The sequence below is a fragment of the Intrasporangium calvum DSM 43043 genome (genome assembly GCF_000184685.1).
In the GTDB taxonomy this organism is placed as follows: domain Bacteria; phylum Actinomycetota; class Actinomycetes; order Actinomycetales; family Dermatophilaceae; genus Intrasporangium; species Intrasporangium calvum.
The window spans coordinates 2,914,939-3,030,281 of record NC_014830.1; the positions used below are offsets into that span (position 1 = coordinate 2,914,939).

Genomic DNA, 115,343 nt, shown 5'->3' on the forward strand with positions numbered 1-115,343 from the left:
GGGGCTGGGCCGCCTCCCGGTTCCTCTACGACAGTGTCCGCACGCCCCAGTGCACCATCACCGCGGCCGGGATGGCCGAGAGCCTCGACCCCGAGCAGACCGGCAACGCCGCCCTCATCGCCGCGCTGTCGATCAAGCGGGACCTGCCACCGCGCGCCGCGACGATCGCCCTGACGACGGCCTACCAGGAGTCGAAGATCCTCAACATCACCTACGGCGACCGTGACTCCGTGGGGCTGTTCCAGCAGCGGCCGAGCCAGGGCTGGGGCACCCGGAAGCAGATCCTCGACCCGGTGTACTCGACGAACAAGTTCTACGACGCCCTGCTCAAGGTCGAGGACTACGAGCACGCCGACATCACCGAGATCGCCCAGAAGGTGCAGCGCAGCGGCTACCCGGAGGCCTACCGCGACCACGAGGGCCAGGGCCGCGTCCTCGCCTCCGCCCTGACCGGCCACTCTCCCGCAGGCCTGTCCTGCCGCCTCGAGGAAGCCACCACCGGGGCCTCGCCGGCCACCGTGGCCAAGGCCCTCGCGGTCGAGATGGGAGTCAAGCAGGCGGAACCGTCCGGCCAGAGCCTCACGGTCACGGCGCCGGACCAGCGGACCGCGTGGGCGGTCGCCCACTGGTCGGTGGCGCGGGCCGCCCAGCTCGGGGTGACCGGCGTGGCCATCGGCGAGCGGCAGTGGGACCGGGACGCCGGCGACGAGGGCTGGTCCGAGGGCGCCGCGTCCCCCACGGTGAGCATCACGCTGCGCTGAGGGGCGGGGGCAGGCAGAGTGGGCGGATGGCCTCCTACTCCGTCAACCCGGCTGCGGTCGAGCACGTCCGGGACCTCATCTCGAAGCGCCGGTACGTCCTCGACTCCGACTGGGGCGAGTCGCAGCCCGACGCGGCCGCCCAGAACGCCTACCTCGAGAAGCACTCGTGGGACGAGTACGCGGCGTGGCACCTCGGCCTGACCGAGGGGGCCAACGACGAGACGAAGGCGCGACATGCGTTCCTCTGCGGCGACTTCCGCAGGGTGCACCGCTCGGGGCTGATCGCGTGCGTGTACCGCGCCGCTGAATGGCGGCACAAGTCGGTCGAGCGGGCGGCCTACGAGCTGCTGCAGCTGCTGGACGCCCGGGCCGGGATCACGGACGACTGAGAGCGGCGCCGCTTTTCGGGCCGGGGTCCGATCGGTGGTGGGCCGAGGCGCGGGACGAACTGCTCTTTCGATCGGGCCCCCACCACAACGCCAAAGGCGGTCAGCCCGGGTAGTGCCGCTCGGTCTCGCCGACGTAGACCTGGCGCGGGCGGCCGATCTTCGTCTCCTGGTCGGTCATCATCTCGCGCCATTGGGCGATCCAGCCCGGCAGGCGGCCGATGGCGAACAGGACGGTGAACATCTTGGGCGGGAAGCCCATGGCCTTGTAGATCAGGCCGGTGTAGAAGTCGACGTTCGGGTAGAGCCGGCGCTCCACGAAGTACTCGTCGGCGAGCGCGATCTCCTCGAGCTGCTTGGCGATGTCGAGGAGCGGGTCGTTCTTGCCCATCTTCTCGAGGATCTCGTCGGCGGCCTGCTTGATGATCGCGGCGCGCGGGTCGTAGTTCTTGTAGACCCGGTGGCCGAAGCCCATGAGCCGAATGCCGTCCTCCTTGTTCTTGACCCGGTCCATGAACGCCTTGGGGTCCTCACCAGACGCCTGGAGGTCGCCGAGCATCTCGAGGACGGCCTGGTTGGCGCCACCGTGGAGCGGGCCGGACAGGGCGTGGATGCCGGCGGAGACGGAGTTGAAGAGGTTGGCGTGGGCCGAGCCGACGAGGCGGACGGTCGAGGTGGAGCAGTTCTGCTCGTGGTCGGCGTGGAGGATGAAGAGCAGGTCGAGCGCCTTGGCGACGGTCGGGTCGATGACGTAGGGCTCGGCGGGGACGCCGAAGGTCATCCGCAGGAAGTTCTCGACGAAGTTGAGCGAGTTGTCCGGGTAGATGAAGGCCTGCCCGACCGACTTCTTGTACGCATACGCCGCGATCGTCGGCAGCTTCGCGAGGAGGCGGACCGTGCTGATCTCGACCTGCTCCTGGTCGAAGGGGTCGAGGCTGTCCTGGTAGAACGTGCCGAGGGCGGAGACCGCGGACGAGAGCACCGGCATGGGGTGGGCGTCGCGCGGGAAGCCGTTGAAGAAGGCCCGCAGGTCCTCGTGGAGCATCGTGTGGCGGCTGATCAGCTCCTCGAACCGGGCAAGCTCGTCGCTCGTGGGCAGATCACCGTAGATGAGCAGGTAGCAGACCTCGACGAAGCTGGACTTCTGGGCGAGCTCCTCGATGGGGTATCCGCGGTAGCGCAGGATGCCCTGGTCGCCGTCGATGTACGTCACGGCGCTCTTGCAGGAGGCGGTGTTGACGAAACCGACGTCGTAGGTGACCAGGCCGGTGTCCTTGAGGAGTGAGTTGACCCCCAGCCCGTTGCTGCCCTCGACCGCCTCGACTCCCGGAAAAGTGAGCTCCTTGTCGCCGACCTTGAGCGTCGCGTCCACTGCCTTCGTCACTGCTGATTCGCCTCCTCGAGAACCGACCGGCGGGCCGGGATGTCCGCAACGGACGTTACCCCAGTGGGGTGGTCAGCAGAAAAAGCGGTCCGCCGGCTGGCTGACGGGGTGGTTTTGGAGGATTCCGTATGCCGCTGGGCTCGCTTCCCGGGTCAGCCGGCCTCGCGCTGGAGCCGGGTGGCGGCCTCCCTGATCCGCTCGTCCGTCGCGGTGAGGGCGATCCGGACGTGCCGGGCGCCGGCCGGCCCGTAGAACGAGCCGGGCGCGACGAGGATCCCGCGGTCGGCAAGGGCGGAAACCGTTGTCCAGCAGTCTTCTTCGCGGGTGGCCCAGAGGTAGAGCCCGGCCTCGGAGTGGTCGATGCGCAGCCCGGCGGCCTGGACGGCCTCGAGGAGGATCTCGCGGCGCAGGCCGTAGGTGTCACGCTGCTCGGCGACGTGCTCGTCGTCGCGGAGGGCGACGGCCATGGCGTGCTGGATCGGCGCGGGCATCATCAGCCCCGCGTGCTTGCGGACCTCGCGGACCTGCGCGATGAGGTCGGGGTCGCCAGCGACGAAGGCGGCGCGGTAGCCGGCGAGGTTGGACTGTTTGGAGAGGGAGTAGACGGCGAGCAGCCCGGTGTGGTCGCCCCCGCAGACGTCGGGGTGCAGGATGCTCGGCGTGGCCCGGCCGAGCTGTCCGGGCCGCCAGTCGAGCTCGGCGTAGCACTCGTCGCTCGCGACGACGACGCCGTGCGCGCGGGCCCAGGCGACGACCTTGGCGAGGTGCTCGACTCCGAGGACCTGGCCGTTGGGGTTTCCGGGGCTGTTGAGCCAGAGCAGCTTCGGCGTCGTGGCGCGGGTCAGCGGCCCGAGGCTGGTCAGGGACTGGGCGACGACGGCCGTGGCGCCGGCGAGGCGGGCCCCGACGTCGTAGGTCGGGTAGGCGACCGCGGGGATGCCGACGAGGTCGCCGGGGCCGAGACCGAGGAAGGTCGGCAGCCAGGCGACGAGCTCCTTGCTGCCGACGGTCGGCAGCACCTGGTCCGGTGTCAGCCCGGGGACGCCGCGCCGGCGGGCGAACCAGTCACAGATCGCCTCGCGCACCTCGGGGGTGCCGATGGTCAGCGGGTAGCCGGGGGCGTCGGCCGCCTCGGCCAGGGCTCGCCGCACGAACTCGGGCGTCGGGTCGACGGGGGTGCCGACGGACAGGTCGACGAGACCGCCGGAATGCGCACTCGCCCGCGCCTTGTAGGGCGCGAGCGAGTCCCAGGGGAAGTCCGGAAGGGTGCGGTCGATCACTCGGCCGCGGCCTGCGGGGGCAGCGCCAGGATGAGCGGGTGGTCCTTCTGGATCTGGCCCATCTTGGCCGCGCCGCCGGGGCTGCCGAGGTCGTCGAAGAACTCGACGTTGGCGTTGTAGTAGTCAGCCCACTGCTCGGGGACGTCGTCCTCGTAGTAGATGGCCTCGACGGGGCAGACGGGCTCGCAGGCCCCGCAGTCGACGCACTCGTCGGGGTGGATGTAGAGCGTCCGGATGCCTTCGTAGATGCAGTCGACCGGACACTCCTCGATGCACGCCTTGTCCTTGACGTCGACACAAGGCTGGGCGATGACGTAGGTCATGAAATCCGGACCTCCTACAGGAGCGATGAGAGAGCGGTTCGTGCTCGCGCCTAGTATGCCGGACATGGCTGACGCGTCTAGGGACCACCCCTCCGATAGGACGCAACTAACAGACCCGTCCGCACGACTGACCGCCGGAAGCCGGGTCGTCGTGCGCCGGCGGCTGGCCGATCGCCAGGTCACGGACGTCGTCGGCCGGCTCGCCGAGCGCACCGACGACACGCTGTTCATCGACACGAGGTCGGGCCGGGTGGAGGTGCCGCGACGCGAGGTCGTCGCCGCCAAACCGATCCCGCCGCGCCCGACCCGCCCGGGCCCGGCGCACCTGCGGGTCTCGCTCGACGACCTGGCGCGGCTCGGGGCCGAGGGCTGGGTCGCCGTCGACGAGGAGCCGTTCGGGTCGTGGCTGCTGCGGTCCGCGCCCGGCTACACGGGTCGGGCGAACTCGGTCCTCGTCCTCGGCGAGCCGCCGCTGCCGCTCGACGCGGCGATCGAGCACTGTGAGCGGTGGTATGCCGACCGCGGCCAGCGCACGATGTTCCAGGTCAACGGCCCGTCGGGGTTCGTGGTCGCCGAGGACCCGACGTCCGCGCTGCTCCTCGAGCGGGGCTACACGGCCGGCGGCGGGCGGCACGACTGGGACCGGGTGCTCGTCATGACCGGGCCCGCCTCCGGCCTCCCGGCCCCGCCTGCGCCGGCACCCGGGGCCCCGACCGTCGAGGTCGGGGAGACGCTGACCGACGAGTGGCTGGCCGCCTACAGCGAGGGCCGCACGCCGGTTCCGGGGGTCACCGAGGCCGTCCTGACCGGCAGCGCGCGGCAGCTGTTCCTCTCCGTCCGGGACCCGGCGAGCGCACGCGTCGTCGCGGTCGTCCGGCTCGCGCTGCACACCGGCTGGCTGGGCGTCTTCGGCCTGTGGGTCCACCCCGAGCACCGCCGCCGCGGGCTGGCCCGGACGGCGATGTCGCAGGTCGGTCGGATCGCCCGGCAGGACGCCATGCCGGCCGTCTACCTGCAGGTGTCGGGCGACAACGACCCGGCGATCACCTTCTACGAGGGGCTCGGCTTCACCGTCCACCACGAGTACACCTACCTCGTCCAGCCCCTCCCCTGACCACCGTCGAGTGTGCAGTTCGTGCCGGCACGAACTGCCGCTCGACGGGGGACTGATGACGCACCCAGGGCCACTCGAGGCGGGCCGCCACGCACGAGCGCCACGGGAAGGTGCGTCATCCGTCCCCGGTTCCGACGGCACGAAGTGCACGCTCGACGAGAGCTTCGGCAGGGCTGGGACCGCGCCCGCGAGCGGGAGCGAGCCCAGCGGCATACGGCCGGGGGTGGGGCTCAGGGCTTGGCGTTGGGGTCGGTGCAGATGATCTCGTGCTCGGGGATGTAGTGGGTGTTGACCTTCTCGCTCTTGACCAGCGTCGAGGAGCCCGGTCGGTACCACTGCCGCGTCACCGTCACGTCGAAGCCCGGCTGCGGCTGCTGCGGGTAGCAGGTCGGCGAGTCGTCCTTGATCGTCTCGGGCTGCTTGACGTTGCGCCGCTCGCTCTTGATGGACTTGATGTCCCACACCTTGGTCGACCACACGCGCCCGTGGACGTAGCCGCCCTCGACCCAGGTCTGGAGGAGCATCCCGTAGGGCGTGTCGTTCTTCCACTTGTTGTCGACGCTCGGCCAGAAGACGGTGGCCTCCCGCCCCTCGGGGTAGCGCGGGATGAAGAACGCGTGCGGCGTGAACTCGAGGGTCTGCGCGCCGGCGAAGTAGGCCATGTTGTAGATGACGGTCGACACCTGCGAGATGCCACCACCGGTGCCGCGGGTGAGGCGGCCGTTGATGATGACGGTGCCGTCCTGGTAGCCCTTGGCCGTGGTGCGCTCGCCGAGGATGCCGTTGAGGCTGAAGGTCTCCCCCGGGGCGAGGTAGGTCCCGTTGATGGCCCGGCTGGCGACGATGAGGTTCTGGGTGCGGGTCGTGTCCTCGGGCGGGAACGGTGACTGGAAGTCGACGACGAGCTCCTTCACCCCGGCCTTCCTCGCGTGGTAGGTCGTGAACTTCGGCTTCGTCGTGACGACCTTGAGCTCGACGCGGCGGTCGGCGGAGGTCATCGCGGCGATGACGCCGTCGGCGATGGTCGACTCGTCGACGGCGGTCCCGTCGACGGAGGGGACGATCTTGGGCCGGCCGCCCTCGAAGGTCCACCGGGCGTCCTTGGCGGCCTTCGTCTCGACCTGGACCTTGTCGGCGACGACGGCGGTCAGCTTCGCCTTGTCGAACTTCGGCACGAGGGCGCCCGCGCCGTCCGGCACCATCGTCACGGCGGGCGCGTAGTCCGCCGGATCGATCGTGCCCTTGCTCTTGCCGGCGACGACGGTGATGGGCCCGGACATGGCCTTCTCGCCGAAGTCCTTGGCCGCGGCGGCGACGGCCTGGCCGGTCACCTCGGGCTCGACCGGGCTGACCGTGGCGGTCGCGGTCGTCGAGTGGGGGAAGGCCTTGCGCAGCGCGAGCTTGGTGCCGGCGATGTCGAGGGTGCGGCCCGGGACGGGGGCGGTGACGTCGACCTTGCCGTCGGGGAAGGTGACCGCCCCCTCGGTCGGCTTGGTCTCGACGGACGGGGCGAGCTTGGTGAGGCGCTCGGTGAGGACGTCGTCGTCGACGTGGGTGAGCAGCGGGGCCTGGACAGAGCCGACGAGACGGTTCCAAACGGTGATCGGGTTGAGGGTGAAGCCGGTGAGCCCCTCGAGGGTCCGCGCCGCGTCGACGGAGAAGCCGACGTCGGCCGGCACGATGTCGACGGGGTCGTCGATGCCGGGGACGCTGAGCGCGATGGGCGTGGCGAGGAGCGGTGCCGACTTCGTCTCGACGGCGGCCTCGGCCTCGTCCTCGGTGAGGCCGCCGATCGGGATGCCGCCGACGGAGACGGTGGCCGGCAGGTGCTGGGCCGACCACGCGGCGAGGCCGAGGTAGCCACCGATGAGCACGACGGCGGCGATGAGCAGCCGAAGGATGGTGGCGCGGCGGTCGTTCAGGGCCATGGGGTCTCCGTGCGGGGCGGGGTCGTCAGCGCACGATAGCCCAGCGGTCCGGCGGACCGGTGCCTTCCCTGGGTGCGCGGCCTGTTTCCCAGGCAGCCATATGGTTGCATGATCAACCGCTTTGCCGAGAATCCGTCAGTCGGGCCAGGGCTCCCAGGTCCGCGGGTCCACCCGCCCGAAGCCCTCCCGGTCGGTCGTGCGCCGCGCGATGCGGTTGGACAGGGCGTGGAGGTCGTCGGTGGCGACGATGACCTGGGTCTCGTGGGCCCGCAGCGCGGCGAGCTTGGCGGCGCGCGTGGCGGGGTCCTCGACGACGTGGGTGACCCGCTCGTCGTCGACGACCGAGGGCGGGTGGGGGTCGTCCGCGCCGGGCACGACGAGGCCGTATGCCGCTGGGCTCGCTCCCCGGGTCCAGGCGCGGTCCTCGTCGGCCCAGGTCCGTGGGGTGAGGATCTCGTAGGTGTGCGTGGGCAGCTCGGTGTCGGCGAGCTGGTCGAGCGCGGCCCGGGTGAGGCGGTGGGCCTGGATGTGGTCGGGGTGGCTGTAGCCGCCCTGCGGGTCGTAGGTGATGACGACGTCGGGGCGCACCTCGCGGAGCAGGGCCGCGAGCGCGGCGCCTGCCTCGGCCAGGTCGGCGTTGACGAAGGCGTCCGGCCGTGCGGCGGCGGCCGAGCCGACCATGCCGGAGTCGCGGTAGCGGCGGCTCCCGAGCCCGTCGTGCCCGAGCAGGTGGCCGGTGGCGCCGAGCGCGTCGAGGGCCGCGGCGAGCTCCCCGCGGCGGTGGGCGGCGAGCAGGTCGTCGGGGTGTCCCTCGAGCTCCTCGAGGTCCGGGGGGATGACCTCACCCTCCTCGCCGAGCGTGCACGTGACGACGTGGACCTCGTCGCCCCGGGCCACGTGATGGGCGATCGTCGTCCCGCAGGTCAGGGTCTCGTCGTCGGGGTGGGCGTGGACGAGGACGAGTCGCTGGGCCATCTGCTCCTCCGTGGGGTCGGGCTCGTTCGGGCGGGGGTCAGCGCACGGAGACCGTGGCGAGGTCGACGATGCCCCCGACCGCGTGGTCGTCGTAGTGGAGGACTCCCGCGCCGTGGACGTGCAGCACCTTGGTCGCGGCGAGCGCGACGTAGCCCCCGCGCTCGCGGATCAGGGCGTCGGCCCGGGCCCACGTCGCGGCCCGCTGCTTCGGGTCGCCGGTCGCCTGGGCGCGGTCCATCAGCGCGGCGACGGCCTTGTCGTCGAAGTAGCCGACGTCCTGCCCGGGCCCGGACGAGTCGATGTTGATCCGGGCGTCGAAGAGCGCGGGGAGGACGCCGCTCGCCGACGGGATGTCCGGCATCCACGACCCGCGGAAGACGTCGTAGTCCTTGACGGAGGACGGCTTCTCGATCGTCTTGTAGTAGTCCTCGGGCTTGACCGAGGTCCGCTCGACCTCGAAGCCGGCGCGCTCCCAGCCGGCCTCGAGCGCCGCGTAGGCCTTGTCGATGAGCAGCGACCGCGCGTGGACGACCCGGATCCTGACCGGCAGGGTGATGCCGGCGTCGACGAGGAGCCGGCGGGCGGCCTCGGGGTCACCCTCGACGCGGGCGCCCTTGGGTGGCTTGAGACCGGCCTGGCTGATGGCCGGCCCGAGGACCGACCACGTCGGCGACCCGGCGCCCTCGCCGCCGGTCGCGGTGACGTAGGTGGCGCGGTTGGTGGAGAGCGCGAAGGCCTCGCGGACGACGGCCTTGGACATCACCGCGCTGCGCATGTTGAGGGCGAGGTAGTCGACGCTGCCGGTGTAGGGGAAGGTCAGCCGGGCCTGGAGGGCGGTGCCGGCCTGGTTGCGCAGCGTGGGCGAGGCCTTGACCCAGGAGACGGCCTGGGCGTCTCCCTCGCGCTGGTTGAGCAGCCGCTCGATGACCGCCTCCTCGGTGAGGCCGGTCATCACGACGATCTTGTCGGGGTAGGCCTTGCGGATGGGGTCGGTGGCCGGGTCCCAGTGCTCGTTGCGGACGAAGGTGCCGCCCTTGCCGGGCACCCAGTCGCCGTCGAGCCGGTAGGGCCCGGTCGAGACGACGTCGAGCGAGGCCTGCAGCTCGTTTGACTGGGTGCCCTTCGGCTCGGTGCCCTTCGACTCGGCCCGGCGCGGGGCGAACTCGGGCAGCGCGACGAGGTGGGGGAAGTCGCGCTCGGCGGTGCGCAGGTGGAAGGTGATGGTCCGGCCCGTGCACACCACGGCCTTGAGGAAGGCCTTCTCGTTCTTCGTGTCGGAGGGGCCGGAGTAGGCGGGCTTCTCGAGGCCCTCGGGCGTCACCTTGGTCGGCACGTCGAGCAGGAAGCTCGCGTAGTTCGTGCCGCCGACGTGGGTCGAGCGGTCGAAGGTGCGGGCCACGCCGTGGCGGAGGTCGGCGCACGTCACCGGGCTCCCGTCCTGCCAGGTGACTCCCTCGCGGAGGGTGAAGCTCCACGTCCTGCCGCCGTTGGACTCCCGGCCGGTGTCGGTGGCGAGGTCACCGACGAGCTCGCGCTCGCGATCCCCTGTCCCGTACGTCGTCAGGGTCCGCACGAAGGTGCGCTGGGCGAAGAAGGCCTCGGGCCCGACGTACATCACCTGCGGGTCCCAGGTCGCGATGTTGCCGGCAACGAGGACGTTGAGGGTGCCACCCCGCTGGGCGGGCGCGACCTGGCCCGTGGCGTGGGCCGTGGGCTCCCCCCGCCGCGTGGCCATCAGGTCCTCGGGGCTGCACGCCGCGGTGGCCGCGAGGGCGGCCACCGCCGTCAGGGCAGCGCCGACCCGGGCCAGGCTCCGCGGGCGTGGCAGGAGGGACACGGCAGGGTCAGCCCTCCGCCTTGGCCGCCGCCCGGACGCGGGCGGCGGTGCGGGCGCGCTCGGTCGCACCGAGGACGACCTTGCGGATGCGCACGGCCTCGGGCGTGACCTCGACGCACTCGTCCTCGCGGCAGAACTCGAGGCTCTGCTCGAGGCTGAGCTTGCGCGGCGGGACGATCTTCTCGAAGTTGTCCGAGGAGGAGGCCCGCACGTTGGTGAGCTTCTTCTCCTTGGTGATGTTGACGTCCATGTCGTCGGCGCGGGAGTTCTCGCCGACGATCATGCCCTCGTAGACCTCGGTGGTGGGGTCGCAGAAGAGGGTGCCGCGCTCCTGGAGGTTGACCATCGCGTAGGCCGTGACGACGCCGTTGCGGTCGGAGACGAGAGATCCGCTGATCCGGGTCACGATCGGGCCGAACCACGGCTCGTAGTCCTCGAAGACGTGGTGCGCGATGCCGGTGCCGCGCGTCTCGGTGAGGAACTCGGTCCGGAAGCCGATCAGCCCGCGCGACGGCACGAGGAACTCCATCCGGATCCAGCCCGTGCCGTGGTTGGTCATCTGCTCCATCCGGCCCCGGCGCGCGGCGAGGATCTGCGTGATGGGGCCGAGGAACTCCTCCGGGGTGTCGATCGTCAGCCGCTCGACGGGCTCGTGGATCTTGCCGTCGACCTCGCGGGTGACGACCTGCGGCTTGCCGACGGTCAGCTCGTAGCCCTCGCGGCGCATCTGCTCGACGAGGATCGCGAGGGCGAGCTCGCCGCGGCCCTGGACCTCCCACGTGTCGGGCCGCTCGGTCGGCAGGATCCGCAGGGAGACGTTGCCGACGAGCTCGCGGTCGAGGCGGTCCTTGACCATGCGCGCGGTGACCTTGGAGCCGCGGACCCGGCCGACCATGGGGCTGGTGTTGGTGCCGATCGTCATGGAGATGGCCGGCTCGTCGACGGTGATGAGCGGCAGCGGCACGGGGTTGTCGGCGTCGGCGAGGGTCTCGCCGATGGTGATCTCGGGGATGCCCGCGACGGCGATGATGTCGCCGGGACCGGCGCTCTCGGCGGGCTTGCGCTCGAGCGCCTCGGTCATGAGCAGCTCGGTGATCTTGACGCGCTGCTGGGAGCCGTCGTGGCGGCACCACATGACCTGCTGGCCCTTGCGGATGGTGCCGTTGTGGACCCGGAGCAGGGCGAGCCGGCCGAGGAAGTTGGACGCGTCGAGGTTGGTGACGTGCGCCTGCAGGGGGGCCGTGTCGTCGTAGGTCGGCGCGGGGATCGTCTCGAGGATCGTGGCGAAGAGCGCCTCGAGGTTCTCCCCGTCGGGCAGGCCCCCGTCCTCGGGGCGGTTGAGCGAGGCGCGACCGACCTTGGCTGAGGCGTAGACGATGGGGAACTCGATCTGCTCCGCGGTGGCGTCGAGGTCGAGGAAGAGCTCGTAGGCCTCGTCGACGACCTCGGCGATCCGCGAGTCGGGCCGGTCGACCTTGTTGATGCAGAGGATGACGGGCATCTTGGCGGCGAGCGCCTTGCGGAGCACGAAGCGGGTCTGGGGCAGCGGCCCCTCGGACGCGTCGACGAGCAGGACGACGCCGTCGACCATCGACAGGCCGCGCTCGACCTCCCCGCCGAAGTCGGCGTGCCCGGGGGTGTCGATGATGTTGATCGTCACCCCGTCGGTGATCCCCCGCTCCTGGGCCGCGGCGCCGCGGTAGTGGACCGCGGTGTTCTTGGCGAGGATCGTGATGCCCTTCTCGCGCTCCAGGTCGCCGGAGTCCATCGCCCGCTCGTCGACGTGCTGGTGCTCGCCGAAGGCACCGGACTGCCAGAGCATCTTGTCGACGAGGGTGGTCTTGCCGTGGTCGACGTGAGCGACGATGGCGACGTTGCGAATGTCCGCGCGGGTCTTCATGGGCATGAGGGACAGTCTCTCAGGGTTTTGGGGAGCCTCCGAACGCTCCGCCGAGGCGGGCCGCCAGGGCGTCGACGATCGGCAGGTCCGCGGGGAGCCAGGGCACGTCGTGCAGCGCCGCGGCGCCGAGCCAGCGGACCTCGTCGTGGTCCTCGATCGGCGCGGGGACGCCGTCGACGACCTCGGCCAGCCAGACGAGCATCTCGTAGCGGTCGCCGAGCGGCCACGTGGCTCCCGGCAGCGGTCCGGGCAGGTGCGGTCCGAGGCGGATGGTGACCCCGAGCTCCTCGAGGACCTCCCGGTGCACGGCGGACAGGGGCGACTCCCCCGCGTCGACCTTCCCACCAGGCAGCTCCCAGCCGCCGGCGAGGGCGGGCGGCTCGGTCCGGCGGGCGGCGAGCAGCCGGGTCGGGTGCTCGAGGTCGTCCACGATGGCGGCGCCGACGACGAGGCGCAGCCCGGCGCGGGGGTCGGTCGTCATGGTCTCCCCTGTCCGTCGAGGGCGCGGTGGGCTTCGCGAAGATCATCCCGTATGCCGCTGGGCTCGCTCCCGCTGCCCGGCTTCCGCCCGCCCGGGGTTGCGTATCGGACGGATAAACATTGTCCGCCATCTGGGATTTCACCCCTCAAACAGCACTAAGTTTCTCCCCAACCCTTCGCGGAGTCGATCGCTGGCGCCGTGAAAGGTCTCCTCTTGGTCGGCCCATTCCAGGGCGACCTTCGCACTAGAGCGAGGTAACTCATGAAGTTCTTCCGGAAGGCTGCACCGGTCGCGATGCTCGCGACGGTCGCGCTGACCCTTGGCGCCTGCGCGCAGTCCGAGCGTGACACCCCCACCCCGGGCGCCACCAACGGCGGCGCCGCGGCCAGCGGTGGCACCCTCACCTTTGGTGCCGCTGGAGCCCCGAAGTTGTTCGACCCCTTCTATGCCACCGACGGCGAGACCTTCCGCGTGACGCGGCAGATCTTCGACGGCCTCCTCACGCTCAAGCCCGGCACGGCGGACCTGGAGCCGGCGCTCGCGACCGACATGCCCACCTCGACCGACGGCACGACGTGGGAGTTCAAGCTGCGGACGGGCGTGAAGTTCTCCGACGGTGAGCCCTTCAACGCCGACGCAGTCTGCAAGAACTTCGAGCGGATGTTCGACCAGAACGCCGACGCCCAGAAGGGCCCGGCCGACTACTGGTCCTACACGATGGGCGCCTTCAAGGACAAGGCAGCCGAGTCCCTCTACAAGGGCTGCGAGGCCAAGGACGAGGCGACGGCCGTCATCTCGCTCAACCGCGTCAGCTCGGCGTGGCCGGCGATGCTCGCCCTGCCTTCCTTCTCGATGCAGAGCCCGAAGGCGCTGACCGAGGGCAAGGCCAACGACGTCAAGGCCCAGGGCGAGGGCTTCATCTACCCCGCCTACTCGCAGGCCCCGGTCGGCACCGGCCCGTTCAAGTTCGAGAAGTACGACCAGGCCAACGGCACCGTGACGCTCGCGCGCAACGCCGACTTCTGGGGTGACAAGGCGAAGGTCGACAAGCTCGTCTTCAAGATCGTCCCGGACGAGTCGACCCGCCGCCAGGAGCTCAAGGCCGGCAGCATCCAGGGCTACGACCTGCCCAACCCGGTCGACTGGAAGGGTCTCGAGGACGAGGGCAACCAGGTGCTCGTGCGCCCGGCGTTCAACATCCTCTACATGGGCCTCAACCCGGAGAAGAACCCGAAGCTGAAGGACCTCAAGGTCCGCCAGGCTCTGTACCACGCCCTCAACCGTGAGCAGCTCGTCCAGACGCAGCTGCCCGAGGGTGCCACGGTCGCGACCCAGTTCATGCCGGACACCGTCGCCGGCTACAACAAGAGCCTGCAGCCGTACGCGTACGACGTCGAGAAGGCCAAGTCCCTCCTCAAGGAGGCCGGCGCCGAGGGCATGACGCTCAACTTCGCCTACCCGACCGAGGTCTCGCGTCCGTACATGCCGAACCCGCAGAAGATCGCGGAGGCGATTCGCACCGACCTCGAGGCCGCCGGCGTCAAGGTCAAGTTCACCGCCAAGCCGTGGAACGGTGGCTACCTCGACGGCATCGACGCGGGCTCGTTCGACGCGTGGATCATCGGCTGGACCGGTGACTACAACGCCGCCGACAACTTCATCGGCACGTTCTTCAAGGGCAAGACGAACGACTTCCACACGTACTCCCAGCCGTGGGGTCAGCAGCTGAACGACGACCTCGTGGCCGCCGACAGCATCCCGGACGAGGCCCAGCGCACGGCCGCGTACGAGAAGCTGAACCAGCAGATCATGGAGGAGTACCTCCCGGGTCTCGCCCTGACGCACTCGCCGCCCGCGCTCGTGGTCGGCCCGGACGTCGAGGGCATCGTCGCCTCGCCGATGACCGCGGAGGAGTTCAACACCGCGTCCGTCGGAGGCAAGTGATCCTTGCCTGAGGCCGCCTCAGGCCCGGACACTGTCACAACAGCCGGGGGCCGTCCCATCCAGGTGGGACGGCCCCCGGTCGTGAGAAAGGATGGCACCTGGCCATGCTGAGATTCATCGTGCGCCGCCTGATCCAGATGATCGGCGTGGTCGTGGTTCTCTCCCTGCTCCTGTTCATGTGGTTCAAGGCCCTCCCCGGGGGCACCGTCTCGGCGATGCTCGGCGAGCGCGCCACCCCGGAGCGCCGCGTCCAGCTCGAGCAGGCCCTCGGCCTCGACCAGCCGCTCTGGGTGCAGTACTGGAGCTACATCAAGCGGATCGCGACCGGCCAGTTCGGCCCGTCCAACGGGGTACTGCCCGGTCGGGACGCCTTCGAGGTCTTCCTGTCCCGCTTCCCGGCCACCATCGAGCTGGCCACGCTGGCGATCCTCCTCGCGGTCCTGATCGGGATCCCGCTGGGCTACTTCGCCGCTCGCCGCCGGGACAGCTGGGTCGACAACCTGTCGGTGATGGGCTCGCTCATCGGCGTCGCGGTCCCCGTCTTCTTCCTCGCCTTCATGCTCAAGCACTGGTTCGCCGTGGAGCTGCAGTGGCTGCCCGTCTCGGGGCGCCAGGACCCTGCGCTCGACGCGACCCGCGTGACCGGCTTCTTCGTCCTCGACGGCATCCTCACCCAGGAGTGGGACGCCGCGTGGGACGCCTTCCGGCACCTCCTCCTCCCCGCGTTCGCGCTGGCCTCGATCCCCTTCGCCGTGATCTTCCGGATCACCCGCGCGTCCGTCCTCGACGTCGTCGAGGAGGACTACGTGCGGACGGCCAACGCCAAGGGCCTCACCTCGCGGATCATCCGCGGCCGGCACATCCTGCGCAACGCGCTGCTGCCCGTCGTGACGACGATCGGCCTGCAGACCGGCGCCCTGCTCGCCGGTGCGGTCCTCACCGAGCGGGTCTTCAGCTTCACCGGCATCGGTCAGGCGCTCGCGATCGCGATCGAGCTCAAGGACTACCCGGTCCTGCAGGTGCTCATCATGGCCGCAGCCGCCGTCTACGTCGTGGTCAACCTGCTCGTGGACATCACCTATGCCATCATCGACCCCCGCATCAGGACGAGGTGACCAGCGATGACCCCATCCCCTGACCCCCGCCGCTTCGGCGACCGCAAGAAGGACCGCATCGACGCCCTGGCGCAGACCACGGGCAGCGCCGGCAGTGCCGGCCGGCCCGGCGTCGACAGCGGAGCGCAGGGCGGAGCCGTCCTCACGGTCGCCGACGCGGGCCGCGTGGCCGGCGGCGAGGGCCAGTCCCTCATCGCCAGCGCGTGGCGGCGGCTGCGACGCAACCCGGTCTTCCTCACGGGCGCCGCGATCACCTTCATCTTCGTCGTGCTGGCCATCGTCGGCCCCTGGGTCGCCCCGCACGACCCTGCCGCCCAGCCGCTGCTCAACCAGGTGCGCCAGCAGACCAACCCGGTGCCTGGAGCCCAACCCGGCTTCCCCCTCGGGGGTGACACGGTGGGCCGGGACCTGCTCTCCCGTCTCCTCGTCGGCGGCCGGCAGACCCTCATCGTCGGCGTTCTCGCCACCCTCGGCGGCCTGCTCGGCGGTCTCACGCTCGGCACCCTGGCCGGCGCCCTCGGCGGCTGGGTCGACGCCCTCGTCATGCGCATCGTCGACGTCATGCTCTCGATCCCCGGCCTGATCCTGGCCGTGTCGATCGCGGCGATCGCGGCGAGCCCGAGCCAGACCACGGTGATCGTCGCCATCGCGGTGGTGCAGATCCCGATCTTCGCCCGGTTGCTGCGCGGCTCGATGCTGGCCCAGCGCGCCAGCGACCACGTGCTCGCGGCGCGGGCGCTCGGCGTCAAGCCGCATGCCATCGTCTTCCGCCACATGCTGCCCAACTCGCTCGGCCCGGTCATCGTCCAGGCGACGCTCGTCCTCGCCACGGCCATCATCGAGGCGGCGGGGCTGTCCTTCCTCGGCCTCGGCAACCCCGACGACCGGCAGCCGGAGTGGGGGCAGATGCTCGGCCAGGCGCAGAACCTCGTCAGCGACTACCCGCACCTGGCGATCTATCCGGCCCTGTGCATCATCGTCGTCGCGCTCGGCTTCACCCTGATGGGCGAGTCGCTGCGCGAGGCCCTCGACCCCAAGAGCAGGAGGTGACCGGGGTGTCTCAGACCTCCTACACGTCGACCGCCAGCACGGCACGGCACGGTGACGAGCCGCTGCTGCAGGTGCGCGACCTGCGGGTCACGTTCACCCGGCAGGGCGAGGAGTCCTTCGCCGCCGTCGACGGCATCGACTTCGACGTCCGGCCCGGGCAGACCGTGGGTCTGGTCGGCGAGTCCGGCTGTGGCAAGTCGGTGACCTCGCTCGCGATCATGGGGCTGCTCCCCAAGCGCGGCAACCGCGTCGAGGGCGAGGTGCTCCTCAACGGCACCGACCTGCTCAAGCTCTCCGACTCGGAGATGCGCGACCGGCGCGGCCAGGAGCTCGCGATGATCTTCCAGGACCCGCTCAGCTCGCTCAACCCGGTCGTCCCGGTGGGCCTGCAGGTCGCCGAGGTCCTCGAGCGGCACAAGGGGATGTCCCGCAAGGCGGCGATGGCCGTCGCCCGCGAGATGCTCGACAAGGTCGGCATCCCCGACCCGGACCGCCGGCTCAAGGACTACCCGCACCAGATGTCGGGCGGGATGCGGCAGCGCGCCCTCATCGCCATCGCGCTCGCCTGCGAGCCGCGCCTGCTCATCGCCGACGAGCCGACGACCGCTCTCGACGTGACGATCCAGGCCCAGATCCTCAGCCTGCTCAAGAACCTCGTCGAGGAGACCGGCACCGCGCTCATCATGATCACCCACGACCTCGGTGTCGTGGCCGGTCTCTGCGACGAGGTCAACGTCCTCTACGCCGGCCGGATCGTCGAGCGCGCCGACCGGCACCCGCTCTTCGAGCAGCCGCGGCACCCTTACACGAACGGCCTGCTCCAGTCGATCCCCAAGCTCGACGTCGGCCGGGGCGAGCGGCTCAACCCGATCCCCGGCTCGGTCGCCGACAACCTGCCGTGGACGAGCAGCTGCGCCTTCGCGCCCCGGTGCCCGAACGCGCTCGAGGTGTGCCGTGAGCAGACTCCCCCGCTCGAGATGGACTTCGGCCGTGCCCTGCGCTGCTTCAACCCCGTGGAGGTGGCTCGATGAGCTCGGCTGCACACACTGACCACGACGTTACGGACATGCGGGACGTCCTCGTCGACGTGCGCGGCGTCAAGGTGCACTTCCCGATCAGGAAGGGCGTCATCTTCGACAAGATCGTCGGCTACGTCTACGCCGTCGACGGGGTCGACCTGCAGATCCGGCGCGGCGAGACCTACGGCCTCGTCGGCGAGTCGGGCTGCGGCAAGTCGACGCTCGGCCGGGCGATCCTCAACCTCGAGCCCCCCACCGAGGGGTCGGTGAGCTTCGACGGGGTCGACATCGCGAGCCTCAAGGGTGAGGAGCTGCGCCGCAAGCGCCAAGACATCCAGATGGTCTTCCAGGACCCGATGAGCAGCCTCGACCCCCGCCAGTCGGTCGAGTCGCTGCTCCTCGAGGGCCTCAAGGCGCACAACCTCATCGAGAACGACGCCGCGGCCAACCAGCGCCTCCGCGAGCTGCTCGCCGCGGTCGGCCTGCCCCCGGCGGCCCTCAAGAAGTATCCCCACGAGTTCTCCGGCGGCCAGCGCCAGCGCATCGGGATCGCCCGGGCCCTGTCGGTCAACCCGAAGCTCATCGTCGCCGACGAGCCGGTCTCGGCGCTCGACGTGTCGGTGCAGGCGCAGGTGATCAACCTCCTCGAGGACCTCCAGGAGGAGTTCGGCCTCACCTACCTCGTCGTCGCGCACGACCTCGCGGTCGTGCGGCATATCAGCGACCGGGTCGGCGTGATGTATCTCGGGGCGCTCGTCGAGGAGGCCCCGGCCAAGGACCTCTACGCCCGGCCGCTGCACCCCTACACGCGGGCGCTGCTCTCGGCGGTCCCGGTCCCGGACCCGGTCATCGAGGACCACCGCGAGCGGATCCTGCTGACCGGCGACCTGCCCTCCCCCGCCAACCCCCCGTCGGGCTGCCGCTTCCACACCCGCTGCCCGTGGCGTCAGCCGACGCGCTGCGACACGGACCGACCTGTGCTGCGCACCGTGGACCTGCCAGGGGTGCCGGCCGAACACCGGGTCGCCTGCCACTGGGCCGAGCAGATCGAGTCGGGCGAGCTGCGACCGCACGAGGTCGAGGCGGTCGCCGTCGAGCAGATGGCCGGCATCTCACAGCCGGACTCCCCCATCATCGGACCGACCTCGATCGGCGAGATCGGCTGACGGCGAAGGGGTACCGCTCCTCAGAGCGGTACCCCTCTACTGCGATCGAGACAACTGCGCGTTCAGCAGCCAGTCGGGAGGGCCTTGCAGGGCGTGGGGCCGGCGCATTCGGCGAGGACTACTTGGCCGGAGGTCGCAACCTCGCCGATCAGGTAGGGGTCAGGAGTGTCTTTCACGCCGACCCAGCCATAGACGCGGATGGTGCTGGCACTACTGCACGACGAGTAGGCATAGGGGCCGATGCAACCATCGAATCCGGGGCCAAGAACGATCTTCTGATCCTCGAAGCCGACACCACACTTCGCGAGTGGCTTCTTGGAGTTGTTTTCCAAATGATCGACCCAAACCGTGTACGTGCCGCCGCAGGTGTTCTTGAAGCAGAGCTCGAGGTTGTACGAGTAGTAGTTCGTGGCGCCCGGCCACTTGCAGGCCTTCTGCCCCAGAGTGATCTGGATGCACTCGGGGGACGCGGCGTGAGCGGGTGCCGCGACGATGATCGGGACTGCCGGGACCGCCCAAGCAGCACCCTTGACGAGCGTTCGACGAGAGACGCCCTTCCGCTGGCCCTCTTCAGTCATTGCGATACTCCCCTGCTCCGCGGCGCACGAGCGCCTGCACCCTCTCCCCGACTGCCATGCCGAGCGTAACACCGTAGATGCCCTCGGAAGGCAAATGTGATAGGAGAGGCAGTCAGAGAGCGGTCAACTGCTGGCTCGCTCGAGCAGGCCGTCTGCGACCAGCAGGTCGAGATACGTCATCACATCCGGCTCGATGTCGACCCGCTCTCGCTCCACGAGCCGGGCAACGCCGTCGACCACGTCTTCCTCCCCCGCTGAGGCGACCAGCCAGATCACGGCCGCGGTGCCGCTCAGCCTGACCGGGGGCCCGTCCGGCAGCCGCATGAGATAGAGCTCCGGGTCCTCGGCCGACACGTGGGGGTACACCTCGGTCGGCTCGTCACCTTCAACGACGACGTGCGCCAGTCGCTGAGGCACGTCGAACCTCAATGCGGGCTCCTTCTGCGACGCCTCGTGACAGTCGACGCTGACTCGGCCAGGACCCAGCCGATCCTCTCGACGTACGCCCGGGCGAGCTCCCCATGGGTGGGCGGCCTTCCCAGCCACTCGGTCATCCGTCGCCGGTTGGGCACCACGAGCCGCACCGCCCTGCGGAGCGCGCGGCGCGGTGTCGGCTCAGCACGAACCCGCGCCCACCAGAGGCGGCGGCGGGACGTCTCACCGCTCGAGAGCGCGGCCCAGAGCCCGTGCTCCCGCCGCGAACGGAACCGGTCGAGGTGTCCCGTGGCCGCAGCGAGCGCCACCTCAGCACCGAGCTCGCGGGCCAGCTCCTGCACGGCCTGCTGGTCAGACTCGGTGGCATCGGTCCAGCTCCGTCGGATGTCGCCGAGGTTCTCCGCGCTCATCCGTGCAGCGTGGAGGAGGAGGATGAGCCGCTGGGCGGTCAGCCCCAGGACGGGGCAGGGGTAGCCCGCGATGGGGGTCTCGACCCGGTCGGCCCACAGGCGGTCGAACGCTCGCTCCGGGTCGACACCGATTCCGGGGAAGGCTCGGTGGACGTCGACCAGTGCAAGCTGCGGATGCCGCATCGTGGCTGCGTGCTCGAACGCGGAGCCGTCCTCGAAGTCGAACTTCGTCACCCAGCCGTGGGCATGCATCGCTCGGACGAGAATCGGCAGGTGGCTCGGACGAACCAGGACATCTGCGTCAGAGCTACGCCTGGGCACCGTCCGGGCGAGTGGCCCCTCAAGGCCGGCAGGTGACTCGACCCGCTCCAACAGGTCCGGGTGCAGGGTCGGACCCTTGATGTGCAGCAGAGCCACTCCGACGTCTTCGGCGAGGGCCTGGATGCTGGCGTGGGTGAGGCGGATACCGACGTCGAGGGGCATCAGGTCGCTCACGGGCTCAGCGTAACCGGGGCCATCCTCGCCGGAACGACGCCAGCAGGGTGTCCCGCCGGTGATAGCGTCCGGGACGTCTTGGCATCGTGTGCTGACCATGAACGGGGCGGTATGAAGGTCGTCATCACCGGCGGCGCCGGCTTCATCGGCGCGAACCTCGGACGCGAACTGCTCAGGCGCCCGGGGGTCGACTCCGTTGTCGCGTTCGACAACCTCACCACCGGCTTCCGCAACAACCTCGAAGGCACCGGGATCGAGCTCGTCGAAGCCACGATCCTCGACCCCGCTGCCTTGGACGAGGCGTGCGACGGAGCCGACGCCATCGTCCACCTCGCCGCCCTCCCTTCGGTGCCCCGCTCGGTCATCGACCCGATCGCCTCACACCACTCGAATGCCACGGGGACGCTGGAGGTGCTGCAGGCCGCCCGCCGCGCCGGCGGCACCCACGTCGTGGTGGCCTCGTCGTCGTCCGTCTACGGCGCCAACCGCGAGCTGCCCAAGCGCGAGAGCATGCGGACCGCGCCCATCTCGCCGTACGCCGTCAGCAAGCAGGCGACGGAGGCCTACACGATCGCCTTCGGCCACACGTACGGCCTGCCTACCTTGGCGTTCCGCTTCTTCAACGTCTACGGGCCCCTGCAGGCGGCCGGTCATGCGTATGCGGCCGTGGTGCCGGCGTTCGTCGATGCCGCCCTCCGTGGTGTCCCACTGTCCGTGCACGGGGACGGGGAGCAGACACGCGACTTCACCTACGTCGGCACGGTCGCCCGGGTCCTCGCGGACGCGGTCACGAACCAGGTCGCGGACCTGGACCCGGTCAACCTCGCATTCGGCACCCGGACCTCGCTCAACGGCCTCATCGACGAGCTCTCACTGGTCCTCGGAGCCAGCCCGACCGTCGAGCACGTCGAGCCGCGTGCCGGGGACGTCCGCGACTCGCAGGCGGACAACTCGCGTCTGCTCAGCCTCTTCCCCGACGTGAAGCCGGTTTCGCTTCGCGACGGGCTCCGGGCGACGGTGGACTGGTTCCGGACGCTCCCGGACTACCAGCGTTAGCGAGGGGGCCCCGATGCCGGGCCGTCTGGGCGGTAGCGAACGGTTCGGGCTCGCCGTGCTCGTCACATGGGTGGGCTGGGCCGGGACCAGGTCCGCGCTCGCCGGCCAGGCCCTTTCGCCCCTGTCCCCCTACGTCGTCGCACCGGTGTCGCTGGCCGCAGGGGTGGCGCTCGGCACCCTCCTGGCGCCGCACGCTCGGAGACGAGTAGTCGCGCTGAGCCTTCTCGTGGCAACCCTCTATCTCCTCGTCGCGGTGCTCGCCACCGGCGGTCCTGCGAAAGCCCCGACTGGCTACGCGAATGCGAACGCGGCCCTGGCCGTCCAGCTGACAGGGCTCTCCGGGCTGGCCCTCCTCAGCGCTCCTCGGGGGAGCAGATGGCCGGCGGTCGGGGCGGCGATCGTCAGCGTCGGGGTGGCCTTGGCCAACGCCTCGGTGGCCGCGCTCGTCCTGGGTGGACCACTGCTCGCGCTGGTGCTGGCGATGGGCTGGAAGCCAGCCCAGCGGCATACGGGAAAAGTGGTTGCGACCGGCCTCAGTGCTGCGGCGATCGCTGTCTCAGCGACGGCTGTGGCGGCTCTCGCCACCCAGCCGAGGTGGCCTGCGTCGGTGGCGAGGTTCCTCGACGAGGCCCGGCGCACCATGTGGGCGGACGCCGTGCGGCTCTGGCGTGAGAACGCGGCCTTCGGAGCTGGTCCCGGAGCGTTCGAGCGGGTGAGCACGCTGGGACCCGACCCGGACACCGCGTCGGCTCACTCGGCCGTACTCCAGGTGGGCGCCGAGACCGGCTGGGTGGGCGTGGCACTCCTGCTGGCCATCGTGCTGACCGGCGTGTGGTGGGCAGCCCAGGGTCGTCCCGCGGCTGCCGTGGTCGGTGTGGCGACGTGGACCGCGCTGGTCGTCCACTCGATGACGGACCACCTCGTGGACTTCCCCGTGGTCGTCCTGGCCGGGGGCATCGTCATCGGCTGGAGCGGCGCGAGCGCGCGATCAGAACAGCTCGACGTCCCCGAGGGTGAGCGTCCACGCTGACGGCGGGGGTGGCGATCCGGCCAGCGGGCGGGTCGTCAGAAGGGGTCCTTGGCCGGGCAGCGGCAGCAGGCCGGCCGAGGGTCCGGTGCGCAGACCGATCGCATAGTCGGCGCCGCTCTCCTTGAGGGCGCGATGGACGAGGCGGGCCCCGGTGCGCCAGTCCGGGACGAGCTGCTCGATGACGGCCGCCTCGAGGGCCTGGCCGCGGCGGCGGAGCCGGAAGACGAGGCCCCCCTCGGAGGGGTCGCCGGGGGACGCGAGCAGGAGGCGGTAGTGCAGCGGCTCGAACGAGGTCCGCCAGGCGAGGTACTCCGGGGTCCGGTCGGTGCGGAAGCCGCGTCGCGGAGCGTGCTCCAGCAGGCGGGAGGCCACGTCGCCGTCGGCCAGCGCGGTGGCAGCGTCGAGGCCGACCGTCGTCGGCTCGGACCACAGGGACGCCGGGACGCGGGAGCTGACCATGGTCAGGGCCGAGCGGCCGCCGGCGGGGAGTACCCCGACGGGCAGACGCCGGGCCAGGCTCCAGCCCATCTTGAGGTAGCCCGGTCGGCTCTGGTCGTTGGGCGTGTTGAAGACGATCGCGTCACCGGCCAGCGTCAGCTCCGCGACGCTCTGCAGGGTCAGGGTGCGGAAGATGCCCATCCCCTGGTAGGCCGGGTCGGTCGCGGTGTCGACGGCCCGGACAGCCGGGACCGTCTTGCCGTTGTCGTCGAGGAACCGCCAGCGCAGGAAGGTCCGGTAGCCCACCACCCGACCCTCGTGGACCGCCACCCAGCCCGGCGACTGCCCGAACGGGTTCTCCCGGTGCTTCCAGTGCAGGAGGCCCTCGTAGTGCGGATCGTCGACCTTCCCGAGGGCCTCACGGAGCATGGGAACCACGGCGGCATCGTCCTCCGGCACTGCCCGCCGCACATCGAGATCCGGACCTGAGAGCCGCTCCACTGTTGTGCCTCCCGCGTTGGTACGCTGCGCCCGAGTGGGGCGGCCCGGGACCACCGGACCGTCCGACCGCAACCAGGAGTGAGTGTATTGGGACCTTCGGCCACGCCGACGGACCGCATCAAGGTCCTGTGGCTCATCAAGGGCCTCGGCCCCGGCGGAGCCGAACAGCTGCTGCTTCTCGCGGCAAGGACGGTGGACCGTAATCGCTTCGATGTTCGCGTGGGGTATGCCCGGCCGGACAAGACGCACCTGGTCCAGGAGTTCGAGTCGGCCGGCATCACCCCGGTGCGACTGGGCGCGCCCTCGGGCGGGGTGGTTGCCCAGGTGCGGGACCTCCGACGCGCCATGTCGGAGGTCGATGTGGTTCACGCCCACTCCCCCGTCCTCGCCTCCTTGGGACGGGTTGTCGCACGGACGCTTCCCCCTGGACAGCGGCCCACCCTGGTGTCCACCGAGCACAACGAGTGGACGAGCCACCGGGCCCTCACACGCATGGTCAATGCCCTCACCGCCCCGCTGGACGCTCAGCGGTGGGCAGTCTCGGATCAGGTCAAGAGCACCATCTGGGCGGGCCGGCGAAGTGCCTACGAAGTCCTCATCCACGGTATTGAGCTGACGACACCGGGCCCGGACCCCTCGGTGAGGGCGCGGGTCAGGGCCGGCCTTGGCGTGGCCGACGACGAGGTGCTCTCCCTGACAGTCGCCAACCTTCGGACGAACAAGGACTACCCCAACCTGCTTCGCGCTGCGAGCGCCGCGATGCGCGTCGAGCCGCGTCTGCGATTCGCCGCGGTGGGCCAGGGACCTCTCGCTGAGGAGATGGCAGCACTCCACGCAGAGCTCGGTCTGGGCGATCGCTTCCAGTTCCTGGGGTATCGCCGCGATGTCGCCGACCTGATGGCCGCGGCTGATCTCTTCACGTTGGCCTCAGCGCACGAGGGCCTTCCCGTCGCGGTGATGGAGGCGTTTGCCGCGGGCCTGCCGGTGGTTGCGACGTCCGTCGGGGGCCTGCCCCAGCAGGTGGTGGACGGCGTGCAGGGACGTTTGGCCAAGCCGGGTGATCCGGATGCGCTCTCCTCGGCTCTCGTGGACCTGGCCGGGTCGAGCGAACTGCGGGCGCGGATGGGTGCTGCTGCCCGTGCCCGAGCGCCCGAGTACGACATCCGGCGTGCGGTCGCGCTTCAGGAGCAGGCCTACGCCCGCCTTGTGGCGGCCAAAGACCGCTGATCAGCCAGTCATCCCAGCGGCCTTCGCAGCCGCGACAAGGCGCGCATACGCGCGCTCCGGAAGCAGCCGGCCCGTCAGTTTTGCGGCGAAGAACTCCTCAGGGTCGCTCTGGCGGACCGGAACTCGAGCCAGTCGCAGGCGGTGCGTGTCCGGGGTGTTGCGACCGATACGGCCCGTGGAAGCACTTCGGAAACGCTGCTCCAGGGCTCCCTCCATGGTTGGGACCGCGACTCCCCACGGGTAGGTGAAGTGGGACGGCGTCACACCCAGTCTCGACTCGATGATTGCGGTGCACTCATCCAGCTCTGACGCGGAGAGTGACTCGGGAGGGACGTGACGGTGCGTGTGGTTGCCCACGGTGCACAGCCCCGACTCGACCATCTCCGCCAGCTGCTCCCAGGACATGCCCCGCCCCGCGGACCCTTTCGCGGTCGAGCCCTCCCACACCATGGGGGCCGAGACATACGAGGATGCCAGGTAAACGGTGAACGGCAGTTGACGCTCTCGCAGCAGCGGCCAGGCGTTGTCATAGACGTCTTCGAAGCCGTCGTCGAACGTCAGCACGACACACGGCCGGGGGTCCTTGGCGTCCAGGCGATCCAGAGCGCCGTCGATGGAGAGGACCTCGTGGGAGTCGAGCAGATCGAGCTGCCGGGCGAAGGCGGTCGCGGGCACGTCCAGCTCGTCGCCGGTCCCTGCTCCCACGCGGTGGTAGATGAGAAAAGTGGCACCCTCGGCGGGAGAGCAGCCCGCCCTGAGGGCGAGGAGACGTTTGAGCCGACTCCGCGCCAGGCCGGGCGCGGGCTGGCTCACACCGTGTGGCCCCCTCGATGGATCAACGGCGGGCATGCGTGACCTCCGCATCGCTCGGTGCACTCTCCAGCGGCTGATCGGCCGGTGGCAAGGCCAAGAACACGAGGAAGAAGGGCATCATCAGGACGCGTTGCCGAGCCAGGATGCCGAAGTTGCCGAAGCCGGAGAAGGCCCAGATGAACAGGGCGATGAAGGCCAGCGCGAACAAGAGGTACGGCCACTGACGCGCCAGTTTGCGCAGGCGGCGCAGGCGGGGCCAAGCCTTGACGGTGAGTCCGAGCAGCAGCAGCCCCTCCAGGGACTGGCCCAACATCTGGATGTTGCCGGCCTCCCAAGGGAAGGGCCGGAACAGGATCGTGACCGTAGCGGCGACGACGCCCCAGGGTGATCCCAGGGGGACTGGGGTGAAGGCCGAGCCCCCCTGCTGGGTTTGACCACCGGCCCAGTCCACCGTCTCAGAGACTGCCTGCCAGGTCAGGTCGTCGATGCCGAGGGCGGACGCCGCCTGCGAGGCGAGAACGGCCGCGGCCGCCGCCATGACGACGACCCCACCGAGTTTCGAGAGCACCCCGGTCGACGTCTGTCGTGCCGGCCTGAAGAGTTGCGCAACGATGATCGCCCCGAAGAGGAGGACCGCCATGTGAGGGCGGACGATGGCGGTGCCCGCTGCCCCGGCCAGGAGCAGCGGCAGCGCCCCGGGCCGGCGGGAGAAGAAGCGGGCGCCTCCGAGCGCCGTCACGCCGACGAACAGGAGCAGCCAGGACTCCTTGCCGATACTCGACGGCCAGTACAGCATCGAGGGCAGCAAGAGGATGAGCAGGGCGTAACGCTTGGCATCCCCGGTGGGGAGGGCAGTCCTGAAGGCGCGGTAGGCAAAGAACTGACCCCAGAACGCAAGGGAGGCGAAAACCACGAATCCCGCAAGTGGCGACGGGCCGATGAAGGTGTAGAAGAGCGTGGTGATCAGCTCCATGTACTGCGTTCCCTGCTTGCCCTGCCACTCCCACTGGATGAAGCCCTCACGCCACAACTGATAATGCGATGCCGCGTAGAGGTTGTACCGCTCGGCGTCGGCCGCTCCGTTGTAGACGACGTAGGCGACGACGTAGCGGGCGAGGGTGCCGATCAGTTTCGCCGCGAGAGCGAGGACAAGAAGCGGCCCGAGCCACGTCTCGTTCGAGCGGCGCGAGGCCCGCCAGATGAGCAGCAGGTTCACCGCAGTGACAATCGGGACGACGATGACCGCGCCCCAGACGTTGTAGGACTGGCTCTGCAGGGCCCAGGAGAACAGCGCGGCCAGGGCAGCGCCGGTCAGCACGCCGAGCGTGACCGCCCCCGCACGGACCGAGAGGTGCGACATCGACGGTCAGGCGGACGACGATGTGCGGCGAGAGCTACGCTTCCGCGATGCCTCTCGCCTGGCGCTTCGGCTCTCGGGGACCCGTTCTTCGGAGAGCTCCGGTGGGCCTTGAACCGCTGACGAGGGAAGGCGCTTTCGGGCCTTTCCCTTCTTCTTGTCGCCGTACCCGTAGCCGTAGCCGTAGCCGTAGCCGTAGCCGGCCGAGCGCTTCGACTGCGCACCAACGACGACGACTCCCGCCACCGGAACCTGGAACCGGCCGAGCAGCTCGGAGACTCGGTGCCCGGCCACTTCGGTGAGCCGGCCGGAGCGGACCACGAGAAGCACCGTGTCCACGAGTGGCAGCACGTCGAAGACATCGCTGGCCGCGAGGAGTGGGGCACTGTCGACGAGCACGACGTCCGCGAGACCGCGCGCCTCGGTCAGCAGACCGCCCATGCGGCTCGCCAAGGATGCGGGGTGCTCCAGGCGCGTACCAGCGGTGATGATCCGGACCCCAGGGACATTGGTGGGTCGGATCAGCGACCCGAGCGGCGTGTCGTCAGGCCCGGTCAGGTAGTCCGAGATACCGGCGCCTTGCGGGACGTCGAAGATGTTGTGGGTGTCGGGTGAACGGAGATCGCCGTCGAGCACGAGGATCCGCTGCCCGGTCTCGGCGAAGCTCGCCGCGAGGTTTGCCACGCTCGTGGTCTTGCCTTCGCGGGGATGCGCAGAGGTGACGAGGATCAGGCTCGCCGATGCAGCGGACACCGGCTCCGGAGGTGACGTGGGCCGACGGTCGTCGCCCTGGACGAGAAGGCTCGACGTGTGGACCAGCGCCGTGCGAGCACCGCGGTAACCATCGGCATAGGGACTGAGTGGCTCATCAGCCACGCCGATGCTGCGGCGGCGTCGGAGGGAGCGGCTCATCTTGGGCACTTCGGCGATGATCGGCAACCTCAGAGCGGCAGCGATCTCTGAGCGGGTCCTCAGCCGAGAGTCCACCCGGTCAAGCACGAGGGCCAGACCCAAGCCAAGTAGCAGCCCGAGACCTGCGGCGAGCGCCGTGCGGGTGGTGCGGTCCGGCGGAATCACGAAGCCGCCGCCGGTGACATTGGGGATGGGGGTGGCGCGCTGGAGGATGCTCACGTTCGCGCGCCCCACACCGGGCCGGTTCTTCTTGAAGTAGGTGACGGTCTCGTCGGCAAAGGTGTTGGCTATGGAGGCGGCACGTTTACCCTCTGCGTCCGTCACCGCAACGGTCAGGGCACCGGCACTGAAGTCGGGCGTGACGGTGAGCCCGGAGGCCAGCACCGCCGGGTCACCGGTGTAGCCGAGCTCAGCAGCCGCTCGCTGCGGGATCTCGCCGGTGGTGAGGTAGAGCGCGATCCTGCCCATCGGGGACTCGGAGTCAGTCTCCGTGCTCGTGACCAGAAGCGTGGCCGTCGCCGTGTAGGAACTCGCCTTCTGGGACGTGTCAGCGACCGCGGGGGAAGTCACCCACATGACGGCACCCGCCACCAGGGTGGTGATGGCAATGATGAGCCAGCGTTGGCGGAAGACCTTCAGGTACTCGCTGAGCGTCATGCAGTCTCTCCTTGGTGTCGCGGCAAAGGCGGCGTCCCCACGGAAAGCATGCGTGAACCTTCCCACGAATGGGCTCTTGAGATGGATCGTATCCGACAGTGTCTGGCCCGCCTTTGAGTTCGAGCGCAATCCTGCGACGATGCCAAAGTGCACGCCGACCCAGTTCCGAGCTCGAGCGACGTCCACCTGCGGATCGGACACCTCACCACGGTGGATATGAGTCTGGCTCTGCTCTTGGGCACCGAGCTGGAGGTCGACGTCGAGCACGGACACGAGGTCTTCGGGTTCAGCGCGCCGGGTCCATACGTCAAGCGCGTGGAAGCGCTCGGGGTGCGCCACATTCCACTGACCGCGCTCACACGAGCTTGGGACCCGTTGCGCGACGGCCGGGCGTTCTTCCAGCTGCTGCGGGCGCTCCGCCGCCTTGACCTCGATGTCCTGCACACCCACAACCCGAAGACTGGGGTCATGGGTCGTATCGCCGGCCGGCTTGCCAGAGTGCCCGTGGTGGTCAACACCTGCCACGGGCTCTGGGCAAGCCCCGAGGACTCCCTCGCCAAGCGCACCTTCGTCTACGGGCTCGAGGCCATAGCCGCGCGGTTCTCCGACTACGAGCTCTTCCAGAACGCCCAGGACGAGGCGACCCTCCGACGCTTCTTGAAACGCGGAAGGCACCGGGTGGTCGGCAACGGTGTCGACCTCGCTCGCTTCACTCCCGACCCCGAGGGACGTCGCCGCGTGCGGGCGGAACTGGGTATCGCCGATGACGAACTGCTGGTCGGTACGGTCGGCCGACGCGTCCGCGAGAAAGGACTCGCCGAGTTCGCGGAGGCTGCGCGAACCCTCGCGGGCAAGGCGACCTTCGTCTGGGTCGGGCCCGAGGACGACACAGACGCCGACGCAGCAAGCATCGATACGCGCGCCGTCCGCTTCGTCGCCGAGCGCACCGACATGCCGGCGGTCTACTCCGCCTTCGACGTCTTCGTCTTGGCGTCCTACCGCGAGGGCTTCTCCAGGGCCTCCATGGAGGCCGCGGCGTGCGGCCTCCCGATGGTTCTCACGGACATCCGTGGCTGCCGCGAGGTCGGCGACGACGCAATCCATCTCCTGCTCGCACCCGTCCGCGACGGCGCAGCCCTCGCCAGTGCCGTCGAGCGACTCATTGGCGATGCGACCTTGCGCACCGGGCTCGCCGCTTCAGCACGCGAGCGCGCCCTCGGCGAGTTTGACCAGCGGGCGGTGGCCGGCGCCTCGCTCGACACGTATACCGCGGTGGCCCGGCGAAGGCATCTCCGCCATCTCGAGCAGCGGGACGGGCGCGTGACCGTGCTCCACGTGCTGCCGAACGACCTGGATCGTGGCGCTCAGGTGTATGCGGGTCAGCTTCGCGACGCGCTCGCCGACAACGCTGAGCAGCGCCACCGGGTCGTCGCGGTTTTCGACGCACCAGGGGGCGCGCTGCGACCGGACGTGTCGCTCGGCATCAAGTCTGGAATGCTTCGGCGAGCCGGCCTCGATCACCGGGCTGTGCTGGCGCTGCGGAGGACCATGCGCTCGGAGGGAGCGGAGGTGGTGGTGGCGCACGGCGGAGAGCCCCTGAAGTATGTCGTTGCCGCTGCTGGGCGCGTCCCAATCGTCTACTACAAGGTGGGACTATCTTCGGCCGAGCTCCGTCGCAGATCGAGGACGCTTCTCTACGGCGCCCTCGCCAGGCGCGCCGCCCGCGTCGTCGGAGTATCACAGGCGATCCTGGACCAAACGCGCGATCTTCTGCGTGTGCCCGAGGAGAAGCTCGCCCTTGTCCCTAATGGACGCGACCCGGAGAAATACCATCCAGCCACCCATGAGGAAGAGCGCGCAGACCCGCCTATGCTCCTTTTCGTCGGACAGCTCGAGACGGGGAAGCGCCCCGGGCTGTTCTTCGACGTGGTGGAGGTCCTGCGGTCTAGGGGAGTCCGGTTCGGCGCCGCAGTGGTCGGAGACGGTCCCTTGCGGGGGGGGTTGGAGGCACGTGCGCACGCCCTTGATGTGACTCTCCTGGGCGTCCGCCAGGACGTGCCGGCTCTGCTTCGCAAAGCCAGCGTGCTGCTAATGACCAGTGACCCCGCCACGGAGGGGATGGCGGGGGTGCTCATCGAAGCGGGCCTGAGCGGTGTCCCGGTGGTCACCACCGCGGCGGCGGGCGCCGCTGACGTCGTCCTCGACGGTGAGACGGGGTTTGTGGTCCACTCGGAAGTCCCCGACGAACTTGCAGATCGACTTGAGTTCCTCCTTGACGAACCGACGGCGCGGACCGACTTCGGACGCAGGGCAAGGACTCGTTGCGCGAGCAGATTCTCAATGGACGCCACGTCGGGCAAGTGGCTGGCGATGATCAGGCAGATGGTTCCCGCCTCGGCGTTTCAGGAGCACTCGGAGACCACAGGTACGCTTGCGGTGCACACCGGGAAGCATGTTCAAGAGTCAGTCATCGAGTGGGGGCGTCAGGGGTGAAGAGCCGTTTCGGCATATCGCCGGCCTTAGGACGTGTCGTGGCGGCTTTCCGGGGTCGAATGACTCTGCTGGCCGGCGTGTCGTTCCTAGGGGCGCTACTTGAGGCCTTCTTCCTGGTCATCGTTACGGGACTTGGGATGGCGCTCGTGAGCGGCGTGCCGACGGTGGGACCCTTCATGGGCCATTCGATCGCCATGGGCTCAGCCCTCGTGCTGGGCGCTTTTGTCTTGGTCGTCCGGGTCATTCTGAATCTGTGGGCCGTCCGGATCTCCGCCCGCCTAACGGCACACGTTACTACGGAGCAGCGACTTATTGCGTCTCACGCCTACTTGGGGGCCAGTTGGGATGTTCAGGAGGCCGAGCCTGCCGGGCGCCTACAAGAGCTGCTAACCACGTTCGTCAACCGGGTCACCGGCGCAGTTACGGTGCTCACCCAAGCCATCACAGCCCTACTTAGCCTCATCGCCTTCCTCGCTGCCAGCGTGGCGGTCGACTCACTCTCGACCCTGGCTGTAGTCGGAGTGCTGTCGTTGGTGGGCACCGTTCTTGTGCCACTACGAAGAGGCATCCGGAGACGCTCGGGCGAACTGGCCATCAGCAATCTGGCCTTTTCGAACGCGGTCGCAGAGCTGGGGGCGCTCGGGCTCGAGATGCAGACTTTCGGAGTCCAGACACGCTTTGCGGACCGCATCGATGCGCTTACTCGGCAGGCGACGGAGAGGCAGCGCCAAGTCCAAACGCTCTCAGGCGCAATGTCACCCATCTATATCTCTGTAGCGTATGCCGCTCTGTTGGTCGGCATAGCCATCTTGGGCCTCGCTGGCTTCTCCAACCTAACGGCCGTCGGAGCGATCATGCTTCTCATGCTGCGCTCGTTGAACTACGGTCAGCAGCTTGCCTCTGCTTGGGGGGCGCTAGCGGCCCACGCGCCGTTCCTCGATCGCCTCGAGTCGACGGTAGAGGCTTACAGGGCCTCTACCGCGAGTGGCGGTGTGTCTGTTCCGGACGCGGTTACACCGCTGGAGGCGCGCGGCGTCGACTTCGCGTACCGGATGGACCAGCCAACCCTGACCGGCGTCAACTTCCAAATCGAGGCCGGAGAGATTATTGGAGTGGTCGGACCATCGGGGGCGGGGAAGTCCACCTTGGCCCAGTTGGTCCTCGGACTGCGGGATCCGAAGAGGGGCGCTGTGCTCGCGTGCGGCGTTGACCTCCGCAAAGTTGACCGTGCCTGGTGGAGCAGTCGGGTTGCCTTCGTGGCACAGGACGCAAAGCTCTTCACCGGCACGCTCGCAGAGAATCTGCGCTTCTTCCGAGACGGGATCGACAATGAAACCCTGCGAAGAGCGGCGCATCAAGCCAACATTCTCACCGAAATAGGTGCACTTCCACTCGGCTTTGACACCCATCTAGGAGAACGTGGGGGCGCGCTTTCGGGCGGCCAGCGTCAGCGGCTCTCCATCGCTCGCGCTCTAGCCGGTGATCCCGAGATAATTGTGCTAGACGAGCCAACGTCGGCGCTCGACGGGATAAGCGAACGCCTAATCCGTGACACCTTGGCTGCCCTTAAGGGACAGGTGACGGTGATCATCATTGCCCACCGTATGTCGACACTGGATATCTGCGATCGAATCATGGTTATTGAGCGCGGCCGGATGACGGCATTCGACTCGCCCGACGCACTCCGTCGGGATAGTGGCTTCTACCAGAACGCTATGGCAACCGCGGGAATCATGCCGGACCAAAGGGCATAGCGGTGCGTGTGCTTTACGTGATCGACTCCCTCGCCCCAGGTGGAGCTGAGACCTCCCTGGCAGAAATGGCTCCAGAGATGGTCAGCAGGGGGGTCGAACTGCACATCGTTCCGTTGGGAGACCGGACCGACCTGCTTCCCGAACTGGAACAGGCCGGGGCGAACGTTCACACGCAGCAGCCCCCAGGGGGCCGCGTCGTCAACATACGCAGAGTGATGCACGTTGCACGGCGCATCCAACCGGACTTGGTACACACCACCCTCTTCGAGGCCGACTTCGCGGGTCGGATCGCCGCCCGGGCGCTGAATATCCCGTCGTCTAGCAGCATCGTCAACGACTCCTACGGCCCTTCGCACTACGCCGAATCAACCACGGCCAAACTCCATGCGGCTCGAGCACTTGACGCCGCCACCGCCCGGTTTTCGACGCGGTTTCACGCGATCTCGGCCGCGATCGCTGAGAGCGTCCCACCGCGACTCGGTATCCCTTCTAGCAGGGTCGAAGTGATACCACGCGGACGGGATCCAGAGAAGTTCCCGTTCCAGCAAGAACCCGTACGATCGTTGACGCGGCAACGACTTGGGATCGGACTAGGCACGCCCGTTGTACTCGTCTTGAGCCGCCTTGAGCCCCAGAAGGGCCTCCTTGTTCTCATACGTGCGCTCCGTACCGTCGTCCGGATGCATCCTGATGTTGTGGTGCTGTTCGCGGGCCGGGAGGGACGGGCAGGAGCCGCGCTCCGCTCCGAGTCGGCCTCGCTCATGGCCGACGTCCGCTTCCTGGGCCACCGCACGGACGCCGCCGCACTTTTGACCGCTGCCGACGTCCTGTGCTTCCCGTCAGAGCGGGAGGGCTTCGGAGGGGTGCTCATTGAGGCCATGGCCGTAGGCTGCCCAGTAGTTGCCTCATCCATTCCGACAACGCTCGAAGTTCTTGGCGAGGATATTGGAACGATCACACCGGTCGGTGACACGAGAGGACTCGCCGACGCCCTTAACAGAGTACTTTCCGACAAGCCTGCCGCCGCCGCCAGTGCGCGACGCGGCCGGGCACGATTCGATGAACTATTCACCACGGACGCAGTTGTCAACCAGATGATCGACTTCTTCGAGCGGAGTCGCTCACGGTGATACCAGTGAGCACTGGTCCCATTCGGTTTGCATGGGTCAGGTGTCATGCTCAAACGCCAGGACGCCAGTTCCCGCCAATAGGGATCGGCGAACCTGGACGGGAAGACCCCTCACCGATACAAGCGCTCAGTACTAAGCGATCGGAACTCGATGGACCTCTATGAGTTGCTCGTCGCGCCGAACCTGCGACACCCTGACTCCCTTACGCGGCTGCAGCAGGGCGCCAGCCAGAACAGCTCTGGCTGGCGCGCCCGGGCATTGAAGGCCGAGTACGTTACATGTCTACACCTGATGAAACGAAGCCGCGCAGACCTACTGTGGGCAGGATTCCTCCCGCTCGAGCTCCAACACCGCTTCGACAAATCGATGTCTTGGCGCCGGATAGCTTTGGGGGGGCAGGATCGAGCACGAGCTTGGCGAAGTCTCAGCCCATATCTCCCGGTGTCGGGAATATCAGCTGCACTTCGTAGGGCCGCCTCAACCAGGACTACGTTTCCCCGCGATAAGTTGCAACTCCTTCTCGACGAACTGACCGGCTTAGTACAGAGGGTGAATCCGTCGGCACTGATCATAACGGCGAACTACGATCCCGCGATCCGACTCGTGGCGCTGGCCGCACGTCAGGCGGGTGTTCCCGTCGCTCTCTATCCGCACGGACTGTCCTCACCGAACTTCTGGCTTGAGCGCAACGATGGGTTGGCATCGCACTTTCTGTGCTGGACGGAAGAAGAGCGCCTGGGATACATTGCGGCGGGCGTACGAGACATGCGGGTCCGGGTCGTCGGGCCACTGCGCTCGCCCAGGTCATGGAATGCAGATCGGCGGCCTGTCGACTTCGACTTGCTCTGGCTCGGACATCGATTCCGAGCCCAGCAATACATTCCCACCCTAGATCGGATCCGTCACGAGGCGGAGGATGCGGGCTTCAGACTTGCCTACAGACCGCACCCGCTAGAGGATCCTACAGACGTAGGATCGCTTCTTCCCGGCGCATTGCTCAACCCTCGCGTCGGCATCGGCGAGCATCTTGAGTCAGCCAAAGTCGTGGTCGGGGGGGTGACAACGGGCCTGATCGAGGCTGCGATGCTCGGTCGCAGAACAATATTCATCGAAGACCTTGACGCCATCGAGGCGCCGGAGGTTAGATCGCATCTCAGGAGGGTGTCCACTATCGCGACACTCTCAAACGATTTCAGCATCGAACAGGTGCGATTGGTGATGAGCGCGGCAATAACCTCCGAGAGTTTCCTTTCACCCGAACAGGAGATACCGAAACTGATAAATTCAGGCTGGTTTCGCCGAGGTGACGGCGCCGTAACCAGTGAATCATACAGGTAGTTCTACTTTCCTGATCGGTCGTATCGGACGAGTGCCAGCATCAAGGGCTCGGCGGGTGCAATATTCTTAGATCGTTGCTTCGTTTGTCTCGCCGCGCCGTCTATGAATAGTGCTGCCATTGCCACCCTTATCGATACGGCCGAGCCCAGCCCATGCTAAGAGGAACATGGCGAGGAGCGACCTATTCGCTCGAACACTGACGCCAGGAGGCGTACCATCAAAATCCTAGTTATCCCGGCCTACTATGGCTTCGGTGGCCGGCACGGGTTCGGCACCAGCACTGAAGGAGTCTTCTTCAGGGAGCAGGCAGTCGCGCTGGCGCACGCTGGACACGATGTGAGCCTACTGTATGTTCACTTCGACGGGAATCGTGGCGTCGAACTTGAAACGATCAACGATACCGGAGTACGAGGAATATTCGTGCACGCTAAACCGTTGCGCGTTCCCGTGAACCTCCTTTACAGAGTCTTGCTGATGATATGGGCGTTTCACCGTTCCGTTTTGCAGGAACGACCGAACATTATCCATGCGCATTCGTACCGAGCCAGTCTGTTTGCCTGGCCCATTTCCAAGATCTGGGGAGTTCCTTATGTGATCACCGAGCATTCATCGACGCTGAGTGGAGAACTGCCTCGCCAGTGGAGACTGGTCGCACGCTGGGGCTTCGGCCAGGCCGACGCCGTCCTGGCCGTGAGCAACGGCCTCGCGCTCACCTTAAGACGCTATACGCGCAGAAAGGTTTTGGTCATTCCCAACCTGGTTCAGCGAAGCTTCTTTACCGGGGATCTGCGAGCCCCTAAAGGCCCACGACGGCAGCCTCTGAAGTTCCTCTCTGTCGGACGCTGCCACCCCAACAAGGGATGGGATGTCCTGCTGCAGTCTTTCGCGCTTTTGGTTCACTCAGGCGTAGATGCAATTCTACAACTCTGTGGAGGAGGCGCCGAATGTCCCGACCTTGAACGAATCAGCGCGTCGCTCGGGGTCGACGATCGCGTACAGTTCCTCGGCAGGGTAGACCGTAACAATGTCAGACGGCTCATGGAGGAGTGTGACTGCCATGTCATGGCAAGCAGGGTCGAGACCTTTGGCATAGTTAATGTGGAGGCTCTGGCGCTGGGAAAGCCAATCATCATGACCGACACTGACGCAGCTAGCACCATCGTGAATGACACAAACGGCCTAGTCGTGCCGATAGGCGACGTCGAGGTTCTGGCACTCTCCATGAAGCGCATCGCAGAGACGCTCGACGAATATGACTCTGAGGCCATCCGGGAGCGGTGCTCGGCGCAGTTTTCCGAAGCGGCTGTCTGCGCTCGCCTAACGGAAATCTACTTCGCGGTCCTGGCAGAGAACCCGGTCCGTTCGCGCGCTGAAAGCTGGAGGCCCCGGTTCGGCCGCAACTGACGGCATCAGCTGTCTCCCCGTCATCGAATCACAGCGGAAATAGCCTCTGCGCCACGGCGAATCCACGGGAACGCCCGAAGAGCCCTAGCGTCAAGTGCGTGGCTCGCCTCAGCGGTTGATCCTTTAGGGCCATGGGGGCTAAACGGAAAGCGCGTCGTCGGTTCCCAGCAATCAAATTCTCTCTGGCTGCCCGATAGTGATACCAACCGTTCAGTCCCTCATCTAGGTGGAGATCCGACGAGTATTTGACTAGGTAGCGTTCCCATGCAGCCGCAGCCAATTCTGGGTTAGCGACATGGTCTTTCCGACCCCGTGTGACGATCGCCAGATTCTCGGGGACGACCGCTAGAAGCGAGTCATTAGCTAGACAGGCGAGAACGAAATCGCGCTCCTCAAGGGAAGGAAAAGAGCCGTCAAATTTCACCGGCGGCGCAGCGACGCATCTATCAACAAGCAACATGGGAGTACCTGTTCCCGCGACGCCGCGGAGCATGTCCATTCTCGAAAACGGGCCAGGGACGAACCTGCTGGCAGGGACATCTCGCCCGCTGTATCGCCACCCGCAGCCCATCACCGAGACCGGGCGTCCGCCTGACTGGATGGCGCGGAGCTTGCGTATCTGCGTTTCTAGTTTAGTGGGCAACCACTCATCATCTGAGTCCATGAATGCAACTAGTGCCGTTTCCGCCTCGCGCAACCCCAGATTCCTAGCTCCAGACGGTCCCATATTGGTAGGTGCGTCGATGTGGCGTATTCTTCGGTCACGAATGCCTTTGGCGACGCAGCGAGAGTCATCAGTCGAGGCGTCATCGACGAGGTACAGAATCAGTTCGCCATGCGTTTGCGACAGCACGCTGTTCACTGCCGTCGTCAACGTCGCGGGGCGATTGAAGTACGGAAGTATCACTGAGACAGAATCACGCGTGTTCCAATATTGTGCAGTCATAGTATGTCCCGCCGATTTCTGTTCCTGGGAGAAGGTCTCAGGCCGCTTCCTTCGTTACCACACGTGCCTTGACTCATTCACGTATGAACCCGCGGACGAGCTCGATCACGCCGTCGACATCTGCGTCGGTCAAGTCGGGGAACAGCGGAAGCGAGATCTCCTGCTCGTAGTACTCCTCTGCTACTGGGCACATGCCGCGCCTGTACCCCAGATCGGCGTACAGCGGATGCCAATAGACCGGGATGTAATTCACCTGAACGCCAATGCCGCTGGCGCGCAGATGATCGAATAACTGCTTTCGACGCCCGTCCCGAATGCGTAGTGAATATAGATGCCAAGTTGGATTCGCACCGGGTCTAGTCGGAGGCAGCAGCAGTGCGTCCAAATCGCCTAGTCCAGCACTGTACCGGTCGTGAATCTCGCGCCGCCGGCGAGAGAATGCCTCAAGGCGTGCCAGCTGGCTTAGTCCGAGTGATGCGAGAACGTCGGGCAATCGGTAATTCACGCCTATGTCCTGGACCTCGTACCACCACGCCTCGTCGCGTGGTGAGCGCATGCGCAGGGGGTCCTTCACCATACCGATGTTTCGAAACGTCGCTGCACGCGCGAGAACATCGGCATCAGCGGAAACAACTGCACCGCCCTCAGCCGTTGTGAGATTCTTCGTCGGAAAGAACGAAAAGGTAGTTACGTCAGCAAGGGATCCTACGGGCAGCCCATTCAAAGTGCCGCCGATGGAGTGCGCTGCGTCCTCCAAGAGAATGACCTTAGTGCCGCGTATAGCCGCACGAAGGCCGGGGGCATCGATCGGATGTCCCCCATAATCCACCGCACCGACTACTCGCGTGCGCTCCGTGAGCGCGGCGGCCACTGAGTCGGGGTCCAGGTTGCCAGTGTCCGCAGTCACGTCCGCAAAGACAACGTTAGCCCCGAGGATCGTCGCCGAGCTCGCCGTCGCGACAAACGTCAGCGGGGTGACGACCACTTCGTCGCCAGGACCGACCCCGAGAGCGGCATAGGCGGTGTGCAGCGCCGCGGTGCCTGAGGTTACGGATACTGCGCCGGGCGCGCCCGCCAGCTTGGCCAACTGCTGCTCGAAGGCACTCACCCATGGCCCTGTGGTTAGCCAATCGCTTCCTAGAACCTCAACGACCGCCGCGACATCGTCGGATGAGACCGAATGGCGCCCGTAAGGAAGCATCGTCAGAGATCCGCTGCGAGCAGGGCTTGGAAGTCCTCACGGGACAGCCACTCGTCGTTGCTGTCGGAGGTGTAGTGGAAACCATCAGGCGCTAACACCCCGGAGGCCGGCGGAGTGTATCCCCACGAGGCGAGGTCAGGCTGAAGGACGTAGCGCCCAGCCACGAGCAACGCGCGTCGCCCCTCCTCTGGAGAGATCATCTCTTCGTGCAGCTTCTCGCCAGGTCGGAGGCCGATCTCGTGCATTTCGGTACCCGGAGCCACGGCTTGTGCCAGGTCGACGATCCTCATCGACGGGATGCGCGGCACATACAGCTCACCTCCCTGCATCATTTCGAAGGAGTCCGCAACGAAGCGAACAGCCTGCGCAAGGGTGATGAAGAAGCGTGTCATCCGAAGGTCCGTTATGGGGAGCGACCTTCCTTGGGCCGCGAGCCCGCGGAAGAACGGAATCACGGAGCCACGACTGCCCATCACGTTGCCGTAGCGGACCACTGAGAACCGAGTCGGGTATGCCGCGGCATAATGATTTCCGGTGACAAAGAGCTTGTCGGCGGTGAGTTTCGTCGCGCCGTACAGATTGATTGGGGAGGAGGCCTTGTCGGTGGAGAGCGCCACCACCCGCTTCACGCCGGCATCGATGCAGGCCTCGATGACGTTCTGGCTTCCCACGATATTGGTGAGTACGAACTCCCACGGATTGTATTCCGCGGTGTCTACCTGCTTAAGCGCCGCAGCGTGGACCACGTAGTCGACGCCGTGCATGGCACGGTCCAGTCGGTGCCGGTCGCGAACGTCGCCGATGAACCACCTGAGGCGTGGATCGTGGTCGAACATCTGACGGACTTCATACTGCTTCAGTTCGTCGCGGCTGAAGACCACTACGCGCTTAGGGTTATGGTTCCGGAGCAGCTCGGCGATGAACGCCTTGCCGAAGGAGCCAGTACCCCCGGTCACGAGAATCGAGGATCCGTGGAGGACTGACGGCTGACCGGTCGTGGGGTCGGGCATGGCGCCATAATGACACGAACGAACGAAGGAGCTACATGCGGGTCGTCGTCGCAATCCAGGCACGGATGGGATCCACCCGCCTTCCAGGAAAGGTGCTGCAGGATCTCGGAGGAATGCCGGTCCTCAGTTGGGTGGTACGCGCCTGCCTGGCAGCCAGTCGGCCCGACCAGGTCATCATCGCCACGAGCACCTCCCCCGGCGACGATGCCATAGTGGCCGCCGGCCGAAACCTCGGAGTACCCATCGTCCGCGGCAGCGAGGACGACGTCCTCGCGAGGTACTTGCAGGCGGTCGACGAGCACTCAGCGGACGCAGTTGTCCGCATAACCGCCGACTGCCCCTTCACCGACCCCGCCCTCATCGACGCGGTGGTTGCTGCTTGGCGCGCCGACTCGACGCTTGACTACGTGTCCACGTTCGTTGTCCGCACCCTCCCCCACGGGCTCGACGTCGAGATTGTGAGCGCGAAGGCACTCCAGCGTGTGGGACGTCGTGCCAGCGGACACGACAGAGTGCACGTCACCTCGGGCATCTATTCGGCGCCCGACCAGTTCCGGGTAATGGGGTTGTGCTTCGCCCCCGACGCGACCGACCTACGGGTGACCATCGACACACCGGAGGACCTCAAGGCGCTCCGAGGGATCGTAGAAGCCCGCGGCACCACGCCCATGGGTCGCGAAGAGTTGGTCTCGCTGCTCCGCAACCGTCCGGATCTCGTGGCAGTCAACGCGGGTGTGAAGCAGAAGGCCCTGGCAGAAGGCTGATGAGGCTCCTTCTCCGCTGTGATGGCGGGCCGCAGATTGGCCTGGGGCACGTCGTGAGATCTCTGTCTCTCGCCGAAGTGGCGCTGGCCAGCGGTCACGAGGTCGCGCTTCTCGGCACTCTGGAAGGGGGACTTCTCCCTCGCCTCGTCGCCGAGGTGGACGACCGACTCGACTATTTGGGGGCTCCAGCCGAGCCGGACGTACTGCCTCCTGCCATACGCTCTTCGTTCGACGTCATACACATCGACAGTTACACAATCGTGGACACCGTCCTCGCGTCGCTCGTTCGAGGAGCGAGGGACTCATGGGCCACCCGATCGCTGCTGTCAGTGATGACCGACGGCGCCTACGGCGCGCAGCCTGCCGACATCCTGATCGACCCAACTATTGGGGCGGAAGGCACCGTTGCTCCGGCGACCGCCAGGTGGCATCTGCGCGGCGGACGATTCACCCCTATACGACGAGTGATCGCCGACAACACGGGCGGATATCCCCCACTTGGTGCGTTGGACAAAACCCCTCATGTCCTGGTCGTCATGGGCGGGAGCGACCCCTTGGGTTGTGCACCGGCCATCGTCGAAGCTTTGGCTCGGCTGGAAACGACGCTCGACGTCACAGTCGTCTCGACCCCGGCCACCGAGAAGGTCCTCAAAGACGCCGCGCGGCGCTGGCGACGCGGGAATCTTCGGCCCATTGCACCCACGCTGAATCTCCCGGCGATCATGTCTGAGGCCGACCTCGTGGTTACCGCGGCGGGGACATCGATGTGGGAGCTGTGCGCTCTGCGTCGACCGATGGCGGTGGTCGCCGTCGTCGAGAATCAGCTCGCAGGTTACCGCCTAGTCATCGACTCGGGCGCGGCCATCGGGCTGGGCACGCCTGCTGATCTCCAAAAGCCTGATGTCATCGCCAATCGGTTGTCCCAGGTACTCGCAAGCCCCTCCCTCCGCATGGAGATGGCCGACGCAGCCCACGAACTCGTGGATGGACGCGGCGCCTGGCGGATCATCCGAATGTTCGAGGCCGCTCTCACAGCGGCTGAGCCTAGGGGCGAGTCGGCACCTCTTGTCGAGATTCGTACGGCCACGGCTCAAGACGAGGGGAAACTGCTCGCTTGGCGGAACGATCCGGTAACCCGCGCGAGCTCGAGGCAGCATGACGTCGTCTCGCCGGTGCGCCACCACCAATGGCTAGCTTCCAGCCTGACTCGCGATGACCGCCACGTCCTCATCGGGTCAGCCGGCGGGATCGACATCGGAACGGTGCGCTGGGACATGTTGGGCACACGAGAGTGGGAGGTCTCAATCACCGTCGCGCCGACCGCACGCGGCCGAGCGCTCGCAGCACCGCTGCTGGCGGCGGGTCAGCGGTGGCTAGCCGACTATGCTGAGCCGACCGCGTATCTGGCGGTCCTGCATCGCACCAACGAAGCGTCCCGCCGGCTGTTCCTCGGGAGCGGCTACGCCCCGGACCTGCCGCCGGACGCGCAGGGTTTCGAACGCTGGGTGCGGACAGTCAGATAAGTTCCCACGTCAGCGGCGTCCCACGCTGCACGTCCGTGACGAAGGTACGGCCGAGCACCACCTCGATAAATTTTGTCGCAAGTCCGCCCGATGGGCGGATCGAGCGCACGTTGAACTGGGTCACCTTGTCACCTGCACGAACGTCTTCTACGACGTAGAGGGATCGGCGCAGAGCCAGTGTGTCGCGCTCAGCCTCGGTTGGTCCGAATCGCGGCGGACCAACGGCCAATCTGGCAGCGGCCGTCTCGCGGACCAACGAGGCCAGCTCGTTCGGCTCGAGGGAAAAATCTGAGTCGACCCCGCCCTCGGCGCGTTGGAGAGTCACGTGCTTTTCCACCGCGACGGCGCCGAGGGCGACCGCTGCCACGGAGACACCAATCCCAGGGGTGTGGTCGGACAAGCCAACATGGATTCCGAACGCCTCCCGCAAGGTGGGGACTGAAAGGAGCCGCGCGTCACCTGGGTCTGCGGGGTAGGAGGCAGTGCACGCGAGAAGAACCATGTCCCTACATCCGCCGTCCCGGGCGGTGGTCAGCGCGGCGTCGATCTCGCCAAGAGTCGCCATGCCGGTTGAGATAATCATGGGCTTGCCGGTAGAAGCCACTTCGCGAATCAAGGGGAGGTCTACCATCTCCGCCGAGGCGATCTTGTAAACCGGGCAGTCGAGTGATTCAAGGAGCTCGATGGCGGTAGGGTCGAAGGGACTGGAGAAGGGGATCAAGCCCAGCGAGCGAGCGCGCTCGAACATCGTGGCGTGCCACTCCCAAGGGGTGTGGGCCTCCTCATAGAGGTCGTGCAGGGTCCGTCCCCCCCAGAGCTCATGGCCAGAGCGAATCCGGAACTGTGGCCCCGATGCGTCGAGGGTGAGTGTGTCCGCGGTGTACGTCTGGAACTTCACCGCCTGCGCGCCACTCGAAGCGATTGCTTCGATGATTTCAAGCGCTCGATCGAGGGACCCGTTGTGGTTCCCCGACACCTCAGCGATCACGAGAGGGGTCTCGTGGCTTCCGACAAGGTGGCCACCGATCTCGATAGGTTGGATCTCGACAGACACGCTCGCCTCGCTAGTGGGCCGTTACGGGAGATACAACAGCGTATGTTCTGGTTCACGACATACCGGACAGGTGTCTCCCGACATGCCGGACTGATGTCTCCCGACATGCCGGACTGAGGCTGGCCTGAGCCACAGCGTTCGGCCATGACAACTACTCGATTGCTGATCACCGCCGTGGTGGTCGAGAACCGTCCCGTCCCCGAGGTCGCCTCCGCCTACGGCGTGTCGCGTTCCTGGCTCTACGAGCTGCTGGCCCGGTACCGCCGTGAGGGTGAGGCCGTCTTCGAGCCGCGCTCCCGGCGACCCGCGTCGAACCCGAACGCTATCCCGACCGAGGCCCTCGAGCTGATCGTCGAGCTGCGTGAGAAGCTGACGGCGACCGGCCTGGACGCGGGCCCGGACACCATCCGCTGGCACCTGCAACACCACCAGGGGTTGACGATCTCCCGCGCGACCATCGCCCGGCACCTGGCCCGGGCCGGCCTGGTGGTCCCCGAGCCGAAGAAGCGCCCGAAGTCCTCCTACATCCGCTTCCAGGCCGAGCAACCCAACGAGTGCTGGCAGTCCGACTTCACCCACCACCGACTCACCCGCCCCGACGGCCGACCCGGACCCGACACCGAGATCCTGACCTGGCTCGATGACCACTCCCGCTACGCCCTGTCGGTCACCGCCCATCACCGGGTCACCGGCCCGATCGTGCTGGCCACGTTCCGGCAAACCGTTGCCGTGCATGGGATCCCGGCCGCCACGCTGACCGACAACGGCATGGTCTTCACCACCCGCCTGTCCGGCGGCGCGCGCGGCGCCGGCACCCGCAACGGCTTCGAGACCGAGCTGCGCCGGCACGGCGTGCTCCAGAAGAACGGCAAGCCCAACCATCCCCAAACCCAGGGCAAGGTCGAACGCTTCCAGCAGACCATGAAGAAGTGGCTGCGCGCCCAGCCCGAGCAGCCGGCCACCATCGCCGAGCTGCAGGCCCACCTCGACACGTTCGCCCAGGAGTACAACGAGCACCGGCCGCACCGCTCCCTCGAACATCGCGCCACCCCCGCGACCGCCTACACCACCCGCCCCAAGGCCACCCCGGGCGCCGGCCACCGCGAAGACGACACCCACGACCGGGTCCGCCGCGACAAGGTCGACAAGGTCGGCAAGATCACCCTGCGCCACGGCGGGACGCTCTACTCCATCGGCATCGGCCGAACCCACGCCGGAACCCGCGTCATCGTCCTGGCCCACGACCTCGACATCCGGATCATCGACGCGGCCACCGGTGAACTGCTGCGCGAGCTCGTCCTCGACACAACCAAGCGCTACCAAGGCACCGGACGCCCACCCGGGCGTCCCAGGCACTAAAACGACGGACGGCCGAACCCACGGATATTGGGTTCGGCCGTCCGTGATGTCCTGAGACATCACAGAGATACAACAGCGTAGAACTGAACCCACGTCGCGCGAGCGGTGTGGGAGGAACGCCTCATCTGGTAAGCCGATCCTTTTCGAAACGCGACGCCCGGGCCTCGAGTCGACCCGGGAATGGCCAGACTGTCGGTTCCTTCGTCAGGGAGGTCCGTCTCCGTGCGATCCCAAGAAGACGCTCATCGTGGCCTGTCCCTCGCCACTAATGCCACGGCGGCTTAACACGGCCGCCAGAGTCCGCCGCAGGATGTGCAGGTCCAGGCCAAGGCCCCGCCGATCGACGTATTGCACGTCGAGAGCGAACTTGTCCTCCCACCCCAAAGAGTTGCGGCCCGAGGCTTGGGCAAGGCCGGTAACGCCCGGTCGGACCTCGTGTCGCCGCGCCTGCTCAGCGCTGTAGAGGGGCAGGTACTCGACGAGCAGCGGCCGCGGCCCAACCAGACTCATGTCGCCCCTCAGCACGTTCCACAAGGTTGGCAGTTCGTCCAGACTGGTCGACCGCAGGATCCGACCCACCGGCATCAGGCGCTCCGCATCCGTCTGGTGGTCAGTGTCCGGGTGCAGCATCGTCCGGAACTTCACCAGCTCGAAGATGACGCCATCCTTGCCCGGCCGCTGCTGCCGGAAGAGCACCGGCGACCCGAGCGCCACCCGAACTACCGCGGCGACGACGAGCTGCACCGGCGCGGTCACGACCAGGCCGACGGCGCTCACGACGACGTCCATCCCGCGCTTGACCGCGTCGTAGCGGCGCAACTGCCGCTGCCGCTCAGACCGCTGCACGGCGCACCTCCAGGAACGAACCGATCGCTGAGTGCACCCGGCCAACCTCAAGCTCCGTCAGCGCCGAGCCGCTCGGCAGCGACAGCCCTACCTCAAAAAGCCGCTCACTCGTCCCGTTGAGCACCGACCGCACGCCGGCAAAGACGGGCTGCAGGTGCATCGGCTTCCACAGCGGACGGGCCTCGATGTTGTCAGCCGCCAGCGCCAGCCTCAGGTCCTCCGCAGCGAACCCAGCCACGGCCGGCTCGACCAGCACCGACGTCAGCCAGAAGTTGTCCCGCGTCCCCCCACCTGGGCCATCGGCCCCGGACGGCTCACCAAAGACCGTCACCCCCGGCACCCCGGCAAACAGCTCCCGATACGCCAGGCGATGGCCCCGCCGCCGCTCGATCATCTCCGGCAGCCGCGCCAGCTGGGCCCGCCCGAGCGCTGCGAGGATGTTCGACAACCGGTAGTTGTAGCCGATGTCCGTGTGCTCGTAGTGCACCACCGGCTGCCGCGCCTGCGTCGCCAGATACCGCGCCCGCTCCGCGATGCCGGCGTCGTCCGTGAGCAGCGCTCCCCCACCGGAGGTCGTCATGACCTTGTTCCCGTTGAAGGACACCGCTGCCGCCAGGCCGTATGCCGCTGAGCTCAGTCCGTCACGGACGGCCCCGAGCGATTCGGCTGCGTCTGAGAGCACAGGCACCCCGTGCGCGTCAGCAACCGCCGCGATCGCCGGGTGGTCAGCGACCTTGCCGAACAGGTCGACCGGCACGACCGCCGCAATCCGGCGCACGGACCCGGCGACCTCACCGAAGGCCTTGTCCAAGAGCGCCGGGTCGAGGTTCCCGGTCTCGTCGCAGTCGACGAAGAGCGGCTCCGCTCCGGTGTACGTGATCGCGTTGGCGGTCGCCGCGAACGTCATCGTGGAGGTGGCGACGAGGTCACCCGGGCCCACCCCGAGGATGAGCAGGCCCAGGTGCAGCGCCGCAGTCCCCGAGGACAGCGCGACGGCGTGCTCGCGGCCGCAGAAGTCGGCGAGCTCTGCCTCGAAGGCGTCGACCTCGGGGCCGAGGGGCGCGACCCAGCCGGACCGGATGGCCCGCAGGACCGCTTCCTCCTCGGCCTCGGTCACGTCCGGTGACGACAGGTAGATCTGCTCGCTCACAGCCGCAGGTCCGAATCCGCTCGGCCGAGCACATACTTCAGGTCATAGACCACGTGGCCGTCGGCGCTGCCGAAGGCTCGGATCCCGTCGGCACCGAGATCCACGAACTGGTGGTGTGCCACAGCAATGATGATGCCGTCATAGGCCCCGCGTGCGGGGGATGCGACGAGGTCGACTCCGTACTCCCGCCGGGCCTCCTCCGGGTCCGCCCACGGGTCGCAGACGTCCACCGTGATGTCGTAGTCGGCGAGCTCGGCGAGGATGTCCACGACCCGGGAGTTGCGCAGGTCGGGCGTGTTCTCCTTGAAGGTCAGACCGAGGACGAGGACCCGGGCCCCGTGGACCTGGATCTCCTCCTTCGTCATCCGCTTGACGAGCTGGCTGGCGACGTAGGAGCCCATCGAGTCGTTGAGCCGGCGGCCGGCGAGGATCACCTCGGGGTGGTAGCCGACGGACTGTGCCTTGTGGGTCAGGTAGTACGGGTCCACGCCGATGCAGTGGCCACCGACGAGACCGGGTCGGAAGCCGAGGAAGTTCCACTTCGAGCCGGCCGCGAGGAGCACGTCCTCGGTGTCGATGCCGAGCCGGTTGAAGAGCACCGCGAGCTCGTTGATGAGCGCGATGTTGACGTCGCGCTGCGTGTTCTCGATGACCTTCGCCGCCTCGGCGACCCGGATCGACGGCGCCCGGTGCGTGCCAGCGGTGATGATCGACCGGTAGAGGTCGTCGACGAAGTCGGCCGCCTCGGGCGTCGAGCCGGAGGTCACCTTGACGATCGACGGCAGCCGGTGCTCCCGGTCGCCCGGGTTGATCCGCTCCGGGCTGTAGCCGACGGAGAAGTCCTGGTTGAAGACCAGCCCGGAGACGGCCTCGAGCACGGGCACACACTGCTCCTCGGTGGCCCCCGGATAGACCGTCGACTCGTAGATGACCACGTCACCCGGACGGAGGGCTCGGGCGATCGCCTCGGTCGCCGACAACACCGGCGACAGGTCGGGCTGCTTGTGCGCATCGATGGGCGTCGGCGTCGTGACGATGTAGACGTTGGCCCAGGCAAGGTCGCCCTCGTCGTCGCTGAACCGCAGCCGGCTCGCGCCCGCGAGGTCCGAGTCGTCGACCTCCAAGGTGTGGTCGTGCCCGTCCTGCAGCTCCTTGACCCTCCGCGAGTCGATGTCGTAGCCGAGCACGTCGAACTGTTTGCCGAACTCGACCGCCAGCGGCAGCCCGACATAGCCCAGGCCGAGGACAGCCAGCCGCGTGCCGTCTCGCACCGCGGCCGGCGGCACCACGTCAGATGGAGCTCCAAACCCCTGGTTCCGCATTCCTCAGATCCCTTGCTTCAGGATGGCAGCCGCAAACACGGGTGCCATGGCCTCACTCTGCCTCACGGACACATGACTTCCATCGCGATACCGCACGAGCGCCCCATGCTGCGTGTCACAGACTCCATCTCCGCACAGGACCTGCCAGGGGTCGAGGACGGTTGAACCAGTGTCCGTCGCTACACGATCCACCACGCGACGCACTTGGCCCTGATTCGCCAGTGCCTCTTCGACGGCCATCTGGCTCCGGCAACCGGTCTCCGACCAGAACGCGACGAGCGAGCACTCGGCGGGATCTGCCCCAGCCCCGCTCGCGAAGCTTGGCCTCGCCTGAACGAGGACCACTTGGTGGCCCGCTTCCTTCACAGTCTCAACCGTCTCACGCAGCGCGACGGTCAGTGTCTCGAGCTTCGCGCCGGTCTCCGTGCTCAGGGAGCCAGTGTCAAGCGCGACCGACACTCGCTCATTGGTCCAATAGGAGTCGGCCGACGAGAGGATGACCAGTCCGGGCGTCGCCGTCCTGAGGAAGTCAACCGTCGCCTGCACGTATTCACGACACGCCGCGTTGACGTCAGCAACAGCGTCCAGACGGTCGAGAGCGACGCGCACGAGAGGGCAGTTCCCGCCAGTCTTGATGATCACCGGATGATCAAGTGCTTCGCCGGCTCCAATGACCCCCTCGCTCCAGTGCTCTGCCTGCGAATCGCCGAGGAGGTAGACGGGCGCTCCCGGAGCGGAGGGGTTCCACACACAGTCGCGGACGGCCTGCCCATCCAAGGGGCCGCTGGCATGGCATCCGGCCACCGCCGCTGCATGAAGCGGCGTCACCTGGGCCTGGTAGCTCCTGACGGGATCCAGCCAGAACCCATTGGTCGCACTCACGTGCAGCAGACCCGCCAGGGCGAGGGGTGGCAGGAAGGCCAGACCCACGACGCGGACCAGCCGGCGCCCCGAACGAATCTCCATCTGTCGGATGGGCTGCTCAACCCACCGGTACGAGACGTAGGCCGGGACGAACGAGGCGATCGCCGCAAGCGGCACCGCCGCAGGAATGGTGGGCCAAGCGACTTTGGCCAAGACGATGAACGGCCAGTGCCACAGGTAAAGGGAGTACGACCAGTCGCCGATCTTCACCAAAGGGCCCCGGGCCAAGAGCCGGCTCACACCGTTTGCGCCGCGGGTCCCAGCGACCAGGAGCAGTCCGGTGCCGATGACCGGCAACAACGTCCACACGCCCGGGAAGGGCGTGGCTGCGCCGATCAGCCAGACCGACGCCGCGAGCAGACCGATGCCGGCTACCCCGCTCATCCCGGCTGAGCCGCTCGACAACCGCTTGTAGCGAAGCAGGCCGAGAGCCAACAGGGCTCCCACTGCGAACTCCCACACTCGCGTCAGAGGGCTGTAGAACCCGGTCAATGCGCTGAGAACGGCATCGACGTACGGGTTGGAGTGGCGCAGCCCGGCCGACCCCGCGACAGCCAGCGCGAACGAGAGGCCCGCGACCAACCCAATGGCTGCGATGGGACCTGGCACGCCGTTGCGTCGCCGAGCGAAGGCCCACGTGCCTGCGAGCAGGAGCGGGAAGACGAAGTAGAACTGCTCCTCCACCGACAGTGACCACGTGTGCAGCAAGGGGTTCGCTTCGGCGGGCGCCCCGAAGTAGTCGCCCGACTCACGAGCGATCACCACGTTGGCGGCCAGCAGCATGGCTCCGAGGGCGGTCTTGGCCGCTGACTGTTGGCCGCCCATCGGCGAGAGAAGCAAGGTCGAGGCAAGCAGAGTGAATGCCACAACGACCGCGAGCGCGGGAGTGAGCCGCTTGAAGCGGCGGAGGTAGAAGCGCCCGAGGCGAATCCGGCCGCTGGCCGCGAGCTCCCGGCTGAGCATGGAAGTGATCACATAGCCGGAGATGACGAAGAACACGTCCACGCCGACAAAACCCCCCGGCAAGGGAGCACCGGCATGGAAGAGCACGACCATGAGGACGGCTAGTGCGCGCATCCCCTGGATGTCCGGTCGACGCGCCGACGGCTGCCTCAGGCCGGCCACAGCCGCCGTGGGCGCTGCCGTCGTCACGTTGAGCCCAGGGCGGTCGAGCGTGCGGTCACGGCATCGACGTCGGACGGGGTGGTGTGCACGTCGAGGCCCGCTCGTCGACCAGATCGCCGAGGTCGCTCTCGGTCACCTTGTCCGCGAGCAGCGGCACGGGGTCGAGCGGCGGCGCAGAGACCCGGGTGATGAGCGCGTGGCTCGTCGGCCGTCCCTGCTCAGCCGAGCTGAGCAGCACCTCGTGCAGCTTCTCGCCCTGCCGCAGGCCGGTGAAGGTGATGTCGACGGAGCGGCCGGACTCGTCGATGAGGCGCCGCGCGACGTCGACGATCCGGACCGGCTGGCCCATGTCGAGGACGAGCACGTCGCCCGCGGCACCGATCGCACCGGCCTGGAGGACGAGCTCGCACGCCTCGGGGATCGTCATGAAGTAGCGGGTCACGTCGGGGTCGGTGACGGTGACGGGGCCGCCGCGGTCGATCTGCGCCCGGAAGGTGTCGAGCACCGAGCCGCGCGAGCCGAGGACGTTGCCGAAGCGCACGGACAGGTAGGACCGCCCGGTCTCGTCACCGAACCAGGCAGTGAGCCGCTCGGCCAGCCGCTTCGTCTGCCCCAGCACGCTCGTCGCGTCGGCGGCCTTGTCGGTCGAGACGTTGACGAAGTGCGCGACCTCGACGTCGACGGCGCACTGGAGGACGTTGAGGGTGCCGAGGACGTTGGTCTTCCAGCCCTCCTCGGGGAAGCGCTCGAGCATCGGCAGGTGCTTGAGCGCCGCCGCGTGGAAGACGACGTCGGGGCGGTGCCGGTCGAAGACGTGCGCGAGCGCGTCGATGTCTCGGATGTCGCACAGGACGAGGTTGTCGGCGTCGAGCAGGCCCGACCCGTCGATGCTCAGCTGCACCGCGTGGAGGGCCGACTCGTCGCGGTCGAGGAGGACGAGGGAGGCCGGCCCCAGGGCGTGCACCTGGCGCGCCAGCTCGGACCCGATGGACCCGCCGGCGCCGGTGATGAGCACGACCTTGTCGCTGACATAGCTTGAGATCTGGGCGGCGCTCGTCTCGATCTCGCGGCGGCCGAGCAGGTCGGTCACGTTGAACTCGCGCAGCTTGTCGAGCTCGACCCGCCCACCGATCATCTCGCGCACCGGCGGCACGACGACGAGGTTGAGTCCCGCGTCGATGCACCGGTCCGAGAGGTCCTGGAGCAGCTGCGGCGACGCGTGCGTGATCGCGACGATGACGACCTCCGCGCCCGTGGCGCCGGCGACGTCGAGCAGGTCGGCCCCGCGCCCCAGGACGCGCCGGCCCCTGACCCGCAGGAACCGCTTGCTCGGGTCGTCGTCGAGGAACCCGACGATCGCGTAGGGCGCGTCGTCGTCGAAGTCGACGAGCTGCGCCACCTGGTGTCCGGCCTCACCCGCCCCGTAGACGAGGGCGGGCACCGCCGACGCCTGGCCCCGTTGGCGGCGCGCGTTCCCCGACGCGGTGCGGAACGCCCAGCGACCCGCACCCATGATGACGAACGCCAGAGCAGGGACCGTGATGACCAGGGAGCGGGAGAAGACCGGCTGGGTGATGAAGTACCACCCGCCGACGAGCACGCTGATCCCGGCCACGATGAGGGCCGACAGGCTGACCTCGTCGAAGCTGCCCAGTCGACTGCGGCCGCGATAGAGGTGGAAGTGGTATCCAGCGACGACCTGCAGCACGATGGCCAGGACGATGTAGGTCAGGGCGGCCTGCCAGACGCGGCCCGGCAGCGTCATTCCGAATCGCACGAGGGCGAACGCGAGCAGCGCGACGAGCCACGACAGCGCATCCCACATGATGACGAGCGACCGCTTGTCATTGAAGATCGAAATTGACACCCCTGGAAACCCCTACTCGCCCGAGCACCCAATGCCTCCCCCGAGGCAACCCACATCATGGTAGGTCGCAGCGGTGACAAAGGGAGCCGAACGACCAACATCCGGCCGGATCGCCCCAGTGGCCCACGCCACCCCGGGAGGAGAGCGGTCCGTGGGAGCGAGCCCAGCGGCATACCGGACGGGGCTCTCGCCGGGGGCAAAGGAAGAGGCGCCACTCGCTCGGGGGTTCGAGTGGCGCCTCTTTCACCCCCTACAGCGCTCGGGAGATCGAGAGCGTTACACCTCTCGGCGAAATCTTTTCGGGGCCTCCGGGAACACGACGGCTCCCCAGTAGCGCACCGCGACGAGGTGCAGGTGACGTGGCACGGCTACCAGCTCGACCCGACCCTGCCCGAGCACCACGACGTCGCCAACAGCTTCGCCGCGCACGAGCTGCGCCATCTGAGCCTCGCCCGGCTGCGCTCAGACCCCCATCACGGCAGGGGCCACGGGACTCAGCCGCAGCACGTCACCGACCTGCCGCACCGCGTCCCGGGGCCCATCCACCGCCACGGCACCGCTGCGCATCGCCGCGCCGAGCGGGAGCCGGCCGAGCCACACCCGGTAGAGCGACCGCACGTCCGAGCTGATCGTCAGCGTCACGTCGAAACCGGGATCGACCGTGCACACGGACGGGACGCCGCGCTCGACGACGATCCAGAAGCGTTTCGGCTCGTCGGCGAAGCGCACGTGGACGACCTGCCGGTCCCCGCCCAGCCGGCTCGTGTCGAGGCGCGTGTGCATCCACCACACGAGCAGCTCGGCGTCGAGCTCGTGCTCCTCCGGGTCGCCGAACGCCCAGCGGGCGCCCCACTCGGCCATCCCGAAGACGAGCGGCTCGAGGGCGCGGCCCGCGGGTGTCAGCGCGTAGGCGGTCCCGTCGCGCGCGATGACCCCGGCCCGCTCGAGCTGGCGCAGCCGCGTCGCGAGCAACGTGCGCGACAGGCCGGGCAGGCCGCGGGCGATGTCGTTGAAGCGCGTCGCGCCGACGAGCATGTCGCGCAGGATGAGCAGCGTCCACCGCTCCCCCAGCACGTCGAGAGCGCGTGAGACCGGGCAGTACTGGCCCGCGCCCGGCAGGTGTCGTCCCATGGTTTCGAGTATCAGCACGCGCAGCGGGCGTGTCAGTCCATTCCCTGTACTGGTCCGGGGGCGGGCGCCGACTCATCCTCGATGGAGGGCCGGCACAGCGGCGGCAGCGGGCCGCCCGGCCGAGGGGGCACCGGCCCGACACAGGGAGGACACGTCATGACCACTGTCATCGACCCCGCCGCGGACGCGGCACTCAAGGCCAGGCACGCGGCGATGTGGGCGCTCGGCGACTACCCCAAGGTGGCTCGCCAGCTCATCTCCGGACTGGGCGCCGAGCTCGTCGCCGCGACCCGCATCGGGCCCGGGGACCGGGTGCTCGACGTCGCCGCCGGACCGGGCAACGCGGCCATCCCGGCAGCCCTGGCCGGAGCCGACGTCGTCGCCTCCGACCTGACACCCGAGCTCGTCGCCTCGGGGCGCGCGGCCGCTGAGCGCGCGGGCGCGCAGCTCGACTGGCGGGTCGCCGACGCGGAGGCGCTGCCCTTCGGGGGCGCGGAGTTCGACGCGGTGATCTCGTGCGTCGGGGTGATGTTCGCTCCGTTCCACGAGCGCTCGGCAGCGGAGATCTCGCGAGTGACCCGGCCGGGTGGTCGGCTCGGGCTCATCTCGTGGACCCCCGAGGGGTTCATCGGCCAGATGTTCGCGGTGATGAAGCCGTATGCCGCTGAGCCCCCTCCCGGGGCCACTCCCCCGCCGCTGTGGGGACGTGAGGAGCACGTCGCCGACCTCTTCGGGGAGACGTTCGACGACCTGACGATGGAGCGGCGGACCGTGGCGGAGACGTTCGCGGGGGCGAGTGGCTTCAGGGACTTCTTCAAGGCGAACTACGGGCCGACGATCGCGACCTACCGCTTCGTCGGTGACGACCCCGAGCGGGTCGCCGCCCTCGACGCGGCGCTGGACGCCCTCGCGGCGGAGCACTCGGACGCCTCCGGTCGGATGGAGTGGGAGTACCTCCTCGTCACCGCCACCCGGCGCTGATGGGTGCAGCAGGCCGCGGGCGGATAAGGATCCGGTCACGACACGGGTGAGCCCCATCGCTTCTGCCCGGGCGTGCGCCATCCTCGGGTTACTCTCAAGTAGAGAGCCATCCGGAGGAGGTGTCGTGAGCGCACTCAGCCCACGACGAGCAACACTGCACGGCCACACCCTGTCCTACGTCGACAGTGGCGCCGGTGAGCCGATCCTCTTCGTCCACGGCCTGCTCGGCTCGCACCGCAACTGGCGCCACCTCGTCGACCGGCTCGACAACACCAACCGGGTCATCGTCCCCGACCTCTTCGGCCACGGCGCCTCCGAGAAGCACGAGGGCGACTACTCCCCCGCCGCGCAGGCCGCCACCCTCCGCGACCTCATCAACCTGCTCGACATCGAGCGCGTCACGATCGTCGGCCACTCGCTCGGCGGCGGGATCTCCCTCGCCTTCTGCTACCTCTTCCCCGAGCGCGTCGAGCGGCTCGTCCTCGTCGGCACCGGCGGCCTCGGCCGCGAGGTGAGCCCCGTCCTGCGGGCCGCCACCCTCCCCGTCGCCGACTGGGTGCTGCCCGTCATCGCCTCGCCGTGGGTCCGCGGCGGCGCCGAGCTCGTCGGCCGGGGGCTCTCCCTCTTCGGCTGGCGCGCCAGCCACGACATGCGGGCCGCGTGGGAGGGCTTCACCGAGCTGAGCGACGCCGACGCACGCCGGGCCTTCCTCGCCACCACCCGGTCGGTGATGAACTCCGGCGGACAGAGCATCGCCGCGCACGAGTACCTCACCGAGCTGTCCGGCGTGCCCGTCCTCATCGTCTGGGGCACCAACGACATGGTCATCCCCGCCGCCCACGCGCGCCGGGCCGCCGAACTGTCGCCCGCGTGCCGGGTCGAGCTCTTCGAGGGGGCGGGCCACTTCCCGCACCTCGACCAGCCCGACCGGTTCGCCGACGTGCTGCGGGACTTCATGGCGACGACCGAGCGGGTCCCGGACCGGCCCGTTCGGCCGGTTCGAGACGCCACGCCACGGAGCCGGACGCGCACCACACCACCCCGCAAGCGCACCCTGCGAGCCGCCCCGAAGGGCGACAAGACCGCCTAGCAGCGCTCGAGGCCTGCTCGGCCCGTCAGGTCAGGTCAGGTCAGGTGCAGGGCCTTCTTCGCCTTGCCCCCCAGGTAGTCGGCCAGCATCACGGCGCGCATGCTGATCCCCGTGCTCGACGGCAGGAAGCCGAGCTGGTGCAGCATGTCGAGGCTGTCGTAGTACATCGTGAAGTGGCTGAGCAGGTCGCCGCGGAACCGGTTGAACGTCGCGCCGCTGACCTGCACCTTCTTGCCGGTGGCCGGCATGCGCCCCTCGGGAGCGACGAGGTCGCCCATCATGGTCGCCGTGAACGTCCAGGTCAGGACGGACTCCCCGTCGGCGACATTGGTGTGCGCGTGGGCCAGCTCCTCGGGGAAGTGCAGGTCCGGGAAGGCGACGAAGAGCGCTCGCATCCGGTCAGCCATCTCAGCCTTGCCGAGCACAGGCTTCTCGAACGACGGGTCCTCCCACACGACGTCGTCCGTGACCAGCGCAACTGCGGCGTCGACGTCGTGGGCGTTCCAGGCGTCGAAGTGCGTCTTGGCGAACGCTCGCATCGCCGCCTCGGTCATGGGCTTGCTGGTGGATTCCATGTCTGTCCTCCTCCTGCGGCGCCTGGGACGCCGAACATCGGCGGTCGGCCACCGCCCAGCCAGCGTCGGCACGGCCAGGAGGATGCGCCAGAGTCGAAGGTCCCGGCACCGCGACGTGCCTTGGGCCACCTCAGCGTCCCGTCAGACCATCGGGGCAGCGTATGGTGGAGGGACCGCGCTCCCCACCCAGAAGCGCGGTGGGAAGCAGGGTGTCACGCATGCGCAGCCCGAATCCACGATGACCGCCGACCCGATGGAAGCCGGCTCTGCCGTCAGCGGGGCGATGGGGCCCTATGCCGCCACGCTGCTCGGATCGCTCCGCCAGACCATGGACGGAGCCCGCGCCGAGGTGATGGCGGCCCGGCGCGCCACGGCCACCCGCACCGACCTGGACAAGGCCCGCAACGACTACCTGCTCGCCATGGTCGCCTACCAGCAGGCCCTCACCATCTACCGCCTGCCCATCCCACCCCGCCTCCGCGACGAGCTGCGCCTCCTGCGCCGCGTCCTCGGCGACGCCCACTCACCCACGGCGTTGGCCGCGACCCAACCGCGCTCTCGAGGGTGGGGCCGCAGAGCCGGCGTCGGGCGCTGAGCGAGCCCAGCGGCATACGGCAGCATTCGTGGTGCGCCGCGCCGCACGGCACCCTCGCGGGGGACCCCACCAACCCGGCACTGGGTACGTTGTCAGGGTCACGCCAGCCGTGAGCCGCCACCACCCCACCGGACGGAGCCTCGCACGATGAACCAGCCCGACGTCCTCATCGCCGGGCGCTACCGCCTGCTCAACCGCGTCGGCGTCGGCGGGATGGGGTCGGTCTGGGAGGCCCGCGACGAGCGCCTGCAACGGACCGTCGCCGCCAAGCTCCTCCACCTGCCACCCGGCGCGAGCGCCGCGGACGCCGAGAACGCGAAGAACCGCGCCATGCGCGAAGCGCGCAACACCGCGCGGCTCCACCACGCGCACGCGGTCCCGGTCTTCGACGTCGTCGAGCACGAGGGCCAGCCGTGCCTGATCATGCAGTACCTGCCCTCCCGCACGCTCCAGCAGGTGCTCGACGAGAACGGCCCGCTGCCCCCTGACGACGTGGCGCTCATCGGCGCCGAGGTCGGCTCCGCGCTCGCGGCCGCCCACGCCGCCGGCATCGTGCACCGCGACGTCAAACCGGCCAACGTCCTCATCCTCGACGACGGCTCGGCGATGATCACCGACTTCGGCATCTCCCGCGCGCTCGGCGACGCCACCCTCACGGCGGCCGGAATGGTGACGGGCACGCCCGCCTACCTCGCCCCCGAGGTCGCCCGCGGCGAGGAGTCGAGCCCCGCGACCGACGTCTTCTCGCTCGGCGCGACCCTCTATGCCGCCGTGGAGGGCACCCCGCCGTTCGGGCTCGACCCGAACCCGATGGCGCTGCTGCACCGCGTCGCCTCCTCCGCGGCCACCCCGCCCACCCGGGCGGGCGCGCTGACCCCCGTGCTGCTCGCGATGCTGGCTGACCGGCCGTCCGAGCGACCCTCAATGGCGGCGGCGGTCGAGGCGCTCGAGCGGGTGGACCTGACGGGGCCGGCCGGGGCCGATCCGACGGTTGCGATGCCCGCTGCGGCCGATCCGACGGTTGCGATGCCGGTGGCCGGGGCGACCCAGCCGCTGCGGACCGTGCCGCCCGCGCTGCCGCTACCGGGTGCGCGCGTGGCGGCTGCTGGGGCTGCTGTGGGCGCTGGTGCGGGGGCGTCCTCGGCTTCGGGGGGCGTCACTTCGCCTCGACCTGCCGCCGACCGCGCGAGGGTGACGGGAACGGGCGACCCGGGCGGGTCAGGCAGGCGGCGCTCCCGCCGGGGGGTCCTCGTGGCCCTCGCCGTCGTGGCCCTGGTGGCAGTCGGGCTGCTGGCGTGGCAGGCGCTCACCGCGGGCGACGGACGGACCCCGAGCGCCGCGCCGCCCGAGACGACCTCCGCCTCCTCGCCCTCGACGACGCCGTCGCCGAGGACCACGACGAGCCCGCGCCCGACGACCACCTCCGCGGCGCCGACCACCCAGAGCGAGACCCCGCCGTCGGCCCCGGCCGCGCCATCGGCCGCGAAGCTCAGCAAGGCCGTGCGGGAGTACTACTCGCTTCTCCCCGACGACACGGAGGAGGGATATGCCCTGCTCACCGAGCGGTACCGCAGCACGACCGCCGGCAGTGTCGACACCTACGAGTCCTTCTGGGACAGCATCAAGAAGGTGACCGTCAAGGACGTCGACGGTTCCCCACCTGGCACCGTGGAGGCGACGCTGACCTACGTCTTCAAGGACGGCCGGGTCTTCGTGGAGCGCACGGCCTACGGGCTCGTCGAGGAGGATGGAGTCCTCAAGATCGACAGCTCAGAGGTGCTCAGCAGCCGAGAGGTCTGAACCCGCGCGGGATGGCTTGGCGCGCACCCCCCGCAGCGCGCCTCTCCACCTACGGCGATAGCATCGCCTCATGACGATGCCACCCTCTCGCAGCGCGGCCGGAAGCGAGGTCGAACGATCGGCCCTGAGTGCCGCAGCCTGTCTCTTTCACGGATTCTCAGACCCCTCGCGGCTGGCGATCCTGCGACACCTGGCCCTCGGCGAGCACCGCGTCATCGACCTCACCGCACACCTCGGGCTGGCGCAGAGCACCGTCTCGAAGCACCTGGCCTGCCTCAAGGACTGCGGGCTCGTCAGTTCCCGACCGGAGGGCCGCGCCTCCGTCTACTCCCTCAACCACTCGGAGTCGCTCCTCGACCTGCTCGCCTCCGCCGAGCGCCTGCTCGAGCTCACCGGCGACGCCGTGACCCTGTGCCCGCGGTACGGCCTCACCTCTACGGAGACCGCCTCATGACCGGCCGGCCCGACCCGACGGCCGCCCAGCTGACGTCCGCGACGGCTGCGCCCACGCCTTCATCGATGGCCGACCCCGAGACCGAGCGGCTCACCCGCCGGGCCCTGCGACTCGCGCAGTTCACCGTCGCCTACAACGTCGTCGAGGGCGTCGTCGGGATCACCGCCGGCATCATGGCCGGACTGGTGTCCCTCGTCGGCTTCGGCCTGGACTCCGGGATCGAGTCGGCCGCCGCCGTGCTGGTGGGCCTCCGGCTTGCGGCGCGGCTGCGGCACGGGCAGGCCGACGAACGCAAGGAGCGGCGCGCCCTCCGCGGCGTGGCCGTGACCTTCTTCCTCCTCGCCGCCTACGTCGTCGTCGAAGGGGTGCGGTCGCTCATCCGCGGCGAGGAGCCGGACCAGTCCCTGGTCGGGATCATCCTGCTCAGCACGTCGCTCATCGTCATGCCCGTCCTGGCGGCGGCCAAGCAACGGGTCGGGCGCGCCCTGGGCGGCGACCGGCTGATCCTCGCCGACGCCGCGGAGACGAAGATCTGCATGCTCCTCAGCGTCTCGACCCTGCTCGGTCTGGGCCTCTACTCCCTGACCGGCGCTGCCTGGCTCGATCCCGTCGCCGGCTTCGTCATCGCGGTGTTCGCGCTGAACGAGGGCCGTGAAGCGTGGGAGGGCGAGCTCGTCGAGGACGACGACGACCCCACCGAAGCCGACGAGGACGCCCGCCCCCACAAGGAGTGACCGGATGAGCACGCGCCACGGGCACGGACACGGTGCGCACGCGACCCCGGGGCACGCGGGTCGCCGCCACCGCTGGCGGTTGCGCCTCGCCTTCGTGCTCACCGCGGGGTTCTTCGGCGTCGAGCTCGTCGTCGGCTGGATCACCCAGTCATTGGCCCTGCTCTCCGACGCCGGCCACATGGCAGCCGACGTCGTGGCCCTCGGTGCCGCACTCATTGCCACGAGCCTGGCCGCTCGCCCTGACTCCACCGGCCGTCGAACCTACGGCTCGTACCGCTCCGAGATCTTCGCCTCCGGGCTCGCTGTCCTGCTCATGCTCGGCGTCTCGGCCTACGTCGTCGTCGAAGCGGTCCAGCGCATCGGCGACCCGGTCGAGCTGCAGGGCGGCCCCATGCTGGTCGTCGGCGCCATCGGACTGGGCGTCAACCTCGCTGCCCTCCTCCTGCTGCGCGGCGGTTCCACCGAATCCCTCAACGTCAAGGGCGCCTACCTGGAAGTGATGGCCGACGCCGCCGGATCGGGCGGCGTGCTCGTGGCCGGCTGGCTCATCGCCACGACGGGCAATGTCATCTGGGACACCGTGGCCGCCCTGGCCATCGGAGTCTTCGTCGCCGTGCGCGCAGTGCTGCTCGGGCGTCAGGTCCTCGACGTTCTCGGCCAGAAGGTCCCCGACAGCATCGACGTCGAGCGCGTCACTGCCGACCTTGCAGGCATCCCCGGCGTGCACGACGTGCACGACCTGCACCTGTGGACCCTGACCTCGGGGATGCTCGTGGCCACCGCTCACCTCGTCGCCGACGAAGGCGCGCCGACGCAGGACATCCTCGAGAGCGCCAAGGCGGTGCTGCGCGACGAACACGGAGTCCTCCACGCCACGCTGCAGGTCGAGCCCGCCCGCAGCCGCGAGTGCCACGAGCTCGACTGGTAGGACCATCGGCTCGCGGACGGTTGCTGCCGTCCCCGTCGCTGACGGCCGACTCGGTCTGCAACCCGCGTGGACCTTCCTACTCGCCACACTGACGCCCTGCTGGTCATGGGCGTCGAGGGGGACGTCCCGTCGGTGAGGTGGACGATGCATCGACCTCACCGACGGAACGGGTGGCCTCAGCGGAGCTGGATGGCGATGTAGCGGGCGCCGCCTGCGGCCGTGCCGGTGGGACGGACCCGGACGGTGTACTTCGCGCCCGAGGCGCCGGCGGGGATGCGCAGGTTGTAGATGTACTGCCCGTCTGCGGCGCGCATGACACCCGAGGTGTCCGCTGAGGAGACGGACTCGGTGACCACGTCGACGGAGCCGTCGCCGGGGTCAGTGGAAGGATCCACGTCGCCGGACAGCAGCTGGATGGCCGGGGACAGCCCGGAGGCCAGCACCCCGTCACACCCGACGCTGATCTTGACCGGCACGACTTGGCCCCCTCTGACCTTGTTGAAGGTGCCGGACTGCAGCGGTGGCAGGAACTCACTGTCCAGCGCCATGACAGCGGACGAGGTGAACGGAGCGGAGACGCCGTTGTCCTTGTCCTTGGCGAGCGCGGTCACGTCGTTGCTGCCGCACGTGGCGTATGCGGTGGTGAACGCGTTCGAGGTCCCATAGGCGCCGCCGTTGAACGACCAGGAGAACCCGGCCGCGGTGTCGGGCCCAGACGGGTCGGTGGCCTGACCGACGAAGGTGACCGGCTGACCCGTGACGACCGTGGTCGCACTCGGGGTCAAGGAGGTGATCGTCGGGGCGACGTTGGACACCTGCAGGTCGAACGTGACTGTGCTCGTGTCGGTGCCGTCGGCCGCGGTGATCGTCACGGTCTGGCTGTCGACCGGGCCGTCGCTCGGCGTGTAGCTCCAGGCCCAGGTGCCCGGTCCGCTCTCAAGGACCGAGCCGACCGAGGCGGAGAGACTGACCGCGTCCTCGTCGACGTCCGAGAACGTGCCCGTGTTCCCTGCAGCGGACGCCTCGTCGACGGCCACCACGGCGTTGTCGGCGGCGACGTCGGGTGCCGTGTTCGACGGCGGGTTGACGCCGGGAGCGTCGGTGCAGATGTCATCGACCTCGAAGTAGTTGCCGGTGTCATGGACCACGACGTAGGCGATGTCGGCCGAGGCCCGGGTGATCTTCAGCTCGGCCATCGTTCCCGTGCCGAGGTTGGTGCCACTCGAGGCGGTTGACTCCAGCAGTGCAGCGGACGAGTCGTAAGCCTCCAGAACGACGGGCGTGTTGGTGCTTGCGAGGAGGCTGAAAGTCGAGGCGGGCCCGTTGAGGAAGTCGATCCGGCCGGCGCCCTGGTCGACGCCGAGCCACGCCCAGTGCGTGCCGTGGCTGGTGTACTGGCCAGAGGGGTACTTGCCGTTGTAGCCGCCGGTGGCGAAATCGCCCACGAGCCAGCTGTATCCGGCCGTGGTCGTGAACTGCACCCCGCCGATCGCACCGGCCGAGAGATTGGTGCTGTCGGGGAGGTCCTCGAACCCGATGTAGCCCGCCTCGCTGCAGACGTAGGCATCCGGGTTGGAGATGACGGTCACCGAGTTGGCCGCGGAGGCGGCCGTGGGTACGGCGACGGCAGACGTGGCAGCCAGGGCCAAGCCGGCCAGGAGTGCTGCGGGCTGGCGCCGAGGGCGCAGGGCAGCACGGATTGAGCTCTTCATGGTTCCCCCTTGAAGGACGTGATCCCTCGAGCCACGGAGCGGACACGCTGGCACGAGGTGAGACATCGGAAATCGTTCCGTCCAGGCGCCGTCCCCACGGCGCCAACCCCCTTTGGCGGGCCCCGGATCCCCCGATCCTCGACGATGGCCCCTCCTCAGGATGCCGACCTGAGCCGCTCCTGTCTCGCGAATCGCGGATCTGCCTTGCGCTGGGAGGGAACTCAGCGGCATACGACCCTTTTGCGTGTCGTCCACCGTGCGGAAGGCCACGGCACGCACGACCCGGAGGTCTCGACTGAGAACCTCCGGGTCGTCGCGTTCCTGCCTGCCGCTCCGGCTGCACCAGGGCGGTCAGGGCCGCTCAGCTGTCGTCGCTGAAGGTGCCTCCGTAGATGCTCGAGTTGCCGAAGGCCGGGTCGCACGCGTTGTTCGGGCCCGGACGCAAGGCGAGCGAGTGGCTCGCCGGGAGCTCCGCGGCCGATGCGCGGTCCCTCGGCCGGTCGGCCACGATCGGCTCCGCGTTCGCGCCGGTGACGTCATCGACGAAGGCCTGGCGGTATGCGTTGATCTCCGGGCAGACCACGCCGTCCCGCATGTCGTTCCAGACCGCTGCCCCGTAGTCCCGGGTGGCAACTGCGTAGTTGTAGTCGCCGAGGAACTCTGCCGTCAGGGCGTTGGCGCTCGACGCGCGGCCGTCGCCCTCCGGGCCTCGCAGCTCGGTCGTCCACGACGTGAGGGCTCCTGTGTCCGGGGCCATCTCGGCGTGCATCACCACTCCGAGGACGCGCCGGGGTTCCGTCGTGTTGGTGCGCCACGGGTCGAGCCAGGCGTTGTAGACGAGCCAGACGTCGGTGCCGTCCGGTGAGACCGCGACGGCCGGGAAGTTCGCCCGATCGCCGGGTGTGCTCACCGCCTCGGCCCCGGAGTACGACTCTCCGCCGTCGGTCGAGACGCTGACGAAGGCACGTTCCTCGTTGGTCCCTTGCCGGTCGTCGGCCCAGGTGACCACGATGTCGTCGGTCGCGTCCGCGCCGCTGGGTGCCCCGTTGGCGATGTCGAGGCTCGGGAAGTTGATCGTCCGGGCTCCGGCGATGCCGTCGATGGTGAACCGTCCTTGGGCCGGGTCGAACTGGCCAAGGCCATGGACGTCGAGGACGGCTCGCGGCCGCTCGAAGTTGGCGCCGCCGTCGAACGAACGGGCCTGGAAGAAGACGTCGCCGCGCGTCTGGATGTCCGTGCCGACCCACATGACGTAGACGACGCCCCGGCTGTCGGTCCGGATGCCGCAGCCCTGGCGCCCACCGGTCTGCCAGGTGTTGGTGGCCGCCGTGATCTGGCGCGTCGTCCACCGGGCGCCACCGTCGGTGGAGCGGGCGAAGAGGACCGGCTCCGAGCCGGCCGCGCCCCGGAACCCGACGTTGCAGACGTAGACATTGCCGAAGTGCGGGCTGCTCGCGGCGTTGTCCGCCCAGAGCTGCTCCTTGTCGCTGAAGAGCGCCGAGTTCTGCCGCGTCACGACGACGGGCGGCATCCAGGCGTCCTTGTCGCCGGCCATGGCCGCGGCGACGTCGTCCGTCCGCGAGACCGCGATCGCGCCTGCGCCGAGGAACCCCGGGTTGCCCGGGAAGTTCGTCGCGATGTTGGCGTAGTACAGGCGCTGCCCGTTCTCCCACGAGAAGCTGCCATCGTCCGCCGGGACAGGCCCGAAGACGAGCTCGGGGTCGCCGTTGGAGACCATCCCGTTCTCGTAGTACCAGGGCAGCGTCCCGATGGGGCCTTCGGGGTCCGGCTGGCAGCCAGTGTCGCCTGCCGGCGGCACACCCACTGAGATGTCGGGCTGCCCGAGGCAGCTGGGGGCGACGCGGGCCGAGAAGCCGGTGTAGTCCGGCTGGACCCACGTCCTGCCGGCGTCGTTGGAGAACTGGACGCCGGAGACGCCGACGCCCGCGGTGAAGGGACACGTCCGGTCGTCGCCGGCGTTGCACGCCTCCATGTCGATGTTGTCGTTGGCCCCCGCCACGAGGATGTTCGTGTCAACCGGGTTGACCGCGAGGCCGGGCTCGTTCTGCTTGTTCTGCGAGAACAGGTTGTCGTTGCTGCCGACGGTCACTTCCGTCGAGCCGCCAGGGGTGACCGGGTCGGCGAACGCCGCCCCCGCCACCAACAAGGACGCAGCAGTCGCCGCCGCCGCGAGGGACGTTCTGAAGTGGTTGCGCATGACACTCCTAGAGAGAATGGGACAACATGCGCGGCGCGCCATGCCCCAGAATCCTGGGGGCGGTGGCCGGTGGCCCCGGCCCGTCCCCGGGCACAGTGGTCGCCATCACATCGTGCGACGATCCACGCGGGTCGGCAAGACGAAGCGGCCGGCGTCGAGCTCGGCAGGTCGTCAACCGCGCCCGCCTCCCGGTCCGGCGTGCGTGCGGACCGCGGTCCGCCCGCGGCGGTCTCAAGCGTTGGCGTCCCCGACTCAAACCGGCCAGACCTGGGTTGCCCCCGGTTCACCGGACGCCGAGAAGGTGCGGGTGTCATCACGACGCAGACCTTGGAGGATCGTGTGAAGAAGCACCTCACCGTCGCGGCCGCCGCCGTCGCCACGCTCAGCGTGGCCGGTCCCGCGGTCGCCGCGAACGGCCCATTCGCCTTCGAGCCGATCGACGGCTCCGCCTACACCCAGCAGAGCGCGGCTTGGGGGCAGCCGCTCGTCGCGCCGGCCGGCTTCACCCAGCAGCTCGTCGCAGACGAGACCGTGCTGGACATCTACGGCGGCGGCGCCGACGACCTGACCGACATGAACGTCCACAACGAGACCGGCCCGGACGCCGGACGCTACCTCATCCGTACGCACGAGGTGGGCTCCAACGGGGCTGTGTCCGTCGTCGACCTGCGGACCGGCGAGGCCCGTGTCGTCGCCCAGGACGCGGGGTTCAAGCGTCTCGACGGCATTGAGTGGACCCCTTGGGGCACGGTCCTGTTCGCGGAGGAGACTGCGGGCGGACGCCTCTTCGAGGGCTTCTTCGACCCGAAGAACCCCTTCGCGCCGATGGAGTGGGTGGCGCGCCCCGAGGTGGGCATCCTGCGCCACGAAGGCATCGGTGCGATGGCCGACGGCACCGTCTTCGTCATCGACGAGCTGAACGGCGGCTCGATCTTCAAGTTCGTGCCGACCACCCGTGGTGACCTGTCCGACGGGCAGCTCTACGCCCTGAAGGTCAGCGGCCTCTCGGATGCCGAACAGCTGTGGAACGCATCGTCGTACCTCGCCAAGTCAGGCGCCTTCGAGTGGGTCGCCCTCGACATGGACCAGGTCGTCCTCGACGCAAACGTGGCAGCCGATGCCGTCAGCGCGTCCGAGTTCGGGCGTCCCGAGGACGTCGAGATCATCGGCCAGAAGGTCTATGTCGCCAACACGACCGAGGACCGCGTCGTCGAGATCGACCTGGCCAAGAGCGTCCTCAACACCTTCGTCCACGCCGGCGACAACGTCCCGACGGAGAACCGCAGCGCCGGCGTGACCGGCTTCAACTCGCCCGACAACCTGGCCAAGAGCGGCGACGGCCGCCTCTGGATCGTCGAGGACAACGTGCCCAGCGACATCTGGGCCACCCAGCCGGACACCGACGGCGACGGGCAGGCCGATCGGGTCGAGCTCTTCGCCTCAGCCGTGGACCCGGGAGCGGAGATCTCCGGCATCTACTTCGGCACGGACCCGAAGACGCTCTACTTCAACATCCAGCATCCGACCAAGCCGCTGGCCGACGGCACGTGGAAGATCACCCGCCGCTGACGCAGCGGGTCTGCCCAGCCAAGGGAAAGCCGGCGCCGTGGCGCCACACGTGGGGCCGTCCGGGGGGACGGCCCCACGTCGCGTTCCACGTCGCGGATGACAACCCGTGATCACACGTTGAAGCTCTCCGCCCGGACGAGCGCCTTGATCCGATGGTTCCGGAGTTCGGCGACGGCGAGGTGGCCGCTCCTGGGTGACATCGCGACGAGGCGGATCACCAGCCGTTTCATCTCGCGCCGCCATGCGACAGCCTGTTCAGCGGCGAGGCGCTTCCAGTCCCAATCGGCCGGGAGAAGGTGATCGGATGAGACCGTTTTCCCTGTCGTGCACTCTCGCTGCAGCGTGGCGTAGAAGTCGCGCTGAGCACTGTCCGCTTGGCGCCGGCTACGACGGCGTCACAGGCCAGTGACAAGAGGTCCAGGGGACTTCTTCTCGGCAAGGAGAGATAGCTGGCCTCCTCCGGCACCAACTGACTACCCCCAGAACCGTCCGCCGGGGCGACCGACGCCGCGAGCTCCGTCTTGAGGTCCGCGTCGGCGAGCTGGTCCTCGTCGAGGTTGAACATGTAGATGAAGGGCTTCGTCGTCAGCAGACCCAGCCCCCTCGCCTCGGCCAGGTCGACCCCGGAAGCGAGCCCAGCGGCATACAACATCCTGCCTTCCTCGAGCCCCTCCCCCACGCTGGCGCCGCGGACCAGCCCGGCGATGTCGACGAAACTCACCGTCGCCGGCAGGATCCGCTCGCTCCCGAAGATCGCACACGCGGGTCCACGTGGGGCGAGGGCGGTTTCTGCTGAACCGCTGCATCGGGACGCCTGCGTGGGTAGGTTGAAATTCCGGACCGTCGTACAGGTCGGTGGTGGTTGGGGCGCCACCGAACCCCCTCGAGAGGAATACCCATGCCGGTCTTCATGGTGGAGCGCCAGTTCGCCGAGCAGCTGGACGTCCCCCCGGAGACCGCCGTGGAGATCAACGCCATCAACGACGACTCCGGGGTGCGCTGGCTCTCCTCGTTCCTCTCGGCCGACAAGCGCAAGACCTTCTGCCTGTACGAGGCGGACAACATCGAGGCGATCCGGGCGGCCGCCGTCCGGGCGGGCCTCCCCGCCGACACCATCATGGAGCTCTCCGGGACGATCTCTCCGGACGGGTCGTTCACACCGATGTAGCTGGACCTGGTCATCGCCCCGAACGGAGCAGACCGTGCTCAGTGGCGAAGATCGCAGCCTTGGTGCGGTTGGGGGCAGCGGTCTTGCCCAGGATGCTGCGGACGTGGTTCGCGGCCGTGTTCGCGCTGAGGAACAGCCGTTCGCCGATCTCGCGGTTGGACAGGCCCTCGGCGACCAGACGGAGAACATCCACCTCCCGCTCGGTCAGGCCGTTGGGAAGAGGTGGGTGTACCGCGTCGGGCGCCGGGACGGTGTCGAGGTCGCGAAGGACGGCCCAATGACCGATTCGCCGTGCCAGCGCACCCGCCTCGTCGGCGAGCCCGGCGGCCGACGGCCCGGCCGTCGTGCCTGAGACCCGGGCCCGGTGACGGCTCCAGGCGGCCAGTGTCTCGGCTTGGTGGGTGACCGCCCCCATCCGCCTGTCCATGGCCAGGGCGCGCTCAAAATGAAGGTCAGCGCTCGACGCACCCAGCAGCGAGTCCAGCTCGCCCAGACGGCGATCGGCGCTCCCGAAGACCGCGACGAACTGCCCGGCCATGAGATTCCCGTCGGCGTGTCTGGCCAGCAGCGGCCGTAGCACCCGGGCGGTGGACACGTCGTCGAGCTTCACCGCCGCCTCGGTCATGAACGCCAGGACGCCGCCCCACTGAGCACCGGTCCGATGGTCCTGGATCTGGTCACACAGGTGGCTCAGCAGAGGGGCCGCCGCCGGCCACATCTCCAGCTCGGTATACAGCGCCAAGAGACCTGGGAGCCAGTGACCGTCGAGATGCTCCTTGCCGGTCAGGAACGGGCGCACCTGTGCCAGGCGGCCGGTGACACGCCGCAGCATGAACTGTTGCACTCCCCAGGATCCCTCGGTAGCGCCGTCGAACTCCTGGTTGAACTGTTCCAGCCAGGCCACAATGCGCTCGGCCGCCGCATAGTCTCCTACCGCGTACCGATGGGCGTACCGGCTGCACCCGGCGACGTACCGGAAGAACGGCTGTCCGCGGGACAGAGCAAGCTCGGTGAGGTCGCGCTGAGCACTGGTCCAAGCAGGCTCGTCCCCCACGATGTAGGCGAAGACGGAGCGATAGAACGCGGCCGGACCGAGATGGTCGGCGTCCCCGAGACGGGAGCCGATCTCGTACAGCTCGACTGCCCTGGCCAGCAGCTCGGGCGCCAGCTGAGGGGTCATCCCCTGCCACAGGGTCCGACCGAGCGCGTGAGCGACCAGCTCCGCGTCCCCGTCCGCGCGGGCCAGCGCCAGCGCATCCTCTCCCCACACTCGAGCCCGTTGCGAGTCACCCGTGAACGCGGACGCTCTGCCCATGCTCGCGAGAGCGCGCACGTACAGCGGGTCACTGCGGTCCAGGGCGGCGCCCTCAAGAGCCTCGCTGAGCATCACCAGCGACGGCTGGCCGTTGACCCCGGGCCGGGCGGAGGCGTCCTCGTGACCAATCGCGGCCAGCAGCCGGGTTCGCGGGCTCTTGCTCGAAGCCAGGTCGGCGTACAGCCGTCGGGCGGTCGTGAAGTCGCCGGCGTGCATGTAACAACGGGCCGCGGTCAGGAGCAGCTCCACCCGGGGCGGGCCTTGGGCGGCGTGCAGCTGCGCTGCCCGCTCGTAGAGCGCCGCGGCCTCACCCGGGGCGATGCTGCGCACCGCCTGCTCAGCCGCCAGCACCAGGTAGTGCACCGCCTTGTCCCCGTGTCCGAGCGCTTTGGCCTGGAGGTAGTGATGCGCCAGCTGGGCGACCAGTCCCGGATCGTCCTCAGCCATCCGGCCCTCGAGAACCTCCGCGACCCGCGCGTGGGCAGCCGCGCGACCAGTGGAGGACATCCGATCGAGCACGGCCTGCCGGGCCAGCGCGTGCGCGAACCGGAAACCCCCACCGTCCGGGTCTGTGCCGAGAAGGCCGGCCCGGACCCCGAAGTCCAGCCCCTCGAGAACCACCGCCGAGTCCAGGTCATCAGCCTGGACCAGGACCGAGGGATCAATCTGGTCGCCTGCAACTGCTGCCAGCTCGACGACACGCGCGTGCTCCGCGCTGAAGGCGGCCAGCCGACGCTCCAGCGCGTCCTGGACCGAACGTGGCGCCTGGGCGAATCCGGAGCGCATGGCCTCCAGCCCTCCGCGGGTCTGGAGGTCGTGCCAGTACTCCTGGAGGAAGAACGGATTGCCCCCGGTGTGGTCCCGCAGCACCGGGGCGGCCGCCCGGACCGAGGCCCGCGACACGCCGGTCTGGCGCAACAGGTACTCCGCCACGTCCTCGGTGGAGAGCCCGACCAGGTCGATCCGCTCGACTCCGTCAAGACGGTGCAGGTCCGCGATCGCATAGGTGACGGCGTCAGTGCGGTCCGGGGCCGTGGTCCGACGCGTGGCCAGCACGAGCAGCTGCTCCCCCGCGGTCGACTCGGCCATGTGGGAGAGCAACGCCAGGGTCGGCTCCTGTGCCCAGTGCAGGTCTTCGAGAACCAGCACCAGCGGCCCACGCTCGGCCACCGCCAACAGGACGCGCAGCACCGCGTCGAAGAGGACCGGCCGGGACTCGGGGTCGCCGGGAGCGGGTTGTGGCGACTGTGGCCAGTGGTGGGCGGCCTTGGCGGTCAGCCTGAGGAGCGGGGCCGCCGCCGACGGCGGAATCTCTGCGAGCGCTGCGGGGGTCGCCTGGCCGAGCGCCTGCTCCAGGATCGCGATGAACGGCCGGTAGGGGATGTCGAGGTCCTCCCGGCAGGCACCCCAGAGCACCGTGGCCCCATGCTCGCGCAGCGCCTTCGCGGCCTCCGCCACCAGCCGGGTCTTGCCGACCCCCGGCTCACCACCTACGAAGACCAGTTGCCGTCGGTCGTCCTCGACCGCTGCCCAGACCGCCTCCAGACGTTCGATCTCAGCGTGGCGGCCGACGAAGGCTGTACCACTTGGCCCGGGCCCGGTCGCTGAGCCCAGCGAGGCGGTCACGATCACCTTTCGACTCTATCCGGATCAACCTCTTCGACAGATAGTCAGATCTGACCCTCTCGGCTGCCGCATTGGGTCAGATCAGGTCAGGCGCCCAGGCCCGGCTCTCCGTAGCCTCGATTGCACCAGCAGAGCCCGACCCCCAACCAGGAGCGGCCATGAACGGCACACCGGCACTCAGCATCCTCGAGGCAGCACGTGGCTCGGTTGTCACGGCGCACTCCCCCGATTACGAACAGGCGCGCTCTGTCTACAACGGCATGATCGACCGCCACCCCCTCGCCGTCGTGCGCGCCGTCGATGTCGCCGACGTGCGTGTCGCGGTCGCAGCGGCACGGGAGAGCGGCCTCGACCTCGCCATCCGGGCGGGGGGGCACAGCGTTCCAGGGTTCGGGACGGTGGACGACGGCATCGTCCTCGACCTCAGCCGCATGAAGGGGATCCGCATCGACCCGAGCAAGCGGACCGCCCGAGTACAAGGAGGCTGCACCTGGGGGGACTTCGACCATGCTGCGCACGCCTTCGGCCTGGCAACCACGGGCGGGATCATCTCGACCACCGGAGTGGCCGGCCTCACCCTCGGCGGGGGTATCGGCTACCTCGCCCGTGCGCACGGACTCTCCATCGACAACCTTCGCTCGGTCGACGTCGTCCTTGCCGATGGCAGCTTCGTGACCGCGAGCGAGAACGAGCACGCCGACCTGTTCTGGGCGCTGCGCGGCGGTGGCGGGAACTTCGGGGTGGTGACCGAGCTGGAGTTCGACCTTCACCCGGTCGACACGATCTACGGCGGCCCGATGTTCTTCGAGCTCGAGAACGCCGAGGCCCTGCTCAAGACCTATCGCGAGTGGATCGCCGCCGCCCCCCGCGCCATGGGAGCCTTCCCTGCGTTCCAGATCGCCCCACCGCTTCCCTTCGTACCCGAGGACCGGGTCGGCGAGCCGTTCGCGCTGCTGGTGTCCTGCTTCAACGGCAGTGACGAGGACGCGGAGGCGCTGCTCCAGGAGCTGCGTGCGGTCGGAACGCCGGTCGCCGAACACGTCGGCCGGATGCCCTACCCTGCACTCAACTCCGCGTTCGACGGCTTGTTGCCCGCCGGCCTCCAGCACTACTGGAAGGCCGCGTTCCTCCCCGAGCTCACCGACGGCGCCATCGCCGCGCACCTGGAACATGGCCCGAACGTGCCGGCGATGCAGTCCACGATGCACCTCTACCCGATCGACGGGGCGGTCCAGGACGTCGCCGCAGATGCGACCGCGTTCGCCTATCGCGATGCGAAATTTGCCCCCGTGATCGCGGGCATGTGGCCGGACCCGGCAGACAACGAGGCCAACACTAGGTGGGTTCGCGACTACCACGCGGCACTCGAGCCCCACACCAGCGCCGGCGGCTACATCAACTTCATGGCGCAGGACGACCAGAGCCGCATCCAGGCCAACTACGGGCCGAACTACGAGCGCCTCGCCCTCGTCAAGAACACCTATGACCCGAAGAACCTGTTCCACCTCAACCAGAACATCGCTCCGTCGGAATGAGTCGCGAGTCCACCATTCCGCAGCCGCCACCTCGGGTCGGCTGACGCATCGCCGCCCCTCGCGGTGGAGACGTTGAGTGGCTTGATGGACTTAGTTCACACGGAAGCTGCTCGTGCTCGCCCGGCTGGACGGTCATGTCCCTGTGGCCCAAAACGAGGTGGACCTCGACGACGTCGCGCACGACGCGGTCGAGACGCTGCGCCGCCACACCGACCTCGTCCTCGACATCGCAGTTGACCCCCTGCCCGCCGTGCGAGTGCGCGGAGACGGACCGCAGCTGGCCCGCGTCGTGCGAAACCTCCTCGAGAACGCGGCGCGGCACGCGCGTTCGAGGGCACGTCGCGTTGGCGGCCGAGGGCGCCTGGGCCGTGGTGCGGGTGCGTGATGACGAGCCGGGAGTGCCGCCGGAGGACCGCGAGCGCATCTTCGAGCGATTCACCCACCTCGACGACGCCAGGGCCCGCGATCGCGGCGGCAGCGGCCTGGGGCTGGCGATCAACCGTGAGACGTCACTGGCTCGCGGCGGGTCCCTGCATGTGATGCAGGACACGTCGGACGGCGCCCTGTTCGAGCTGCGCCTTCCCTGTGGAAGGGATGAGGGCTCTCACGCTGGTCTCAGGTGGCTGTTCGTAGCGTCGGGGCCATGAGTGACATCGCGATCAGAACGACAGGGCTCTGCAAGTCCTACGGCGACAAGACGGCCCTGGTCGGCCTGGACCTCGAGGTCCGCGCCGGTGAGGTCTTCGGCCTCCTCGGGCACAACGGCGCCGGCAAGACGACGACCGTCAATCTCCTGACGACCCTGCTCCAGCCCACCGGCGGTCAGATGGTCATCGGCGGGCAGGACGGCAGGCGCAACCCCGACGGGGTGCGCCGCATCATCGGCTACCTGCCGGAGAACGTGCAGTTCTACGACAACCTCACGACCCTGGAGAACGTGCGCTACTTCGGTCGGCTCTCTGGGCTGCGCAGGCCCGACGCCCGGATCGGCCAGGTCTTGGAGTACCTCGACTTCACCGGGCACGAGAACGAGCGCCTGGGCACATTCTCCAAGGGCATGCGTCAGCGGGTCGGCATCGCCCAGGCGATCCTGCACGAGCCCGCCGTGCTGTTCCTGGACGAGCCCACCTCGGGGCTGGACCCCCAAGGGGTCCGCAAGCTCCGCGAGATCATCGTCGGGCTCAACCGGGACCTCGGCATGACGATCTTCATGAACACCCACCTGCTGTCCGAGGTGACGAAGACCTGCACCAGCATCGGCGTGCTCACAGCCGGTGAGCTGCGCTACCACGACTCGCTCGAGGCGACCATTGGCGCCTTCCCCGACGAGTCCTCGCTGGAGGACATCTACCTGCACCTCGACTCACCGAGGGTCGCATGACCGGCTTCAGGGCCACCCTGCAACAGGAGGTGCTCAGCGCCCGCCGCGAGCGGATGCCGCAGGTGCTCCTGGTCGTCTTCCTCGGCATGGTGTCCGTCTCCAGCCTCATCGGCTGGCTCACCCATCGCACGGTGACAAGCGTGTGGGAGACCACCAGGGCGGCGGGCCTGACCACAGCACCCAACCCCTTCGCGCACGCCGCCTCGCTGAGCTACGTGACGAACGTGGTGATCTACGTGATCCTCATCGGCGCGCTCCTCGCGATCGTCCTGGGCGTCAGCTCGACACTGCGGAGCCGGAAGTCGCGGACGACGGACCTCGTCCTGAGCCGGCCGGTCGACGTGGCCGTCCACCTCGGAGCCAAGCTCACGGGCATGGCGATCTGGCTCGCCACGATCCTCACCGCAGCAGCGGTGCTCACCTGGGCGAGCATCGCCCTGATCGCCCGGGCCGCCCTCGGCGCCGGAGACACCGTCCGGCTCGCCTCGTTCTTCGGCCTGGCCTGGGTGTTCCTCCTCGTCTTCGTCGTCGTCGGGATGCTCAGTGGCATCCACAGCCGGCGCGAGACCTCAGCGCTCCTGCTGCCGATCGTCGGCTGGAGCGTGATCACGTTCGTCCTGCCCCAGCTCGGCACGGCAGCACTCCCAGTGTCCCTGCTCAACCCGGTGGCCGCGGTCCCCGTCCAGGGCGGCGCATTCGCCCTCGTCCAACAGATCGTCGGCCCGCTCGCCCTGGGCGAGCAGTTCAAGACCCTCAGCGGCGCGGCCCTCGGAACCGGAGGCTCCAGCAGCCTCGGGCTCGCCGCGACCGCGATCGTCACCGCCCTCGCGGCCGGCCTCCTGGTGCTGCTGGCGACCAAGCGCGACCACCTGAGAAGAGACCTCCGTGACTGACACCCTCGTCGTCGCCCGCAAGGAGCTGCTCGACCTGCGCCGCAACCGGTTCATGGCCCTGCTGCTCGGCTTCATCCTCGTCGCCGCCACCCTCTCGGTGATCGTCGGGGCCGCCCAGTTCCGGATCAAGCTCGACGAGTACCACCAGTACGTCGACGCACTCAAGGCCAGCGGGAGCACGGTCGCCCCGGCCGCCCCGCAGCTGTTCCCGCTCCAGCTGCTGCGCGGGAGCATCGAGTACATCGAGCTGATCGGCGGGCTCTTCGCCATCGTCGTCGGCTACGGCATGGTCGCCAAGGAGAAGCAGCGCGCCACCATCCAGCTCCTCTTCAGCCGGCCCGTCCGACGCTACTCGGTCGCCGGCGGCAAGGTGCTCGCTCTGGGGCTCACCTGGCTGGTCGCGGTCGCAGTCGTCTTCTCCGTCATCACCGGTGTGCTCCTGGTCGTCGGCCGGGCCCCGCTGCAACCGGTCGACATCGGACGGCTGTTGATCGCCGCCGCCGTGGCGTGGGCCTACCTGCTGCTCTGGAGCGCCCTGGCCATGGCACTCGCCTCCTCGACCAAGCACCTGAGCACCGGCCTGATCGCCGTCCTGGTCCTGTGGCTCGTCGTGGTCCTGATCATCCCGCAGATCGGCGACACCATGGATCCGGACAACCAGGTGCCCGGTGGGCTGTTCAAGAGCCTGCAGATCGCCAAGCCGGACGAGAAGGCCGTGCTGGCCCACTTCACGGGCTACGACACCGTGCGCAACGGCCTGGAGGTCACGTCCGTCACCAAGCACTTCGAGCGGCTCTCGTTCGCCTTCCTCGGGATCAAGGACACCTTCAACCAGCTGCCCATCGCCGCCGTCGCACGCGAGACCCTGACCTACTCCCTCTCCCTCGTCCTGGCCTCCGCCGCTGCGGTCGGCCTCGCCCTGCTCACCACCACCCGCAAGACGCTCCTCAGGAGGAACTCATGAACCGCACCACGCTCACCATCGCCGGCGTGTCCGTCCTGCTCACCGCAGCAGCCCTCACGGGTTGCGCCTCCACCTCCACGAGTCCCCCGGGGCCCGGCACAGCGGCGGCTTCGGCCTCCACGGCGCCGACGGCAGGGTCGACTGCCGGCGGCACGTCCGTGGTACTCCCAGTCACCGCGAACCCCATCGCGAACACCGCCACCGACCCCACCCTGCAGATCACCTACGCGGCCGTCGAGGACAACGTCGACCCGAGCACGAAGAAGGCGATCAGCGACCGCCTGGAGATCACCCTGAAGAACACCGGGACCAAGCCGCTGACCGGGTTCGAGATCTACTACGAGATGACCGACCTCACCACGGGCACCAAGGAGGGCTACTACCAGAAGCTCGACGGGCTGACGGTGGCCGCCGGTACGGAGCAGACGATCTACTTCGACAACGAGACCGGCCCCGGGCACTACCCGGAGAACCAGTTCAGCATCTACCGGAGCTCGACCAACCAGGTCGACTTCACGATCCAGGTCAGCGCCTCCGGTGCGAAGATTGCCACCGGCACGGCGACGAAGTCCGTCGGGACCGGCGAGAAGTCCGACTGACAGCGGGCCAGCAACTCATCCCAGGAACGGAGGCGAGCGACGTGAGGATCTTGGTCGTGGAGGACGACGCCCGGCTCGCCGACGTCGTCCGGCGGGCGCTGGGCGAGGCGGGCTACGCGGCCGACGTCGCGCACGACGGGCCGGCGGCCCTGGAGGCCTTCGAGGTCGAGACCTACGACCTGGTCGTCCTGGACCTCATGCTCCCAGGAATCGCGGGCGGCGGGATGGAGGTCTGCCGGGTGATGCGCCGGCACAGCAGCGACGTCCCGATCCTCATGCTCACCGCGCTCGACTCGCTCCGGCGCAAGGTCGAAGGGCTGGACGCAGGCGCGGACGACTACCTGGTCAAGCCCTTCCACCTCTCCGAGCTCCTCGCGCGGGTGCGCGCCCTGATGCGGCGCGCACCCCGTGCGGACGCCCCCGTGCTCGAAGCGGCGGGCGTCTTGCTGGACCCGGCGACCCGCACCGCTCACCGTGCCGGGCGGTCGATCCCGCTCACCGCCAAGGAGTACGCCGTCCTGGAGTACCTCATGCGCAACGCCGGGCACGTGGTCAGCTCGAGCCAGCTCATTGACCACGCCTGGGACACGAACTACCAAGGGGTGAGCAACGTCGTCCAGACCTACATCCGCTACCTGCGGGTCAAGCTCGCCGAACCCGGCCTGCCCGAGGTCATCGAGACGCGGCGCGGCTACGGGTACCTGATAGCGGTGGACGGATGATCTTCCGCCGCGCCGTCCTACGGCTGACCCTGACGTACACCGCCATCCTGCTCACCCTGTACGGCGCGGTCGCCGTCGGGGTCTACGCCTTCGTCACGGGCACCTTCGACTACGACACGGTGACCAGCGACGGAGCCGTCCAAGCCAGCGGGGTCGAGCTCGGCTTCGCCCACCTGCGCACGGGCCTGCTCCTGGGGTTCGCCGCCCTCGTCGTCGTCGTCCCGGTCCTCAGCTACGTGATGGCGCGGCGCGCACTCGTGCCGGTCAGGGCGAGCTACAAGGCCCAGGAGCGCTTCGTCGACGACGCCTCGCACGAGTTCAGGACCCCACTGAGCGTCCTGCAGGTCGAGATGGAGCTCGCGCTCAGCAGACCGCGGACCCCCGCCGAGTACGTCCACGTCCTGGAAGGAAGCCTCAGCGAGGTCGCGAGCCTCACCCGACTCACCGAGGATCTCCTTCTGCTGGCTCGCGGCGGGTCATCCGACCTCACCGCCGCCTTCGACATGGTCTCGCTCGGCGCGGTCGTGCGGACCGCGGCCGCCCGCTCGGACAGGTCCGCCGCCGGTGGCCCCCCGGTCACGATCGACGTGCGGTCCGAGGCCGTCGTGCGAGGCTCCCGAGAGCTCCTCACCCGCGCGATCGGGAACCTCATCGACAACGCACTGCGACACACCCCGCCCACGGGGGCGGTCGTGGTGACGGTCACCGACGACGGCTCTTCACCAACCATCAGGGTCGCGGACTCGGGAGTGGGCATGAGCCCGCAGACCGCAGCGCGCGCCTTCGACAGGTTCTGGCGTGGCGACGAGTCCCGATCCCTGCCGGGCCACGGGCTCGGCCTCGCCCTGGTCCAGCAGATCACCGCAGCACACCAGGGGCGCGCCACGATCACCGAGACCCCCGGAGGCGGCACGACCGTCTCGCTGGTGCTGCCCGCCCCGCGCCGCATGCACCCAGCGGGGTAGTCGCCCGACGTCGGTGTTCGGGTGTGGAGCTGATGCTGGTCAACGCCCGGCACGTCAAGACGGTGCCGAGGCGCAAGACCGATGTCGCGGACGCGACCTGGCTCGCCCAGCTCGGTGCCCAAGGCTTGGTGAAGGCATCGTTCGTGCCGCCGGAGCCGATCCGCGCATTCCTGGCCCGGGTGCATCTGGACCTGATCGACCGGCACACCGGCGAGATCAACAAGCTGACCGCGCGGATCGCGGGGATGATGGAGCCGATGGGTCGCCCGCGGCAGGGTCGCCGACGACGTGCTCGAGGTCGTGATGGTCGCCCTCGGCGCGGTCGGGGCATGGATCGGCTGTCGACGCGCGGCCGCCGGCATCGAGAGCATGCGACTGCACGACCTCCGGCACTTCTACGCATCCGGCCTGATCGCTGCCGGCGGCGACGTCGTGACCGTGCAGCGAGCCCTCGGGCACAAGTCCGCGACGGTGACTCTGTCGACTACTCGCACCAGTGGCCGACGGCCGAGGACCGTATCCGGAAGGCCGCCCAAGGCATGGTCCTCAGCGCTCTTGCGGACTCCCTGCGGACTGAGGGCCAAGAAACCGCGGGTGACCAGGGCAGTTACACGTTGAAGCGGAACTCCACCGGATCACCTGAGAAGGCAACACTATGTGGCATGAGCACAAGACCCCCACGAAGAGCGGCCGTCTACTTGCGGATCTCGCTCGACGCGACCGGCGAAGGGCTGGCCGTCGACCGGCAGCGCAAAGAGTGCCTGGCCATCGTCAAGGCCCGCGGGTGGGACGTCACGCGCGAGTACGTCGACAACTCGATCTCCGCCTCGGACGCTCGCAAGAACCGCCCCGGCTACGACGCCCTCGTGCGCGACTTCCAAGCCGGACACTACGACGCACTGGTCTGCTACGACCTCGACCGGCTCACCCGGCAGCCACGGCAGCTCGAGGACTGGATCGACGCCGCCGAGGCCCGCGGGCTGGCCCTCGTGACCGCCAACGGTGAGGCCGACCTGACCACCGACGCCGGCCGACTGTTCGCCCGGATCCGGCTCGCCGTCGCCCGCGCCGAGGTGGAGCGCAAGAGCGCGCGTCAGCGGTCCGCCGCCCGTCAGCGGTCCGAGCTGGGCAAGCCACCGCTGGGAGTCCGGCTCACCGGGTACACGCCGAGGGGCGAGCTCGTGCCCGAGGAGGCCGCGGTCGTGCGCCGGATCTTCGACGAGTTCCTCGAGGTGCGCAACCTGCGCAGGGTCGCCCGGTCGCTCACCGAGGACGGCATCGTGACCCGGCGCGGCAAGCCGTGGCACCCCTCGACCGTACAGACGATCCTGCGCAACCCACGGTATGCCGGTCGTGCGGTCTACCAGGGCCAGCAGACGGGCCAGCGGGGCGCGTGGGTGCCCATCGTCACCGACGACGAGTACGAGGCCGTACAGGCGATCCTCGACAACCCTGAGCGGGTCGCCAACTCGACCGGCTCGACCGAACGGAAGCACCTCGGGTCAGGGCTCTACCTGTGCGCCGTGTGCCGGCAGCCGCTCAGCGCATGGTCGGGGGCGCGCTACCGATGCCGCGACGGTGCCCACGTCAACCGCTCCCGAGGCCCGGTCGACCAGTACGTGCGAGCCGTCATCGCCGCCCGGCTGTCCCGCCCTGACGTCGCGGACCTACTCGCCCCGACCACGGCCACCACGGCGCCGCTGCAGGAGGAGGTTGCCCGGCTTCGGAAGCGGCTCGCCCGGCTCGACGCCGACTACGACGCCGACTTCATCGACGGGCCACGGTACAAGGCAGCCCGCGACCGCGGCCGCGAGGAGCTGGTCAAGGCTCAGGCTGCCCTGGCCGCTGCGCAGACCCGCGGCGAGCTGTCGGCCGTCGTGACCGCACCCGACCCGGCCGAGGCGTTCCTGGCCGCGCCGCTGGCGACGCAACGGGCCGTCGTCGACGCGCTCGCCGTCGTGGCGCTCGCCAAGGGCACCCGCTACTCGCGCACGTTCGACCCGGCTACCGTCGTCATCGAGCCCAAGGGGGAGAAGTGAACCGACGCAAGCGTGAGGATGCCGACCGTCTGGCGCTCGAGGGCCTCTACCTGGGCGATCCCTCATACTGCGTCGGCCCCGAGCGTCTGCCGGCCGGCGCCTACGTCGTCGAGCTCATCCTCAAGTGCCGACGACACCCGCGCACCAACATGGGCGGCATCGCCCGATTCACGATCCCTGAGGGCGAGCCCGGGCACGATATGCGCACGATGGTTCTCGGCATCGCCGGCACGAGCTACCTACCCGAGCAGCCCAACCCGGAGCACCCGAAGCTGCACTTCGTCTGTCCCGACTGCAAGCATCATGTGCTCATGAGTCACGAGCAGGCCGGCCGCGCTCTGGACGTCATCTGGCAGCCGTGGTCCCGGCGTGTCGTCTCCAAGCGCGTGTAGCGGTCGCTGCTACCATGAGTGGCAGCAACACCGGATAGCGGCACCGAGACAAACCGCTGGCTAGTCACCTGTTGGCCGCAGGGCGAGAAGTTCCACGCCCTGCGAGGTCCCGAATGGCTGACACCGCCTCTCCCGCATCACTTCGAGCGACGATCGCCGCGCTGTCGCGGTCCCGAACCCCCGACGACCCCGACTTGGTCGCCGCCCGCCAAGCACACAAGGCGGCGCGGCTCCAGGGCTACATCGAGCGCGTCGTCGCCGACTGGCCGCCGCTGTCCGACGAGCAGCGCGCCCGCCTGGCCGTCCTCCTTCGAGGTGGCGGGGCCGCATGAGCGCAAAGAGAAGCCGCCCGGCAGGGGAACCGGGCGGCAACAAGACGTTTCGCGGCGTCACCTCGATCGTACCTCCTGCCGACCATGACCGGCCGCGCGAGCTGCACCGCGGCACCCGCACGAGGTCGTGGTGCACGCGATGCCGGCGCCCGATCAGCGGAGGCTATTTCGGGGCACAGCGTCACGCCGCGATCCTCGGGCACGCCGTCGAGGTGGTCACCGAGTACTGGTCGACGTTCGGGCCCCTGGCCGCCCTGGCCGACGAGGAGCTGCTGCGGCGGGAGGCCTCCCGATGAGCGGCAACTACTCCCTCGACGACCTGCTGGCGGCCGAGCTCGCCGGCCGCGAGTACCCCGACCCGGACCTGATCGAGCGCCTGGCCGAGCAACGTGCCCACGAGCTGCTCCACGAGCGCGCCGTCGAGATGCTCGGCCTCGCCCGACGCGAGGCGCTCGACCGGCACGGGCCCGCCTGGGCCGCGCTGATCGCTGACCAGGCCGCGGCCGAGTGGGAGGTGGCCGGATGACCGCCACCGCCGACACGAGCATCTTCGACGAGAACGGCCGACCCATGTCCTCGTCCGGTGAGAACCACACCGGACAGGTCCGAATGGCCTACCGGCTCGCCCGCCGCTACGTCGACAGGCTGCTCTACGTCCACGGACTCGGCTGGCACCACTTCGACGGCAAACGCTGGGCCGAGGACGACCAGGGCCACGCCCGACGTGCGGTGCTCGAGGTGCTGCGCGAGTCGCTGGCCGAGTCGGTCGGAGACAAGCAGCTGCGCATGGACGTCACCCGCTGCGAGTCCGCGGCTGGCGTCTCCGGGGTGCTCGACATCGCCGCCGCCCTCGTCGAGTTCGCCGCCACCGTGCGCGACGTCGACGCCGACCCCTGGCTGCTCAACTGCGCCAACGGCACGCTCGACCTGCGCACCCGCGCCCTACGGCCGCACGACCCCAGCGACCGGCTCACCAAGGTCACGACGGGCGCCTACGACCCCGAGGCCGACTCGAGCGAGTGGCATGCCTTCCTGGCCTCGGTCCTGCCCGACCAGGACGAGCGTGCCTACCTGCAGCGGGTCATCGGCCAGAGCGTCTACGGCCGCGTCCGTGAGCACCTGTTCCCGGTCCTGATCGGCGTGGGCGCCAACGGCAAGGGCACCACCTACGGCGCCATCAGCCACGCGATGGGCGACTACGCCTCGATCATCAACCCTGAGCTGCTCATGGTCCGCGAGCGTGGCGGCGTCGGTGGTCCCGAGATGATGACGCTGATGGGTGCCCGGCTCGTCATCGGCTCCGAGACCGAGGACGGCCGCAAGCTCGACGAGACGCTGATGAAGCGGCTCACCGGCGGCGACGAGCTGACCGCGCGCCGGCTCTACCGGGAGCCTGTCTCCTGGCGGCCGAGCCACCAGCTCATCTACGTCACCAACCACCTGCCGAAGGTCAAGGGCAACGACCCAGCGACCTGGCGGCGAATCCGCGTGGTCCCGTTCGACGTCGTGGTGCCGGTCATGCAGCGCGACCCCGAGCTGCCCGAGCGGCTGGCCCTGCATGCGGACGCGATCCTCACGTGGGTCATCGCCGGTCACTTCGACTACGAGGATAACGGCGGCATGCGAGAGCCGGCCTCCGTCGTTCGAGCGACCGGCGCCTTCCAGGCAGACTCGGACGCCGTCGCACGGTTCATCGCGGAGGAGTGCGAGACCGGCGACTACGTGCACGTTCGGACCCGTGACCTCTACGGCGCCTGGCGACGCTGGGCCGTCAGCGAGGGCGCCGACGAGATGAGCGAGCGAGCGTTCGCCAAGGAGCTGGACCGGCTCGGATACGAGGCCCGAAGGACCCGGAACGGCGCGGTGCGAGCCGGCTTGACCCTTCCGGACGACGCTCAGGGCGAGGGGTGGTGACGCATGTGACGCTTCTATGCAAACTCTCCACGCGTGCGCGTATAGGGAAGTTCTCATTCATCCGTCACATGCGTCACGTCGTGCTCATGGCGAGGCAGGAAACGCCATGGTGACCCGGAGTGTGGAGGGTGTGGAGGGTCAATGGGAAATCTCCACGCGTGCGCGTATAGGGAAGGTTCGCATCAACCCTCCACATGCTCCACATCGTGCTCAGCCGACCCCGCACGAGGCACTCGCCCTGGCCCTGGCCGTGGCCCTCACGCACGGGCTGCGGATCCCGTGCGCCGACGGCGACGCCTGGATCTCCGACGACCCACGCGAGCGAGCTCGTGCCGCCCCGCTGTGTCGCTTCTGCCCGGTCCGCTCCCAGTGCGCCGAGGCCGGCGAGTCCACGCGCGAGCGCTTCGGAGTCTGGGCCGGGCGCGACCTCACCCCGTTCACGCGCAAACCCGGCCGTCCGCGAGGAAAGAAGCCCGAAGAGAAGGAGACGTCACGATGACCGACGCCGCGCACATCCGCCAATGGATGATCAGGACAATGCCGGATGGGGCACTGATCACGGGGAAGATCGGCGGCGAAGAAGGCGACTGGGCCGCGCTCTGGGCGCAGCGCAACAACGTCACCCCGCCACCCACCCCCGCCGAGCTGAACAACGAACGCATCCGCAGGGTCGAGTGCGAGCGGCTCAACCGCAACAACCTCCCATCCGTGCTCGCCGAGATGCCAGACCTCTACTTCATCCCCACGCACGACTACCGCGTGATCGAGTCCCTCGATACCTGGCTCTGGCACAAGGAGGAGCGCCGCATGTGGCTGGACGGGAATGCCCTCGACAACGAGCGGATCCGCCGCGGCCTCCCCACCACGCTCCGCCCAGACGGGAAGGAGTGGTGAGCATGACGCACCCCGACCTCCGCCAATGGCAGATCAGGACAATGCCTGACTGGGCGCTGAGCGAAAGAGCGATCGGCGGCCCCGAGGGCGGATGGGTGTCGCTCTGGGGGAAACGGGAGGGCATCGACCCGCCCCCCACTCCGGCCGAGCTCGCGAACGAACGCGCCAGGCGCGCCGAGTGCGAGCGACTCAACGCATCCAGCCTCCCATCCGTGCTCGCTGAGATGCCAGACCTCTACTTCATTCCGAGCATCGACGGCCAGGCTCTCCGGTCGCTGATCGACTGGCTGTGGAACGAAGGCGAGCGCCGGATGCACCTCAGCGCGCAGGACCTGGATGCCGAGCGCCGTCGCCGCGGCATCCCCACCATGCACCGCCCCGGCGGCAAGCCATGGTGACCACCCGGGGGGGGGGCGGTGGCCGGACGGCCGCAGGGTGCCGCCCGGACCCGCGCCGGACCGACATCCGGTGCGGGGTAGTCGTCGGAGACCTCACCGGTCTCGGTGTCGAGGTGGGAAGTACTTCCCACCTGCAAGTCGGTCCGCACTTGGCGATCGGTGACGCCGACAACGGGGGCGATCGCGCGGGATGACATGCCAGCCGACGCCAGCTCGTGCACGACCGGCCGGCGCAGGTCGACGGGCAGGCGAGTCAGCGCGCCGCCGAAGCGGTCCTGCACGTAGTCACTGACGCCGTTGTAACCGAGGGTCTCTCTCGACCTTTTCTCCCTCCTCGGGGCCCCGGGTAGCGCTACAGAAGCGCTAAACCGGCGTTCAGCGCCACCGACCCCGGCGTTCAACTCGGGGGGGTATCGGTGTGACGCGACGGGTCACGGCGCCGAGGCATCCCCGTCCAGCACCCTCCCCCCCATCGACACCAAGGAATGATCACGATGACGACTCCCGTCCCCGCCCCGATCGGGCACAACGACCAGGACCGCGAGGCGCTCGCCAGGGCGGCCGCGTGGTGCTCGGCGCACGTCCGCGACGACGCGCTGGAGATCTCCGTCCTGCTCGACGGCCTGGACAGCAGCCGGCCGCTGGAGGTCTTCGACCTGGCCCGTGCGATGGTGGAGCTCGTCGCGGCGCTGCACGCGCAAGTGCCGGCCGAGGTCGAGCAGCTGCTCGGGGAGACGCGACGGCGGAACCTGCCCCGGTTCGAATGACACGGGTGGTATTCTCGTCCACGAAGGACGTCGCAAACCGTCCCGGCGTGGAGCCGGGCGTACGCCCCGAGTGCACAACCCCCGCAGCGCGGGCCCAGCAGTGGCCGCCACCGGGCGAAAGTTACGCCGTTCGAGCGCACCGCTCCGGCGTCCCTTCACGCATTCGAGGTGACATCCCGATGAGCAACATCCAGACTCCCCTGATCGGCGCTCGCGGCCTCACGGTCGACGAGCTGCTGGCCTTCCACCGCGCGCACTTCGGTGCCGCCCGGATGGACGCGACGCCGCGGCGCCCGGACCTGCCCGACCTGCGCGACCCGGTCGTCATCAACCGACTGAGCGCCGGCGAGCTCGACCGCTGCGTGGCCGATATCGACGACTACCTGCGCTCGCTGCACGCGGTGGGCGAGGCGCGCGACCTGTCCGAGCCAGAGCAGCAGGCCTTCGACGAGACGATCGAGCTGCGCGACCGGGTCACCCGCCACCAGCGCCTCGCCAAGGTCCTGCGCGACCGGCCCGGCACTCTTCGCGCCGCGTACCACGGCCTCGCCGACGACGACGCCTCCGGCGGGACCTTCGACGCGTGGACCGACGTGGCGCGCATGAGCGACCAGCAGGTGCGCGACGTGGCGCTGCGCGGCCTCGAGGCCCGGGAGCGCGACCTCAGCGCCGACCAAGCCGCACGGGTCGACCGGCTCGTCCGCACCGTCCGCACCGAGGAGAACCCGAACTACGACGGGGCCGCCCTCGCCCGGCGGATCATCCTGACCGAGAACGAGCACTACCGCTCGGCGTTCCGGCGGGTCATGTCCACCCCACACCCGCTGCTCTCCGAGCCGGAGATCCAGGCGCTGCGCGCGTTCCAGGACTTCGAGAAGTCCGAGCTGCGCGCGATGGGTGAGGGCACCGGCGCCGCCGGCGGCTACGGCGTGCCCGTCTTCATCGACCCGTCGGTCATCATGACCGCACAGGGCTCCGGGAACGTCTTCCTCGACCTGTGCAAGGTCGTCGAGGTCAACACCAACGTGTGGAAGGGCGTCTCCTCCGCCGGCGTCTCCTGGTCTTTCGACGCCGAGGGCGCCACCGTCTCGGACGACTCGCCGACCCTCGACCAGCCGGTCGTGAACGTCTTCACCGCCCGCGGGTTCGTGCCGTTCTCGATCGAGGTCGGGCAGGACTACCCGGGGTTCGCCTCGGAAATGGCCGAGCTCCTGGCCTCCGGCTACGACGAGCTGCTCGTCGACAAGTTCACCCGCGGCTCCGGCACGGGTGAGCCCCAGGGCATCGTCACCGCCCTCGACGCGGACCCGACCGCCGAGGTCCTCCTCGGGACCGCGGGCACGCTGGCCCTGGCCGACGTCTACAACGTGTGGGCGAAGCTGCCGCAGCGGTTCCGCCGGCGCTCCAGCTGGATGGGCGCGGTCGAGATCAACAACAAGATCCGGCAGCTCGGCACGGCCGCCAACTTCCACGGCACGACCGTGGACCTGACCGCCGGCGCAGCCGACGTGCTGATGAACCGGCAGTGGTACGAGACGCCGTACATGACCGACCTGACGACGACGACCCACACCAACGTCGCGATCGTCGGTGACTTCAGCAACTACGTCATCGCCCGCCGGTCCGGGCTGAACGTCGAGCTCGTCCCGACCCTGTTCGACGTGACGAACAACCGCCCGACCGGGCAGCGCGGCTGGTTCGCGTACGCCCGCATCGGCGGCGGCTCGGCCAACAACAGCGGGTTCCGGCTGCTCAACCAGACCTGATCCCCCGCCAGACCTCCGGTGGTGGCGTCAACGTCACCGCGGCCGCCTGAACTCCGCTCCTCCCGGGCGGCCCGGAACGATGGCAGGAACGGGTCACACCAATGCCGTCCCGCCAGCGCCCAGCCGGAGAACAGACAGCACCCCCGCGCGACTTCCTCGGGCGCGCGGGGGTGCTGTCTTTTCGCGTTCAGGCGCGGTCCTTGCTCTCCTCGACGGCCGCGGCCGCGCCGATGCGTTCGAGCAGCTCGTGCTTCCTGAACGCGAAGAGACAGCGCTCCTCCTCGGTGCCTCCATCGCGGGCGAGGCGGGTCGCCTCGCGGATCAGCTCGAACGCCTCGTCGACGAGGGGCCCGGTTCGGATGTACTCGGGCGAGGTCTGGCTGTTGGTGGTGCTCATTGGAGGGCTGCCTTCCCCCCGGCCGGGCCACCCTACTTAGTAGTTGCAGAGTGTCGGAACTCGACGACATCGCCGTCCTGCATCACGTAGTCCTTGCCCTCGATGCGGACCTTGCCGGCCGCCTTGGCCGCCGCCATCGAGCCCGCGGCCACCAAGTCGTCGAAGGACACGACCTCCGCCTTGATGAACCCGCGCTGGAAGTCCGTGTGGATGACGCCCGCAGCCTGGGGCGCGGTCCAGCCCTTGCCGATCGTCCACGCCCGCGTCTCCTTGGGCCCGGCCGTGAGGTAGGTCTGCAGCCCGAGCGTGTGGAACCCCTGCCGCGCGAGCTGGTTCATCCCCGACTCCTCGGCGCCGAAGGACTGGAGCAGCTCGAGCGCCTCCTCGGCGTCCATGTCCATCAGGTCCATCTCGAGCTTGGCGTTGAGGAAGACCGCGTCGGCCGGGGCGACCGACGCCGCGAGCTCCGTCTTGAGGTCCGCGTCGGCGAGCTGGTCCTCGTCGAGGTTGAACACGTAGATGAAGGGCTTCGTCGTCAGCAGACCCAGCCCCCTCGCCTCGGCCAGGTCGACCCCGGAAGCGAGCCCAGCAGCATACAACGTCCTGCCTTCCTCGAGCACCTGCTGCGCGGCGAGCGCGTTGTCGAGGGCGGCCTTCTTGTCCTTGTTGATCCGGGCGTCCTTCTCGAGGCGCGGGACGGCCTTCTCCAGGGTCTGGAGGTCGGCGAGGACGAGCTCGGTCTCGATGGTCTCGATGTCGCCGCGGGGGTCGACCTTGCCGTCGACGTGGACGACGTCGTCGTCGGTGAAGACGCGCACGACCTGGCAGATCGCGTCGGACTCGCGGATGTTGGCGAGGAACTTGTTGCCGAGCCCCTCCCCCACGCTGGCGCCGCGGACCAGCCCGGCGATGTCGACGAAGCTCACCGTCGCCGGCAGGATCCGCTCGCTCCCGAAGATCTCCGCGAGCGTGGCCAGCCGCTCGTCGGGCAGCGGCACGACCCCGATGTTGGGCTCGATCGTCGCGAACGGGTAGTTCGCCGCGAGGACGCTGTTCTTGGTCAGCGCGTTGAAGAGCGTCGACTTGCCGACGTTGGGGAGACCGACGATTCCGATGGTGAGTGCCACGGGGTCAAGAGTCTAGTGGCCGTGTGGCTGGCTCCCGACCATCCCGTATGCCGCTGAGCTCGCTCCCAGCCTTCGCACCCTCCCAGCCCTCCCGTGGTCAGGCGGGGCGGACGCCGCACAGCTGGCGGGACTGGGCCACGAGCGACCCGGCGGAGTCCCAGATCCGGGCGTCCTCCTCCATCAGCCCGCCGCCGACGTTCTCGGTGTTGATGGCGATGCGCAGCCAGCCCGGGGCCGGCCGGCGACGGATGTGGCCGGTGAACTCGAGCGTCGGGGTCCACCCGTAGAGGCCGAGGTCGAAGGCGACCGGCGGGAACGCGTCGAGGGCGAGCGCCAGCATGGTCGTGTCGGGCTCGCGCGGGTCGCGCAGCCGGAGCCAGCCCTGGATGAGCCCGCGCATCGACGGCTTTCCCACGGCCCAGCCCGCCGTCGCCGGGTCGAGCCGGATGTCGACGCGGTCGAGGAAGTGGTTGTGGCGCAGGAAGTCCGGCGGGGCCTGCTGCGCGGAGACGCACTCGTCGGGCGGCGGCAGGTCCGGCGGGGTGGACTGGCGGTAGGTGTCGGCACCGTCGAGGTTGCCGAAGGAGGCGATGGCCCGCATCCGCTCGGTGGGCTCGCCGTCGACGTCCTGCCACACGCTGACCTGGCCGGTCGTGAGGCGACGCCCGGCGCGCATCAGCTCGGTCGTCGCGGTGAAGGGGCCCGGGGCGGACGCGGTCATGAAGTAGGCGCTGAGGACGACGGGGTCGATGTGCTCGGCCACCTCCTGCGGGTCGGTGGAGAGGTGCTGCCGCAACGCCGTCAGGCCGGCCGCCATGACGACTCCGCCGTTGACGGCGTTGCCGATCATCCACGACTCGGTGAAGGCGCCCTGCCTGCGGTCGGGGTGGTCGGTCGGCTCCAGCCGGATGACGTCGTCGTACTCGCTCACAAGCACGGTGTCTAGCAGATGGCCCCGACGGCGTGGCCTGCCGGGCGCTGTCGGTGCCCTCTGACACGGTTGCCGCATGGACCCAGCAGCGCTGTTCACCGGTCTCGTCGCGGGCCTGCTCCTCGGCGGGCTGATCGCCGCCCTCTGGGTGCGCGGTTCCCTCCTGTCCCGGGCCACCGCCGCGGAGGCGGAGCGAGACGTGCTGCATCAGCGACTCGACGACCTCGAGCTGGCCCGGGCCGAGTCGGCCGACGCCGCAGCCCTGCTGGCCCCGCTGCGCGACACCATCGGTCGGGTCGAGCGCCAGGTCGGCGCCCTCGAGCGCGACCGGGTGGAGCAGTTCGGCGAGCTCGGCGAGCGGCTCTCCTCGGTCAGCCGGTCGACCGAGTCGCTCCGGTCAGAGACGGCGACCCTCGCGAGCGCGCTCAACGCCTCGTCGGTCCGCGGCGCGTGGGGTGAGGTTCAGCTCCGCCGGGTGCTCGAGCTGTCCGGGCTGCTCGCCCGTTGTGACTTCGACGAGCAGGTGACGTTGACCTCGAGCCACGGGGCGACGATCCGCCCCGACGTCGTCGTCAACCTGCCGGGCGGGCGGCACGTCGTCATCGACAGCAAGGCCCCGATGTCCCACTTCCTCCAGGCGCAGGGCGAGTCGGTCAGCGCCACGGAGCGCACCGAGCTCCTCGGCGCCCACGCCACGTCGCTGCGCCGGCACGTCGAGGCCCTCGCCGGGAAGGCGTACTGGAGCGCCTTCACCCGCTCTCCCGAGGTGGTCGTCTGCTTCGTGCCCGGCGAGGCGATCCTCGGTGCGGCGCTCGCCGACGACCCCGGCCTCTACGAGCACGCACTGAGCCGCAAGGTCGTCCTCGCGTCGCCCGGCACCCTCTTCGCGGTGCTGCGCACCATCGGAGCGGTCTGGCAGCAGGACGCCCTCGAGCAGAACGCCCGCGACCTCCTCGCCCTCGGCCAGGACCTGCACGCCCGGCTCTCGACGCTGGGCGGCCACGTCTCGGCGATGGGCCAGTCGCTCGCCCGGAGCGTCGAGAACTACAACCGGTTCGTCGGGACGCTCGAGTCGCGGGTCTTCGTCACGGCACGGCGGCTGCGCGAGCTCGGGATCGCCCAGCCGGACGAGCAGCCCGAGCCACTCCCCCTCGAGGCATCGCCCCGGACCCTCAGTGCACCAGAGCTCCTCGACGAGGCCGGGCTCGGCGAGCTGAGCCGCACGGCACGTGACGAAGTTCACCTCGCGCGCGAACGGGTGCTGGACGTGGGGCCGGGCGACGAGCGCGCCGACCGTGACGACCGTGACGACCGCCGCGAAGCGAGCGCCTGAGCGTCGAGCGCCGCTGCCAGCGGGCCGAGCTCGCGGTCCCGCACGGGCTGCCGGGCCCCGGCTCCTGACCCGGCCCGCCCGGCGAAAGCGGCCACCACCTGCGCAGATCCGGCGAAGCGGGCAACTCCGGCGCGCCCGAGACGGTGGACTTCCACCGACTGTCCCCCGAGAATTGCGTCCGTGACAGGTGGTGTGAAGTGACCGCGGGTGGGGGGCCCGTGCCGGAAGAGGAGCCAACCAGACCGCGACGGCGCGTCGGACCCTACGAGGCCTCGCTCCAGGAGTCGGCCCATCAGGCCGAGGTGGCCCACCGGGCGCGGATGCGGGCGGCCCGTCGCCGCCACGCCCTCATCGCCGCCGTCACCGTGGTGGCCCTCGTCGCGGTCGGCTTCGTCGGCTGGCGGCTGCTCACCCCCGCCGCCCCGCCCACGTCCGTGCCCGCCACGGCCGCGGCTCCGGTGTCCTGCACCGACGCCACCGCCGTGACCATCGCCGCCGCTCCCGCAGTGGCGCCGGTTCTCGCCGCCCTGGCCGAGACCCTGAGCAAGGAGGCGAGCGGCCCATGCGCCGCCTTCACCATCGAGCCCGTCGAGTCCTTCACCGTCTCGGGGACGGTCGGCACGGCAGCAGAGCCCGACGCGTGGGTCACCGACTCCGCTGAGTGGATCGCCCGCGCAGGGACGCTCGCCGGCCGGGAGATCACCGTCCCGGAGCCCTTCGCCTCGACCGGCGTCGTCGTGGCCCTCCCGGTCCCCGCGGCGGAGGAGATCGGCGACCAGGCGAAGTGGTCCGCGGCGATCACGTCCCGGACCCCGGTCCGGGTCCCCGACCCGGCCCGTTACGCCGTCGGCGCGGCAGCGCTCGCGTCCGCCGCCGGTGGCCTGCCGCCGGACCGGGTCGCTGCCGTGGCCCAGGCCAACGCCTCCGCACCCGCCCCGGGCCTCGGGGCCGTGGCGGAGGCCGCGACCCCCCTGGGCGTCGTCGTGACGGCGGCCCAGCTGCTGGCCCACAACGAGTCGAACGACGCCCGGGCCCTCGCGGCCGTGGCGCCCGTCGACGGAGCCGCGTTCCTCGGCTACCGCCTGGTCACCCTCACCGACAAGGCCGAGGTGGCCGAGCTCGTCGCCGACTTCGCCGCCTACCTCACGACCGAGGAGGCCAAGACGGCCTTCTCGGAAGCAGGGTTCGCCACGCCCGGCGGTCCCGAGCCCCAGATGCCCTCGCCGCTCTACGGAACGGTCACGGACCGGCCTGCCCCGGACGCCGCGGCCCTCAAGGCTGTCCGGGCCGCGTGGGCCGCCGCCACCCCCAAGCGCCAGACCCTCCTCGCTCTCGACGTCTCGGGGTCGATGCTGCGCCGGACCGACCAGGGCACCCGGCTCGCGGTGATGCAGGAGGCGACCCTCCAGGCGATCGCCGGGATGCCGGGCTCGAGCCGGCTCGGGCTCTGGGCCTACTCCCTGCACATCGGCAAGCAGGGCGACGACTTCCGCCCCCTGCTCAACGCCGCACCGGTGGGCCATTCGTCGCACCTGCTCGACCTGCGCAAGCAGGTGGGGGGGCTGACCCGCTCGGTCGGCGGCGGGCGAGGGCTCTACGACACGATCGTGGCCACCTACCAGCGGGCCCGGGCGACCTACACCAAGGGCCAGCTCAACTCCGTCGTCATCGTCACCGACGGGCTCAACGACGACGACTACGGCGCCTCCCTCAGCGTGGCGCTCAGCAGGGTCAAGAAGCTCGTCGACCCGCGCAACCCGATCCGCATCACCATCGTCGGCTTCGGCAGCGAGCCGGACGCCAAGGCCATGACTCCCTTCGCCCAGCTCACGGGTGGGCGCTACGTCAACGCCGCCGAGCCCAAGGACCTGCTCCCCACGCTCCGAGGAGTGTTGGGCGGCTGACCGGCTCACCGGAACTCCGGCCGCACACTCGGTGAACTCCTGTCGCCACGGCGGTGTCGACAACATGAACAAGCCTGCCTCACCGGGTGCCTGACCTCTCTGGCGAAAGGACTGGGGCACAACCGATTTCAGCCGCCTGACCGATCTGCCTGACGCCACTGACCGCCCGCCCGGCGGGCGCTGACCCCGGTTGGCCGCTCGCTCGGATCGGCCCATACTCCGGTCGTGGACTTCGGCGGGCGCAACGAGACAGGCAGGGACGACACCACGGACGCTCCTCGTGCGGGGAGCCGGCGGATCGGGCCCTACGAGGCCTCCCTCGTCGACAACCGCGAGCGCGTGCAGCAGGCCGTGAAGCGCCAGCAGCAACGGCGACGCCAGGTGCGGATCAGTGTCGCTGCCGCTGGTGCCGTCGCCCTCGTGGCCGCTGGCGGGGTGGGTCTCCAGCTGCTCCGCGACGGGACACCCACCCAGCTCGCGGCCCCGGGAGTCGTCCCCGAGGCACCGACGAGCCAACGCGTCGCCTCGGGCTGCAAGCGGCCGGCGAACCTCACCGTGGCCGTCCCCTCCGCCATGGCGCCGGCGTTCGCCGAGGTGGTCGAGGCCTTCAACGCGCAGCCGGGGGTGCCGTGCGCGAGCTTCACGGTCGTCCCGCTCGAGGCGAGCACCGTCGCCCAGTCGCTGGCCGGGCCGACGCGCCCGGACGCCTGGGTCCTCGACGCCGACCTCTGGCTCGAGCAGGCCAACAGCCGCGCCGGCCTCGGACTCGTCGCTGACGAGCCCTTCGCCGCCTCGCCGGTCGTGCTGGCCATGACCGGCCCTGCCGCCGACGAGGCCGAGGGCTCCGGCTGGCCGCAGGTGGTCGCGCCGGCAGAGGAGGACCTGCGGCTCGTCCTGCCGGACCCGGCGACGTCGACCGTCGGCCTGCTCAGCCTCGCAGCGTCGGCCGCCCACCTCCCCCAGTCCCGAGAAGCCGGCGAGTCGGCTCTGCGCCAGGTGGCCGAAACGAGCGGTTCGGTGCCCGTAGCCGCCTCGGCGCTGGTCGCCGCCAGCGACCCCGGTCGGAACGTGACCACTCCCGTGTCGCTTTCCGAGCTGGCCCGCTACAACGCTGCGAACCCCCGCTCGCCGCTGACCGGGGTCGCCCCGGCCGAGGGGTCGCCCGTCCTCGAGTACTCGCTCGTGGCCGTGGCGGACGGCACCGTGGCCTCCCGGGTCCTGCGGAGCCTGCGCGACTTCCTCGCCTCCGACGAGGCCCGCGCCGTGGTGACGACCCACGGCTTCACGGCGCCGGGGCAACCCGCCGCGGCGCCGGCGCAACCCGGAGCGGCGCCGGGGCAACCCGCCGCGGCGCCGGCGCAACCAGCGGCGGCACCCTCGACAGCGGCGACACCCGTGCGAGGGACGGTGCAGCCGCTGCCGGCCCCGAGCCTCGCGGCCACCGAGAAGCTGCGCGACACGTGGGCCGCACTCCAGCCGGCGCCACACGGCATCCTCGCCCTCGACACCTCGGCGACCACGCTCACGAGGCTCGACGGGGAGACGATCCTCGACCACATCACCCGGGGCGCCCAGATCGGCCTCGCGGCGCTGTCGGACCGCTCGAAGGTCGGGGTGTGGCTCTACGGGCAGCACCTCGGCCCCAAGGGAGAGGACCACCGCGTGGTCGTCGCGCCCGGTGCGCTGAGCGGGGCCGGACAGCTGCAGGCGATCGCGCAGGGGCTCGAGTCCCTGCCGTCGGTCGCGGGCGGCGGCCGCGGGCTCTACGACACGGTCATCGCCGCGGTCGACGCCGCCCGGACCGGGGGCCAGCCCGGGCGCGCGAACACGGCCGTCGTCGTCACCGCCGGGCCCAACGACGACGACTTCGGCGCCTCCCTCGGTGCGGTCAAGGCGGCCCTGCGCCGCAGCTCCACCGAGCCGGCCGTGCGCCTCGTCATCATCGGCGTCGGCCCGAAGCCGGACGCCAAGCTGCTGACCGAGGTCGCCGCCTCGGCCGGCGGGACCTACACCGCGGTGCAGCAGGCCGGCGACCTGGCCCCGGCGATCACCGCCGCCCTCAACGGCGGTCAGTGACCGGAGCCGCACAGGCGAAGCGCCGTCCTTCGGGTACGGGTGACCCGACGTGGCGTCGGGTCAAAGAGCGGCCCGGCGTCCCGCCACGTCCGGACCCGTGTGGACGAGCGCCCGTGGGACGCCGATCAGTCGGGTCAGTGCAGCGACCCGGCGTCCTCGAAGGCCCCGTCGTGGCGCACCGCGTCCGCCTCGGACCCGGAGAGACGCTTGATGTCGCGGCTCAGCTCGTGCGGCAGGGCGAAGAGGAGCGACTCCTCGGCCGCGACGACCGGCTCCACCGTGGCGTAGCCGCGCTCGGCGAGCCAGGACAGGACGTCCCGCACGAGCACCTCGGGCACGCTCGCGCCGGACGTGACGCCGACGGTGGTGACGCCCTCGAGCCACGCCTCGTCGATCTCGTCGGCGAAGTCGACGAGGTGCCCGGCCCGCGCGCCGTGCTCGAGCGCGACCTCCACGAGGCGCACGGAGTTGGAGGAGTTGCGCGAGCCGACGACGATCATGAGGTCGGTGTCGGGGGCCATCTGCTTCACGGCGAGCTGGCGGTTCTGCGTGGCGTAGCAGATGTCGTCGCTCGGCGGGTTCTGCAGGGCCGGGAACTTCTCCCTGAGCCGCTTGACCGTCTCCATCGTCTCGTCGACGGACAGCGTCGTCTGCGAGAGCCAGACGACCTTCTCGGGGTCGCGGACGGTGACGTTGTCGACGTCGGCGGGGCCGTCGACGATGGTGATGTGCTCGGGAGCCTCACCCGAGGTGCCGATGACCTCCTCGTGCCCCTCGTGCCCGATGAGGAGGATGTCGTAGTCGTCGCTCGCGAACCGCACCGCCTCCCGGTGCACCTTGGTCACGAGCGGGCAGGTCGCGTCGATCGTCTTGAGGCTGCGGGTGCGGGCCTCCTCGTGGACGACGGGGGCGACACCGTGCGCGGAGAAGATGACGGTGGCGCCCTCGGGCACCTCCTCCGTCTCGTCGACGAAGATCGCGCCGCGTCGCTCGAGCGTGCTGACGACGTGCTTGTTGTGCACGATCTGCTTGCGGACGTAGACCGGCGGACCGTACAGCTCGAGCGCCTTCTCCACCGTCACCACCGCGCGGTCGACGCCCGCGCAGTAGCCGCGGGGGGCGGCAAGGAGAACCTTCTTCTCGGGCTGACTCATGCGTCCATGGTAGGTGGGCGAGCGATGACCTCCCCAATCGTGACCGTATGCCGCTGGGCTCACTCCCAGCCCCGTCGCACCTCCCTGGGTCGGCGGCGGGCCGTAGGGTGACCCCCGTGAGCACGATGGGACCGCTGCCGGAGCGGGCGGCCGAGACCACCGCCGAGCAGCCGTGGCCGGTGCGGGTCCTCAGCCTCAAGATCGCGGACTACGTCGACAAGATGTCCCAGCTCTGGGTCGAGGGCCAGGTCATCCAGTTCAGCCCCCGGGGCGGGACCGCCTTCCTCACCCTGCGGGACCCGGACGTCGACATGTCCCTGTCGGTCTCGGTCTCGATGAACGCCGTCAACGCGATGCCCATCCCGCTGACCCAGGGCGCCCGGGTCGTGCTCCAGGCGAAGCCGACCTTCTGGACCAAGCGCGGGACCCTCCAGCTCGAGGCGAGGCAGATCCGGCCGGTGGGCATCGGCGACCTCCTCGCGCGGGTCGAGATCCTCAAGCGGACCCTGGCCGCGGAGGGGGTCTTCGACGCGGACCGCAAGAAGCCCATCCCGTTCCTGCCCCAGCGGGTCGGCCTCATCACGGGGCGCAGCTCGGCCGCGGAGAAGGACGTCGTCGAGAACGCGCGGAGACGGTGGCCGGCCGTGCGCTTCGAGATCCGGGAGGTCGCCGTCCAGGGCAGCACGGCCGTGACCGAGGTCTGCGCCGCGCTCGTCGACCTCGACGCACACCCCGAGGTCGACGTCATCGTCATCGCCCGGGGCGGCGGCGCCCTCGAGGAGCTGCTGCCCTTCTCGAACGAGGCGATGATCCGCGCGGTCGCCGCCGCGCGCACCCCGGTCATCAGTGCCATCGGCCACGACGTCGACCAGCCCCTGCTCGACCTCGTCGCGGACTGGCGCGCGTCGACGCCGACCGACGCGGGCAAGAAGGTCGTGCCCGACGCAGCCCGCGAGACCGCACTCGTGACGGCTGGCCGCGACCGGCTCCGGCTGGCCCTGGGCCGCCGGGTCGAGGTCGAGCGACGCGGGTTGCGCTCGCTGCTCAGCCGGCCGGTCCTCGCCGACCCGGTCGCCCAGGTCCGGGTGCGCCGGACCGAGATCGAGGCGCTCCGGGGGCGGGCCGCGGTGCGCATGGAGGGCCGTCTCACCCGCGCCGGCGACCAGGTCGAGCACCTGCTGCGCCAGGTCGCGGCCCTGTCCCCCCAGTCGACCCTCGACCGGGGCTACGCCGTCGTCCAGCACCGCGACGGACGGATCGTCATGGACCAGGACGACGTCGGGATCGGCGAGCTGCTCCGGGTCCGGGTCGCCCGCGGTGACTTCGGCGTGCGCCCGGTCACCGATGGTGTCGACACGCCACCCGAGCGCGATGCCCCTGCCCGGGGCAGGTTCCCGGCCGGCTCAAGGACCATCTCCAAGGGCACCTCCAAGGGCACCTCCAAGGGCACCTCCACGGGCACCTCCACGGGCACCTCCACGGGCACCTCCACGGGCACGGCCACGCCGACGAAGCGTGCCCGGCGGACCGCGTCATAGGCTGTCACCATGGCTGAGACCGACTCCCAGACGACGTTCCCCGACATCGCGCAGCTGCGCTACGAGGACGCCCGCGAGGAGCTCATCGGGATCGTCGCCAAGCTCGAGGCCGGACAGGCGCCGCTCGAGGACTCGATGCACCTCTGGCGTCGCGGCGAGGCGCTGGCGGCCCACTGCCAGAGGTGGCTCGACGGTGCGCAGGCCGAGATCGAGCGAGCCACGGGGGCGCGCGACACAGCCCGCCCCGACGAGCCCGCGGAATGACCCGCGAAGCGAGCCCAGCGGCATACCCCCACTTCCAACGCAACACACCCGCTTACCGTCTGGACCCACCGCCTGCAGAAGGCACCACCACGCGACAAGCGGGTGTGTTGCGGAAGCGTCAGGGGGCCGGGGGGACTTCGCGCAGTGCGGCGACGAAGGCCTTGAGCTCGTCCTCGGCCGCGGTGCCGCTCGCGACGAGCGTCGTGTCGTCGGCGCCCGCCGCCGGCTCGACGTAGCTGACCTGCGACCCGCTCCGCGCCACGTACCGCTCGAAGGTGCGCCCGGCCACGGTGACGGAACCGTCCCGCGTGCCGTCGTTGACCGACCGGGCGACCCAGCCGTCGGTGGCGTCGGCCGCCTCCTTGAGCGCGATGTCGCCACCAGCGGGCGTCTGCCACACCGTGGTGAAGGTGGGGACGTTCTCGGTCCCGGGGCCGTAGGTCGCCACCGTCGGGACCCAGCCCGCGCCGAGGCCCTGGGGCAGCTCGAGCGACCGGCCTGTCTCGGCGACCGTCGCCCGCGCCTTGCCGACGGCGTCGACCGCCGGGCGCTGCACCTCGCTGATCCGGGGCACGATCGCGACCAGAGCGGCGACGAGGAGGCCGATGAAGAGCAGCGACCGCAGCATGTTGGGAAGGGAGCCCATCGAGTAGCGGCTGGGACGCGGCGCGTCGCTCGGCACGTCACTCGGCGGGACGGTCTCCGGGGCGGTCATGGGACCATCGTCCCCGAGGTGGCGGACCGCAGCCAAACCCGCCCCACCGAACGCTGCTCGGGCCGGGTCGGTGGCAGGTCGGTGACCGCCTGGGCGGACCGATAGGCTGGCGGCGTCCGCGATGACGCAGAGCCGGAGGATCCGATGAAGCACAGCCCCCCCGATCGCAACCTAGCCCTCGAGCTCGTCCGAGTCACCGAGGCAGCAGCGATGGCCGGTGGGCGCTGGGTCGGCCGCGGGGAGAAGAACAAGGCCGACGGGGCCGCCGTCGAGGCGATGCGGGCGATGATCTCGACGGTCAGCATGAACGGCATCGTCGTCATCGGCGAGGGCGAGAAGGACAACGCCCCGATGCTCTACAACGGCGAGCACGTCGGGGACGGCACCGGCCGCGAGTACGACGTGGCCGTCGACCCCATCGACGGGACGACGCTGACCGCCAAGGGCATGCCCAACGCCGTCTCGGTCATGGCCGTCGCCAACCGGGGTGCGATGTACGACCCGTCCGCCGTCTTCTACATGGACAAGCTCGCCACCGGGCCCGACGCGGCCGACGTCGTCGACATCCGTCTGCCCGTCGCGGAGAACATCCGCCGCGTGGCCAAGGCGAAGAACGAGACCCCGGCCGACGTGACCGTCGTCATGCTCGACCGCCCGCGCCACGACGAGCTCGCCGACGCGGTCCGGGCCACGGGCGCCCGGATCCGCTACATCACCGACGGCGACGTCGCCGGCGCCGTCATGGCGGCCCGGCCCGGGACCGGGGTCGACCTCCTGCTCGGGGTCGGCGGCACGCCCGAGGGCATCATCGCCGCCTGCGCGATCAAGTGCGTCGGCGGAGTGATCCAGGGCCGCCTCTGGCCCAAGGACGACGACGAGAAGCAGCGGGCGCTCGACGCCGGCCACGACCTCGAGCGCGTCCTGTCCACCGAGGACCTGGTGACGAGCGACTGCTTCTTCGTCGCGACCGGCATCACCGACGGCGAGCTGCTCCGCGGCGTCCGCTACGGCAGCAACTCCGCGCGCACCCACTCGCTCGTCATGCGCTCGCGCAGCGGCACCATCCGCACCATCGAGAGCGAGCACAACTTCAGCCGACCCGGCTGGTTCGGTGCAGCCGACATGGTCGAGGACTGACGGACCCGTCCATGCCTGCGCCTTCGTCAGCAGCCGGCCCCCGCGCGCGCACCCTCGTCATCGGCGAGGCGCTGATCGACGCGGTGACCAGGGCGACCGGTGCCGGTGAGGAGCACGTCGGCGGCAGCCCGGCCAACGTCGCGATCGGCCTCGCGGCGCTCGAGCACCCGGTCTCGCTCGCGACCTGGATCGCCACGGACGACCACGGCAACCGGATCGCCGACCACTGCCGCGAGCGCAAGGTCGACCTGACCCCGGGCTCCCAGGGTGCGCCGTTCACGTCGGTGGCGCACGCGACCCTCGACGAGCAGGGCGCAGCGACCTACCGCTTCGACCTCGAGTGGCAGCTCCCCGCCGTTCCGGGCCTGCCGGACTACGGGCACGTCCACACGGGCAGCATCGCCGCCGTCCTCGAGCCGGGCGGCAGCGCCGTCCGTGACACCCTGCGGGTCGCGCGCTCGACGGCGACCATCTCCTATGACCCCAACGCCCGGCCCACGCTGATGGGCGACCCGGTGCTCGCCCGGAGCCTGATCGAGGAGTGCGTCGCCCTCGCCGACGTCGTCAAGGTGTCGGACGAGGACATCGCCTGGCTGCGCCCCGACGAGAGCGTCGAGGACGTCGTCGCCGACTGGTGCGCGCAGGGAGCGGCCCTCGTCGTCGTCACCCGCGGCGGCCAGGGCGCCACCGCCACACTGTCCCGGACGGGTGAGACCCACACCACGTCCGTCCCCCCCGTCACCGTGGTCGACACGGTCGGCGCCGGCGACTCCTTCATGGCCGGCCTCGTGTCCGGGCTGCTCGACGCCGGCCTGGCCGGCGGGCCCGAGGCCCGAAACCGCTTGCGGCGCGCGGACATCGGCGACGTCGTGCCCGCGCTCGAACGAGCCGTCGCCACCAGCCGGCTGACCGTCGCCCACCCGGGCGCGCACGCGCCGACCCGGACCGACCTCGCCGGTGGATGACCAGCCATTCGACAAGACCGACTGTCACCCGCGACAATCGGCGCGAATCCCCGAGTAGGTTGCTCGGTGGTTCATGTCTCGACGCCCATCCCCCGGGGCGTCTTCATGTGAGGATCACCCGTGACCAACCCCCTACCTCCACAGCGTCCATCCGGTTCCTACGAGCAGAGCCTGACCGAGACGCGGGCGGCGCGGAAGGCGCTTGAGGCGCGCATCGCTGCCGCCCGCCGCCGGCGGAGACTGGGGGCCGTCGTCGCGATCCTCGCCGTCATCGGCGGAGGCATCGGTGGGGTCGCCTGGTGGATGGGCCGCGACACGGCGCCGCAGACCGCCCCGGTCGTCGCCTCCGCCCCGACCAAGCGGTGCTCGACGCAGACGCCCGTGACCCTGTGGTCCGCCCCCTCGATGCAGCCGGCCGCGGTCGCGCTCGTCAAGGCCTTCCAGGCCGACCCGAACTCCCCCTGCGTCGACTACCAGGTCATCTCCCGCAAACCGATCGAGGCGATGATCGGGCTCGGCAAGGGCCAGCCCAACCGCCCGGACGGCTGGATCCCGGACTCCCCCCTCTGGGTCCAGAAGGTCAACCAGGCAGCGGGCCTCAACGCCAAGATCGCCACGCCGTTCGCCGAGAGCCCGCTCGTGGTCGCGATGGACCCCGCCGAGGCCGCCAAGCTCGACGCGCAGCCCGCATGGCTCGAGCTCGTCGCCTCCGATTCGCCCATCCGGATGAGCGACCCGCGGAGCACCACCGCCGGGATGCTCACCCTGTCGACGACGCTGCCGCTGCTCAGCCCGGAGCAGGGCCGGGTCATCATCCCCAAGCTCGCGCAGCAGATGGCGGCCTCGGACGACCAGCTCTTCGCCACCTACACCTCCGAGCCGGCCAAGGCGAGCGCCTTCCCGACCTCGGAGGCGGCCCTCGCCGAGCACAACCGGGTCAACCCGCAGAACAAGATGGTGGCCGTCATCCCCGCAGAGGGGACGCCGTCCTTCGAGTACACCCTGATCAACGTGTCGACCAACCCGGCCAAGGCGCAGGGCATCGAGGCGCTGCGCGCGTTCCTCCGCTCCGAGGAGGCGGCCAAGACGCTCGCGTCGTTCGGGCTGCGCTCGACCGCGGTCCCGGTGACCCTCCCCACACCGCCCGGCAGCATCGGCGAGATCAAGCCGGGCTCGACGCCGAACGCCGCCCAGGTGACCGCCGCGATCGACGTGTGGCAGGCCGCGACGACGAGCTTCCAGCTGCTCTCCGTCTTCGACGTCTCCGGCTCGATGAACGAGAAGGTCGGCAACACGACGCGGGTCCGGATCACCCAGGAGGCCGCCGGGATCGCGCTCAACGCCCTCCCCCGTTCGACCAAGCTCGGCCTCTGGGTCTTCTCCAGCGACAAGGGCGGGGGCCGCGACTACAAGGAGCTCGTGCCGCTCGGCCTGCTCAGTGATGACGCCCAGCGTGCCCGGATGGCGGCTGCTGCAGCCTCGCTGAGCAAGGAGGTCGACGGCTGGACCGGCCTCTACGACACGATCTGGGCCGCCTACTCCAAGGTGAAGGCGAGCTACGACCCGCAGCGGGTCAACGCCGTCGTCATCCTCACGGACGGCAAGAACGAGGACCCCGGTGGCGGGCTCTCGCTCGAGCAGCTGCTCGCCAAGATCAAGGACGCGACCGATCCGAAGCGGCCGATCGCCATCACGACCATCGGGATCGGCCCCGGCGTCGACGCCGAATCGCTCCGCAAGATCTCCCGAAGCTCCTACTCCGACTACTACGGCGCCGAGAACCCGGCCGACATGACGACCGTCCTCGCGAAGGCGCTGTTCGACCACGAGTGCAAGGACGGGGTCTGCGCCTGAGCCAAGGCGTGAGGACACGAGCGAGGAACGAGCGAGGCCCGGAGCGCCGATTCGGCTCAGGCGCCAGAGAGCGCGCCTGAGCCAAGGCGTGAGGACACGAGCGAGGAACGAGCGAGGCCCGGAGCGCCGATTCGGCTCAGGCGCCAGAGAGCGCGCCTGAGGTAACAGCAGGTGAAGGGCCCCCGGCGCGCCGGGGGCCCTTTGCCGTCGTCTGGGCCCGGTGGCAACCCGTTGGCAACGTTTCGTCGCACCTACTGGTTTCGGCCCACGCTAAAGGGTAGGAATGAGAGCGGTGGTGTGACTCACCTCACGGGCACAGCTGCCCGGATGGCACAACTCACGACGAGGAGTGGCGAATGAGCGGTATCCGTAAACGAGTCGTGCTGGCGGGGGGCGTGGCGGTCGCCATGACCTTGCTGACGGGATGCCTCCAGAACCCCAACCCCACGGGCGGGGCCGGCGGCGCCGGTCTCGGCGGCTTCGTGGACGGCGGCAGTCCGGACGGGGACAAGAAGGTGACGATCCTCGGTGCGTTCGGTGGTGCCGAGCAGAAGGCCTTCGAGTCGTCCCTGACTGCGTGGGAGCAGCAGAGCGGCATCGACATCCAGTACACCGCCGACCAGGACTTCACCACCACCATCAAGCAGAAGGTCAACTCGGGTGACTCGCCGGACATCGGCCTCTTCCCCCAGCCAGGCGGTCTCCTCGAGTTCGCCGGCCAGGGCAAGGTGCAGCCGATCGACACCTTCCTCGACTACGACAGCCTCGACTCCACGCTGATCCCCGGCCTGCTCGACTCGGCTCGCTACAAGGGCCGGGTCTACGGCGCGCCGATGCGGTTGGCCGCCAAGAGCTTCGTCTGGTATCCGAAGGAGCCCTACAAGGCCGGCGGGTACGACCCCCAGCCGAAGTCGATCCAGGAGCTGCAGAAGGTCGCCGACCAGATCAAGGCCGACGGCATCGCCCCGTGGTGCATGGGCTGGGAGTCCGCCCAGGCCACCGGCTGGGTCGGCACGGACTGGATCGAGGAGCTCGTCCTGCGGATGTGGGGACCGGACGTCTACGACGACTGGACCTCGCACCGCATCCCGTTCAACGACGACCGGATCGTCAAGTCGTTCGACGAGTTCGCCAAGATCGCCAAGGACGAGACGATGGTGCTCGGCGGCCCCAAGGGCGTGCTCAGCACGGCCTTCGGCAAGGCCGCGCTGCCATCGTTCAAGAACCCACCCCAGTGCATGATGGAGCGCCAGGGCAACTTCGTCCTCTCGTTCTACCCGAAGGACGTCCTCGCGGACCTCAACAACAAGGTCGGCATCTTCGTGTACCCGCCGTACGACGGTGGCTTCGAGGGCCAGCCGATGCTCGGTGGCGCGGACCTCGCCGCGGTGTTCAACGGCAACGACGACGACGTGAAGAAGGTCATGGAGTTCCTCACCTCCGACAAGTTCGGCGCCGAGTGGGCCAAGGCCGGCGGCTGGCTGTCGCCGCACAAGACCTTCGACGGCTCCAACTACCCCGACGACATCACGCGGTCCGTCGCGAAGTTCGCCGCCGACGCCGATGTCTTCCGCTTCGACGGTTCGGACGTCATGCCCAAGGCCGTCGGCTCCGGCAGCTTCTGGACCGAGATGGTCAAGTGGGAGAACGGCCAGTCCTCGAAGGAGACGGCTGACAACATCGAAGCAAGCTGGCCGAAGTCATGAGCACCGCGATCCCGAAGGTCATCAACGAGGAGGCCCAGCCACCAGATCGCACGGTGGAGGGTCCGGACAACGTCGGTCGCGCCCAGCCGGTCAAGATCCTCATCGGCATCGTCGGCATGCTCGTCGTGGTCTGGTTCCTCGCCAACCTCTTCCTCGCCTTCAGCTACTACCCGGAGTGGTTCGGCCACAAGATCGTCATCGGTCTGCTGGCGATCGTCGGCGGGGTCGGCGGGGCGGCGGTGCTCTTCTTCTTCCTCAACATGTTCGTCGAGGGGTTGCCGGGCCGGCTGTCGCAGGGTGTCATCCCCTATGTCTTCCTGCTGCCGGGCCTGTTCTTCGTCGCTCTGATGCTGATCTATCCGACGTTCCAGACGATCAACTACTCGTTCGCCAACTCGGACAGCACCGCCTACGTCGGCCTGCAGAACTACCGGACGATCTTCGGGGACCCGGAGTTCCGGCAGTCGATCGTCAACAACATCCTCTGGCTGCTCATCGTGCCGGCGGTCGTGGTGGCCTTCGGCGTCATCGTCGCAGTGCTGACCGACAAGCTCTCGGCTGGCGGTGAGAAGCTCGCCAAGAGCCTCATCTTCCTGCCGATGGCCATCTCGGCCGTGAGTGCGTCGGCGATCTGGCTGCTCATCTACGCCTACAACAACCCGGGCCAGGAGCAGATCGGCCTGCTCAACGCCATCTGGACCGGCCTCGGCGGCACCCCGCAGGTCTGGCTGCAGATCGAGGCGGCCAAGCTCAACTCGATCCTGCTCATGGTGATCCTCATCTGGCTCCAGGCCGGGTTCGCCATGGTCCTGCTCTCCTCGGCGATCAAGGGCGTCCCGGAGGACACCCTCGAGGCGGCGCGGATCGACGGGGCGAGCGAGCTCCAGATCTTCTGGCGCGTCGTCATCCCCCAGATCAAGGGCACCATCATCACGGTCTTCGTCACCGTGTTCATCACCGTGCTCAAGATCTTCGACGTCGTCTACGTCACGACCAACGGTTCCTACGGGACCAACGTCATCGCGAACCTCTTCTTCAACAAGCTCTTCGCGGCCAGCGAGGCGGGTCAGGCCACGGCCATCGTCGTCGTCCTGCTCATCGCGGTGATCCCACTGATCTGGTACCAGATCAGGCACTTCCGCAACGAGGAGGCAAACCGATGAGCCGCCGGATGATGAAGGATGGACGGCCGCTCAGCCCGTTCTCCATCGTGGTGATGACGCTGCTCACGCTGCTCTGGTCGATCCCGACCATCGGCCTGCTCGTCACCTCGTTCCGCAGCCGGGACGACGCAGCCGGGTCCGGCTGGTGGTCGGCGCTGTTCAACCCCTTCGCCAGTGACTGGACCACGAGCAACTACAGCGGCGTGTGGACCGGTCAGGACTTCTCGAGCGGGTTCATCAACAGCATCGTCGTGGCCATCCCGGCGACGATCATCCCGATCATGTTCGCGGCCTTCGCGGCCTACGCGTTCACGTTCATGGACTTCCCGTTCAAGGAGTTCTTCTTCCTCATCATCATCGCGGTCATGGTGGTGCCGATCCAGGTGGCGTTCCAGCCGATGCTCGACATCCTCGGCCCGCGCGGCCTGGGGATCTCGGGCAGCTACATCGGGGTCTGGCTGCTCCACACCGGCTTCGGCATGCCCCTGTGCATCTACGTGCTGCGCAACTACATGAGCACGCTGCCGCTGAGCGTCGTCGAGTCCGCCAAGATCGACGGAGCCACGCACTTCCAGACGTTCTGGAAGCTCGTCGCGCCGATGTCGATCCCGGCCATCGCCGCGTTCGCCACCCTCCAGTTCCTCTGGGTGTGGAACGACCTGCTCGTCGCGAAGCTGTTCCTCAACAGCGCCAACACGACGGTCATCGTCAAGCTCCAGCAGCTGCTCGGCACTCAGGGCCAGGGGCAGGAGCTGCTCACCGCGGGCGCGTTCATCTCGATCGTCGTCCCGATGATCGTCTTCGTCGCGCTGCAGCGCTACATGGTCCGCGGCATGACGTCCGGCGCTGTGAAGGGCTGAACGATCGCTGTCGCAATCAACGGCTGAACGATCGCTGTCGCAATCAACGGCTGACGCCCACCCGCTGACCCAGCCACGTCGGTCCCCTCCCAGCCCAACTACGCTGGGAGGGGACTTTCGTATGCCGCTGAGCTCAGCGGCATACGGCCGTGGCCTCCCAGCCCTCCCGCGCAACCCGAGAAAGGACACCTCCGTGGCCGAGTTCGCCTACGAGGACCTGCTGCCCATCGGCAGCGACGAGACGCCGTACCGGCTCCTCACGACGGAGGGGGTGCGCGCGGTCGACGGGCCCGGAGGGCGCACCTTCCTCGAGGTGGACGACGAGGCCCTGCGGCTGCTGACCGAGACGGCGATGCACGACATCGCGCACTACCTGCGCCCCGGGCACCTGCAGCAGCTCGCCAACATCCTCGACGACCCGGAGGCGAGCAACAACGACAAGTTCGTCGCGCTCGACCTGCTCAAGAACGCCAACATCGCGGCCGGCGGGGTGCTGCCGATGTGCCAGGACACCGGCACGGCGATCGTCATGGGCAAGCGCGGCCAGCAGGTGCTCACCGAGGGAACGGACGAGCGCGCGATCAGCCGAGGGGTCTACGACGCGTACACACGCCTCAACCTCAGGTACTCGCAGATGGCACCCGTCACGACGTGGGACGAGCGCAACACCGGGTCGAACCTGCCCGCGCAGGTCGAGCTCTACGCCGACACGGCGCCCGGGCACGAGACGACCTACAAGTTCCTCTTCATGGCCAAGGGCGGCGGGTCAGCCAACAAGAGCTACCTCTACCAGGAGACGAAGGCGATCCTCAACGAGCAGGCCATGCTGCGCTTCCTCGACGAGAAGCTGCGCTCGCTCGGGACCGCCGCGTGCCCGCCCTACCACCTGGCCATCGTCATCGGCGGCACGAGCGCCGAGTTCGCCCTCAAGACAGCCAAGTACGCGTCCGCGAAGTACCTCGACACCCTGCCCAAGCAGGGGAACGCGGTCACGGCCCACGGCTTCCGCGACACCGAGCTCGAGGAGAAGGTCCTCGAGCTGACCCGGCGGTTCGGGATCGGCGCGCAGTTCGGCGGCAAGTACTTCTGCCACGACGTGCGGGTCGTGCGGCTGCCCCGGCACGGCGCCTCGCTGCCGGTCGCCATTGCCGTGTCCTGCTCGGCCGACCGCCAGGTCCTCGGCAAGATCACCCCCGAAGGTGTCTTCATCGAGCAGCTCGAGACCGACCCGGCCCGGTTCCTGCCCGACCAGAGCCACGAGGGGCTCGGGGAGCTCGGCGAGCACGCCGAGGACGCCGTCGGCGTCTCGTCGACGAGCAAGAACGTCGTCGTCAAGATCGACCTCAACCAGCCGATGGCGGACATCCTCGCCGAGCTGGCCAAGCACCCCGTCAAGACGCGGCTCTCGTTGACCGGGCCCTTGGTGGTGGCGCGCGACATCGCGCACGCCAAGATCAAGGAGCGGCTCGACGCCGGCGAGCAGATGCCGCAGTACCTCAAGGACCACCCGGTCTACTACGCCGGACCCGCCAAGACCCCCGAGGGGATGGCCTCCGGGTCGTTCGGGCCGACGACCGCCGGGCGGATGGACTCCTACGTCGACCAGTTCCAGGCGGCCGGGGGGTCGATGGTGATGCTCGCCAAGGGCAACCGGAGCCAGCAGGTCACCGACGCCTGCGCCGCTCACGGTGGGTTCTACCTCGGCTCGATCGGTGGACCCGCCGCGCGGCTCGCGCAGGACTGCATCAAGCACGTCGAGGTGATCGAGTACCCCGAGCTGGGTATGGAGGCGATCTGGAAGATCGACGTCGAGGACTTCCCCGCCTTCATCGTCGTCGACGACAAGGGCAACGACTTCTTCGCCGAGGTGAGCAAGCCGATGGCGTTCACCATCTCCAAGCGACCCGGACTCGAGTGAGGACAGCATGAGCGAGAACACCACTGCCCCCGACGGGTTCGACGACCTGCTGGAGGCCAACCGGCGCTACGCCGACGACTTCCACCTCGGCGGTTTCGATGGGATCGCCCAGGCGGGCGTCGCCATCGTCACCTGCATGGACTCGCGGATCGACCCCCTGGGGATTGTCGGGCTCAAGCCGGGCGACGCGAAGATCTTCCGCAACCCGGGTGGCCGCGTCACCGAGGCGGCGCTCGAGGCGCTGGTCCTCGGGACGCACCTGCTCAACGTCAAACGGATCCTCGTCGTCCCGCACACTCGCTGCGCGATGACGAGGTTCTCCGAGAACGAGCTGCGAGCGCGGATCACCGAGCTGTCGGGGGTCGACGCGTCGTGGCAGAGCTTCGGCGTCATCGACGACCAGGTGCAGAAGCTGCGCGAGGACCTGGCCAAGGTCCGTGCGCACCCGCTCATCCCGGCCGACACGGTGGTCGGGGGCTTCGTCTACGACGTCGACACGGGCCTGCTCGAGCCAGTGGCCTGATCCGAGCACCCACCCACTCGAGTGTGCATTTCCTGCCCGGCACGAAGTGCACACTCGACGAGGAGGGGGCCCGGCACGAAGTGCACACTCGACGAGGAGGGGGCCCGGCGGCATACGGCCGAAGGGTCTGCCTCTCAGAGCAGGCCGCGCCGCTCGAGGAGGTGGCGCGGATCGGCGTCCTGCCCTCGGAACTCGCGGTAGGACGCGAGCGGGTCGCCGGCACCACCGAGCCCGATGACGTACCTGCGGTAGCGGTCCCCGTTGGCCCGGGTGAGGCCGCCGTTCTCGGTGAACCAGGCCACGGTGTCCGCGTCGAGCACCTCGCTCCAGATGTAGGCGTAGTAGGCCGCGTCGTAGGCATAGGCGAAGACGTGCGCGAAGTACGGCGTCGAGTAGCGCGGCGGCACCAGCGGGTTCGCGAGACCGACGTCCTCGAGCGCCCGCTGCTCGAACGCGTCCACGTCGGCGACCGCGGCCGCCTGTTCCACGTCCAGGGCGTGCCAGGCCTGGTCGAGGAGCGCCGCCGCCAGGTACTCGCTCGTCGCGAAGCCCTCACCCCACGAGCGTGATGCGACGAGCCGGTCGACGAGGTCCTGCGGCATCGGCTCCCCCGTCTCGTGGTGCACCGCATAGTTGGCCAGCACCTCCGGCCAGAGCATCCACATCTCGTTGACCTGGCTCGGGTACTCGACGAAGTCGCGGAACACCTGCGTCCCCGAGAAGTGCGGGTAGGTGACTCGCGCGAGCAGCCCGTGCAGCGCGTGACCGAACTCGTGGAAGAACGTCGTCACCTCGTCGAAGGTGAGCAGGGTCGGCTCGCCCGGAGCGGGCTTCGGCACGTTGAGGTTGTTGGTGACGACCGCGTGCGGCTCGTCCAGCAGCGTGGACTGGTGGACGAGGCTCGACATCCATGCCCCGCCCTTCTTCGTGTCTCGGGTGTAGAGGTCGAGCAGGTAGAGACCGACCGGCGTCCCGTCCTCGCGGACCTCGAAGACCCGGACGTCGGGGTGGTACCCAGGCAGGTCGGGGCGCTCGTGAAAGGTCAGGCCGTAGAGCCGCTCGGCGGCGAAGAAGATCCCGTCGCGCAGGACGCGCTCGGCCTCGAAGTAGGGGCGCATGGCCGCCGTGTCGACGCGGTACGTCGCCGCCCGGACACGGTTGGAGTAGAAGGCCCAGTCGGGCGCCTCGATGGGGTGGCCGGCCTCGGACTCGAGCGCCGCCTGCTCGGTGCGGGCATTGGCGGCCGCGGCCCGAGCCATGGGGGCCAGCCGCTCGAGGACGCGCTCGGGCGACTCGGCGGTCGAGTCCGCCAGTGCCGCGTGAGCATGGGTCGGGTAACCGAGGAGGCGGGCCCGCTCGGCGCGGAGCCGGACGATCTCGAGGACGAGGTCCCTCGTGTCGTTCTCGTTGCCGCGGCTACCGCGGGCCCGCTGGGCGTCATGAAGCCGTCGGCGCAGCTCCCGGTTGGTCAGCGACGCCAGATGCGGGTGGTTCGTCGGCAGCACCAGGCTGATCAGGTACGAGCCCTCGTGTCCGTGCTCGCGGGCGGCCTCGGCGGCCGCAGAGACCTCCCCCGCCGTGAGCCCGTCGAGCTCGGACACCTCGTCGACGGCGACGGCGAGGTCGTTCGCGTCGGCCAGCAGCTGCTTCTCGAACCGGGTGGTCAGGCTCGCCAGAGCCTCGTTGAGCTGGCGCAACCGGGCCTTGGCCTCGTCGTCGAGCCCTGCCCCGGCGACCGTGAACTCCGTCAGATAGCGCTCGACGAGGTAACGCGCCTCGGCATCGAGAGCGGCCAGCTGATCGGCGTCGTCGTGAACGGCCCGGATGCGCGCATAGAGCCGCGAGTCGAGACCGATGGCATCGCTGTGAGCCGCGAGCTTCGGGGCGTACTCCTCCTGGATGGCCTGGATCTCCGGCGTGGCGAGCGCGCTCGCGGTACCGAAGAAGGCCGTGCCGGTCCGCGTGAGCAGCTCGCCGGAGCGCTCCAGCGCGAGGAGGGTGTTGGCAAAGGTGGGCGGCTCGATGTTGGCGGCGATCGCCTCCACCTCGGCGCGGTGCTGCGCCATCCCGGCGTCGAACGCCGGGCCGTAGTGCTCCGGCTGGATCCGGTCGAACGGCGGCAACGAGAACGGCAGGGGGCTCGGGGTCCCGAAGGGGTTGCCCTGCAGGGAGGAGTCGTCGGCGGCTTCGGTGGGGTCGACCATGCCCCAGACACTACGGTGCTCGCCCGGAGCCTCAGCGCCCCGGGATGCGAGCACGCTCAGCCGGGCTGAGGGGTCCGCGACCGGATCGCGTTCATCAAGGAGAACTTCCTGCTCGACGGCGAGAGCTTCGTCCCACCGGCGGGCATCTGGATCGCCGTCTCCTCGTCCCGGTCCCACACCAAGGGCCACCCGAGCGCCGAGGGCCAGGGCCTTCTCGACGGTGGCGAGCTGGTCAGTCGTCCGCACGGACGTTTTCGGGGACGCCAGTTGTGCAAGACTCGGGAGGATGCAGACCCGCTCCGGGCACTTCGAGCTGACCATGGACGAGCTGCGCGCGATCGCCGGCTATGCCGTGGCCTGCGCCGAGCCGGCGCTCGTCCTCTTCGAGAAGGACCGGCCCGATGACCGTCGCCCGGCCGCCGCGCTCGAAGCCGCTCGACTCTTCGCCGAGGGAGCGCCCCGTTCCCGCCTCCAGCGGACCGCCGCGGCTGAGTCCCATCGCGCCGCCGAGGATGCGAGCGCTGAGCCGGCTCGACATGCGGCGATGGCGGCAGGGGATGCCGCCGCGGCCGCCTACCTCCACCCGCTGGCGAAGGCCACCCAGGTGCGGCACATCCTCGGGCCGGCCGCCCATGCCGCGCGGGCGGCCGAGCTGGCCCGAGGGGACGACCCCGTGGTCGCCGAGTACGTCGTCGCCGCAGCCGCGAAGCGCGCCTCCCCCGTCGTTCTCGACGTGCTGAGCCGATACCCTCGGGCCCCGGAGGGGCGCAGTCGGGTCGCGGCCCTGATGGGGCGGCTCGACAGCCTGCTCCGTGATCCGCCCCCGCCGCGGCGCGTGGTCGACGACCCCGGGCCGTTCTTCCACGGGACCAGGGCGGACCTGCGGCCCGGCGACCTGCTCACACCGGGCTGGACGTCGAACTACGGTTCCCGACGACAGGCCAGACACATCTACCTGACGGCCACCCCTGAGGGCGCGCCGCTCGCTGCCGAGCTGGCTCATGGCGAGGGGCCCGCACGGGTCTACCGGGTCGAGCCGCTCGGCATCATCGAGGATGACCCCAACGTCACCGACAAGCGGTTTCCGGGCAACCCCACCCGGTCCTACCGGACGACCGAGCCGTTGCGGGTCGTCGAGGAGATCACCGGGTGGGAGCCCCCACCGGCGGAGCGGATCGCGAAGATGCGCGCGGGGATGGCCGAGCTGGCCGAGCTCGGCATCGAGGCGATGGACGACTGACCGCGGTGACAGATACGAGGGCGCCGCGGTCGTGGCGCCGTCGTCACCACTTGTACATCGTCCCGTGGGCGAGGTTGTAGTACATGCCGATGTGCGTGTAGAAGTTCATCGCACCAAAGAGCAGGAACACCACGCCGCCAATGGTCCAGGCGCGGACTGCCCACCGCAGCAGCTGGGGCCGGTCGGTCAGCAGGGCGATCGCAAAGAGGAGCGCGCCGAGGGCGACGATCCCCCACAGCCCCCCGAGGAAGAGCGCCTCGAGAAGTGGCAGGTGTCCGAAGCGGCCACTGATCGGCTCCTCCGGAGGTGCCGCGCCGAGCTGGAAGCGCACGAACGCCACGGCCAGCACCGCCATGGCCAAGCCGAGGGCCCCCACGAAGATGCTGACTGGCTTGAACGCGGCGAGCGCGGCGGTGTTGGCCTCGTCGATGTCCCCGGCGAACACCGCCCGTTGGCGCCACAGGTACACAGCGGCGAAGAGGAGGAGCGCGCCGAACCCGGCCGCCGGTTGGCCGAAAGCGATGTTGGCGTACTCGAAGCCACCACCGCCGAACGGCCAGGTCACCGTGGTGTGCAGTCCGAGCGCCAGGAGGAGCAGCCCGGTGGGACCGAAGAACGCCGCCCATCCTTCGCTGTCTATTCGCTTCCCCCGAAGGAGGTGGGTGATGAACCACGCAAACCCGAGCAGTCCCGCACCTGCCGTGATGCCAACCAATTCGTTGTAGACGACCATTCGGCCCGATCTCCTTTGTCCTGTGCCGCGTGCTTCCCAGCAATAGTTGAATGTTCAAGCATTAGGGTCAACGCGTGCGACGTGGATGTATTCCCGCCGCTTTCCTGACAGGCTGGTCGTCATGAGCGGATCCGAGCGTGATCGGGACGACCGCGGGCGGGCCCGTCAGGCACGCCCGAGAGACGCCCTGGGTCGGCCGCTGCCCTACGGCGCCGAAGGAGTCGAGCCGGTCCCGGAGGAGGCGCTGCCGCCCCTGGAGACACTGGACAGAGCGCGTGACCTCGTGGCAGGCGGTCGCCCCTTTGCGGCCCACGAGGTCCTCGAGGCCCGCTGGAAGGCCGGCCCGGCCGGAGAGCGCGACCTCTGGCAGGGACTGGCCCAGGTGTGCGTGGCCCTCACCCATGCCGCGCGCGGCAACCAGACGGGGGCGCAACGACTGTCCGACCGGGCAGCCATGCGGCTGGCGGCCTACTCGGCGTCTGGAGGCGACACCTACGGCGTCGACCTGAGCGCCGTCATGGAGTGCGCGCAAAGACACGTCGCGGAGGGTCGCGCCCAAGCCTGACGCGCCGCGGCGCCAGGGCATCCGTCACACACCCCCCGTAGAGCAGCCCCGAAGTCCAGCCCCCCCTACAGCGCCAGCCCTACAGCGCCAGCTCCGCCTTGACCACGTCGACGAGCCGACCCGCCACCAGGTGAGCCTGGTCTCCGTCGGCGGCCTCGACCATGACGCGCACGACTGGCTCCGTGCCGGACTTGCGCAGCAGCACGCGCCCGCTCTCACCGAGCTCCGCCTCGGCCAGCCGGACGGCGTCGGACACGACGCTGGAGGACTCGAGGCGGCTCTTGTCGACGCCCTTGACGTTGATGAGGACCTGGGGGAAGCGGCGCATGACGGCGGCCAGGTCCGCGAGGGTCCGGCCCGTCGAGGCCACGCGTGACGCGATCATGAGGCCGGTGAGGGTGCCGTCCCCCGTGGTGCCGTGGTCGAGCATGACGACGTGGCCGGACTGCTCGCCACCGAGCGTGTAGCCGCCGTCCTTCATGCCCTCGAGCACGTAGCGGTCCCCCACCGCGGTCTGCAGCACCTTGATGCCGGCCGCCGCGAGCGCCTGGATCATGCCGAGGTTGGACATGACGGTCGCGACGAGGGTGTCGCCGCGCAGGGTGCCCTGCTCCTTGAGGGACAGCGCGAGGATCGCCATGATCTGGTCGCCGTCGACCTCCTCGCCGGCGGCGTCGACCGCGAGGCAGCGGTCCGCGTCGCCGTCGAAGGCGAGGCCGAGGTCGGCGCCGACCTCGACGACCTTCTCCTGGAGCCGCCCCAGGTGGGTCGAGCCGAAGCCGTCGTTGATGTTGATGCCGTCCGGCTCGTTCCCGATGACGGTGACCTTCGCGCCGGCCTCGGCGAACGCCCGCGGGGCGACCACGGAGGCGGCGCCGTGCGCGGTGTCGAGGACGACGTGCAGCCGGTCGAGGCGGTGCGCCACCACGGAGAGCAGGTGCGTCACGTAACGGTCCGCGCCGTCGCTCAGCGACAGGATCCGGCCGACGTCGGCGCCGGTCGGGCGCTGCCACTGCTCGCCCAGCCGCTTCTCGATGGCGTCCTCGAGCTCGTCGGCGAGCTTGTGCCCGCCGCGGGCGAAGAACTTGATCCCGTTGTCGGGCATCGGGTTGTGCGAAGCAGACAGCATCGCTCCGAGGTCGGCGCCCCGGTCGGCGACCAGGTAGGCGATGGCGGGCGTCGGCAGCACCCCGGCGTCCAGCACGTCGACGCCGGCGGAGGCCAGCCCGGCCATCGTCGCCGCAGCGAGGAACTCGCCGGAGGCCCGTGGGTCCCGACCGACGATCGCCACCGGGCGGTGCCCGTTGAACTCGCCCACCTCGCCCAGGACGTGCGCCGCCGCGACGGACAGGTCGAGCGCCAGCTCTGCCGTGATGTCCTGGTTGGCGATCCCACGGACGCCGTCCGTTCCGAAGAGTCGAGCCACGGTGGTGTGCCTTTCGTACGGGCGCCGATGGAGAAGAGGTGGAGGGTGGGTGAACGCGGGTGAACGCGGGTGAACGCACGGCGCCAATGAGAACTTACTCCGCCGTCACAGGCGAAAGGCCCCGAGTGGCACTCGGGGCCTTTCGTCGTGGTGCGAGGGCAGATCAGCGCTTGCTGTACTGCGGGGCCTTGCGGGCCTTCTTGAGTCCGGCCTTCTTGCGCTCCGGGACTCGGGCGTCGCGGCTCAGGAAGCCGGCCTTCTTCAGGGCGGGGCGGTTGAGCTCGGTGTCGACCTCGTTGAGCGAGCGGGCGACGCCGAGGCGGACCGCGCCGGCCTGGCCGGAGGGGCCACCGCCGTGGACGCGCACGAGCACGTCGTACGAGCCGTCGAGCTCGAGGAGCGTCAGCGGCTCCTTGACGATCTGCTGGTGCACCTTGTTGGGGAAGTACGAGTCGAGGGAGCGGCCGTTGATCTTCCACTCACCGGTGCCCGGGACGATCCGGACGCGGGCGATGGCCTGCTTGCGCCGGCCGGTGGCGGCGCCGGGGACGGAGACCTCGCGGGCCCGCTTCGGCTCGCCCAGGTCGGACGTGGAGGACTCCGAGGTGTACTCGGTCAGCTCCGGCTCGTCGGTGTCGAGGACATCCTCGTTCACAATGTCAGTCACGTGCTTCTCTTTCTACGCAGTCAGTGCTCAGTCAGGAGCGCACGGGGCGCTTACTGCGCGACCTGGGTGATCTCGAACGGGACGGGCTGCTGAGCCGCGTGGGGGTGCTCGGCGCCGCGGTAGACCTTGAGCTTGGCGAGCTGGTGGCGGGCGAGCGAGTTCTTCGGGAGCATGCCGCGAACTGCCTTCTCGATGGCCTTCTCGGGGCTCTTGGCGAGCAGCTCGGTGTAGCTCGTGGCCTTGAGGCCGCCCGGGAACCCGGAGTGGCGGTAGGCCTTCTTCTGCTCGAGCTTGGCGCCGGTCAGGGCGACCTTCTCCGCGTTGATGATGATGACGAAGTCACCGGTGTCGACGTGCGGCGCGAACTGCGGCTTGTGCTTGCCCCGGAGCAGGACCGCAGTCTGGCTCGCGAGACGGCCGAGCACGACGTCGGTCGCGTCGATGACGTGCCACGTGCGAGTGACCTCGCCGGGCTTCGGGGTGTACGTGCGCAATGGAGTCTGCCTTTGCTGTCGAAATAATGCCGTATGCCGCTGGGCTCGGTCCGCGTCGCCCGCCGCCCTCATCGGGTCGGCTGGGTTCGCAGGTGCCTGCTGCACAACCTCACCCATGTTACGGGCTCACGGCGGGCTGCCCAAATCCTCGCCAGCCACCCACCAAAGGGCGTCTGACCTGCACAAACCCAGCCCAGCGGCATACGTCCAAAAGAGTTGTGCAAACGAAGTGTGCATAGGTAGTGTGCACACTATGGCTGCACCTAGCGACTCCCCGACCAACATCTGGCTCACCCCGGAGAGCCTGCGCGTCCTCGCCCACCCGCTGCGCTCCCGCCTGCTCGGCCAGCTGCGGATCGGCGGCCCGGCCACCGCGACGCAGCTCGCCGCCGCCCTGAGCACCAACACCGGCGCGACCAGTTACCACCTGCGCAAGCTCGAGTCCGTCGGGCTCGTCGAGGACACCGAGGAGGGCGAGGGCAAGCGGCGGCTCTGGCGAGCGAGCACCGAGGCGCACTCCTGGTACCCGAGCGACTTCGCCGGGGACGAGGACAGCGAGACCGCGCTGAACTGGCTCTCGCACGACTACGCGCGACACTTCGGCGAGCAGTACGACAAGTGGCTGGGCGTGTCGATGACCTGGCCCGCCGACTGGCAGGACGCCTGTGGCAGCAGCGACTCCATGGTCCTCGTGACGAGCGAGCAGCTGCGCGAGATGCGTGACGAGATCCACGAGGTGGTGGCCCGCTACCGCCGCGTCGGCCAGGGGAACCCACGCGCCCGGCGGATCGCGACCTACACCTTCCTCTATCCACTCGACCTCGACCGGCCCCCGACACCGGACCACCGGTCATGACCAGCGTGCTCAGCCCGGCGGCTGCGCGCCGCGTCTTCCTCATCCTGTCCTGCACCCGGTGGCTCTCCATCGGGCTCGTCGTCGGCATCTTCATGCTCTGGATCCTCGAGCGGGGCCTCACTGTCGGCCAGGCGGCTTTCGCGTTGTCGTTCACCGGCATCGTGGTCTTCCTGCTCGAGCTGCCGACCTCCGGCTTCGCGGACGCGTTCGGACGGCGACCGGTCTACGTGGCCGCCGCTGCCTTCGGCGTGCTGTCCTCCGTGGCCCTGCTCGTGGCCCATTCGTTCGCCGCGTTCGTGGTCGCTGCCGCCCTGACGGGCGTCTTCCGGGCGCTCGACTCCGGTCCGCTCGAGG

At 69.2% G+C, this 115,343-nt stretch carries 106 protein-coding genes and 2 pseudogenes (2 of these 108 only partly in view); 68 read left to right on the forward strand and 40 right to left on the reverse strand.

The features are described from left to right. Together INTCA_RS13185 and INTCA_RS13190 are read left to right on the forward strand one after the other, a co-directional pair. Positions 1–761 carry the 3' portion of a hypothetical protein gene (locus INTCA_RS13185; RefSeq protein WP_013493423.1) on the forward strand. The gene continues 118 nt to the left of window position 1, outside the view, so only the last 761 of its 879 coding nucleotides appear in the window; its start codon lies off the left edge, out of view; its stop codon occupies positions 759–761. 26 nt (positions 762–787) lie between these two features. Beyond that, complete coding sequence (locus INTCA_RS13190; protein WP_013493424.1) at positions 788–1,150, forward strand: hypothetical protein; 363 nt, start codon at positions 788–790, stop codon at positions 1,148–1,150. Between the two features lie 100 nt (positions 1,151–1,250). On the opposite strand, the gene INTCA_RS13195 is transcribed toward INTCA_RS13190, so the two are convergent. The 3 genes from INTCA_RS13195 to fdxA form a co-directional block, all read right to left on the reverse strand. Continuing rightward, positions 1,251–2,531 (reverse strand): citrate synthase, encoded by a 1,281-nt coding sequence (locus tag INTCA_RS13195; RefSeq protein WP_013493425.1) that lies wholly within the window; start codon positions 2,529–2,531, stop codon positions 1,251–1,253. A 152-nt stretch (positions 2,532–2,683) separates the two neighbouring features. Further along, positions 2,684–3,811, reverse strand: a complete 1,128-nt coding sequence (dapC, locus tag INTCA_RS13200) for a succinyldiaminopimelate transaminase (protein WP_013493426.1) — start codon at positions 3,809–3,811, stop codon at positions 2,684–2,686. Next, entirely contained in the window at positions 3,808–4,134 is a 327-nt protein-coding gene (fdxA, locus tag INTCA_RS13205) for a ferredoxin (RefSeq protein ID WP_013493427.1), read from the reverse strand. The genes dapC and fdxA overlap by 4 nt, the downstream gene beginning before the upstream one ends. Positions 4,135–4,285: 151 nt before the next feature. Here fdxA and INTCA_RS13210 point away from each other — a divergent pair, with 151 nt between their 5' ends. Next, positions 4,286–5,248: a GNAT family N-acetyltransferase gene (locus INTCA_RS13210; protein ID WP_148236591.1), complete on the forward strand. Its 963-nt coding sequence runs from the start codon at positions 4,286–4,288 to the stop codon at positions 5,246–5,248. Between the two features lie 230 nt (positions 5,249–5,478). Here the strand turns inward: INTCA_RS13210 and INTCA_RS13215 are convergent, their stop codons facing one another. The 5 genes from INTCA_RS13215 to INTCA_RS13235 form a co-directional block, all read right to left on the reverse strand. Beyond that, entirely contained in the window at positions 5,479–7,176 is a 1,698-nt protein-coding gene (locus INTCA_RS13215) for a VanW family protein (RefSeq protein WP_013493429.1), read from the reverse strand. Positions 7,177–7,311: 135 nt separating this feature from the next. After that, positions 7,312–8,151 (reverse strand): N-acetyl-1-D-myo-inositol-2-amino-2-deoxy-alpha-D-glucopyranoside deacetylase, encoded by an 840-nt coding sequence (mshB, locus tag INTCA_RS13220; protein ID WP_013493430.1) that lies wholly within the window; start codon positions 8,149–8,151, stop codon positions 7,312–7,314. Between the two features lie 37 nt (positions 8,152–8,188). Then, positions 8,189–9,988 (reverse strand): ABC transporter substrate-binding protein, encoded by a 1,800-nt coding sequence (locus tag INTCA_RS13225; protein WP_013493431.1) that lies wholly within the window; start codon positions 9,986–9,988, stop codon positions 8,189–8,191. Between the two features lie 7 nt (positions 9,989–9,995). Further along, a complete protein-coding gene (typA, locus tag INTCA_RS13230) occupies positions 9,996–11,894 on the reverse strand; it encodes a translational GTPase TypA (RefSeq protein ID WP_013493432.1) in 1,899 nt (632 codons plus the stop codon). 13 nt (positions 11,895–11,907) lie between these two features. Then, on the reverse strand, positions 11,908–12,369 hold the full coding sequence (locus INTCA_RS13235) for a (deoxy)nucleoside triphosphate pyrophosphohydrolase (protein ID WP_013493433.1): 462 nt from the start codon (positions 12,367–12,369) through the stop codon (positions 11,908–11,910). A gap of 261 nt (positions 12,370–12,630) precedes the next feature. Here INTCA_RS13235 and INTCA_RS13240 point away from each other — a divergent pair, with 261 nt between their 5' ends. The 5 genes from INTCA_RS13240 (at position 12,631) to INTCA_RS13260 (ending at position 18,663) form a co-directional block, all read left to right on the forward strand. Further along, positions 12,631–14,313 (forward strand): ABC transporter substrate-binding protein, encoded by a 1,683-nt coding sequence (locus tag INTCA_RS13240; protein WP_013493434.1) that lies wholly within the window; start codon positions 12,631–12,633, stop codon positions 14,311–14,313. 104 nt (positions 14,314–14,417) lie between these two features. After that, entirely contained in the window at positions 14,418–15,428 is a 1,011-nt protein-coding gene (locus INTCA_RS13245) for an ABC transporter permease (protein ID WP_013493435.1), read from the forward strand. 6 nt (positions 15,429–15,434) lie between these two features. Then, on the forward strand, positions 15,435–16,478 hold the full coding sequence (locus INTCA_RS13250) for an ABC transporter permease (protein ID WP_013493436.1): 1,044 nt from the start codon (positions 15,435–15,437) through the stop codon (positions 16,476–16,478). A gap of 5 nt (positions 16,479–16,483) precedes the next feature. Further along, positions 16,484–17,509: an ABC transporter ATP-binding protein gene (locus INTCA_RS13255; RefSeq protein ID WP_013493437.1), complete on the forward strand. Its 1,026-nt coding sequence runs from the start codon at positions 16,484–16,486 to the stop codon at positions 17,507–17,509. 35 nt (positions 17,510–17,544) lie between these two features. Beyond that, on the forward strand, positions 17,545–18,663 hold the full coding sequence (locus INTCA_RS13260; RefSeq protein ID WP_148236593.1) for an ABC transporter ATP-binding protein: 1,119 nt from the start codon (positions 17,545–17,547) through the stop codon (positions 18,661–18,663). Between the two features lie 62 nt (positions 18,664–18,725). Here INTCA_RS13260 and INTCA_RS13265 read toward each other — a convergent pair whose 3' ends face one another. The 3 genes from INTCA_RS13265 to INTCA_RS13275 all read right to left on the reverse strand — a co-directional run bounded on the left by INTCA_RS13265 (position 18,726) and on the right by INTCA_RS13275 (position 20,581). Then, entirely contained in the window at positions 18,726–19,241 is a 516-nt protein-coding gene (locus tag INTCA_RS13265) for a hypothetical protein (RefSeq protein ID WP_013493439.1), read from the reverse strand. Positions 19,242–19,364: 123 nt separating this feature from the next. Then, positions 19,365–19,658 (reverse strand): hypothetical protein, encoded by a 294-nt coding sequence (locus INTCA_RS13270; RefSeq protein WP_013493440.1) that lies wholly within the window; start codon positions 19,656–19,658, stop codon positions 19,365–19,367. Positions 19,659–19,666: 8 nt separating this feature from the next. Next, positions 19,667–20,581 (reverse strand): nucleotidyltransferase family protein, encoded by a 915-nt coding sequence (locus INTCA_RS13275; protein ID WP_169312918.1) that lies wholly within the window; start codon positions 20,579–20,581, stop codon positions 19,667–19,669. Between the two features lie 111 nt (positions 20,582–20,692). On the opposite strand from INTCA_RS13275, the gene INTCA_RS13280 reads away from it, so the two are divergent. Both INTCA_RS13280 and INTCA_RS13285 read left to right on the forward strand, forming a co-directional pair. Beyond that, a complete protein-coding gene (locus INTCA_RS13280) occupies positions 20,693–21,637 on the forward strand; it encodes an NAD-dependent epimerase/dehydratase family protein (protein ID WP_013493442.1) in 945 nt (314 codons plus the stop codon). Between the two features lie 13 nt (positions 21,638–21,650). Then, a complete protein-coding gene (locus tag INTCA_RS13285; RefSeq protein WP_013493443.1) occupies positions 21,651–22,667 on the forward strand; it encodes an O-antigen ligase family protein in 1,017 nt (338 codons plus the stop codon). Here INTCA_RS13285 and INTCA_RS13290 read toward each other — a convergent pair. Beyond that, entirely contained in the window at positions 22,626–23,660 is a 1,035-nt protein-coding gene (locus INTCA_RS13290) for a GNAT family N-acetyltransferase (protein ID WP_425311130.1), read from the reverse strand. The genes INTCA_RS13285 and INTCA_RS13290 overlap by 42 nt on opposite strands. A 24-nt stretch (positions 23,661–23,684) precedes the next feature. Between INTCA_RS13290 and INTCA_RS13295 the strand changes: the two genes are divergently transcribed. Beyond that, complete coding sequence (locus INTCA_RS13295) at positions 23,685–24,833, forward strand: glycosyltransferase (protein WP_425311124.1); 1,149 nt, start codon at positions 23,685–23,687, stop codon at positions 24,831–24,833. Here the strand turns inward: INTCA_RS13295 and INTCA_RS13300 are convergent, their stop codons facing one another. The 3 genes from INTCA_RS13300 to INTCA_RS13310 all read right to left on the reverse strand — a co-directional run bounded on the left by INTCA_RS13300 (position 24,834) and on the right by INTCA_RS13310 (position 28,572). Beyond that, complete coding sequence (locus INTCA_RS13300; protein WP_244859830.1) at positions 24,834–25,538, reverse strand: polysaccharide deacetylase family protein; 705 nt, start codon at positions 25,536–25,538, stop codon at positions 24,834–24,836. Positions 25,539–25,668: 130 nt separating this feature from the next. After that, positions 25,669–27,006 carry a hypothetical protein gene (locus INTCA_RS13305; protein ID WP_013493447.1) on the reverse strand — a complete coding sequence of 446 codons (1,338 nt, stop codon included), beginning with the start codon at positions 27,004–27,006 and terminating at the stop codon, positions 25,669–25,671. A gap of 6 nt (positions 27,007–27,012) precedes the next feature. Further along, positions 27,013–28,572 (reverse strand): polysaccharide biosynthesis tyrosine autokinase, encoded by a 1,560-nt coding sequence (locus INTCA_RS13310; protein ID WP_013493448.1) that lies wholly within the window; start codon positions 28,570–28,572, stop codon positions 27,013–27,015. 147 nt (positions 28,573–28,719) lie between these two features. Here INTCA_RS13310 and INTCA_RS13315 point away from each other — a divergent pair, with 147 nt between their 5' ends. The 5 genes from INTCA_RS13315 (at position 28,720) to INTCA_RS19195 (ending at position 36,691) form a co-directional block, all read left to right on the forward strand. Continuing rightward, complete coding sequence (locus tag INTCA_RS13315) at positions 28,720–31,065, forward strand: glycosyltransferase (protein WP_013493449.1); 2,346 nt, start codon at positions 28,720–28,722, stop codon at positions 31,063–31,065. Positions 31,066–31,124: 59 nt separating this feature from the next. Then, positions 31,125–32,819 carry an ABC transporter ATP-binding protein gene (locus INTCA_RS13320; RefSeq protein WP_148236597.1) on the forward strand — a complete coding sequence of 565 codons (1,695 nt, stop codon included), beginning with the start codon at positions 31,125–31,127 and terminating at the stop codon, positions 32,817–32,819. Between the two features lie 8 nt (positions 32,820–32,827). Next, a complete protein-coding gene (locus INTCA_RS13325; RefSeq protein ID WP_148236599.1) occupies positions 32,828–33,949 on the forward strand; it encodes a glycosyltransferase family 4 protein in 1,122 nt (373 codons plus the stop codon). 507 nt (positions 33,950–34,456) lie between these two features. Beyond that, positions 34,457–35,287 (forward strand): hypothetical protein, encoded by an 831-nt coding sequence (locus INTCA_RS19605; RefSeq protein WP_169312919.1) that lies wholly within the window; start codon positions 34,457–34,459, stop codon positions 35,285–35,287. Between the two features lie 231 nt (positions 35,288–35,518). Continuing rightward, positions 35,519–36,691 (forward strand): glycosyltransferase, encoded by a 1,173-nt coding sequence (locus INTCA_RS19195; RefSeq protein ID WP_280513540.1) that lies wholly within the window; start codon positions 35,519–35,521, stop codon positions 36,689–36,691. A 28-nt stretch (positions 36,692–36,719) separates the two neighbouring features. Here INTCA_RS19195 and INTCA_RS20650 read toward each other — a convergent pair whose 3' ends face one another. From INTCA_RS20650 to pseB, 3 genes are all read right to left on the reverse strand, one after another. Further along, entirely contained in the window at positions 36,720–37,637 is a 918-nt protein-coding gene (locus INTCA_RS20650; RefSeq protein WP_013493454.1) for a glycosyltransferase family 2 protein, read from the reverse strand. A 73-nt stretch (positions 37,638–37,710) separates the two neighbouring features. Beyond that, positions 37,711–38,838 carry a DegT/DnrJ/EryC1/StrS family aminotransferase gene (locus INTCA_RS13335; RefSeq protein ID WP_013493455.1) on the reverse strand — a complete coding sequence of 376 codons (1,128 nt, stop codon included), beginning with the start codon at positions 38,836–38,838 and terminating at the stop codon, positions 37,711–37,713. Positions 38,839–38,840: 2 nt separating this feature from the next. Further along, the gene (pseB, locus tag INTCA_RS13340; protein WP_013493456.1) at positions 38,841–39,848 is read right to left on the reverse strand and encodes a UDP-N-acetylglucosamine 4,6-dehydratase (inverting); all 1,008 of its coding nucleotides are present in this window, start codon (positions 39,846–39,848) and stop codon (positions 38,841–38,843) included. Positions 39,849–39,883: 35 nt separating this feature from the next. Here pseB and INTCA_RS13345 point away from each other — a divergent pair, with 35 nt between their 5' ends. Together INTCA_RS13345 and INTCA_RS13350 are read left to right on the forward strand one after the other, a co-directional pair. Next, positions 39,884–40,612 (forward strand): cytidylyltransferase domain-containing protein, encoded by a 729-nt coding sequence (locus tag INTCA_RS13345; protein WP_013493457.1) that lies wholly within the window; start codon positions 39,884–39,886, stop codon positions 40,610–40,612. Between the two features lie 260 nt (positions 40,613–40,872). Further along, positions 40,873–42,135, forward strand: coding sequence for a GNAT family N-acetyltransferase (locus tag INTCA_RS13350; protein WP_169312920.1), 1,263 nt, complete (start codon positions 40,873–40,875; stop codon positions 42,133–42,135). Here the strand turns inward: INTCA_RS13350 and pseI are convergent. Then, the gene (pseI, locus tag INTCA_RS13355) at positions 42,128–43,189 is read right to left on the reverse strand and encodes a pseudaminic acid synthase (RefSeq protein ID WP_013493459.1); all 1,062 of its coding nucleotides are present in this window, start codon (positions 43,187–43,189) and stop codon (positions 42,128–42,130) included. The two genes, INTCA_RS13350 and pseI, sit on opposite strands and share 8 nt — an antisense overlap. 144 nt (positions 43,190–43,333) lie before the next feature. Between pseI and INTCA_RS13360 the strand changes: the two genes are divergently transcribed. Then, complete coding sequence (locus INTCA_RS13360) at positions 43,334–44,548, forward strand: IS481 family transposase (protein WP_013493460.1); 1,215 nt, start codon at positions 43,334–43,336, stop codon at positions 44,546–44,548. A gap of 204 nt (positions 44,549–44,752) precedes the next feature. On the opposite strand, the gene INTCA_RS13365 is transcribed toward INTCA_RS13360, so the two are convergent. The 6 genes from INTCA_RS13365 to INTCA_RS13390 all read right to left on the reverse strand — a co-directional run bounded on the left by INTCA_RS13365 (position 44,753) and on the right by INTCA_RS13390 (position 52,913). Beyond that, entirely contained in the window at positions 44,753–45,367 is a 615-nt protein-coding gene (locus INTCA_RS13365; protein ID WP_280513525.1) for a sugar transferase, read from the reverse strand. A gap of 13 nt (positions 45,368–45,380) precedes the next feature. Beyond that, entirely contained in the window at positions 45,381–46,544 is a 1,164-nt protein-coding gene (locus INTCA_RS13370; RefSeq protein ID WP_013493462.1) for a DegT/DnrJ/EryC1/StrS family aminotransferase, read from the reverse strand. After that, positions 46,541–47,833, reverse strand: coding sequence for a Vi polysaccharide biosynthesis UDP-N-acetylglucosamine C-6 dehydrogenase TviB (gene tviB / locus INTCA_RS13375; protein WP_280513526.1), 1,293 nt, complete (start codon positions 47,831–47,833; stop codon positions 46,541–46,543). Before tviB ends, INTCA_RS13370 begins: the two co-directional genes overlap by 4 nt. Positions 47,834–47,869: 36 nt before the next feature. Further along, on the reverse strand, positions 47,870–49,867 hold the full coding sequence (locus INTCA_RS18760) for an SGNH hydrolase domain-containing protein (RefSeq protein WP_148236600.1): 1,998 nt from the start codon (positions 49,865–49,867) through the stop codon (positions 47,870–47,872). 103 nt (positions 49,868–49,970) lie between these two features. Further along, positions 49,971–51,782, reverse strand: coding sequence for a polysaccharide biosynthesis protein (locus INTCA_RS13385; protein WP_013493465.1), 1,812 nt, complete (start codon positions 51,780–51,782; stop codon positions 49,971–49,973). 462 nt (positions 51,783–52,244) lie between these two features. After that, complete coding sequence (locus INTCA_RS13390; RefSeq protein WP_013493467.1) at positions 52,245–52,913, reverse strand: winged helix-turn-helix transcriptional regulator; 669 nt, start codon at positions 52,911–52,913, stop codon at positions 52,245–52,247. Positions 52,914–53,069: 156 nt separating this feature from the next. On the opposite strand from INTCA_RS13390, the gene INTCA_RS13395 reads away from it, so the two are divergent. Both INTCA_RS13395 and INTCA_RS13400 read left to right on the forward strand, forming a co-directional pair. Further along, positions 53,070–53,894 (forward strand): class I SAM-dependent methyltransferase, encoded by an 825-nt coding sequence (locus tag INTCA_RS13395; protein ID WP_013493468.1) that lies wholly within the window; start codon positions 53,070–53,072, stop codon positions 53,892–53,894. Positions 53,895–54,018: 124 nt separating this feature from the next. Further along, entirely contained in the window at positions 54,019–54,984 is a 966-nt protein-coding gene (locus tag INTCA_RS13400; RefSeq protein WP_013493469.1) for an alpha/beta fold hydrolase, read from the forward strand. 35 nt (positions 54,985–55,019) lie between these two features. On the opposite strand, the gene INTCA_RS13405 is transcribed toward INTCA_RS13400, so the two are convergent. Then, positions 55,020–55,559, reverse strand: a complete 540-nt coding sequence (locus INTCA_RS13405) for an ester cyclase (RefSeq protein ID WP_013493470.1) — start codon at positions 55,557–55,559, stop codon at positions 55,020–55,022. Positions 55,560–55,797: 238 nt separating this feature from the next. Between INTCA_RS13405 and INTCA_RS13410 the strand changes: the two genes are divergently transcribed. From INTCA_RS13410 to INTCA_RS13430, 5 genes are all read left to right on the forward strand, one after another. Beyond that, positions 55,798–56,154, forward strand: a complete 357-nt coding sequence (locus INTCA_RS13410) for a hypothetical protein (RefSeq protein WP_041307734.1) — start codon at positions 55,798–55,800, stop codon at positions 56,152–56,154. 147 nt (positions 56,155–56,301) lie between these two features. Beyond that, positions 56,302–57,954, forward strand: a complete 1,653-nt coding sequence (locus tag INTCA_RS13415) for a serine/threonine-protein kinase (RefSeq protein ID WP_013493472.1) — start codon at positions 56,302–56,304, stop codon at positions 57,952–57,954. A 70-nt stretch (positions 57,955–58,024) separates the two neighbouring features. Beyond that, on the forward strand, positions 58,025–58,408 hold the full coding sequence (locus tag INTCA_RS13420) for an ArsR/SmtB family transcription factor (protein ID WP_013493473.1): 384 nt from the start codon (positions 58,025–58,027) through the stop codon (positions 58,406–58,408). Then, positions 58,405–59,142 (forward strand): cation diffusion facilitator family transporter, encoded by a 738-nt coding sequence (locus INTCA_RS13425; RefSeq protein WP_013493474.1) that lies wholly within the window; start codon positions 58,405–58,407, stop codon positions 59,140–59,142. Before INTCA_RS13420 ends, INTCA_RS13425 begins: the two co-directional genes overlap by 4 nt. A gap of 4 nt (positions 59,143–59,146) precedes the next feature. Then, positions 59,147–60,070, forward strand: coding sequence for a cation diffusion facilitator family transporter (locus tag INTCA_RS13430; RefSeq protein ID WP_013493475.1), 924 nt, complete (start codon positions 59,147–59,149; stop codon positions 60,068–60,070). Positions 60,071–60,246: 176 nt separating this feature from the next. Here INTCA_RS13430 and INTCA_RS13435 read toward each other — a convergent pair whose 3' ends face one another. Continuing rightward, positions 60,247–61,782 carry a PKD domain-containing protein gene (locus INTCA_RS13435; RefSeq protein WP_013493476.1) on the reverse strand — a complete coding sequence of 512 codons (1,536 nt, stop codon included), beginning with the start codon at positions 61,780–61,782 and terminating at the stop codon, positions 60,247–60,249. 361 nt (positions 61,783–62,143) lie between these two features. Then, positions 62,144–64,000 carry a sialidase family protein gene (locus INTCA_RS13440; RefSeq protein ID WP_013493477.1) on the reverse strand — a complete coding sequence of 619 codons (1,857 nt, stop codon included), beginning with the start codon at positions 63,998–64,000 and terminating at the stop codon, positions 62,144–62,146. A 339-nt stretch (positions 64,001–64,339) separates the two neighbouring features. Between INTCA_RS13440 and INTCA_RS13445 the strand changes: the two genes are divergently transcribed. After that, on the forward strand, positions 64,340–65,569 hold the full coding sequence (locus tag INTCA_RS13445; protein ID WP_013493478.1) for an alkaline phosphatase PhoX: 1,230 nt from the start codon (positions 64,340–64,342) through the stop codon (positions 65,567–65,569). 226 nt (positions 65,570–65,795) lie between these two features. Here the strand turns inward: INTCA_RS13445 and INTCA_RS20655 are convergent, their stop codons facing one another. Further along, positions 65,796–66,290, reverse strand: a complete 495-nt coding sequence (locus INTCA_RS20655) for a hypothetical protein (RefSeq protein ID WP_041307738.1) — start codon at positions 66,288–66,290, stop codon at positions 65,796–65,798. A gap of 177 nt (positions 66,291–66,467) precedes the next feature. Here INTCA_RS20655 and INTCA_RS13455 point away from each other — a divergent pair, with 177 nt between their 5' ends. After that, positions 66,468–66,737 carry a DUF4242 domain-containing protein gene (locus INTCA_RS13455; RefSeq protein ID WP_013493480.1) on the forward strand — a complete coding sequence of 90 codons (270 nt, stop codon included), beginning with the start codon at positions 66,468–66,470 and terminating at the stop codon, positions 66,735–66,737. Positions 66,738–66,747: 10 nt separating this feature from the next. Here the strand turns inward: INTCA_RS13455 and INTCA_RS20490 are convergent, their stop codons facing one another. Continuing rightward, a complete protein-coding gene (locus INTCA_RS20490) occupies positions 66,748–69,684 on the reverse strand; it encodes an ATP-binding protein (protein ID WP_013493481.1) in 2,937 nt (978 codons plus the stop codon). A gap of 152 nt (positions 69,685–69,836) precedes the next feature. On the opposite strand from INTCA_RS20490, the gene INTCA_RS13465 reads away from it, so the two are divergent. The 22 genes and pseudogenes from INTCA_RS13465 to INTCA_RS18765 all read left to right on the forward strand — a co-directional run bounded on the left by INTCA_RS13465 (position 69,837) and on the right by INTCA_RS18765 (position 85,239). Further along, positions 69,837–71,213, forward strand: coding sequence for an FAD-binding oxidoreductase (locus INTCA_RS13465; protein ID WP_013493482.1), 1,377 nt, complete (start codon positions 69,837–69,839; stop codon positions 71,211–71,213). Positions 71,214–71,355: 142 nt separating this feature from the next. Next, positions 71,356–71,598 carry a histidine kinase gene (locus INTCA_RS20350; RefSeq protein ID WP_244859831.1) on the forward strand — a complete coding sequence of 81 codons (243 nt, stop codon included), beginning with the start codon at positions 71,356–71,358 and terminating at the stop codon, positions 71,596–71,598. Then, a complete protein-coding gene (locus INTCA_RS20660) occupies positions 71,591–71,860 on the forward strand; it encodes an ATP-binding protein (protein WP_425311125.1) in 270 nt (89 codons plus the stop codon). Before INTCA_RS20350 ends, INTCA_RS20660 begins: the two co-directional genes overlap by 8 nt. Further along, complete coding sequence (locus INTCA_RS13480) at positions 71,857–72,594, forward strand: ABC transporter ATP-binding protein (protein WP_013493483.1); 738 nt, start codon at positions 71,857–71,859, stop codon at positions 72,592–72,594. Before INTCA_RS20660 ends, INTCA_RS13480 begins: the two co-directional genes overlap by 4 nt. Next, positions 72,591–73,487, forward strand: a complete 897-nt coding sequence (locus tag INTCA_RS13485; RefSeq protein WP_013493484.1) for an ABC transporter permease — start codon at positions 72,591–72,593, stop codon at positions 73,485–73,487. Before INTCA_RS13480 ends, INTCA_RS13485 begins: the two co-directional genes overlap by 4 nt. Beyond that, positions 73,480–74,451 carry an ABC transporter permease gene (locus tag INTCA_RS13490; protein ID WP_013493485.1) on the forward strand — a complete coding sequence of 324 codons (972 nt, stop codon included), beginning with the start codon at positions 73,480–73,482 and terminating at the stop codon, positions 74,449–74,451. The genes INTCA_RS13485 and INTCA_RS13490 overlap by 8 nt, the downstream gene beginning before the upstream one ends. Continuing rightward, complete coding sequence (locus tag INTCA_RS13495) at positions 74,448–75,050, forward strand: hypothetical protein (protein WP_013493486.1); 603 nt, start codon at positions 74,448–74,450, stop codon at positions 75,048–75,050. Before INTCA_RS13490 ends, INTCA_RS13495 begins: the two co-directional genes overlap by 4 nt. A 41-nt stretch (positions 75,051–75,091) precedes the next feature. Then, a complete protein-coding gene (locus tag INTCA_RS13500) occupies positions 75,092–75,772 on the forward strand; it encodes a response regulator transcription factor (RefSeq protein WP_013493487.1) in 681 nt (226 codons plus the stop codon). Continuing rightward, on the forward strand, positions 75,769–76,737 hold the full coding sequence (locus tag INTCA_RS13505; RefSeq protein ID WP_013493488.1) for a sensor histidine kinase: 969 nt from the start codon (positions 75,769–75,771) through the stop codon (positions 76,735–76,737). The genes INTCA_RS13500 and INTCA_RS13505 overlap by 4 nt, the downstream gene beginning before the upstream one ends. A gap of 26 nt (positions 76,738–76,763) precedes the next feature. Next, positions 76,764–76,893, forward strand: a pseudogene (locus tag INTCA_RS20360) (IS110 family transposase); the annotation flags it as partial. A 213-nt stretch (positions 76,894–77,106) separates the two neighbouring features. After that, positions 77,107–77,355, forward strand: a complete 249-nt coding sequence (locus tag INTCA_RS19215; protein WP_244859909.1) for a site-specific integrase — start codon at positions 77,107–77,109, stop codon at positions 77,353–77,355. A 44-nt stretch (positions 77,356–77,399) separates the two neighbouring features. Then, complete coding sequence (locus INTCA_RS13510; protein WP_041307744.1) at positions 77,400–78,776, forward strand: recombinase family protein; 1,377 nt, start codon at positions 77,400–77,402, stop codon at positions 78,774–78,776. After that, positions 78,773–79,168 (forward strand): hypothetical protein, encoded by a 396-nt coding sequence (locus INTCA_RS13515; protein ID WP_013493489.1) that lies wholly within the window; start codon positions 78,773–78,775, stop codon positions 79,166–79,168. The genes INTCA_RS13510 and INTCA_RS13515 overlap by 4 nt, the downstream gene beginning before the upstream one ends. A 113-nt stretch (positions 79,169–79,281) precedes the next feature. Continuing rightward, positions 79,282–79,500, forward strand: a complete 219-nt coding sequence (locus INTCA_RS13520; RefSeq protein ID WP_013493490.1) for a hypothetical protein — start codon at positions 79,282–79,284, stop codon at positions 79,498–79,500. Continuing rightward, positions 79,497–79,796 carry a hypothetical protein gene (locus INTCA_RS13525; protein ID WP_013493491.1) on the forward strand — a complete coding sequence of 100 codons (300 nt, stop codon included), beginning with the start codon at positions 79,497–79,499 and terminating at the stop codon, positions 79,794–79,796. Before INTCA_RS13520 ends, INTCA_RS13525 begins: the two co-directional genes overlap by 4 nt. Then, positions 79,793–80,026: a hypothetical protein gene (locus INTCA_RS13530; RefSeq protein ID WP_013493492.1), complete on the forward strand. Its 234-nt coding sequence runs from the start codon at positions 79,793–79,795 to the stop codon at positions 80,024–80,026. The genes INTCA_RS13525 and INTCA_RS13530 overlap by 4 nt, the downstream gene beginning before the upstream one ends. Then, entirely contained in the window at positions 80,023–81,414 is a 1,392-nt protein-coding gene (locus tag INTCA_RS13535) for a DNA primase family protein (RefSeq protein ID WP_013493493.1), read from the forward strand. The genes INTCA_RS13530 and INTCA_RS13535 overlap by 4 nt, the downstream gene beginning before the upstream one ends. Before the next feature lie 250 nt (positions 81,415–81,664). Further along, the gene (locus INTCA_RS19890; RefSeq protein WP_052338016.1) at positions 81,665–81,913 is read left to right on the forward strand and encodes a WhiB family transcriptional regulator; all 249 of its coding nucleotides are present in this window, start codon (positions 81,665–81,667) and stop codon (positions 81,911–81,913) included. Further along, positions 81,910–82,308: a hypothetical protein gene (locus INTCA_RS13545; protein WP_013493495.1), complete on the forward strand. Its 399-nt coding sequence runs from the start codon at positions 81,910–81,912 to the stop codon at positions 82,306–82,308. The genes INTCA_RS19890 and INTCA_RS13545 overlap by 4 nt, the downstream gene beginning before the upstream one ends. A 2-nt stretch (positions 82,309–82,310) precedes the next feature. Further along, positions 82,311–82,706 carry a hypothetical protein gene (locus INTCA_RS13550; RefSeq protein ID WP_013493496.1) on the forward strand — a complete coding sequence of 132 codons (396 nt, stop codon included), beginning with the start codon at positions 82,311–82,313 and terminating at the stop codon, positions 82,704–82,706. Between the two features lie 494 nt (positions 82,707–83,200). Further along, positions 83,201–83,473, forward strand: a complete 273-nt coding sequence (locus INTCA_RS19615; protein WP_013493497.1) for a hypothetical protein — start codon at positions 83,201–83,203, stop codon at positions 83,471–83,473. A gap of 179 nt (positions 83,474–83,652) precedes the next feature. Continuing rightward, complete coding sequence (locus INTCA_RS18765) at positions 83,653–85,239, forward strand: phage major capsid protein (RefSeq protein ID WP_013493498.1); 1,587 nt, start codon at positions 83,653–83,655, stop codon at positions 85,237–85,239. A gap of 187 nt (positions 85,240–85,426) precedes the next feature. Here the strand turns inward: INTCA_RS18765 and INTCA_RS13565 are convergent, their stop codons facing one another. From INTCA_RS13565 to INTCA_RS13575, 3 genes are all read right to left on the reverse strand, one after another. Then, on the reverse strand, positions 85,427–85,636 hold the full coding sequence (locus tag INTCA_RS13565) for a hypothetical protein (RefSeq protein WP_013493499.1): 210 nt from the start codon (positions 85,634–85,636) through the stop codon (positions 85,427–85,429). 32 nt (positions 85,637–85,668) lie between these two features. Beyond that, a complete protein-coding gene (gene ychF, locus INTCA_RS13570) occupies positions 85,669–86,763 on the reverse strand; it encodes a redox-regulated ATPase YchF (protein WP_013493500.1) in 1,095 nt (364 codons plus the stop codon). Between the two features lie 97 nt (positions 86,764–86,860). Further along, positions 86,861–87,700, reverse strand: a complete 840-nt coding sequence (locus tag INTCA_RS13575; RefSeq protein WP_013493501.1) for a thioesterase family protein — start codon at positions 87,698–87,700, stop codon at positions 86,861–86,863. Between the two features lie 70 nt (positions 87,701–87,770). On the opposite strand from INTCA_RS13575, the gene INTCA_RS13580 reads away from it, so the two are divergent. The 3 genes from INTCA_RS13580 to INTCA_RS13590 all read left to right on the forward strand — a co-directional run bounded on the left by INTCA_RS13580 (position 87,771) and on the right by INTCA_RS13590 (position 93,007). After that, positions 87,771–89,027 carry a DNA recombination protein RmuC gene (locus tag INTCA_RS13580; protein WP_013493502.1) on the forward strand — a complete coding sequence of 419 codons (1,257 nt, stop codon included), beginning with the start codon at positions 87,771–87,773 and terminating at the stop codon, positions 89,025–89,027. Positions 89,028–89,245: 218 nt separating this feature from the next. Further along, the gene (locus INTCA_RS13585; protein ID WP_041307749.1) at positions 89,246–90,931 is read left to right on the forward strand and encodes a substrate-binding domain-containing protein; all 1,686 of its coding nucleotides are present in this window, start codon (positions 89,246–89,248) and stop codon (positions 90,929–90,931) included. 225 nt (positions 90,932–91,156) lie between these two features. Further along, positions 91,157–93,007 (forward strand): substrate-binding and VWA domain-containing protein, encoded by a 1,851-nt coding sequence (locus INTCA_RS13590; protein WP_013493504.1) that lies wholly within the window; start codon positions 91,157–91,159, stop codon positions 93,005–93,007. A gap of 134 nt (positions 93,008–93,141) precedes the next feature. Here INTCA_RS13590 and INTCA_RS13595 read toward each other — a convergent pair whose 3' ends face one another. Beyond that, a complete protein-coding gene (locus INTCA_RS13595) occupies positions 93,142–94,161 on the reverse strand; it encodes a 4-hydroxy-3-methylbut-2-enyl diphosphate reductase (protein ID WP_013493505.1) in 1,020 nt (339 codons plus the stop codon). A 125-nt stretch (positions 94,162–94,286) separates the two neighbouring features. On the opposite strand from INTCA_RS13595, the gene xseA reads away from it, so the two are divergent. Both xseA and INTCA_RS13605 read left to right on the forward strand, forming a co-directional pair. After that, positions 94,287–95,699 carry an exodeoxyribonuclease VII large subunit gene (gene xseA / locus INTCA_RS13600; RefSeq protein WP_013493506.1) on the forward strand — a complete coding sequence of 471 codons (1,413 nt, stop codon included), beginning with the start codon at positions 94,287–94,289 and terminating at the stop codon, positions 95,697–95,699. 9 nt (positions 95,700–95,708) lie between these two features. Continuing rightward, the gene (locus INTCA_RS13605) at positions 95,709–95,963 is read left to right on the forward strand and encodes an exodeoxyribonuclease VII small subunit (RefSeq protein WP_013493507.1); all 255 of its coding nucleotides are present in this window, start codon (positions 95,709–95,711) and stop codon (positions 95,961–95,963) included. A gap of 118 nt (positions 95,964–96,081) precedes the next feature. Here INTCA_RS13605 and INTCA_RS13610 read toward each other — a convergent pair whose 3' ends face one another. Further along, complete coding sequence (locus tag INTCA_RS13610; protein WP_013493508.1) at positions 96,082–96,678, reverse strand: DUF4245 domain-containing protein; 597 nt, start codon at positions 96,676–96,678, stop codon at positions 96,082–96,084. Between the two features lie 144 nt (positions 96,679–96,822). On the opposite strand from INTCA_RS13610, the gene glpX reads away from it, so the two are divergent. The 8 genes from glpX (at position 96,823) to INTCA_RS13650 (ending at position 106,804) form a co-directional block, all read left to right on the forward strand. Then, on the forward strand, positions 96,823–97,815 hold the full coding sequence (glpX, locus tag INTCA_RS13615) for a class II fructose-bisphosphatase (RefSeq protein ID WP_013493509.1): 993 nt from the start codon (positions 96,823–96,825) through the stop codon (positions 97,813–97,815). An 11-nt stretch (positions 97,816–97,826) separates the two neighbouring features. Continuing rightward, a complete protein-coding gene (locus INTCA_RS13620; RefSeq protein WP_013493510.1) occupies positions 97,827–98,780 on the forward strand; it encodes a PfkB family carbohydrate kinase in 954 nt (317 codons plus the stop codon). 120 nt (positions 98,781–98,900) lie between these two features. Next, positions 98,901–100,634, forward strand: coding sequence for a substrate-binding and VWA domain-containing protein (locus INTCA_RS13625; protein WP_013493511.1), 1,734 nt, complete (start codon positions 98,901–98,903; stop codon positions 100,632–100,634). Between the two features lie 356 nt (positions 100,635–100,990). Next, positions 100,991–102,340, forward strand: coding sequence for an ABC transporter substrate-binding protein (locus INTCA_RS13630; RefSeq protein ID WP_013493512.1), 1,350 nt, complete (start codon positions 100,991–100,993; stop codon positions 102,338–102,340). Further along, positions 102,337–103,503 carry a carbohydrate ABC transporter permease gene (locus tag INTCA_RS13635; RefSeq protein ID WP_013493513.1) on the forward strand — a complete coding sequence of 389 codons (1,167 nt, stop codon included), beginning with the start codon at positions 102,337–102,339 and terminating at the stop codon, positions 103,501–103,503. Before INTCA_RS13630 ends, INTCA_RS13635 begins: the two co-directional genes overlap by 4 nt. Next, the gene (locus INTCA_RS13640) at positions 103,500–104,363 is read left to right on the forward strand and encodes a carbohydrate ABC transporter permease (RefSeq protein WP_013493514.1); all 864 of its coding nucleotides are present in this window, start codon (positions 103,500–103,502) and stop codon (positions 104,361–104,363) included. The genes INTCA_RS13635 and INTCA_RS13640 overlap by 4 nt, the downstream gene beginning before the upstream one ends. A 193-nt stretch (positions 104,364–104,556) precedes the next feature. After that, entirely contained in the window at positions 104,557–106,281 is a 1,725-nt protein-coding gene (locus tag INTCA_RS13645; RefSeq protein ID WP_041307751.1) for a fumarate hydratase, read from the forward strand. Positions 106,282–106,288: 7 nt separating this feature from the next. Further along, a complete protein-coding gene (locus INTCA_RS13650) occupies positions 106,289–106,804 on the forward strand; it encodes a beta-class carbonic anhydrase (protein WP_013493516.1) in 516 nt (171 codons plus the stop codon). Between the two features lie 134 nt (positions 106,805–106,938). On the opposite strand, the gene INTCA_RS13655 is transcribed toward INTCA_RS13650, so the two are convergent. After that, positions 106,939–109,008, reverse strand: a complete 2,070-nt coding sequence (locus INTCA_RS13655) for a M3 family metallopeptidase (RefSeq protein ID WP_013493517.1) — start codon at positions 109,006–109,008, stop codon at positions 106,939–106,941. 319 nt (positions 109,009–109,327) lie between these two features. Between INTCA_RS13655 and INTCA_RS20665 the strand changes: the two are divergent. Then, positions 109,328–109,678 (forward strand): annotated as a pseudogene (locus INTCA_RS20665) (putative immunity protein); the annotation flags it as partial. 117 nt (positions 109,679–109,795) lie between these two features. Continuing rightward, entirely contained in the window at positions 109,796–110,248 is a 453-nt protein-coding gene (gene arr, locus INTCA_RS20670; RefSeq protein WP_234424043.1) for an NAD(+)--rifampin ADP-ribosyltransferase, read from the forward strand. 43 nt (positions 110,249–110,291) lie between these two features. On the opposite strand, the gene INTCA_RS13665 is transcribed toward arr, so the two are convergent. Continuing rightward, positions 110,292–110,981, reverse strand: a complete 690-nt coding sequence (locus INTCA_RS13665; RefSeq protein ID WP_013493519.1) for a DUF981 family protein — start codon at positions 110,979–110,981, stop codon at positions 110,292–110,294. 121 nt (positions 110,982–111,102) lie between these two features. On the opposite strand from INTCA_RS13665, the gene INTCA_RS13670 reads away from it, so the two are divergent. Beyond that, the gene (locus INTCA_RS13670; RefSeq protein ID WP_013493520.1) at positions 111,103–111,546 is read left to right on the forward strand and encodes a DUF309 domain-containing protein; all 444 of its coding nucleotides are present in this window, start codon (positions 111,103–111,105) and stop codon (positions 111,544–111,546) included. Positions 111,547–111,625: 79 nt separating this feature from the next. On the opposite strand, the gene glmM is transcribed toward INTCA_RS13670, so the two are convergent. From glmM to rplM, 3 genes are all read right to left on the reverse strand, one after another. Then, positions 111,626–112,972: a phosphoglucosamine mutase gene (gene glmM, locus INTCA_RS13675; protein ID WP_013493521.1), complete on the reverse strand. Its 1,347-nt coding sequence runs from the start codon at positions 112,970–112,972 to the stop codon at positions 111,626–111,628. Between the two features lie 163 nt (positions 112,973–113,135). Then, positions 113,136–113,639 (reverse strand): 30S ribosomal protein S9, encoded by a 504-nt coding sequence (gene rpsI, locus INTCA_RS13680; RefSeq protein WP_013493522.1) that lies wholly within the window; start codon positions 113,637–113,639, stop codon positions 113,136–113,138. Positions 113,640–113,689: 50 nt separating this feature from the next. Next, complete coding sequence (rplM, locus tag INTCA_RS13685; protein WP_013493523.1) at positions 113,690–114,133, reverse strand: 50S ribosomal protein L13; 444 nt, start codon at positions 114,131–114,133, stop codon at positions 113,690–113,692. A 253-nt stretch (positions 114,134–114,386) separates the two neighbouring features. Between rplM and INTCA_RS13690 the strand changes: the two genes are divergently transcribed. Both INTCA_RS13690 and INTCA_RS13695 read left to right on the forward strand, forming a co-directional pair. Then, entirely contained in the window at positions 114,387–114,989 is a 603-nt protein-coding gene (locus INTCA_RS13690; protein ID WP_013493524.1) for a winged helix-turn-helix domain-containing protein, read from the forward strand. Further along, positions 114,986–115,343, forward strand: the beginning of a protein-coding gene (locus tag INTCA_RS13695) for an MFS transporter (protein WP_013493525.1). The gene runs 935 nt beyond the window's last position; the window shows 358 of its 1,293 coding nt (coding positions 1–358); the start codon lies at positions 114,986–114,988; the stop codon falls past the right edge of the window. Before INTCA_RS13690 ends, INTCA_RS13695 begins: the two co-directional genes overlap by 4 nt.

Bases quoted from the DNA above. Each gene is read 5' to 3' on its own strand.
- INTCA_RS13190 (WP_013493424.1), top strand. From the start codon at position 788: ATGGCCTCCTACTCCGTCAACCCGGCTGCGGTCGAGCACGTCCGGGAC.
- fdxA (WP_013493427.1), bottom strand. From the start codon at position 4,134: ATGACCTACGTCATCGCCCAGCCTTGTGTCGACGTCAAGGACAAGGCG.
- INTCA_RS13215 (WP_013493429.1), bottom strand. From the start codon at position 7,176: ATGGCCCTGAACGACCGCCGCGCCACCATCCTTCGGCTGCTCATCGCC.
- mshB (WP_013493430.1), bottom strand. From the start codon at position 8,151: ATGGCCCAGCGACTCGTCCTCGTCCACGCCCACCCCGACGACGAGACC.
- typA (WP_013493432.1), bottom strand. From the start codon at position 11,894: ATGCCCATGAAGACCCGCGCGGACATTCGCAACGTCGCCATCGTCGCT.
- INTCA_RS13235 (WP_013493433.1), bottom strand. From the start codon at position 12,369: ATGACGACCGACCCCCGCGCCGGGCTGCGCCTCGTCGTCGGCGCCGCC.
- INTCA_RS13240 (WP_013493434.1), top strand. From the start codon at position 12,631: ATGAAGTTCTTCCGGAAGGCTGCACCGGTCGCGATGCTCGCGACGGTC.
- INTCA_RS13245 (WP_013493435.1), top strand. From the start codon at position 14,418: ATGCTGAGATTCATCGTGCGCCGCCTGATCCAGATGATCGGCGTGGTC.
- INTCA_RS13250 (WP_013493436.1), top strand. From the start codon at position 15,435: ATGACCCCATCCCCTGACCCCCGCCGCTTCGGCGACCGCAAGAAGGAC.
- INTCA_RS13260 (WP_148236593.1), top strand. From the start codon at position 17,545: ATGCGGGACGTCCTCGTCGACGTGCGCGGCGTCAAGGTGCACTTCCCG.
- INTCA_RS13265 (WP_013493439.1), bottom strand. From the start codon at position 19,241: ATGACTGAAGAGGGCCAGCGGAAGGGCGTCTCTCGTCGAACGCTCGTC.
- INTCA_RS13280 (WP_013493442.1), top strand. From the start codon at position 20,693: ATGAAGGTCGTCATCACCGGCGGCGCCGGCTTCATCGGCGCGAACCTC.
- INTCA_RS13285 (WP_013493443.1), top strand. From the start codon at position 21,651: ATGCCGGGCCGTCTGGGCGGTAGCGAACGGTTCGGGCTCGCCGTGCTC.
- INTCA_RS13305 (WP_013493447.1), bottom strand. From the start codon at position 27,006: ATGTCGCACCTCTCGGTCCGTGCGGGGGCGGTCACGCTCGGCGTGCTG.
- INTCA_RS13310 (WP_013493448.1), bottom strand. From the start codon at position 28,572: ATGACGCTCAGCGAGTACCTGAAGGTCTTCCGCCAACGCTGGCTCATC.
- INTCA_RS13320 (WP_148236597.1), top strand. From the start codon at position 31,125: ATGACTCTGCTGGCCGGCGTGTCGTTCCTAGGGGCGCTACTTGAGGCC.
- INTCA_RS20650 (WP_013493454.1), bottom strand. From the start codon at position 37,637: ATGACTGCACAATATTGGAACACGCGTGATTCTGTCTCAGTGATACTT.
- INTCA_RS13335 (WP_013493455.1), bottom strand. From the start codon at position 38,838: ATGCTTCCTTACGGGCGCCATTCGGTCTCATCCGACGATGTCGCGGCG.
- pseB (WP_013493456.1), bottom strand. From the start codon at position 39,848: ATGCCCGACCCCACGACCGGTCAGCCGTCAGTCCTCCACGGATCCTCG.
- INTCA_RS13345 (WP_013493457.1), top strand. From the start codon at position 39,884: ATGCGGGTCGTCGTCGCAATCCAGGCACGGATGGGATCCACCCGCCTT.
- INTCA_RS13360 (WP_013493460.1), top strand. From the start codon at position 43,334: ATGACAACTACTCGATTGCTGATCACCGCCGTGGTGGTCGAGAACCGT.
- INTCA_RS18760 (WP_148236600.1), bottom strand. From the start codon at position 49,867: ATGCGCGCACTAGCCGTCCTCATGGTCGTGCTCTTCCATGCCGGTGCT.
- INTCA_RS13390 (WP_013493467.1), bottom strand. From the start codon at position 52,913: ATGGGACGACACCTGCCGGGCGCGGGCCAGTACTGCCCGGTCTCACGC.
- INTCA_RS13395 (WP_013493468.1), top strand. From the start codon at position 53,070: ATGACCACTGTCATCGACCCCGCCGCGGACGCGGCACTCAAGGCCAGG.
- INTCA_RS13405 (WP_013493470.1), bottom strand. From the start codon at position 55,559: ATGGAATCCACCAGCAAGCCCATGACCGAGGCGGCGATGCGAGCGTTC.
- INTCA_RS13410 (WP_041307734.1), top strand. From the start codon at position 55,798: ATGACCGCCGACCCGATGGAAGCCGGCTCTGCCGTCAGCGGGGCGATG.
- INTCA_RS13415 (WP_013493472.1), top strand. From the start codon at position 56,302: ATGAACCAGCCCGACGTCCTCATCGCCGGGCGCTACCGCCTGCTCAAC.
- INTCA_RS13420 (WP_013493473.1), top strand. From the start codon at position 58,025: ATGACGATGCCACCCTCTCGCAGCGCGGCCGGAAGCGAGGTCGAACGA.
- INTCA_RS13425 (WP_013493474.1), top strand. From the start codon at position 58,405: ATGACCGGCCGGCCCGACCCGACGGCCGCCCAGCTGACGTCCGCGACG.
- INTCA_RS13430 (WP_013493475.1), top strand. From the start codon at position 59,147: ATGAGCACGCGCCACGGGCACGGACACGGTGCGCACGCGACCCCGGGG.
- INTCA_RS13435 (WP_013493476.1), bottom strand. From the start codon at position 61,782: ATGAAGAGCTCAATCCGTGCTGCCCTGCGCCCTCGGCGCCAGCCCGCA.
- INTCA_RS13440 (WP_013493477.1), bottom strand. From the start codon at position 64,000: ATGCGCAACCACTTCAGAACGTCCCTCGCGGCGGCGGCGACTGCTGCG.
- INTCA_RS13455 (WP_013493480.1), top strand. From the start codon at position 66,468: ATGCCGGTCTTCATGGTGGAGCGCCAGTTCGCCGAGCAGCTGGACGTC.
- INTCA_RS13465 (WP_013493482.1), top strand. From the start codon at position 69,837: ATGAACGGCACACCGGCACTCAGCATCCTCGAGGCAGCACGTGGCTCG.
- INTCA_RS13480 (WP_013493483.1), top strand. From the start codon at position 71,857: ATGAGTGACATCGCGATCAGAACGACAGGGCTCTGCAAGTCCTACGGC.
- INTCA_RS13485 (WP_013493484.1), top strand. From the start codon at position 72,591: ATGACCGGCTTCAGGGCCACCCTGCAACAGGAGGTGCTCAGCGCCCGC.
- INTCA_RS13495 (WP_013493486.1), top strand. From the start codon at position 74,448: ATGAACCGCACCACGCTCACCATCGCCGGCGTGTCCGTCCTGCTCACC.
- INTCA_RS13505 (WP_013493488.1), top strand. From the start codon at position 75,769: ATGATCTTCCGCCGCGCCGTCCTACGGCTGACCCTGACGTACACCGCC.
- INTCA_RS19215 (WP_244859909.1), top strand. From the start codon at position 77,107: ATGCGACTGCACGACCTCCGGCACTTCTACGCATCCGGCCTGATCGCT.
- INTCA_RS13510 (WP_041307744.1), top strand. From the start codon at position 77,400: ATGAGCACAAGACCCCCACGAAGAGCGGCCGTCTACTTGCGGATCTCG.
- INTCA_RS13520 (WP_013493490.1), top strand. From the start codon at position 79,282: ATGGCTGACACCGCCTCTCCCGCATCACTTCGAGCGACGATCGCCGCG.
- INTCA_RS13525 (WP_013493491.1), top strand. From the start codon at position 79,497: ATGAGCGCAAAGAGAAGCCGCCCGGCAGGGGAACCGGGCGGCAACAAG.
- INTCA_RS13530 (WP_013493492.1), top strand. From the start codon at position 79,793: ATGAGCGGCAACTACTCCCTCGACGACCTGCTGGCGGCCGAGCTCGCC.
- INTCA_RS13535 (WP_013493493.1), top strand. From the start codon at position 80,023: ATGACCGCCACCGCCGACACGAGCATCTTCGACGAGAACGGCCGACCC.
- INTCA_RS13545 (WP_013493495.1), top strand. From the start codon at position 81,910: ATGACCGACGCCGCGCACATCCGCCAATGGATGATCAGGACAATGCCG.
- INTCA_RS13550 (WP_013493496.1), top strand. From the start codon at position 82,311: ATGACGCACCCCGACCTCCGCCAATGGCAGATCAGGACAATGCCTGAC.
- INTCA_RS19615 (WP_013493497.1), top strand. From the start codon at position 83,201: ATGACGACTCCCGTCCCCGCCCCGATCGGGCACAACGACCAGGACCGC.
- INTCA_RS18765 (WP_013493498.1), top strand. From the start codon at position 83,653: ATGAGCAACATCCAGACTCCCCTGATCGGCGCTCGCGGCCTCACGGTC.
- INTCA_RS13565 (WP_013493499.1), bottom strand. From the start codon at position 85,636: ATGAGCACCACCAACAGCCAGACCTCGCCCGAGTACATCCGAACCGGG.
- INTCA_RS13580 (WP_013493502.1), top strand. From the start codon at position 87,771: ATGGACCCAGCAGCGCTGTTCACCGGTCTCGTCGCGGGCCTGCTCCTC.
- INTCA_RS13595 (WP_013493505.1), bottom strand. From the start codon at position 94,161: ATGAGTCAGCCCGAGAAGAAGGTTCTCCTTGCCGCCCCCCGCGGCTAC.
- xseA (WP_013493506.1), top strand. From the start codon at position 94,287: ATGGGACCGCTGCCGGAGCGGGCGGCCGAGACCACCGCCGAGCAGCCG.
- INTCA_RS13605 (WP_013493507.1), top strand. From the start codon at position 95,709: ATGGCTGAGACCGACTCCCAGACGACGTTCCCCGACATCGCGCAGCTG.
- INTCA_RS13610 (WP_013493508.1), bottom strand. From the start codon at position 96,678: ATGACCGCCCCGGAGACCGTCCCGCCGAGTGACGTGCCGAGCGACGCG.
- glpX (WP_013493509.1), top strand. From the start codon at position 96,823: ATGAAGCACAGCCCCCCCGATCGCAACCTAGCCCTCGAGCTCGTCCGA.
- INTCA_RS13620 (WP_013493510.1), top strand. From the start codon at position 97,827: ATGCCTGCGCCTTCGTCAGCAGCCGGCCCCCGCGCGCGCACCCTCGTC.
- INTCA_RS13630 (WP_013493512.1), top strand. From the start codon at position 100,991: ATGAGCGGTATCCGTAAACGAGTCGTGCTGGCGGGGGGCGTGGCGGTC.
- INTCA_RS13635 (WP_013493513.1), top strand. From the start codon at position 102,337: ATGAGCACCGCGATCCCGAAGGTCATCAACGAGGAGGCCCAGCCACCA.
- INTCA_RS13640 (WP_013493514.1), top strand. From the start codon at position 103,500: ATGAGCCGCCGGATGATGAAGGATGGACGGCCGCTCAGCCCGTTCTCC.
- INTCA_RS13650 (WP_013493516.1), top strand. From the start codon at position 106,289: ATGAGCGAGAACACCACTGCCCCCGACGGGTTCGACGACCTGCTGGAG.
- INTCA_RS13655 (WP_013493517.1), bottom strand. From the start codon at position 109,008: ATGGTCGACCCCACCGAAGCCGCCGACGACTCCTCCCTGCAGGGCAAC.
- arr (WP_234424043.1), top strand. From the start codon at position 109,796: ATGGGGCGGCTCGACAGCCTGCTCCGTGATCCGCCCCCGCCGCGGCGC.
- INTCA_RS13665 (WP_013493519.1), bottom strand. From the start codon at position 110,981: ATGGTCGTCTACAACGAATTGGTTGGCATCACGGCAGGTGCGGGACTG.
- INTCA_RS13670 (WP_013493520.1), top strand. From the start codon at position 111,103: ATGAGCGGATCCGAGCGTGATCGGGACGACCGCGGGCGGGCCCGTCAG.
- INTCA_RS13690 (WP_013493524.1), top strand. From the start codon at position 114,387: ATGGCTGCACCTAGCGACTCCCCGACCAACATCTGGCTCACCCCGGAG.